This is a genomic window from Bradyrhizobium sp. 40, from assembly GCF_023100925.1.
Taxonomy (GTDB): domain Bacteria; phylum Pseudomonadota; class Alphaproteobacteria; order Rhizobiales; family Xanthobacteraceae; genus Bradyrhizobium.
In genome coordinates, this window is sequence record NZ_CP064688.1 from 3,505,677 (window position 1) to 3,619,223 (window position 113,547).

The following is a 113,547-nucleotide window of genomic DNA, read 5'->3' on the forward strand; positions in this document are numbered from 1 at the left end:
GCTGCAGATGCCCTATGGGCAGGTCGACAAGCTCACAAAACTCGTGCCGCAGAATCCGGCCGCGCCGGTGACGCTGGCAGCCGCGATCGAGAGCGAGCCGAAGCTCCAGGCGTTCCGCGACGAGGACCCGGTGGTGGCGCGCGCCTTCGACATCGCCCAGCGCCTCGAAGGCCTGACCCGTCACGCCTCGACGCACGCGGCCGGCATCGTGATCGGCGATCGGCCGCTGAGCGAACTCGTGCCGATGTATCGCGATCCCAAATCCGACATGCCGGTGACCCAGTTCAACATGAAATGGGTCGAGCCGGCCGGCCTCGTGAAATTCGACTTCCTCGGTCTGAAGACGCTGACCGTGCTCGACGTCGCGTGCAAACTGCTCAAGCCGCGCGACATCCATGTCGATCTCGCCACGCTGCCGATCGACGATGCCGAAAGCTACCAGATGCTGGCGCGCGGCGAGGTGGTCGGCGTGTTCCAGGTTGAAAGCCAGGGCATGCGGCGCGCGCTGGTCGACATGCGTCCCGACCGTTTCGAAGACATCATCGCGCTGGTCGCGCTCTATCGACCGGGTCCGATGGCGAACATCCCGACCTATTGCGCGCGCAAGCACGGCGACGAGGAGCCGGAATATCTCCACCCCGTGCTGGAGCCGATTCTCAAGGAGACCTTCGGCGTCATCATCTACCAGGAACAGGTGATGCAGATCGCGCAGGTGATGTCGGGCTATTCGCTCGGCGACGCCGACCTGCTGCGCCGCGCCATGGGCAAGAAGATCCGCGCCGAGATGGAGAAGCAGCGCGAGATCTTTGTCGCCGGTGCGGTGAAGAACGGTGTGCCGAAGGGGCAGGCGGACACCATCTTCGAGCTGCTGGCGAAATTCGCCGACTACGGCTTCAACAAGAGCCACGCGGCGGCCTATGCGCTGGTGTCCTACCACACCGCCTACATGAAGGCGCATTACCCGGTGGAGTTCATCGCGGCGTCGATGACGCTCGATCTCAACAATACCGACAAGCTCTCCGAATTCCGCGCCGAGGCGCAGCGCCTCGGCATCAAGGTCGAGCCGCCCAACGTCAACCGCTCCGGCGCGACTTTCGAGGTCGGCGACAAGACCATCTACTACGCGCTCGCGGCGCTGAAGGGCGTCGGCATCGCGGCCGTCGAGCAGATCATCGCGGAGCGGACCAAAAACGGCTTGTTCACCTCGCTCGCCGACTTTGCCGCGCGGGTGTCGCCCCGCGCGATCAACAAGCGCATCATCGAAAGCCTCGCCGCTGCGGGGGCCTTCGACACGCTGGAGCCGAACCGGGCGCGGGTCTTCGCCGGCGCCGATTCGATTCTCGCCGCGTGCCAGCGGGCGAACGAAGCCGCAACCATCGGCCAGAACGACATGTTCGGCAGCTCGGCCGACGCGCCGACCATCATGCTGCCGCAGATTGAGCCCTGGTTGCCGGCCGAGCGGCTGCGCCGCGAATATGACGCCATCGGCTTCTTCCTGTCGGGACATCCGCTCGACGATTACGCCACCGTGCTGAAGCGGCTGCGCGTCCAATCCTGGGCCGAGTTCTCGCGCGCGGTGAAGACCGGCGCCACGGCAGGCAAGGTCGCGGCCACGGTGGTGTCGCGGATGGAGCGTCGGACCAAGACCGGCAACAAGATGGGCATCATGGGGCTCTCTGATCCCACGGGTCACTTCGAGGCGGTGCTGTTCTCCGAAGGCCTCGCGCAATATCGCGACGTGCTGGAGCCGGGCGCCGCGGTGCTGCTCCAGCTCGGCGCCGAGCTCCAGGGCGAGGACGTCCGCGCGCGCGTGCTCCACGCCGAGCCGCTGGACGAGGCCGCGGCCAAGACGCAGAAGGGCCTGCGCATCTTCGTGCGCGACACCAAGCCGCTTGAATCGATCGCCAAGCGTCTCGCCGGCCCCGACATGACCGCTTCGAACGGCGCCGCGCCGAAGGTCGGCAGTCCCGGCACCGCGCCGCGCTCCAACGGCGACGGCGAGGTCTCGTTGGTCATGATGCTCGACCTCGAGACCGAGGTCGAGATGAAGCTGCCCGGCCGCTTCAAGGTCTCGCCGCAGATCGCCGGCGCCATCAAGGCGGTCGCTGGCGTCGTGGACGTGCAGCAGCTCTAGCCACACGCACGCTGTTGCAGGCGATTGCATGTTTTGCGTGGGGGATGCTACCGCCCTGTTGCAACCTCTCGCTGTTTTCCGTTAGCATGCGCTCGGGGAAAAATCTGGGGGCGTGATGCTATTGCGTGGGCTGGTATTGCTCGTGGCTGCGGCACTGCTGTGCGGCTGTGAGACGGCGAGGAGCGGGCTCGGATATTCGGAGACGGTACGAAAGCTGGGTCCGCCGAAAGCCGGGCAGGCCCGCGTCGTCGTGTTTCGCGAGAAGGGCTTCGGCGGCATCGGCGATCCGGACTGGGAATTTTCCCTCGACGGTACGCCGATCAAGGGCCTGAAGACCGGGACATATGTCTATGTCGATCGCCCGGCAGGCCAGCACCAGTTCGTAGCAGAGGAAGCAGCGCTCGGTGTCACGCGCGTGGACTTCTCGGCGCAGTCGGGCCAGACCGTGTTCTTCGTAGCGCGCTTCAGTCAGCGCAAGAGCGCCATGATCGCGAATGCGAGCACTGGGGTGCTGGGCTGGGGTCTCACGCTTGCGATGACATCCGGCTATAAAAACCAGGGGCCGCTGGATTTCCTGCCTTTGGATGAACCGGCCGCCCGGACGACGATCGCAGAGCTTCGGTTGGCGGAATAGCCCCGCGCGAATTCGGTCCCGCCCGCACCGTCATTTGTGGTGTCGTCACAGCGTTGCGGCTATGATCACCGTGAGGCCGTTGGCCCATCGCGCCGGGAGGGATCGTGACATGTGCGACAAGTGCAATGAATCCCCACATGAGAGGATCGCGCCGTCGCGGCGGTCCGCGATGTTGTTGGGCGCCTCGGCGCTCGGCCTCGCCCTGACCGGCAGAGCCTTCGCCAAGGAGACCAAGACGCCGCCAAAGCCGCAGAACGTGCTGTCGCCCGACGCATCATTGAAGCGCCTGACGGAAGGCAATGCGCGCTATGTCGACGGCGTTTCGCGGCGGCACGATTTCAAGCACGAGCGCGAGGCGCTGGCCGGCGGACAGAATCCGTTCGCGGCCGTGCTGAGCTGTGCCGATTCGCGCATCGCGCCGGAATATGCCTTCGACACCGGCCGCGGCGATCTGTTCGTCTGCCGCGTTGCCGGAAATTTCGCCGGCACCGAGACCATCGCCAGCATGGAATACGCGGTCGCCGTGCTGAATACGCCGCTGATCCTCGTGCTCGGCCATGACGCTTGCGGTGCGGTCGATGCCACGCTGAAGGTGATCAAGGACAACAAGCCGCCGCCGGGCCATATTCCCTCGCTGGTCGATGCGATCGCGCCCGCCGCCAAGGCTGCGATGCAGCAGGGTGGGGACGTCCTCGACAAGGCGATCCGGCAGAACGTCATCGACAACGTCGCGAAGCTGAAGTCGGCAGCGCCGATCCTCAATGCGGCCGTGGAGCAGGGCAAGCTGAAGGTCGTCGGCGGCATCTATCGGCTCACGACGGGAACGGTCGACCTGATCGCGCAGATCTGACGAGACGGACCGGCTCGCGCCGGCTCGTTGTCGCGAGGCTGACGCAGGCGCCTGGCGTTGGTGCCGGGCGCCATGCCGCCGCCTCAATCCAAGCCTTCGCTATTTGGAAGCCTTTCGTTCAATTGGAAGCCTTTCGTTCAAGTGCCATTCAGCTGGCCACGCGTCTGATGCGTGGCGGCACCTCAACAACAAAAACGGGCAAGCAAGCCATGCGTGGGACGCTCAGAGCCTTCATTTGCCTCCTCCTGCCGGTCGCGGTCCTTGCCGCAGGCGCGCCCGATCCGGCGCGTGCGCAGCAGCAGGAAAAGCGTATCGCGCTCGTGGTCGGCAACGGCGCCTACGCCAAGTCGCCGCTGGCGACGACGGCAAACGATGCCGGCCTGATCGCGCAGACGCTGCAGGCGGCGGGCTTCGACGTCGTCGGCGCGCGCGATCTCGACGGCGACACGCTGCGCAAGAGCTTTCGCGATTTCATCCAGAAGGCGCAGGCCTCAGGCCCGGGCACCGTTGCGATGGTCTATCTCGCCGGCTATGGCGTGCAGCTTGCGGGTGAGAACTACTTCATCCCGGTCGATTCCAACATCACCCGCGACACCGACATTCCGACCGAAGGCCTGCGCATCGGCGACTATCTCCGCCAGCTGGCTTCCGTTCCGCTCAAGGCCAACATCATCGTGCTCGACGCTGCGCGGGCGCAGCCCTTCGTGGAGGGCGGCCAGCAGATCGCGAGCGGACTTGCACTGGTCGAGCCCGACGCCAACATGCTGATCGCTTTCAACGCCGCGCCCGGCACGGTGGCGCCCGAGGAGCCCGGACCTTACGGCATCTATGCGCAGTCGCTGGCGGAGATGATCCGCACCGGCGGCCTGCCGCTGCCCGAGGTGTTCGACCGCGTTCGCCTGCGCGTCAACGAGGCCAGCAAGGGCGCGCAAGTGCCCTGGAACGAGCAGAAGATTTCCGCCCAATTCTCGTTCTTCGAGCGCGGGCCCGACGCGCCGCCGCCTGAGGCCGCACCCGACCAGGTCGCCGCGATCCGCAACAAGCCGATCCGCGATCTCGGCGTGCAGGATGCCTATGCCGCGGCGCTCACGCGCGACACGCTGCCGGCCTACGAAGAGTTTCTCACCGCCTATCCCGGCGACCCGCTGTCGAAGCGCGTGATGGCGATCGTCGCGGCGCGCCGTGAGGCCATCACCTGGCGGCGAACCTATCGTACCGACACGCCGGAAGCCTATTGGTCGTATCTGCGTCGCTATTCGCGCGGTCCGCATGCGGCAGATGCGCGCCGGCGCCTGGCGATTCTTACCGCGCCGGCCGAGCCGCCGCCGAGCTTCGCGATGATCGACTACGACGTGCCGCCACCGCCGCCGGAGGAGGTGGTCTATGTCGACCGTCCCGTGCTGTATTTCAGCGATCCGGATTTTGGCTTCGCGCCGCCACCGCCGCCGCCGGTCTACTATCTGCCGCCGCCGCCGCCGGATTTCGTCGTGCTGTCGCCGCCGATGCCGGTGATCGGCCTGTTCGTGCTGCCGCAGCCCATGTTCGTGCCGATTCCTGTGTTCGTCAGGCCGCCGCTCTATGTTGCACCGCCGCCGAACAACATCATCTATCAGAACATCCATAATCGGACGGTCATCAACACGGTGATCAACCAGCCGCCGGCACCGCCGGCGGGCGCGGGTGCCGGAGCGGGCAATCTCATGCCGGCCATTGCCGGGCGCACCAATCCGGCTGGTCCCGCCATGCCGCAGGCGGCCGTGCAGCGCGCTGCCCTGATTCAGCAGGGCAAGGCGCCGATGCCGCCGAGCGCAACGATGCAGCCGACGGCGAGGCCAGGAACGCCCCCGGCGACGCCCGCCAATGCCGCACCGACCGGGACGCCACCGGCCGCTCCACCTGCCAGTCCACTTGTCAGTCCACTTGCCACGCCACCGGCCAAGCTGCCCCAAGCCAACACGCTGCCGGTTCCCGGCACCCATGGCGGTCCGCCCGTACCGCCAGCGGGAGCCGGGCCTCTGCCGGGCGGCAGACCCGGGCTGCCCACGGCCACTGCACCCGGCGCGCCGCTGCCGAACCATCCGGGGGCGCCGACCACTGCTGCTCCCGGCACCACGCCGCCAGCCCATCCCGGTGCGCCGACCGGCGCGTCGGCGACGGCGCCCACGGCGACAAACCCGGCCGCTGTCCCCGGCCAACTGCCGAAGCCGCCGGTGGCCCAGGCCCCGCCCGGAACCGGGCCTGGGGACCATGGCAAGTCCGCAATCCGCGAGCCGGCTGGTTCGCCGCCGGCTGCCCGCACGCCTCCGGGCCCGGTTGGAAGACCGGTCACGCCGCCGCCCTCGGCGGCGCGGGAGCCGATCCGGCCGCAGCATCAACCGACCGCTGCTCCCGCCCAGGCTGCCCGGCCGTCGGCACCACCACCGCGGCCTCAGGCCGTGGCCCGGCCAGCGCCTCCGCCTCCGCCGCGTATTGCGCCGCCGCCACCGCCACGGGCGGCTCCGCCCGTGGCGGTCGCTCGGCCGGCGCCGCCGCCAATGGCGCGACCCGCGCCGCCGCCGCCGGTCGCCCGGCCGGCGCCACCTCCGCCGCCCCGGATGGCCGTCGCGCCACCGCCGCCGCCGCGCCCGGCAGCACCCCCACCGCGTCCTCCGGCTCCGCCGCCGGCGGCAAAGAAGTGCCCGCCGAACCAGCCCAGATGCTAGGCAGGGGCTAGGCCGCAGCGTGGTCTTTAAGGAAGGGGGCCTCTCGCGGGCGAAAGCCGCCCCGAAAGGCCCTTATTTCCTTGCTTCTGGTCGAAATCGCGCTATACACCGCGCCATCTCACACGGAAGCATGGCTCACAAGGCCGTCCGGTGGCAGCCGGGGCGACAACGCTCTGTCCTGCTCACACGCTTCCGGAGGAACCAACCGGAGAATTAGAACGATGGCACTACCCGATTTCACTATGCGTCAGCTCCTCGAAGCCGGCGTGCACTTTGGTCACCAGTCTCACCGCTGGAATCCGAAAATGGCGCCGTTCATTTTCGGCGCTCGCAACAACATCCACATCGTCGACCTCGCGCAGACCGTGCCGTTGCTGCACAACGCCTTGCAGGCGGTCAGCGACACCGTCGCCAAGGGCGGCCGCATCCTGTTCGTCGGCACCAAGCGCCAGGCACAGGACGGCGTTGCCGACGCAGCCAAGCGCTGCGCTCAGTACTTCGTCAATTCGCGCTGGCTCGGCGGCACGCTGACCAACTGGAAGACGATCTCGGGCTCGATCAAGCGCCTGCGTCATCTCGACGACGTGCTCGCCGGCGGCGATGCCTCCTCCTACACCAAGAAGGAGCGCCTGACGCTTCAGCGTGAGCGCGACAAGCTCGACCGCTCGCTCGGCGGCATCAAGGACATGGGCGGTCTGCCCGACCTGATCTTCGTGATCGACACCAACAAGGAAGACATCGCGATCCAGGAAGCCCAGCGGCTCAACATCCCGGTCGCGGCGATCGTCGACACCAATTCGGATCCGAAGGGCATCACCTATGTGGTGCCGGGAAATGACGACGCCGGCCGCGCGATTGCGCTCTATTGCGATCTGATCGCGCGTGCAGCGATTGACGGCATTTCGCGCGCCCAGGGCGATTCCGGCATCGACGTCGGCGCTTCGGTTCGGCCGGCCGCAGAAGAGCTGCCGGCCGCCACGAGCGGCTTCCAGGGCCTCGCCGGTCCGCGCGGCACCTCCGACGACCTCAAGAAGCTCCCTGGCGTGTCGGGCGCGATCGAGAAGAAGTTCAACGACCTCGGCATCTTCCACTTCTGGCAGCTGGCCGAGCTCGATCACGACACTGCGCACAAGATCGGCGAAGAAGTCGGCCTGCCGAGCCGCGCGGACGCCTGGGTGGCCAAGGCCAAGGCGCTGACCGCGGAAGCGGAATAAGTCAAAAAGAGCGATGGGTTGGCCGGACAAGCTCCGGCCACCATTTCAGTTGACGCGAATTCCTGAGATGGACCGCGGCGAGGCGATCTGGCCGCGCCGCGGCAAACCGGCAGGCAAAAAGGATTTTGAACGATGGCAACGATCACAGCTGCGATGGTCAAGGACCTGCGCGAGTCGACCGGCGCAGGCATGATGGACTGCAAGGCCGCGCTGACCGAAAACGAAGGCAACATGGAAGCGGCGCAGGATTGGCTGCGCAAGAAGGGCCTGTCGAAGGCCGCCAAGAAGTCGGGCCGCGTCGCCGCCGAGGGTCTGATCGGTGCGCTCGTCAAGGGCAACAAGGGCGTCGTGGTCGAGGTCAATTCCGAGACCGATTTCGTCGCGCGCAACGGCCAGTTTCAGGGCCTCGTCAAGATGATCGCCCAGGTCGCATTCAACGTCGGCGCCGACGTCGAGAAGATCAAGGCCGCCAAGGTCGGCGACGTCACGATCGAAACTGCGATCAACGACGCGATCGCCACCATCGGCGAGAACATGACGCTGCGCCGCGCAGCTTCGCTCGAAGTCAGCCAGGGCGTGGTGTCGAGCTACGTCCACGGCGCCGTCGTCGAGGGCGCCGGCAAGATGGGCGTGATCGTGGCGCTGGAATCGCCGGGAAAGGCGGACGAACTCGCAACGCTTGGCCGCCAGATCGCGATGCATGTCGCGGCCGCCAACCCGCTGGCGCTCGATCCGTCCGGTCTCGATCCGGCGGTCGTCAAGCGCGAGAAGGACGTGCTCGCCGACAAATATCGCCAGCAGGGCAAGCCCGAGAACGTGATCGAGAAGATCGTCGAGTCCGGCCTGAAGACCTATTACAAGGAAGTCTGCCTGCTCGAGCAGGCCTTCATCCACGATACCGGCAAGTCGGTGGCGCAGGCGGTGAAGGAAGCCGAAGGCAAGGTCGGCGGCGCGGTGAAGATCGCGGGCTTTGTGCGCTATGCTCTCGGTGAGGGAATCGAGAAGCAGGAAAGCGACTTCGCGGCCGAGGTCGCGGCCGCCAGCGGCAAGAAGTAAGCGCCGGAACGTTCCTTCCGGCGTGCCGCCGGAAGCGGCGCCCGGACAAGGAAAGTGCTCATGACTGATCCGGTCTATCGTCGCGTCGTGATCAAGCTGTCCGGCGAATATCTCGCGGGACCGCAGGGTTTTGGCATTGATCAGCCGACCATCGACCGGGTCGCCGACGATCTGATCGCGGCCCGCCATCTCGGCACCGAAGTCGCCGTCGTGATCGGCGGCGGCAATCTCTTTCGCGGCGTCGAAGTCTCCTCGCGTGGCGTGTCGCGCCCGACCGGCGACACCATGGGCATGCTCGCCACGATGATGAACTGCCTCGCGCTCGAAGCCACGATCGAGCGCAAGGGTACGCCTGCGCGCACGCTGTCGGCCTTCGTCATGCCCGAGATTTCCGAGCTGTTCACCCGCACCGCGGCACACAAATACCTCGCCGAGGGTCGGATCGTGCTGCTCGGCGGCGGAACCGGTAATCCGTTCTTCACCACCGACACGACCGCGGTGCTGCGCGCAGCCGAGATCGGCGCCCAGGCGGTGCTGAAGGCGACCAATGTCGACGGTGTCTACTCGGCCGACCCGAAGACAGACCCGACGGCGACGCGATTCGACCGTCTGACCCATTCGCAGGCGATCGAGGGCGGCTACAAGGTGATGGATGCGACCGCCTTCGCGCTTGCCCGCGAGACGTCGCTGCCTATCATTGTGTTCTCGATCGCGGAGCCGGGTTCGATCGGCGCTGTACTGCGTGGCGGCGGCCACGGAACCATTGTCGCCGGCTGACGGCTTGTCGTTGCGCCCTCAAGGGAAGGGTGCGGAGAGGTCGCCGGGATTTTGAAGGAGAAACGTGATGGCCACGGATAATTTCGATCTCAACGAAGTCAAACGCCGCATGCAGGGCGCGATCCAGTCGCTCAAGCACGAACTTGGCGGCCTGCGTACCGGTCGCGCCTCAGCCTCGATGCTCGATCCGGTGCAGGTCGACGCCTATGGCAGCCACATGCCGCTGAACCAGCTCGCCACCGTCAGCGTGCCGGAGCCGCGCCTGATCTCGGTGCAGGTCTGGGACAAGTCGATGGTCAAGGCGGTGGAGAAGGCGATCGTCGATTCCAATCTCGGCCTGTCGCCGGCGACCGAAGGCCAGGTGCTGCGCCTGCGCATCCCGGAGCTCAACGAGGAGCGTCGCAAGGAGCTCGTCAAGGTCGCGCACAAATACGCGGAAGCCGCCAAGGTCGCCGCGCGCCACGTCCGCCGCGACGGTCTCGACGTCCTCAAGAAGCTCGAGAAGAATCACGAGATGTCCGAGGATGATCAGAAGCGCCACGCCGACGACGTGCAGAAGGCGACCGACGGCACGATCTCCGAGATCGATCAGTTGCTGGCCGCCAAGGAAAAAGAAATCCTCACCGTTTAAAGCGCGCTGGATCGCGCTTTAGGTTATTGTTTGCGCATGATCTTTTCGGAAGGCCGCTTCGCACTCTTCCGGATCATGCTTTAAGGCAGCCTCATGTCCAACGCCGCCGCGCCCGCAACGGAAGGACCCGATCGGTCCGATGTGCCTGCGCATGTCGCCATCATCATGGATGGCAACGGACGTTGGGCGGCCGCGCGCGGCTTGCCACGGGCGGAAGGCCATCGCCGCGGCGTCGAGGCCCTGCGCCGCGTCGTTCGCGCGTCGCATGAACTTGGCATCCGCTATCTCACCATCTTCTCCTTCAGCTCGGAAAACTGGTCGCGTCCGGCGAGCGAGATCGGCGATCTGTTCGGCCTCTTGCGCCGCTTCATCCGCAACGATCTGGCGAGCCTGCATCGCGACGGCGTCAAGGTACGCATCATCGGCGAGCGGGACGGGCTGGAGGGCGACATCTGCGCGCTCCTCAACGAGGCGGAGGAACTGACGCGCGACAACACGCGGCTCACGCTCGTCGTCGCCTTCAATTACGGCTCCCGGCAGGAGATCGCGAAGGCGGCGCAGAAGCTCGCGCGCGAAGTCGCCGAGGGCAGGCGCGATCCTGATACGATCGATGCCGAGACACTGGGGGCGCATCTCGACGCGCCCGACATTCCCGATCCCGATCTCATCATCCGCACCAGTGGCGAGCAGCGCCTGTCCAACTTCCTGATGTGGCAGGCCGCCTATAGCGAGCTTGTCTTCGTGCCGATCCACTGGCCCGATTTCGACAAGGCGGCGCTGGAAGGCGCAATCGCCGAATTTGCCAGGCGCGAGCGCCGTTTCGGCGGCCTGGTCGCGAAAACCGCCTCGTGAGCGACCCCGACTCCGCACCGGCCGGCTCTCAGCCTGCCCCGAGCAATCTCGTGATGCGAATCCTCGCAGCGCTCGTGCTGGCGCCGCTCGCCATTGCGCTCGCTTATGCCGGCGGCTGGCTGTGGGCGCTGCTCGTTACCCTGGTGTCGATCGGACTGTTCGCGGAATGGCTGATGGTGGTGGGCGCAGGCTCGACCGCGCTGACCGGGGCAGGGACGATCGTCATCGCCACGATGGGCTTGTGCGTTGCCTTCGGCGCGCTCAAGACCGCCATCATCACCGGCCTCATTGGCGGCGCGATCGTGACGGTGATCGCGCGGGGCAAGTTCGTCTGGGCTGCCTCCGGATTCGCCTATGCGTCGGCTGCGCTACTCGCCTCGATCCTGCTGCGGAAGGATCTCGTGAACGGCTTCGCTGCGCTGATGTTCGTGCTGCTCGTGGTGTGGGCGACCGATATCGGCGGCTATTTCGCCGGCCGCGGCATCGGCGGACCGAAGCTGTGGCCGCGCGTCAGCCCGAAGAAGACCTGGGCAGGGGCGCTCGGCGGCTTTTCCGCGAGCCTTTTGGTCGCGGCCGGCTTTGCCGCTTGCGGGATCGGAAAGATGGCTCCATTGCTGCTCGTCGCCGCGGTCCTCTCGGTCGTGTCGGCCTGCGGCGATCTGTTCGAATCCGCGGTCAAGCGGCGCTTCGATGTCAAGGATTCCAGTCACTTAATTCCCGGCCACGGCGGGCTATTGGACCGTCTGGACGGTTTTGTCGCCGCCATCCTGGTGGCATGGATTATCGGCTTCCTCCGCCATGGTGTGCATAGCGCCGGAAGCGGTCTTATGGTTTGGTGAAGATATGAGCGCGGTTCCATTGCGTAACAACAAGGCTGCGGCATCGACCGTCCGCAGCGTCACGGTTCTCGGCGCCACCGGCTCGATCGGCGACAGCACGATGGATCTGTTGCGCGCCTCTCCCGAGCGTTACCGTGTCGAGGCGCTGACGGCGAACAGCAATGTCGAGGCGCTGGCAAAGCTCGCGAAGGAGTTTTCCGCGCGCTTCGTCGCGATCGCCGACACCTCAAAATTTGCCGAGCTCAAGGCTGCGCTCGCGGGCACCGGCACCGAATGCGGCGCCGGCGAAAGCGCGGTGATCGAGGCCGGCGCGCGTCCGGCCGATTGGGTGATGGCCGCCGTGAGTGGCGCGGCCGGGCTGAAGCCGGCACTGGCGGCGGTCGATCGCGGCGCGCATGTCGCGCTCGCCAACAAGGAATGTCTCGTCTGCGCCGGCGATTTCTTCATGCAGCGCGCGGCGAAAGCGGGCGCGTGTATCCTGCCCGCGGATTCCGAGCATAACGCGCTGTTCCAGGCGCTCGCCTCGGGCAATCGTGACGAGCTCGTCCGTGTCATCATCACGGCCTCCGGCGGTCCGTTCCGGACCTGGAAGCCTGCCGACATCGAGCAGGCGACACTCGCGCAAGCCCTGAAGCATCCGAACTGGAGCATGGGCCAGAAGATCACGATCGATTCCGCCTCGATGATGAACAAGGGGCTCGAGGTGATCGAGGCCTCCTATCTGTTCGCGCTCTCGCCGGACGAGATCGACGTCCTCGTTCATCCGCAGTCGATCATCCATGGCATGGTCGAGTTCTCCGACCGCTCGGTCGTGGCCCAGCTCGGCTCACCCGACATGCGCACGCCGATCGCGCATTGCCTCGGCTGGCCCGACCGCATCAAGGGTCCGGCCGCCAAGCTCGATCTGGCCAAGATCGGCCAATTGACCTTCGAGGCGCCGGATTTCGAGCGCTTCCCCGGGCTGCGCCTGGCCTTCGATTCGCTCCGGACCGGGAAGGGGGCGACCACGGTCTACAACGCCGCCAACGAGGTCGCGGTCGCCGCCTTCATCGCGGGCAAGATCCGGTTCGGCGCGATTGCCCGGCTGGTGGAGGCGACGCTGGACGACTGGGTTCGTGGCGGGAACCAGGCCCCGCTGACATCAGCGGACGATGCAATCGCTGTTGACCATGTTGCGCGAAATAGGGCTGCCGCCCTATTGCCTCAAATTGCCTTAAAGGCATCCTAGATGGTTCGGGGCCAGGGCCTTGCGGCGCTGGATGAGGGAATTCGATGATCGACTTTTTCGTCCATAGTTTCAACACGTTGAGCCATGGGCTCCTCGGCTACGCGGTTCCCTTCCTGTTCGTCCTGACCATCGTCGTGTTCTTCCATGAGCTCGGCCATTTCCTGGTCGCGCGCTGGGCGGGCGTTCGCGTGTTAACTTTTTCGCTCGGTTTCGGACCTGAGCTGGTCGGCTTCAACGACCGCCATGGCACCCGCTGGAAGATCTCGGCGATCCCGCTCGGCGGCTACGTCAAGTTCTTCGGCGACGAAAGCGAGGCTTCGACCCCGTCATCCGAGAAGCTTGCGGCCATGACGGCCGAGGAGCGCGCCGGCAGCTTCCATCACAAGAAGGTCGGCCCGCGCGCCGCCATCGTTGCCGCCGGACCGATCGCCAATTTCATCTTGGGCGCGCTGATCTTCGCCGGCATGGCGCTGTATTACGGCAAGCCGAGCACGATCGCGCGCGTCGACGGTGTCGTCGCCGACGGCGCTGCGGCGGCAGCCGGCTTCAAGATCGGGGACGTCGTCGTCCAGATCGACGGCAAGCCGATTGAAAGCTTTGCCGACATGCAGCGCATGGTTGCAATGAATGCTGGTTCGCCGCTTGCCTTCCAAGTCAAGCGCGACGGTGCCATCGTGTCGCTGACCGCGACGCCGGCGCTCCTCGAGCGCAAGGATCCCTTCGGCAACAGCCACCGTCTCGGCGTGCTCGGCGTCGAACACAAGTCCCAGGCCGGTGAAGCCTCGACGTCGCCGGTCGGCGTCGGCGAAGCGCTCAAGATCGGCGTGGAGCAGGTCTGGTTCATCATCACCAGCACCTTCAAGTTCCTGGGCTCGTTGTTCGTCGGGAACGGCAATCCGAACGAGGTCAGCGGCGTGCTCGGCATTGCCAAGATGTCGGGGCAGGCGGCCAGCGCCGGGTTCCAGTTCGTGATCAACCTCTGCGCGGTGCTATCGGTGTCGATCGGTCTGCTGAATCTGTTCCCGATCCCGCTGCTCGACGGCGGTCACCTTATGTTCTATGCGGCGGAGGTTGCCCGTGGTCGGCCCCTGTCCGAGCGGACTCAGGAGATGGGGTTCCGAATCGGGCTGGGCTTGGTGCTGATGTTGATGGTATTTGCGACCTATAACGACATCCTGCGGATGGCCGCATCCTGATAGGGGCTTTTTTGTGGCGTTGCCCGGGCGTTGCTCTTGGGCAACGTCTTGGAATGAAAATGAAATTACGGCGCGCTCGACCGTTTGCGGCGTCGGTGAAATTGTCTACAAGCGGCTTGAACTTGGGGAATCTCCAGACCGGCGTTGGGGTTGGGTCTGGTACGGAATGATAAGGGCGCGTTGCGCAATGAAGTTTGGACTGCGACTCCGGGGGGGCTTGCTCGCAACCCTGATCATGTTCGGCGCGCCGGTGCTTGCCCCGGTTGGGGCTGCCTTTGTGTCTTCGTCTGCGCTTGCTCAGACCGTGCAGTCGATTTCCGTTGAAGGAAATCGCCGGGTCGAGGTGGAGACGATCCGCTCCTACTTCAAGCCGGGTCCCGGCGGTCGCCTGGATCAGGGTGCCATCGACGACGGCCTCAAGGCGCTGATCGAGACCGGCCTGTTCCAGGACGTCAGGATCAACCGCGGTGCCGGTGGCCAGATCGTCGTCTCCGTGGTGGAAAACCCGGTGATCGGCCGCATTGCCTTCGAGGGCAACAAGAAGATCAAGGACGAGCAGCTCACCGGTGAAGTCCAGTCCAAGGCGCGCGGCACCTTCTCCCGCGCCATGGTGCAGTCCGACACGCTGCGAATCGCCGAAATCTATCGCCGTTCCGGCCGCTACGACGTCCGCGTCACGCCTGAAGTCATCGAGCAGCCGAACAACCGCGTCGATCTCATCTTCACGGTCGAGGAGGGCGCCAAGACCGGCGTCAAGTCGATCGAGTTCGTCGGCAACAACGCGTACTCGTCCTACCGCCTGCGCGACGTCATCAAGACGCACGAATCGAACCTGCTGAGCTTCCTCGCCAGCAGCGACATCTACGATCCCGATCGGGTCGAGGCCGACCGCGACCTGATCCGCCGCTTCTATCTCAAGAACGGTTTCGCCGACGTCCAGGTCGTGGCCGCGCTCACCGAATACGATCCGGAGAAGAAGGGCTTCAACGTTACCTTCAAGATCGAGGAAGGCTCGCAATACCGGGTCGGCTCGATCGACTTCCGCTCCAGCATTCCGAACTTCGATCCCACCCCGATGCGCAACTATTCGCGCGTCAATGTCGGTTCGCTCTACAACGTCGAATCGGTCGAGAAATCGGTCGAGGAGATGCAGATCGAAGCCTCGCGGCGCGGTTATGCCTTCGCCGTGGTCCGTCCCGGCGGCGACCGCAACTTCGAGGCGCACACCGTGTCGGTCGTGTTCAACATCGACGAGGGTCCGCGCACCTATATCGAACGCATCAACCTGCGCGGCAACACCCGCACGCGCGACTACGTGATCCGTCGCGAGTTCGACGTCTCCGAGGGCGATGCCTACAACCGCGCGCTGGTCGACCGTGCCGAGCGCCGCTTGAAGAACCTCGACTATTTCAAGAGCGTGAAGATCACGACGGAGCCCGGTTCGTCGAGCGACCGCGTGATCCTGCTCGTGGACATGGAAGAGAAATCGACCGGCGACTTCTCGGTCTCGGGTGGTTATTCCACCACCGACGGCGCGCTGGCCGAAGTCTCGGTCTCCGAACGCAATTTGCTCGGCCGCGGCCTGTTCGCCAAGGCGGCGGTGACTTACGGCCAGTATGCCCGCGGTTATTCGCTGTCGTTCGTCGAACCCTATCTGCTCGACTACCGGGTCGCGTTGGGTCTCGACCTCTATCAGCGCGAGCAGAGGTCCAACAGCTACATCTCCTACGGCACCAAGACGCTCGGCTTCTCGCCGCGCCTCGGCTTCTCCCTGCGTGAAGATCTGTCGCTGCAGGTGCGCTACTCGATCTACAGGCAGGAAATCACGCTGCCGTCCTACCTGGCGAACTGTAATAACGTAGTTGGGTCGGCGGCATTCAATCCAAGCCCGGCTTTCTCGGCGGCGAGCGGCATTCCTCTGGATGCCTCGACCAACGGCCTCGGCTGCTACAGCGACGGCGAGGCTTCGCTGCCGGTCCGCAAGGAGCTTGCCAACGGCAAGACGCTGACCTCGGCGCTCGGCTACACGCTGACCTACAACACGCTCGACAACAACAAGAACCCCACCGACGGTCTCCTGGTCGATTTCCGGCAGGACTTCGCCGGTGTCGGCGGCGACGTCTCCTACCTGAAGACTGTGGTGGACGCGAAGTACTACACTCCGCTGGTGTCCGATATCGTCGGCCTCGCTCGCATCCAGGGCGGCATGCTGAACAAGATCGGCAACCAGGATCTGCGCATGCTGGATCATTTCCAGATGGGTCCGAATCTGGTCCGCGGCTTTGCTCCGAACGGCATCGGCCCGCGCGATTTGAACCCCTTTGGTACGCAGGATGCGCTTGGCGGCACCAAATATTGGGGCGCTTCGCTCGAATTGCAGATGCCGTTCTGGTTCTTGCCGAAGGAAGTGGGTCTGAAGGGCGCCGTCTACGCCGACGCCGGCGGTCTGTTCGACTATCAGGGCCCGACGACGTGGTCTGTGACCAACGAACTGACCACGACCAAGAATTCGAGCTGCACGCCGTCGACCGTCAATCCAGCCTCGGCTGGAACCTGCACCGGCTTGGTGTATGACAACGGCAATGCCGTCCGGTCGTCGGTCGGTGTCGGCTTGATCTGGGCCTCGCCGTTCGGTCCGCTGCGCTTCGACTACGCCGTGCCGCTGACCAAGGGCAAGAACGACCGTACGCAGGAGTTCCGGTTCGGCGGCGGCACCTCGTTCTAATTCGAACAGCACGGCACGATCCGGACCACCGGAGCCGGTTTCCGAAAGGGATCGTGCCAGTCCAGGAGATCAGGCATGATGCGGCTTGGCCGCTTCATGCCGAAGCCGGACCGCGACGGGGTGGAATGGCGCAGCCGACCTTCTTCATACAGCCGCCCGCCTCAGCGCTGGCTGACATAGCCACGCTGACCAAGGCGGAGCTGGTCGACCCCGCAAGGGGCGGCCAAATCATCAGGGGTCTTGCTTCGCTCGACGAAGCCGGCCCGATGCACCTGACATTCTTCGACAATCTCAAATATGCCGATGAGCTCAAGGCGACCAAAGCCGGTGCTTGCCTGGTGAGCCCACGCTTCGAGGCTCGGGTGCCCGCGCACGTAGCCGTGCTGCGGGGGCCACAGCCGTTCCGCGCGTTCGTCAGGATCGCGCGGGAGTGGCATGGCGACGCCCTCCGGCCGCAATCCTGGACAGGCAACGACGGTATCGCGCCGTCGGCCATCATCGATCCCACGGCGAGGCTCGAGGACGGCGTGATCGTCGATCCCCTGGCCGTGATCGGCCCTGACGTGGAGATCGGCAGCGGCACGGTGGTCGGCGTGGGGGCTGTGATCGGCCCGGGCGTCAAGATCGGCCGGGACTGCAATGTCGGGGCACGCACCGCCATCCAGTGCGCGCTGATCGGCAACGACGTGCTGATCCACCCAGGCTGCTCGATCGGCCAAGACGGCTACGGCTTCATCTTCTTCGGCCCCGAGGGCCACCTGAAGGTGCCTCAGACCGGCCGCGTGCTGATCCAGAACAACGTGGAGGTCGGCGCCGGCACCACCATTGATCGCGGGTCCTTGCGCGACACCGTGATCGGAGAGGGGACCAAAATCGACAATCAGGTCCAGATCGGCCACAATGTGACCATTGGCCGGCACTGCCTGCTGGCAGCCCAGATCGGTCTTGCCGGCAGCCTCACCCTCGGCGACAACGTGGCGCTGGGAGCGAAGGTGGGCATCAACAATCACGTCAAGATCGGGGATGGAGCTCAGGTGACTGCCATGAGCGGCGTCAAGGACGACGTTCCTCCCAACGGACGCTGGGGTGGTTTTTTTGCCAAGCCGACCAGGCAGTGGTTCAAGGAAATATTGGCGGTCGAGCGCCTGGCGCGCGACAGCAAGGCCGATCCGAAGCAGGAGGAACGGGAGTGACGGACGAAGCACCGGTCAGGTTCGAGCTTGTGGACATCAACATGATCCTGCAAACGCTCCCGCACCGTTTTCCGATGCTGCTGATCGATCGCGTGATCAACATCCGCACCGATTACAGCGGCATCGGCATCAAGAACGTCACCTTCAACGAGCCGCCGTTCCAGGGCCACTTTCCCGATCGCCCGGTCTATCCCGGCGTCATGATGATCGAAGCGATGGCGCAGACTGCCGGTGTGATCGGCATCAAGTCGGTCGAGGGCACCGATAAGCCGCGCGCGGTGTATTTCCTGACCATCGACAAGTGCAAGTTCCGCAAGCCGGTGCTGCCCGGCGATACCATCGAATACCACATGCGCTCGATCGGCCGCCGCAAAGCCATGTGGTGGTTTCACGGCGACGCCAAGGTCAATGGCCAGGTGGTTGCGGAGGCCGATGTCGGCGCCATGCTGACCGACTGAGCGGGATCAACTTCTCTGGATGCGCTCGCGTGCAGGACACGCGTAGCGGCTGCCGCTGACCTCGCGCTTGATGTTCTGGTTGAAGAACTGGCCCATGGACGGTGCGCCCAGCAGGCGCTCGACCGTCTCAACCGGCACGCCGCAGTAGCGGTCGTAAGCGCCGTCCATAGCCACGATGAGAGCCTGCTGCGCACGGTCGTAACAGACCCGCTGGAGCACCGTGCTGCGGGTGATGTCGCGGCATTCGAATGTCTTGAGATCGACGAGGCGGTGTTCGCCGGTCTCGATCGTCTCGGATACGATCGGCGCGGCAGCGAGCTGCGCGAGGAGAAGTGCCAAGGCCCTGACCACGATACCTGAAGCTCCGCGTGAACTTGTTGATGCACCGGGAAGGCTGCCTCATCCGGCACTTGAAACAGGGAGAGATCATACGTCACTGGACAGATCGGGCATAGTCGCGCTAACCAGCGGAAAACCGAGCGACTTCAACACCTAATCAGACCTTCTTGATGAGTCAGATTGCTTGATGAGTAAGATTGATCCCACCGCACGGATCGCGGACGGCGCAGTAATCGGCGAGGGCACCGAGATCGGGCCCTTCTGCATCATCGGCGAGAACGCCGTGATCGGCGCGAACTGCAAGCTGATCGGACATGTGCATATCACCGCGCAGACCACGATCGGTGACGATTGCACCATCTATCCGTTCGCTTCGCTCGGTACGCCGCCGCAATCACTCAGCTATCGTGGCGAATTGACGAAGCTCAAGATCGGTTCGGGCTGCACGATCCGCGAGTCCGTGACCATGAACGCCGGCACGGTCGCAGGCGGCGGCATCACAGAGGTCGGCGACCGCAACTATTTCATGAATTGCAGCCATGTCGGCCATGACTGCCATGTCGGCAACGACGTGATCTTCGCGACCTCGGCCACGCTCGGCGGTCACTGCGAGATCGGCGATTTCGTCTTCATCGGCGGTCTGTCCGCGGTGCACCAGTTCACCCGCATCGGCCCGCAGGTTATGGTCGGCGGGGTGTGCGGCGTGCGCGACGATGTCATTCCGTTCGGCCTCGTCAACGGCCAGTATGCCGTGCTCGAAGGCCTCAACCTGATCGGCATGAAGCGGCGCAAGTTCACCAAGCAGCGGCTTGCGACCGTGCGCGCGTTCTACCAGAAGCTCTTCCATGGCCCCGCTACCTTTGCCGAACGCCTGGAGGCGGCGCGGCCGCTCGCCGGTGACGATCCGGCGATCGGCGAAATCCTCGACTTCATCGGCAAGGGCAAGCGCCCGCTCTGTCTTCCCGCCATCGCGAAGTGATGATGCGATGGCCCCGGGCATGACATCGGCGGCTTCGGAGATTTCATCGCCGGTCGGCGTGGTCGCTGGCGGCGGCGCGATGCCGTTCGCGGTTGCCGACTCGCTCGCTGCCCGCGGCATCACACCAGTGCTGTTTCCCCTTCGGGGGGCCTGCGATCCGGCACGGGTGGAAAAATTCCGTCATCGATGGATCTCGGTCGGCCAGCTCGGCCGCGCCATGCGGCTGTTTCGCGAGGAGGGCTGCCGCGACCTGATCTTCATCGGCACGCTGGTACGGCCTTCGCTATCGGAGGTCCGGGTCGACTTCACGACGCTCCGGCTGCTTGGCAATGTCATCCGCGCCTTCCGCGGCGGCGACGATCATTTGTTGTCCGGCGTCGGGCGCATTCTCGAGCAGGGCGGCTTTAGGATGGTGGGCATCAAGGATGTCGCGCCCGACCTCTTGATGCCCGAGGGCTGCATCAGCCGCGCCTGGCCGAGCGACACCGGCAAGACCGACATCGAGCGCGGCCGCGCGGTGCTGACCGCGCTCGGTCCGTTCGACATCGGCCAGGCCGCGGTCGTGATCGATGGTCATGTGGTGGCGGTCGAGGATATCGAGGGCACCGATGCGCTGCTCGCGCGCGTGGCACGGCTGCGCGAAGAGGGCCGCATCCGCGCCGCCTCCGGGCGGGGCGTGCTGGTGAAGGTCCCAAAGAGCGGGCAGGATTTGCGCTTCGACCTGCCGACGATCGGACCGCGCACCCTCGAAGGCGTCGCCGCCGCAGGGCTCGCAGGCATTGCCGTCGTCGCCGGCAACACCATCGCGGCCGAGCCGCAGGCAATGATCGCACTCGCCGACGCCAAATATCTCTTCGTCATCGGCCTGCCGGCGTGATGCAGGGTCGCGATCCCAAGCGCAAGATATTCCTGATCGCCACGGAGGAATCCGGCGACCGGCTCGGCAGCGCCTTGATGAAGGTGCTGCGCCAGCGGCTCGGCGACGGCGTGCAGTTCGTGGGCGTCGGGGGCCACACCATGGCCCGCCAAGGGCTCGAGACGCTGTTTCCGATCGAGCAGCTCTCGATCGTCGGCTTCGCCGCGGTCGTGCAGCAATTGCCGAAGATCCTGCGGCTGATCCGCGAGACCGCGGAGGCCGTGACCGAAGCCGCGCCGGACGCGCTCGTCATCATCGACAGCCCCGACTTCACCCACCGTGTCGCCCGCCGCGTGCGGGCGCGCAATCCGGCGATTCCGATCGTCGACTACGTCTCGCCACAGCTCTGGGCCTGGCGACCGGGACGGGCGCGGACCATGCTCGGCTATGTCGATCATGTGCTCGGCCTGTTGCCGTTCGAGCCGGAGGAATATCGCAAGCTCGGCGGGCCGCCATGCAGCTATGTCGGCCATCCCCTGATCGAGCAATTGCCCTCGCTGCGGCCGAACGCGGAGGAGCAGGCGCGTCGCGACGGCGAGCCGCCGGTCTTGCTGGTGTTGCCCGGCAGCCGTCGCAGTGAGATCAGGCACCATCTCGACGTGTTCGGGGCGACGCTCGGCCGATTGCGGACGGACGGCCGCGCGTTCGAACTGATGCTGCCAACCATGCCGCATCTCGAAGCCACCATTCGTGAAGGCATCGCGAACTGGCCGGTCAAGCCTCAAATTGTGGTCGGCGAGAACGAGAAGCGCGCCGCCTTCCGCATCGCGCGCGCGGCATTGGCAAAATCCGGCACTGTGACGCTGGAGCTCGCGCTATCGGGCATTCCGATGGTGACGGCCTATCGCGTCGGCGCGATCGAAGCCTTCATCCTGCGCCGCGCGATCCGCGTCTCCTCGGTGATCCTCGCCAATCTCGTGATCGGCAAGGATGTCATCCCGGAGTTCCTGCAGGAAGACTGCACGCCAGAGAAGCTGGCGCCCGCGCTCACGGAGCTTCTAGCCGATTCACCGCTGCGCCGGCAGCAGGTGGAAGCGTTCGCCCAGCTCGATATGATCATGTCGACCGGCAACAAGTCGCCGAGCGTGCTCGCAGCCGACATCGTGCTGGCGACGATGCGCAAGGGCAGGCAGGCTAGCTAGGACGCGTACTCACAAACGTCGGCTTGCCAGCGCAAAGTGGAAGTCTCCCACCTAGAGCGCGATCGGCGGCTTGTGACTCAAAGCTTGAGTAGGAGCCGTCCGCGACTGTGGAAGACCCGCGTAGCACTCGATCCCTAGAGGCAGCGACTCGCTTGACGGTCCAGCGACAAGGAAGGTCACCTAGGCCTTATGCGGCACCGCTTCGGCCTCGATAGCCGCGACAAGCTCGGGCGCAAGGTGCGCAGACAAACGTTGAATGATATTGAGTAGCTGTAAGATTTCCTGCTCACGCAAGGCGTCAATCTTGTTGTGCAGCAATTCGATTTCGAGTTCAGCCTTCACATTTATTCGGTAGTCGTGTTCTGCGTGCCTGCGATCAATCTCGGATTGACGGTTCTGGCTCATCATGATGATGGGCGCTGCGTAGGCTGCTTGGAAGGAAAGAACTAAGTTCAGCAAGATGAAGGGATAGGGGTCCCAATGATTGATGAATGCCATCATGTTCAGAACGATCCAGATGCCAAGTAGTACGCTTTGGATGATAATGAAACGCCAGGAGCCAACCGTTTCGGCCACCCGGTCAGCCAGGATCGCTCCCGGAGCTAGGGCAGGTTTGGGTGTGTTGCGTGCCGGCTTTTGCGCCCGAAGTTCTTGCAATCGCTGCTGATCCTCGAGACTTAGGTGTATTTTGTGGCTTTGCTCGCTGTTCATTTGCGTCCCCAGTAAACATCTGGGCGAGTAAGCGCTTTTTATTGCTCGCCGCTCCACGGTCATACTAGGGCCATTCCGTGCCGATGTCGCTTATTGGCCCAACTCGGACCCAAGGTGAGGTGCGCTCACGCGGCTGCTGTCGGAGACGGAGCGGACCTCTACGACAGCGGCTCGGTTCACGGTCTAGCCGAGACCAGCGTCGACCTGAAAACATTGGCGCGTGATGCGCCGGCTCTCATCTGAGGCGAGGAACAGCGCCATGTTCGCGATGTCGTCGGGCGTCACCGCGTCGGGAATGGCCTGACGCGTGCGCAACTCGGCGATCGTCTGGTCGTCCGGGTACCACAGCCGGCGCTGACGCTCCGTGATCACCATCCCCGGCGCTATCGCGTTGACGCGGATGCGGTCGGGCCCGAGCGACCGGGCCAGGGAGTTGGTGAAGCCGACGATCGCGGCCTTCGCCGCGGCGTAGACCGGCAGCCCCGGCGCGCCGCGCATCCAGGCAATCGACGACATGTTGATGATCGAACCGCCGCCGCGCGCCTGCATCTGCGGCACCACCGCTTGCGCGGCAAAGAAGACGTGCTTGAGGTTGACACCGATCATCCAGTCGAACTCGGCCGGGGTTACCTCGGCCAGCACCTGACGCTGATCATTGGCGGCGTTGTTGACGAGAACCGCGGCGTCGCCCAGCGATCCGTGCACCTGCGCCATGGCGTTGCGCAAGGCGTCGATGTCGAGGAGGTCGCACGGCACGAACAAGGGTCCGGTCCCGGACGCAGCTTTCACTTCCGCGACCAGCGCCCGGCCGGCTGCTTCATCGAGATCCAGGAACGCGACGCGAGCCTCCTGGGCGGCGAACGCCCGCACGAAGGCGGCACCGATGCCGCTGGCACCACCGGTGATCAACACCACGCGATCCCTAAGGCCGGCATAGCTCGTTTGTGTCATGCGATCAGTCGCTCCGTCTCGGGGTCGAACAGGCAGATGCGGCGCGTGTCGAGCGCGAACGGGGCGGCGGCTCCCGGTGTGGGGCGGATGTCCGGCGTGATGCGCGCCAGCGCAGGCTCGCCGCCAAGCCGCAGCAGCACGATCGTTTCGGCCCCCGTCGGCTCGACCATCTCCACCGGCGCGTTGACGACGACGGGCGGATCGGCGGAGAACACGCGGCTCCCCTCGGCGATGCATTCCGGCCTGATCCCGACCACCACGTCACGGCCGACGAAAGGGGCCGCCGCGTCGTATCGGCCAAGGCGGAGGCGGACCTCGTCCGGCCGTCCCGCGCCGATCACGACCACTGGTCCGCCAGCATCGGCCTCGAGCCGTGCCGGCATCGTGTTCATCGGCGGCGAGCCCATGAAACGCGCCACGAACAGATTGGCGGGATAGCGATACACGGTATCGGGGTCGGCAAACTGCTGCACCACGCCCCGATGCATCACGGCGATGCGCGTCGCCATCGTCATCGCCTCGATCTGGTCGTGGGTGACATAGACGATGGTGGCCCCGATGCGCTGATGCAGCCGCTTGATTTCCATCCGCATCTCGACGCGCAGCTTGGCATCGAGATTGGAGAGCGGCTCGTCGAACAGGAAGAGCAGGGGATCGCGTACCAGCGCCCGGCCCATCGCCACACGCTGGCGCTGGCCGCCGGAGAGCTGCGAGGGCTTGCGGCCGAGCAGCGGCTCGATCTGGAGCAGCCGGGCCACGTTCGCCAGCGCCTTCTCCTGCTCCGCCTTCGGTACGTGGCGGCATTCCATGCCGAAGGTGATGTTCTGGCGCACTGTCATCGACGGATAGAGCGCGTAGGACTGGAACACCATGGCGATGTCGCGGTCCTTCGGCGGAATGTCGTTGACGATACGTCCGCCGATTTCCACGGTGCCTGCGCTCGGAAGGTCGAGCCCGGCGATGATGTTGAGCAGCGTGGACTTGCCGCAGCCGGATGGACCGACGAGCACGGTGAATTCACCGCTCTCGATGTCGAGATCGATGCCCTTCAGCACCTCCAGATTGGCGTAGCGCTTGGACAGGGAGCGAATGCTTAGGGCTGCCATGACAATCCGATCATTTCACGGCCCCGGCGGTGAGGCCGCGCACGAAATACTTGCCGCCGATCAGATAGATCAGCAGGGTCGGCAGCGCGGCGATCATCACCGCCGCGCTTTGCACGCCATGCTGCGGGATGTCGGCGACCGCGGCGGATAGCGCGATCAGCGCGGCGGTGACCGGCTGCTGCTGACCGGTCGTGAATGTCACGCCGTAGAGAAACTCGTTCCAGATATGCGTGAACTGCCAGATCACGGTGACGACCAGAATAGGCGGCGAGAGCGGCAGGATGATGCGCCAGAAAATACGAAAGAACCCGGCGCCATCGATGCGCGCAGCTCTTATCAAATCCTGCGGGATGGCAGTGTAGTAGTTTCGGCAGAACAAGACGGTAAAGGAGAGCCCCTGGATCGTATGGATCACGACCAGGCCAGTCAGCGTATTCATCAGGCCCGTATCGCGCAACACGATGGTCCAGGGAAGCAAGCGCATCTGCTGGGGAAGGAAGAGCCCAAGAGTCACGATGCCGTAGATCCAGCTATCGCCGCGAAAGCGCCAGAGCGATATGGCGTAACCGGCGACAGCACCAAGCAGGGTGGAGAAAATCGTCGCGGGGATCGTGACCAGCGCGGAGTTCAGCATGTACGGCCGGATGCCGGCGCAGGTCTCGGCGACGCAGAAACCGCTCCAGGCCGCGGCGTAGTTGCTCCATGCCCATTGCTTCGGCCAGCCGATCATCGAGGCCTGCGCGATCTCCTCGTTGGTACGGAGCGAATTCAGGACGACAACAGCCAATGGCGCGAGCCACGCTGCAGCGACCAGCGAGACGACGAGATAGATCAGGATCCGGCCTGGCGCGATGGTTCGCTCACGCATGGATCGCCCGCCGCCGCTGGACATAGCGCCACGCTGCATAGGGCAGTAAAACCGCGAGAAGAATGAGCAACATGAGCACTGCCGCCGCCGCTCCCCGTCCGAGCAGGCTGCGCTGGAACATCAGGTCGTAGACGACGAGGGCCGGCAGCTGGGTCGCGATCCCGGGTCCGCCGTTGGTGAGCGCGCGGACGAGGTCGAAGGTCGAAATCGCGAACTGCAGCTGGATGACGATGACGGTGATGGTGATCGGCCAAAGGGTCGGCAGGATGACCCGCCGGTACATTCGGATCGGTCCGGCGCCGTCGATCTGCGCGGCCTTGATCAGGTCGGCGTCGACGGAGCGGAGGCCGGCCAGGAACAGCGCCATGGCGAAACCGGAGGATTGCCAGATCGCAGCGATAACGATGGTCCAAATAGCCATATCGCGGTCGATCAGCCAGTCGAACCGGAACGAGGTCCAGCCGAGGTCGCGGACCAGCTTCTGGATTCCGAGGCCAGGATTGAGCAGCCAACTCCAGACCGTGCCGGTGACCACGAATGACACCGCCAGAGGATAGAGAAAGATAGACCGCAGCAGGTTCTCGCCGCGAATGCGCTGATCGAGCAGGATCGCAAGGATGAGGCCGGTCGCCAGGCTCAGCAACACGAAGGCGCTGCCAAACAGCAGCAGATTGTCCAAGGCAATCTGCCAGTTCCGCGATGCTGCAACCGAAGAATAGTTGCGCAAACCGACCCAGCCCGAGACCGGGACCAGAGTGGACGGCGTGAACGATATCCAGATCGTCCACAGCGTAAACGCAATGAGATGCGCGGCGGACAACAGCAGCGGCACCCAGATCGTCAAATATTCGGGCAGCCGGCGTACCCAGTCAGCGGCCGCCGGCCGGCCCGGTGTTGTCGAGACGGCGATCGTCAACGTGAGCTCTCGACGGCGTCGGCGAGGCGTATGGCCGCTTGCTCCGGTTTGATTGTCTTGTTCTTCACGTACTCCGTGATCACGTCGATGATCGCTGCGGTCATGCCGTTTTCCTGTGCCATGTTGTGCGCAAGGCTGAGGACGGCCTGATTGCTGGCGATCGCGTCTTTCAGGGCTGCTGCGGTCCGCCGTTGACCGTCCGACCAGCCTTCGCCGGAGAGATCGACATCGGTGCGCACGGGGATCGATCCCGTGATCTGCGAATACATGGTCTGGATCGCTGGATCCATGACGAGCTGGGCCATCAGCGTCTGGCCGGCTTGCAAATCGGGCTCCTTGCGCTGCCAGAATATGAAGGCATCGGCATTCAACAGGAAGACCGGCTTGCTATTGTCGCTCGGGCCCGGGGCGATGATGAAGTCCTCGAACTTGAAGCCGGCGTTGCGCAAGACGCCCTGCGCCCACCCGCCCATGATCATCATCCCCATGTCGCCGTCGACAAAGCGCTTCAGGTTGGTCGAAAAGTGCTGGGCGCCGACGTTGGGGTCCATCCAGTCGGCAATCTTGCGCACCTGTACGAAGGCCGCCTTTATCTCGGGGCCTTCCAGGGCCTTCTTGTCGAGGTTCATGATGGCTGCGCGGTATGCGGTGGGGCTGATGCCTGCCAAAGCGGCCTCGAATTTTTGGCCGTCGTCCGCGCGGGTGCCACCGTTGGCGATAGGATAGGGGACTCCGCCTGCTTTCATCTTCTCGGCGAGGTCGTTGAACTCAGCCCATGTGACGGGGATCTTGTCGGCCTTGGCCTTGTCCATCGCACGTTTGGAGAGAAACAGCATGTTGGTGCTGTAGATCTGCAACGGCAGTGCAATCCACTTGCCCCCCGGCTTGTGCAATTTTGCAAGGTCTGGAGCGACAACCTTTTCGTAGCCGGCAGCAGCGACGACGGCATCGAGATCGACGGTCGGGGCAATCTTGGACCAGGCTGCGATCTCGGGACCTTTGAGCTGCGAGCAGGCCGGTGGATCGCCGGCCATGATCTGGGCACGCAGCTTGTTCATCATCTCGGTGGTGAAGCCGGGGACGGGCGAGTGCTGCCAGACCCCGCCTTTCTCCTCGAACTTCTTGCCGAGCGCCGTGATGGCCGCCCCGTCGCTGCCTGCGGACCATTGCGAGATCGCAGTCAGACGCGGCTTGATCGCGCCTTGCGCGCGGGCAAATGCCGGCAGCGCGAGCGCGGCCGCAGATCCGGCGAGCAGTTGGCGCCTTGTTGTCGTGATCGGCATGGCAAGTTCCTCCCGGTGTGAACTCTTTCGCGCGAGCGCCGCGCGGCATCAGGTATGTCAGGCGGCCTCGCTCGATGCGGCCGGCATGCCGCCGCGGCAAGCGAGGCAGAAAGCCGCGAACGCCAGCGCCGCCCGCGGATCGTTGCCATTCGACGGCGGCACGAAAGCGAGCGACACTTGCGCGTGCTTGCGGCCGCCCAACAGACAGGCGTCGATCCCCTCGACGAGCGCGTTGCGATCGTCTTCGGCGAGAAGCGACGGCCAGCCGCTGATCGCGACGCCCTTGCAGGGCTTCACGTTCAGCGTATTGCCGATCGCAAGGCCAAGCCGGAATAGCCGCCGGCGCAATTCCTGCCGCACGCGCGATGAGAGCGGCATCGCGGTCACCCATTCGCTGCCGAGCTGAAGCAATTCGGCTTCCGCGACGCCAAGAAGCTCGGCCAGGGCCGGAAGCGACGTATAGGCCTCGACGCAGCCATGATGACCACAGCGGCAAATTGGTCCGTCGGCTCCGAACACCATGTGGCCGAGCTCGACCGGCTGGAGAGCATCGTCCTCGATCGGATCATCCATCCAGGTGCCCGCGACGCCCTGACCGACAAAGACGAAGAGATGCGCCCCGCTGAATGGATAGTTCTCCGTGCGGCAACGGTGAAAAATGGCGTGCGCGACGACGGAGTTGGTGAACTCGACCGGCACGCCGGCAAAATTCTCGCCGAACATCTCGCTGATGCGCCCGACATCGCAGGGAATGATCGGATTGCCTGACGCGCCCAGCCGGCCGAGACCCGGAATGGAGACGCCGATCTGCGCGAGGGGGATGCGTCGGCCCCGCGTCCACTCGTGCAGCAATGTCATCGCCTCGCGAAACGCCCGGCTGACGGTCGCGACGGTCGGCGTCTTCGGTAGCGGCACATTCCCGCTGTAGTGCAGTTCGCCCGACAGGTCCCCAACGCAGACGCTGAGCCGCTGAGTGGTCAGCTCAAACGCCGCGAGCGCCACCGCCTTATCGAGCGACACGAGGCCCGTCGGGCCACCGACATAAGGGGCAGGGCGCCGCACTTCCTCGATCAGGCCTTCGGCCTTCAGGTCGAACAGGATGCGCGACAGGCTCGCTTCCGACAGGCGCACGGCCTTGGCCAGCGGCGGCCGGAACGACCCGCCCGACTGAAGCAGATGAGTCAAAATGGCAGCACGCGTCTGCCGCCGACTTCTCGGCTGCTCCGGCATTTCCATCCCTGTCGTCATTCTTACTTAGAGTAAGAATTTGCGCGCGAAGCGTTTCGACGTCAAGCGCCGGCCGAGGCATTGCGCCGACTTGTTGTTGTGCGCGGCAGCAAGATTGTATCGGCGCAAAACAAAAAACGGCGCCATCCGGAGATGGCGCCGCTTCGAAAGCCGTGATGGCTCGACTTACTTCCGGTCCTTGATCGCGATGTAGTCGCGGCGGGTGACGCCGGTGTAGAGCTGGCGCGGACGGCCGATCTTCTGCTGCGGATCCTCGATCATCTCGCTCCACTGGCTGATCCAGCCGACGGTGCGGGCGACCGCGAACAGCACGGTGAACATCGAGACCGGGAAGCCCATCGCCTTCAGCGTGATGCCCGAATAGAAGTCGACGTTCGGGTAGAGCTTGCGGTCGATGAAGTACTGGTCGCTGAGCGCGATCTTCTCGAGTTCGAGCGCCACCTTCAGCATCGGATCGTCGCCATGGCCGGTCTCCTTGAGCACGGCGTGACACATCTTCTGCATGATCTTGGCGCGAGGATCGTAGTTCTTGTAGACGCGGTGACCGAAGCCCATCAGGCGGACTTCAGAGTTCTTGTCCTTCACCCTGGCGATGAACTCGGGGATCTTGTCGACCGAGCCGATCTCGGCGAGCATCGCCAGCGCTGCTTCGTTGGCGCCGCCATGCGCCGGGCCCCACAGGCAGGCGATACCGGCGGCGATGCAGGCGAACGGGTTGGCGCCGGAGGAGCCGGCGATACGCACCGTCGAGGTCGAGGCATTCTGCTCGTGGTCGGCGTGCAGGATGAAGATCTTGTCCAGTGCATCCGCAAGCACCGGGTTGATCTTGTAGTCCTCGCACGGCACGGCGAAGCACATATGCAGGAAGTTCTCGGCGAACTTCAGCGAGTTCTTCGGATACACGAAGGGCTGGCCGACCGTGTACTTGTAGGCCATCGCAGCCAGCGTCGGGATCTTGGCGATCATGCGCATGGAGGCGATCATGCGCTGCTTCGGATCGTTGATGTCTGTTGAGTCGTGATAGAACGCGGCGAGCGCGCCGACAGCCGCCACCATGATCGCCATCGGATGGGCGTCGCGGCGGAAGCCCTGGAAGAAGCGGGCCATCTGCTCGTGCACCATCGTGTGATGGATCACGCGGTCGTCGAAATCCTTCTTCTGCGCGGCGGTCGGAAGCTCCCCGAACAGCAGCAAATAGCAGGTCTCGAGGAAGTCGCCATTCTCGGCGAGCTGCTCGATCGGATAGCCGCGGTATTCCAGCACGCCCGCGTCACCGTCGATATAGGTGATCTTGGACTGGCAGCTCGCGGTCGAGGTGAAGCCCGGGTCGTAGGTGAACAGGCCGGACTGGCCGTAGAGCTTGCCGATATCGATGACGTCGGGCCCGACGCTGCCGCTGTGGATCGGAAGATCGAAATTCTTGTTTCCGACCGTCAGTGTGGCGGTCTTATTGCTTGGTTTTGCGTCCATCAGAGGTCCCCGATGTATGGTGAAACGGGCCGGACCCGGAGGCCCCGATGAGATATCGCGGGGCAGGCCGGATGTTCCAGAAGGTACGGCTGAGATGGGTATATTATTGCTGTGTGCGCTGCAAGATGGCGCCACGCATGGTCGACTTACGTCGTAGCCTGGTCCTTGGGCCCGGGTCCTTAGCGCGGTCCTAGGCCTATTCCGTGGCCTGATCTTTAAGCCGGCCCAGGCTTTCCTGGCGTCCCAGGACGTCCAAAACCTCGAATATGCCGGGCGACGTCGTCCGTCCCGTCAGCGCCGCCCGCAGCGGCTGGGCGACCGCACCGAGCTTAAGACTATTTTCCTCGGCAAAGGCGCGCAGCGCGGCTTCCGCATTGGCCGCGCTCCACGTCTCGACTTTCTCCAGCGCGGAATGAAGCTGGCCGATCAGCTTGCGGTTCTCGGGCGTCAGCAGCGCTGCCGCCTTCGGATCAAGCTCCAGCGGGCGGTCGGCGAAGATGAAATAGGCGCCGTCGATCAGCTCGATCAGCGTTTTGGCGCGCTCCTTCAGGGCCGGCATGGCCTTCAGCAGCTGCGCGCGCGTGGTGTCGTTTAACTTGGCCTTAAGCTCGTCGCGGCTGGGCACGACGTGGTCGAGCACGTCCTCGAACATCTTCACGAGTGATTGATCGTCGGCATTGCGGATGTAGTGGCCGTTGAGGTTTTCCAGCTTGGCGAAATCGAAGCGGGCTGCTGCGCGGCCGACGCTGGCGAGGTCGAACGCCGCGATCATCTCCTCGGTCGAGAAGATTTCCTGATCGCCATGGCTCCAGCCGAGCCGGACGAGATAGTTGCGGAGCGCGGACGGGAGGTACCCCATGGCGCGGTAGGCATCGACGCCAAGCGCGCCGTGCCTCTTGGAGAGCTTCGAACCGTCCGGGCCGTGGATCAGGGGGATGTGGGACATGCTCGGCAGCGTCCAGCCCATCGCGTCGTAGATCTGCTTTTGGCGGGCCGCGTTGATCAAATGGTCATCGCCGCGGATGACATGGGTGACACCCATATCGTGGTCGTCGACCACCACCGCGAGCATGTAGGTCGGGTTGCCATCGCCGCGCAGCAGGACGAGGTCGTCGAGATTCTCGTTCTGCCAGACCACGCGACCCTGGACCTGATCTTCGATCACGGTCTCGCCGGTCTGGGGCGCGCGGAGCCGGATGGTGGGCTTCACGTCGGTCGGGGCCGTCGCCGGATCGCGGTCGCGCCACAGGCCGTCATAGAGGCGGGTGCGCCCCTCGGCGCGCGCCTTCTCGCGCATCGCGGTGAGCTCCTCGGCGGTGGCGTAGCAGCGATAGGCCTTGCCCTCGGCGAGCAGCTGCTCGGCGACGTCGCGGTGGCGTGCGGCGCGGCTGAACTGATAGAGGACGTCGCCGTCCCAGCCGAGCTCCAGCCATTTCAGGCCGTCTAGGATGGCGCCGATCGCCGCCTCCGTGGAGCGCTCCCGGTCGGTGTCCTCGATCCGGAGCAGCATCTTGCCGCCGTGCTTCTTCGCATAGAGCCAGTTGAACAGCGCCGTGCGCGCACCCCCGATATGGAGGAAGCCGGTCGGAGAGGGAGCGAAGCGGGTGACGACGGGAGAGGTCATTCTTGGCAAGGCCTATGCATTGGAGGCGGTGGTATATAACAGGACCGGAGCATAACTAAAGCCCGGCAGCGGTCCGCGAAGGGTTGCTTGAGACCTTGCTTAAGCCCTTGGCTCAGCCTCCCGAATTTGGCAGAAGGGCCGCTGATTTCCCTACAGGATTTTCGTAATGACAGAACCGGTGGCGAACGAGGTTGGGCGCGATTTCATTCGTGACATCATCCAGGCCGACCTCGACCAGGCCAAATACAAGGAGATCGTGACCCGGTTCCCGCCGGAGCCGAACGGCTATCTCCATATCGGCCACGCCAAGTCGATCGCGCTTAATTTCGGCATTGCCCAGGAATTTCCGGGCCGCTGCCATCTGCGCTTCGACGACACCAATCCGGTCAAGGAAGAGCAGGAATATATCGATTCCATCCAGGCCGACGTGCGCTGGCTCGGCTTCGACTGGGGCAAGAACCTGTTCTTCGCTTCGGACTATTTCGATCGCCTCTATGAATGGGCGGAGCAGCTGATCCGAGACGGGCTTGCCTATGTCGACGACCAGACCCAGGAGGAGATCCGTCTTGCGCGCGGCACGCTGACCGAGCCCGGCAAGAACTCGCCCTTCCGCGATCGCACCGTGGATGAAAACCTCGACCTGTTCCGTCGCATGAAGGCGGGCGAATTCCCGAACGGCGCGCGCGTGCTGCGGGCCAAGATCGACATGGCCGCGGGCAACATCAATCTGCGCGACCCCGTGCTGTACCGAATCCTGCATGCGCACCATCCGCGCACCGGGACCAAGTGGAGCATCTATCCGAGCTACGACTATGCCCACGGCCAGTCGGACGCGATCGAAGGCATCACGCACTCGATCTGCACGCTGGAGTTCGAGGATCACCGGCCGCTCTATGACTGGTTCATCGAGAAGCTGCCGGTGCCGTCGAAGCCGCACCAGTACGAATTCGCGCGGCTGAACCTGACCTACACGCTGCTGTCGAAGCGCGTGCTGACCCAGCTCGTCCGCGAGGGCCATGTCGCGGGCTGGGACGATCCGCGCATGCCGACGATGGCGGGGATGCGCCGCCGCGGCGTGCCGCCGGCCGCCCTTCGCGAGTTCGTCAAGCGCATCGGCGTGGCCAAAGCCAACAGCGTCGTCGACGTCGGTATGCTCGAGTTCTGCATACGCGAGGAACTGAATCGCACGTCGCAGCGGCGCATGGCGGTGCTGAAGCCGCTCAAGGTCGTGATCGAGAACTATCCGGAAGGGCAGACCGAGGAGCTCGAGGCGATCAATCATCCGGACGATCCCTCCGCCGGCACCCGGAAGATCACGTTCGGCCGTGAGCTCTATATCGAGCAGGACGACTTCATGGAGAACCCGCCGAAAAAGTTCTTCCGTCTGTCGCCGGGCAACGAGGTGCGGCTGCGCTACGCCTATTTCGTCAAGTGCACCGGTGTGATCAAGAACGATGCAGGCGAAGTGGTGGAACTGCGTTGCACCTACGATCCCGCGACCAAGGGCGGCAACGCGCCCGATGGCCGCAAGGTCAAGGCCACCATGCACTGGCTGTCGGCGGCAACATCCGTGCCCGCGGAAATTCGCGTCTACAACCAGCTGTTTGCCAATCCGAGCCCGGACGCCTCGAACTTCGCCGCCGACCTCAATCCGCAGTCGCTGGAAATTCTCGCTGATGCCCGTGTCGAGGCATCGGTCGCGGAAAGCAATTCGACCGAGGTAATGCAGTTTGAGCGCCAGGGCTATTTCGTGCGCGACAGGGACTCGACGCCCGGCAAGCCGGTATTTTCCAGGACCATCGGTCTGCGCGACACGTTCGCGAAGGAAGTGGCTAAAGGTTGAAAAGAGCTGCGAGACCACAATGAGTAATGAAGCCGACGCGATCGTTTCCGCCATCATCGCGAAATGGCGCGCCGGCTTCGCCACGCTCGATGCGGCCGCGCTCTCATCGCTCTATGCGAGGAATGCGTTCTTCTTCGGCTCCAACCCAAAGCTCTACCGGGGCAGGGACGGCGTCGCAGACTATTTCAACGGCCTGCCACGCTGGCGCAAGCCGAGCGCGTTATTTTCCGAGGTGAAGGCGGCGCAGGCAGGTCCTGACCTGATCAATATGGCCGCGAGCATCTCGTTCGATCTCGCCGGCGAACGCCCCGATTTCTCGGTCAAGATGAGCTGGGTCATCATGCGCGAGGACGGCGACTGGAAGATCGTCAATCACCATGCTTCGTCCCAGGCGCCGCTGATCTGACCAGTGGAGCACACGACTTCGTCATCCTCGTGAGAGAACGAACATGCACCTCGCGCGTTGGGGTGGGCCCAATAAGGAACCCACCATGCAGAACATCGCAGAGCATATGGAAGTCATCGGCGCCGACGGCGTCCACATCGGCACCGTCGACAAGGTCGAAGGCAATCGCATCAAGCTGACCAAGAAGGACAGCGGCGAGGGCAGCCACAAGGGGCATCATCACTTCATCGACAAGGGCCTCGTCGCCGATATCGAGGGCAACAAGGTCCGGCTGTCGGCCAAGGCCGATGTCGCTGTGACGATGGAAGAGGAAAAGTAGCGATCGCAACCTTTCGTTCCTGATCCGTACCGCTATCCGCCCGCCTGCACGTTCCGGTAGCTTCTGACTTCGTTGCGTATCATCGAGTGCACGAAATGGCGGAGCCGGGCCGGCCGGTACGGTCGCAGGGGATCGCAGGGACGTGGCCCGCGGGCCGCACCGCGTCCGCGGGCGGCCTCGCGCCTGCAGGCCTCGACCTCTGGACATCGCTGGCCGAGACCCTCCGCGCATGGCTACGCGCCGAGGCTGGCGCCGGGCGGCTGTTGCCGTGGGTGCCCGTAGCGTTTGGCTGCGGCATCGCGCTTTATTTCTCTGCCGATCACGAGCCAGTACTGTGGGTCGTTGCCACGACCGCCATCGCACTCCTGCTTGGCGCGGCTCTGTTGCGGCGGAGCCGGCTGTTCGCCCCAGCCATCATGATCGCGGCGGTCGCGGCCGGCTTTGCCGTCGCGACCTGGAAGACGGCGCGCATCGCCCACCCGGTGCTGGCAAAGGCGCTCTATTCGGTGTCGTTGTCGGGCTTTGTCGAGGCTCGCGACATCCGCGAGCGTACCGATCGTTTCGTGCTGCGCGTCACTGCGATGGAGGCGCAACGCAGCGACGTCAGGCTTGAGCGCGTGCGCCTGTCGGTCCGCAAAGGCACCGCGCCGGAGGTCGGTAGCTTCGTTCAGCTGAAGGCACGGTTGATGCCGCCGCTCGCGCCGGTGCGGCCCGGCAGCTACGACTTTTCGCGTGACATGTTCTTCCAGGGCATCGGCGCCTCCGGCTTCGCGATGGGCGCAATCACGGTGGCGCCGCCGCCTGAGACCGCCGGCTTGCGGCTGCGTTATGCGGCCTTCATGCAAGGCCTGCGCGATGCGATCGATGCCCGCATCCGGGCGACGCTCGACGGCGACAACCGGGCGATCGCGACCGCGCTGCTTACCGGGCGGCGCGATGCGATCACCACGCCCGTCAACGATGCGATGTTCATCTCCGGTCTCGGCCACGTGCTCTCGATTTCCGGTTATCACATGGCCGTCGTTGCCGGTGTCGTGTTCTTCGCGGTGCGGGCGCTGCTCGCTCTGATCCCGGGACTTGCGGCCGGCTTCGCCATCAAGAAATGGTCGGCGGCCGCCGCGCTGGTCGCTGCTGCGTTCTACCTGCTGCTGTCGGGCGCGGAGGTCGCAACGCAAAGATCGTTCTTCATGACGGCGGTAGTGCTGATCGCGGTGATGGTCGATCGCCGCGCCATCACCTTTCGCACGCTTGCTGTCGCCGCGCTGATCGTGCTGGCGGTCGCGCCGGAAGCACTGGTGCATCCGAGTTTTCAGATGTCGTTTGCGGCAACGCTCGGGCTCGTCGCCTTGGTGCAGATCGGCATGCCCAATTTGTTTGCCTCGCCGGACCATTCGGCGACCGCGCGCATTGCGATGTGGGGTGGCCGCGAGATCGCGATGCTGTTCATGGCCTCGCTGATTGCGGGACTTGCGACCACGCCCTACGCCGCTTTCCATTTCCACCGTGTCACGCCGTTTGGCGTGCTTGCCAATCTCGGCGCGATGCCGGTGGTCTCGGCGCTGGTGATGCCGGCGGGATTGTTGGGGCTGCTTGCTGCGCCGTTCGGGCTGGACAGCGTGTTCTGGTGGCTGATGGGGATCGGCATCGAGTGGATGGTCGCGGTCTCGCGCTGGGTCGCGGCCTTACCGGGCGCGGTCGGCCGCATCCCGGCGTTCGGGATCACGCCGCTGATCGCGGCGAGCCTGGGAATCATTGTGCTAGGCTTGTTGCGCACGCCGCTACGCTGGTCCGGCGCCCTGGTCCTGCTGGCAGCGATCCTCTGGGGACTGTCGGCGCGGCAGCCCGACATCCTGATTGCCGGGGATGGCGCCAGCGTCGCGGTGCGGGGCAGGGACGGACATCTGCACCTGATCAGGACGAGCAAGGACAGCTTTCTGCTCAAGGAGTGGCTCGCTGCCGACGCAGATCCGCGCGATGCCGGCAGAGCCTCGCTGGCCGATGGCGTGTCCTGTGACGAATCGGGCTGCGTGACGCCACTGGCCGACGGGAGGTTGGTCGCGCTGGCACTGCGCGTCGACGCTCTCGCGGACGATTGTAGTCGGGCCGCGCTGGTGGTGACGACACGCCCCGCGCCGCCCGATTGCGCGGCGATGGTGGTCGATCGGCAACGGCTCGCCAGCCAGAGTGCGCTGGCGCTGACGCAGCGTGGTGACGGCTTTGTGGTTCAGGCGGTGAGGGCGAGAGGCGCGAGCCGCCCCTGGTTGCCAGCCGGCGCAGGCGAGGGTGATTTCGACGGCAGCCTTGCGCCCAAGGCGATCGCGCCCCGCATCAAGGACGCAACGCCGGCGGAGACCGACTTGCAGGCCGACGATTGATCTGACGGTGCGGAGCAATGCAGTGGATTGGTGCATCTGCTCGGATTCACTGGGCGCAAACCGCGCCATCTCGCCGGCCACGGCCGGCGATGGCGATTCAATCTTGACCTCCGACCTCGTAGCCGGCTGCGTCAGCCGATCGGCAGGCGCGTGACGGTCGGCTGCCTGTCGACGATGACCTGCGCCTTGTGCTCGCGCTCCGTCACCGGCTGGGTCACAGGCAGTTGCAGCACGGTCGCGCGCTGGCCTTCGACGAGCTGCGTCACCAGCACATATTTGCCGTCGGGGAATTCGATCGCGTCGTGATGGCGGTCGGGAACGTGCGGATCGATCTTGCCGAACTTGCCCACGCGGGAATTGATGGTGCGCGTCCAGATCCAGCGATTATCGTAGCGCACGTCGTCGGCGAAGGCGAGCTCCGTTCCCGGCAGCAGGCAGACGGCAACAGACGGATCGGCTGCCGAGGCGAAGCCGCGCGTCGAGGTGCCGCGGAAGCTTGTCGTGACGATCGTCTCGCCGACTTCGGCGGGGCGCGACGCGACGGCATGCAGGCTGTAGTCACACATCGGGTGCTCCTCATGCTGGGATAGCAACCCGCGTCTCTTAATCGAGGCGCAGGCCTCTATCAGAGTTGATGCATTAACGCTCTGCTTGGTTGTGGGCAAATCTGCGGCTGGTTTCCGCGAGCCGCGATCACATTATCTTTCCCGAATTCAATAGGAACAAAGCGAGTTGCGATGCATTCGGGAGGCGCGTGCGCGAATATCGCCGGCTTGACTGCAACGGTCGAGCTTGATCGCTGGCCGCTGTTTCCTCGAACACTTGCGCCGCGAACCAGTTCCGCTTCGTGGGCGTCGCGAGGAGCCAGCGCCGAAGGAGGGGCCGGATAGTCTGTGCAGAACCAGAAAGACTACCCAGCCGGAGCGGACGATGATCCGCTCCAATCCCTGACCGGCGATGCCGATCGGAAGCGCGCGCGGCGCCAAGCACTTCCGGTATCAAGTACTCCCGGTATCAGTACTTCCGGTAAAGCCCGATCAGCTTGCCCTGAATCTTCACCCGGTTGGGCGGCAGGATGCGGACCTCATAGGCCGCGTTGGCGGGCTCGAGCGCGATCGAGGCGCCGCGACGGCGGAAGCGCTTCAGCGTCGCTTCCTCGTCGTCGATCAGCGCCACCACGATGTCGCCGGTATCGGCGCTCTCGTTGCGCTGAATCAGCGCCATGTCGCCGTCAAGGATGCCGGCCTCGACCATGGAATCACCGCGCACTTCGAGCGCGTAATGCTCGCCCGAGCCGAGCATGTCAGGCGGTACGCTGATAGTATGGCTGCGGGTCTGCAACGCCTCGATCGGCGTGCCGGCCGCGATGCGACCCATCACCGGCACCGCGACGGGACGTTCGCCCTCGTCCGCGGGCAGGCTGGAGCTCGCACGCACCTTACCGAGATTGCCCTCGATGACGCTCGGCGTGAAGCCGCGGCGGCTGCCGGCGGCTGCCTGGAGCTCCGGCAGCTTGATGACTTCAATCGCACGAGCGCGGTTGGGCAGGCGTCGGATGAAGCCACGCTCCTCGAGCGCCGTGATCAGGCGATGGATGCCCGACTTCGAGCGCAGGTCGAGCGCATCCTTCATCTCGTCGAAGGAGGGCGGTACGCCGCTTTCCTTCAGACGTTCACTGATGAACCGCAGAAGCTCGTATTGTTTGCGCGTTAACATCTCGACCAAAGTCCCCCGGTTGATGTCGTCCGATTCCGAGACGCTGAATTCGGCAATATGCCGCTACATGCTCGAAACAAATCATGAACGGACACTATATGTTCGATACATGTTCCGCAACTGCTTAATTTACCGTGAACAGAGCAAAGTTGGCGGAACGCGCATTGCCGGGGCGCTCAAACAGGGAGCCGCAACACTTCGCAAGCCGTGCCGGCTTCGGCCTTCGGCGCGAACGGTGCGCGCACGAGAAGTACCTGCGCTGCAGCGAGATTCGCAAGCAGCGAAGAGTCCTGATGATTGACGGGAAGAACGACGCGTGTGCCATCGTCACGCTCCTCCAGATGCGCGCGCAGATAGTCCTCGCGCTGGTCGTTGGCGCTGACATCGCGGCCGAGCACGGCGCGCTCACGGCGATGGTGAATCACTGAACGGCCCGACAGGGCACGAATCAGCGGCACCATGAACAGGAAAGCGCACACGTAGGACGACACGGGATTGCCCGGCAGACCGATCACGCCCATTGCGCCGAGCCGCCCGTGCATCATCGGCTTGCCTGGCCGCATCGCGATCTTCCAGAACGCCATCGCGATGCCTTCGTCCCGCAGTGCCTGCTGGACCAGATCGTGGTCGCCGACCGATGCGCCTCCGGTCGTGATCAGGATGTCGGCGCCGCTCTCACGGGCGCGGCGGATGCCGGCGGTGGTGGCCTCCAGCGTGTCGGCGGCAATACCGAGGTCGATGGTCTCGGCGCCTTCGCTGCGGGCGAGCGCGTGCAGGGCGTAGCCGTTGGAATAGACGATCTGGCCGTGGCCGGGCGTGCTGCCCGGCATCACCAACTCGTCGCCGGTGGCGAGAATCGCGACCTTCGGACGCCCGCAAACGGCAAGGTGCGGATGATTCATCCCGGCGGCGAGCGCGAGGTCGCGCTCGGTGAGACGGCTTCCCTTGCGCAGGAGCACGTCGTCCTCGCGGAAATCGACGCCGGCGGGGCGAATGTGCCGACCGGCGATCGCGGCTTCCTTGATCGTGATACGCTTGCCGGCGGCGACGGTGTCCTCCTGGATCACGACGGCGTCCGCGCCACCGGGAACGACGCCGCCGGTGAAGATCCGCACGGCCTCGCCGGCGCCGACCATCCCCGCGAACGGTCGGCCCGCCGCGACTTCGCCGATGATGGTGAGCTCCGAATCGATCGTCGCGGCATCGGCCGCTCGCACCGCGTAGCCGTCCATCGCCGACATCGCCTGCGGCGGCTGCGTGCGCCGCGCCGCGACGTCACGCGCGAGCACGCGATGGTAGGCCTGGTCGAGGGAGATCATTTCTTCCGGCAGCGGCTCTGCACCCGCCAGCACCGCGGCAAGCGCGTCGGAAACCGGCATCAAGGCCACGGCGAAAACTCCTGCTCGGCACGTTCGGGCGAATGTTCCGCACGTCTTCTAGCCGAGCGCGGGCGCAGAGGCAAAACAGCCGAGCGGGTGCAGTCATCCCACCGCATTGTTCCGGAAGGCAGGATCAAGCGCGTTGCGGCATGATCCGAAGAACGTGCCAGATCGGCAGGACAATGGTCATGGCAAGACGAGAACGACGAGCGCCCCGGCCCGCATCGATCAGCTCCCTGGCTGCCCGTGAGTTACGTCGGGCGCCTTGGGTCCCTGATCCTTGTCGGGCAGCGGATCGGCCTGGGATTTCAGGTCGGCGGCCTTGCTCACAAGCTTGGCGGAAAGATCCGAATCTGAAGTTGTCCTGGCGAATTCAAGAAGAAGTGAGGCCTGCTTGGTGAGGTAGGTTTTGCCCAACACGATGATGCATCCGTCTGTAGAAGTCCCAACGGACTCTAGAGTCCGGAAGACGGTATTCCGTTCCGGGAACTCTGTATAAAAATGCACAAAGTGATCGGGTTCCTAAACTTCTTCAAAATTAGTCGCGTTGGGCCGCATCTCCGGGGGTCTCGCGGCGGCAGATCGTCGTCAGATGCCCAATGCTTTCAATGCGTTCCCCACATCACGCGGCGAGGTCACATGCACGGCCGTCAAGCCGCGCGCCCGCGCTCCCTCGATGTTTTCGGCAAGATCGTCGAAGAACACGATACGCCTGGCGGGCACGCCGATCGCCGCGACGACGTGGTCGAAGGCCTCGGCATCCGGTTTGCGCAGGCCGATGCTGGACGACAAATACAGCTCGCGGAAATGGCCGAGGAGGTCGGCATATTCCCTTGAGAAATGGTCCACGTGTGGCCGGTTGGTGTTGGAGAAAGCGTACAGCGGCATCTGCTTCGCTGCCCGCGGCAGCAGCTCGGCGATGTCAGGCATTTCGCCGGCGAAGATCGCGTTCCAGCCTTCCAGGAACTGCGCGTCCGAAATGCCGATTCCGAGCGACGCTCGCAATGAGGCGAAATAGTCCTCATCGCTGATCTTGCCCATCTCGTGCAACCGATAGGCTTCGCTGTCGCGCACATAGCGCGCGACGATGGATTCGGGCTTGCAGCCGGCGTGTCCCGCCCAGCAGGCGATCGCCTTGGAGAAATCGATATCGAGCACCACGCGGCCGAGATCGAACAGAAGCGCATCCGCGCTGCCGGGAGAGAGCGATGTCACCTGCATCCTTTCACTCAGTATCGATATGGCTCGTGGTCGAACAGTGGAAACGCGCTGAACACGCTCGGCGCGTTGGTTGCGGTCGCGTGGTGCAGGCAGGATTTGTTGACCTCGGCGAACGAGGTCGCACCCAAGAGGCCGAGGCAGCGCAGCACTTCGTCCTCGAGCAGCTCCAGCATGCGCGCCACGCCGGCTTCGCCGGCCGCCGCCAGCGCCCAGCATTGCAGCCGGCCGATGCCGACGAGGTCGGCGCCCGCTGCGATCGCCTTGACGATGTCGGTGCCGCGACAGACACCGCCATCGACCATGATCTTGGCGCGGCCGTTCACGGCGTCAACGATCTCGGGCAGCACGTGCATGGCGCCGCGACCGTGATCGAGCTGACGGCCGCCATGGTTGGAGACGTAGATCCATTCGACGCCGTGATCGATCGCGATCAGCGCGTCCTCTGCCGTCGCGATGCCCTTGAGGATCAGCGGGATCTTGAACTTGTCCTTGATCATCTTCACGGTCCGCCACTCCAGACCTTTCTGGTAATCGCCGCCGGTGGCGCGCAGGCGACTCTCGCGAACGTAGCGCTTGGCGATGTCACGTTCGCGACGGCTGTAATGAGCGGTATCGACGGTCAGGCAGAAGGCGGCATAGGCGTTCTTCTCAGCCCGGCTGACGACGTCGGCGACGAAGGCGTCGTCGCCGCGCACATAGAGCTGGTAGAGCCGCAGCGCGTCGGGCGCACCTTCGGCGGTCTTCTCGAGGCCGGGCTCGGACACTGAACTGAGCATGTGCGCCGCACCGAAAGTGCCGCAGGCGCGTGCCACGCTCGCGGCGCCATCCGGATCGAAGATCTCGAGCGCGCCGACGGGGGCGAGCACCACCGGCAGGCGCATCTTGCGGCCGAACTGCTCGACCGAGCCGGTGACCTTGCGGACATCGCGCAGCACACGCGGGCGGAAGGCGATCTCGTCCAGCGCCATGCGGTTGCGACGCATCGTGGTCTCGGTTTCGGCCGCGCCGACGATATAATCCCAGGCATTCTGGTTGAGGTTGGAACGCGCTTTCCGGATGAATTCGTGCAGATTCTGGAACGGCTCGGTGCTGGCGCCGAGTTCGACGTTCCTGTCCGGCTGGATGCGGGGTGCTTCGTTCATTGTTATCCTCCCGAGAATTTGAAGCCTTACCTCATCGCCTAACCCGTCCAGGTCGCCAAAACCATCCTAAAATGGCATGGCTGCAAGGCGTGGGCCGGCCGGCCGTCCCCGCTGCGCACGAACCGGGTCCTGCAACGTTGCCAAAAGTTTAGGCCCCGACGATGGGATTTTTACGGTGTACCCGCCGGCGTGGCATCCCGGCCTTGAAGAAACCAGAATGGTATTGTGAGAAGCAGGCTGGATCGCCATTTGCATGGCGGCTCCCCAGCCCCACCGAACCGCGAAGCAAAAAGGCCAGTCTATCCATGCGGAAAACCCTGCTGTTTCCAATGGGCGCGCTCACCGGAGCGTGTCTGACCCTTCTGGTAGCCAGTCCGCACGGCGGCGTGTGGGCGGCACGGGCGGCAGCGAGCGCGGACGACGCCTATTCCAAGCTCAATTTGTTCGGCGAAGTGTTCGAGCGGGTGAAGGCGAGCTATGTCGAGAAGCCTGACAATGCCAAGCTGATCGAAGGTGCGATCACCGGCATGGTGACCTCGCTCGATCCGCACTCGCGCTACATGAACGACAAGGCCTGGACCGAGATGCAGGAGACTACCTCCGGCGAATTCGGCGGGCTCGGCATCGAGGTCACGATGGAGGAGGGGCTGGTCAAGGTCGTCTCGCCGATCGACGACACGCCGGCCTCCAAGGCCGGCATCATGTCGGGCGACCTCATCAGCAAGATCGACGGCGATGCCGTGCAGGGCATGACGCTCGAGCAGGCCGTCAACAAGATGAAGGGGCCGGTCGAGACCCAGACCAAGCTCACGATCGTGCGCAAGGGAGCCGACGCCCCGCTCGACGTCGCGATCAAGCGCGAGATCATCCATGTGCGCCCCGTGCGCTTCCACGTCGAGAACGGCGATATCGGGTATATCCGCGTCACCTCGTTCAACGAGCAGACCACCGACGGCCTGAAGAAGGCGATCGCATCGATCTCGAAGGACGTTCCGCCGGAGAAGCTGGTCGGCTACGTGATGGACCTGCGCAACAATCCGGGCGGACTGCTCGACCAGGCCGTGTCGGTGTCGAGCGCGTTCCTGCAGCGTGGCGAAGTCGTCTCGACCCGCGGCCGCAACGCCGAGGAGACCCAGCGCTTCACCGCGCATGGCGGCGACCTCACCAAGGGCAAACCGCTGGTGGTTCTGGTCAACGGCGGCTCGGCTTCGGCCTCCGAGATCGTGGCCGGCGCATTGCACGATCACAAGCGCGCGACCATCATCGGCACGCGCTCGTTCGGCAAGGGCTCGGTGCAGACCATCATCCCGCTCGGCGCGGGCAACGGCGCGCTGGCGCTGACCACGGCGCGCTACTACACGCCCTCGGGCCGCTCGATCCAGGCCCAGGGCATCGCGCCCGACATCGAGATCCTCCAGGACGTGCCGCCCGAGCTGAAGGGCCGGATGGACACCATGGCGGAGTCCCAGATGCGCGGCCATCTCCAGGCGGCCGATGGCACCGAGCAGACCGGATCGCAGTCCTATGTCCCGCCGGAGGCGAAAGACGACAAGGCCCTGCATACGGCCTACGACTTCCTGCACGGCCAAACCGCGAATGCGGTCGCCGCCAAGCCCGGGCCGAAGGCTGCGGTGCCGAACTAGGCTCTCGCGACGGTAAAGTATTGATCGCCCGGGAGCGGATAGCCGTTCCCGGGCGAACTTTTTTCGGGATGCTGTGTCAGCTCGGGTTCATGGCTGCGAAGGTGGCCTCATAGAGGCCGTCGCGCTCGGCCCAGCGGCGGGCGCGGTCGCGCTCGACCAGCACCTCGCCGCCCGGATGAACCCGCAACTCCAGCAATTGCATGACCTCAGCGATATAGGCGGCAAGCGGCATCGCGCGCCTGTCGCGCGCCGGTGAGCTCGGTCTGCACATAGGGCGGTGCGAGCTCCAGTACTTCGACGGGGATATTGCGAAGCTGATGCCGCAGCGACTGAAGCCAGGAGTGCAGGAACGCCTTGCTGGCACAGTAGGATGGGAAGTCGGCGCGGGGCACGAAAGCGAGGTTCGAGCTGGTCGCCATGAGCGTCGCGTTCGGCTGCTCTTTCAGGAGCGGCAGGACCGCTGCAGTGACGCGCAGCACGCCCAGAATGTTGGTCGCGACGATGGCTTCCGCGTCCGCGGCGTCCCAGCCGTCTGCCGTGATATCCTCCGCGCGCGAGATGCCGGCATTGGCGATCAGCACGTTGAGCTCGGGAAAGCTTGCGCGGATTTCGGCCGAGAGGCGCGGCAGGCTCAAGGGATCGGCGAGGTCAAGCGTCAGGCCGATCAGGCCCGGACGTTCGGCCGTGATCTGGTCGAGCAGGGCCTTCCGTCGCCCGGTGACGATGACGCGGTTGCCGCGGTCGTGGAAAGCCTCGGCCAGTGCGTGGCCGATGCCGCTGGTGGCGCCGGTGATGAGAATCGTGTTGCCAATCATCTTCATGGTTGCTGCCTTTCGGTGCAGGTGAAGGCCACGGCAATCCAGGAAAACCCCGGCGGTGAGCAACCCGGCGCGACAGCAACATCCAGGCACGGATAAGCCGTGCCGGAAATAATGCCTTGAACGGGAAAGCGTCCGCAAAGGGGGAGGGTAATGGCACGACCGTGGCGTCTCGTGAATCGAGATCTCCCAGCTAGGATCCTCTCGACAAAGGACGCGTTGGATGACGGTAACGCCTACGGCAGCGGCACGCGGCAGCTGCAAGTGCTGAAATACTTTGGTCCGATGTCACCGTCAAGCTGGACGGGATCTTGGCCCTAGCTTGCCTCGCGGCGGCGGCCTTCGTTGCCGCCGCGCTGGGCGAGACGGCTGCGATGAGCTGCGAACAGCTCCAGCACCTTGTCGGCGGGCTTTGCGGCGCTGAATAGATAGCCCTGCATCTCGGAGCAGCCGAGTGCGCGCAGCAGCCGCTGCTGCTCCTCGGTCTCGACGCCCTCGGCCGTGGTGGTCATGCGGCGGGCGGCCGCGAGATTGACGACCGCCTGCACGATGCTGGCGGAGCCGTCGGGGCCGGCGATGTCGTTGACGAAGCAGCGGTCGATCTTGATCTTGTCGAACGGGAAGCGGTGCAGATAGCTCAGCGAGGAGTAGCCGGTGCCGAAATCGTCCAGCGCGATGCGGACGCCGATGGCGCGGAGTTGATGCAGGATTGCAAGCGCCGTGTCGTCGTCGCGGATCAGCACCGCCTCGGTGATTTCGAGCTCGAGCCGGCTCGCCGGCAAATTGGAGGCGGCAAGCGCCGCCATGATCTTCAGCGCCAGCGTGCCGCTCTTGAACTGCACCGGCGAGACGTTGACGGCGAGGCGGATGTCGTCAGGCCAGTTCGCCGCGTCCCGGCAGGCGGTCGCCAGCACCCATTCGCCGATCTCGTTGATCAGGCCGGTGTCCTCGGCGATCGGAATGAACTCGGCCGGCGAGACCATGCCGCGCTCGGGATGGCGCCAGCGCACCAGCGCCTCGCAGCCGGTGATGCGGTCGTCCTTCAGGCTGAGGCAGGGCTGGTAATACACCTCGAGGCCGCCTTCGAGCCCGCCTTGGGCGATGGCGTGGCGCAGGTCGATCTCGAGCTGCCGCCGCTCGTGGATCTTGGCGTCCATCTCCGGCTCGAAAAAGCGGTAGGTGCGGCGCCCTGCGGCTTTGGCGGCGTACATCGCCATGTCCGCGTTCTTCAGGATCTGGTCCAGCGCCGTTCCATGTTGCGGCGCCAGCGCGATGCCGATGCTGGCGTCGGTGGCAAGATGATGTCCCATGCAGTCGAACGGCGCGCGGATGGCCTCAAACACCCGCGCGACGAGTTCGTTGACCTGATCCAGCGATGTCACCGCGCTCTGGACGATGGCAAATTCGTCGCCGCCGAGGCGCGCCACGAAGTCCGCCGGCCCCGCACAGCGGTGGAGGCTCTGCGCGACCGACTTGAGGAGCTCGTCGCCGACGAGATGCCCGAGCGCGTCGTTGACGCCCTTGAACTCGTCGATATCGATGTAGTGCACCGCGAGTTGTTCGCCCCCGGCGACGAGATCGAGTTCCTGACGCAGATGCTCGTGGAACATGGTGCGGTTGGGCAGGTCGGTCAGCGCGTCGTAATGAGCGAGATGGGTGATGCGCTCCTCGATACGCCGGCGCTCCGTGATGTCCTCATGCGTCGCCACCCAGCCGCCGTCCGTGAGCGGTTCGTTCACGATCTGGATCGAGCGACCGTCGGAGGTCTCGACCACCATGGAATTGCGCACGTGGACGTCGCGCAGGACCCGTGCGACATATTGGTCCGCATCGCCGGTGAACGAGCCGGTGGCTTTGCGGTGCGCAATGATGTCGTGGAAGCTGCAGCCGGGTCTCACGATTTCGGCCGACAGCCCGTACATCTCGATGTAGCGCTGATTGCAGATCACGAGCTGCTGGGAGGCGTCGAACAGCAGCAGGCCCTGGGTCATATTGTTGACGGCGCGGTCGAGACGCTGCTTTTCCAGCGTCAGCCGTTCCCGCGAAAGACGATGCTGCTCCAGGAGCTTGCGAACGATCGCGATCAACACGCCCGCAATGGCCAGCGCGGAAGAGGCCGCGACCGAGATCAGGATGCCGATCTGCTCGCGCCAGTCCGTCAGGGCCGTCGCGCGCGTCGTGGTGGCCATCATCAGGATCGGGAAGTGAGGCAGGGCGTGTGAGGAAATCAGCCGGTCCTCGCCGTCGACGGGGCTCATGAAGCGGCCGCTAAAATGTTCGAGCCCGAAAACCCTTTGATGCGCGAACGGACCGTTCTTGAAATTCCGTCCCATCAATTCATTGGAATGGGGATAACGGGCGAGCATCGTGCCGTCCCGGTGCAGCATCGAGATCGTCGTGCTTTCGCCGAGCACGGCTGACTCGAAGAATTTTTCGAAATTTGCCGGCTCGATGCCGCGTCCGACCGCACCCATGAATTCGCCGTCCGGTCCGACGATCTTGCGCACGATCAGGATGGTCCAGGCGCCGGAGATGCGACTGTAAAGTGGCTCGATCAAGACGTCGGGAGCGTCGGGATCGTACCGGAAGGTCTGGAAATAGGCGCGATCGGCAACGTTCACGTTCGGAGCCGGCCATGCCGTCGACGAATTGATCAAATTGCCTTCGGCATCGATGATATTGAGACCGCCTATGTAGGGCAGTGCCTCGATCTTCGAACGCAGCATCCGATGGAGGTCCTGGCCGGCGAGGCGCTTGCGATAGTCCGCCGCACTGGTAATGCCGCTCGCGCGGACGTAGTCGACGAAATCCTTCTGGATGACCGCGAAATCCTGCAATTGCTGGTCGAAATGATGGGCCAGCATCAGCACGGTGTTTTCCAGCTCGCGGCCGGAGCTGCGCAGCGCACGTTCGCGGAAATTCTGCGCCATCAGCGTCGCGCCGACGGCGATCGCAGCGATCAGCAGCGTGCCGCCCACCACCAGCCAGCGGATCGGTCCGCTGCGCACGAAGGCCTGGTCAAAAAGGCGACTGCCGAATCCCGTCATCATGATCGATCGTTGTCGTGCGCACGTCAGGGTCAATTCTTGGCCCCGGAAACATCCGTTGGTTTACGGGAACGGAGTGGAGGCGAAGTTAGCAAGCTGGGTTAATGCGCCGTGAACGGACGCTCACAAAAGCAATCAATATGCGGGACGCGCGGCCTGCAGGAATTGCCGGAAGCTTCCGCGGCCGAACAATTTCTGCCGACCATCGCGATGATCAATCGAAGCTTAACCATCTAAGGTGCTGGCGATCCTCACGTCCGTATTGGCACACGAATTGCGAACGTCTTCGCAACGACGAACGTCTTCGCAACGACGCAGAGGGATACGATCATGAAGAATGCTTTGAAGGATTTTCTCGCCGACGAAACCGGCGCAACCGCGATCGAGTATGGCCTGATCGCCGCCGGCATCGCGCTTGCGATCATCGCCGTGGTGAACGGCCTGGGCAGCAAGCTCAATTCAAAATTCGGGTCGATCAGCGCGTCGCTGAAGTAGCAGCGTCAATCAGACGCGGTAATGGCCGGACTTGCCGCCGAGCTTCTCGACCAGGTGGATGCCTTCGATGCGCACGCCGCGTTCCACCGCCTTGATCATGTCGTAGATGGTGAGACAGGCGACCGAGACGGCGGTGAGCGCTTCCATCTCGACGCCGGTCGGGCCCGTGACCTTCACGCTGGCGCGGACGAGGCAGCCCGGCAGCTTCGCGTTGGGCTCGATCTCGACCGTTACCTTCGACAGCGCGAGGGGATGGCAGAGCGGGATCAGCTCCGCGGTGCGCTTGGCAGCCATGATGCCCGCGATGCGGGCGGTGCCGAGCACGTCGCCCTTCTTGGCGTTGCCGGACACGATCAGGTCAAGCGTCGCCCTGGTCATGACAACGCGTCCTTCCGCGACCGCGAGCCGCTCGCTCGCGGGCTTGTCCGACACGTCAACCATCCGCGCCTCGCCGGAGGCGCCGATATGGGTGAGGGCAGGGCCGGTCTTGGTCTTGGTCTTGGACTTGGACTTGGCTGGTTTCGTCGCGCTCGGCTTGCGGGCCATGTCAGCGCGTGCCCGTCGCACGCGCCGTCGTCTCGCGCGCCAGCAGCGTACGGGTCGCAGCGGTTACGTCGGCTTGCCGCATCAGGCTCTCGCCGACCAGGAAGGTCGACATGCCGACGCGCTTGAGCCGGGCGAGATCGGCGGGCGTAAAGATGCCGCTCTCGCCGACCATCAGCCGGTCCTGCGGAATCAGCGGCGCCAATGTTTCGCTGGTCGCAAGCGTGGTTTCGAAGGTGCGTAAATTGCGATTGTTGACGCCGATCATCGGCGAACGCAGCTTCAGTGCGCGATCAAGCTCGGCGCGGTCGTGGATCTCGATCAGCACGTCCATGCCATGGGCGATGGCGGCGTCCTCGAGCTCTTTTGCCGTGGCATCATCGAGCGCCGCCATGATGATCAGGATGCAGTCGGCGCCGTGCGCGCGGGCCTCCGCCACCTGGTAAGTGTCGAACATGAAATCCTTGCGCAGCACCGGCAGTGACGTTGCCGCGCGCGCCGCCACCATGAAGTCGAGATGGCCCTGGAACGAGGGCGTGTCCGTCAGCACCGACAGGCAGGCAGCACCCCCGGCCTCATAGGCCCTCGCAAGCAGCGGCGGATCGAAATCGGCGCGGATCAGGCCCTTTGACGGCGAGGCCTTCTTGACCTCCGCGATCAGCGCGTAGTTGCCATTGGTGTGCTTGGCCTTGATGGCGCGCAGGAAGCCGCGCGGTGCTGCTTGCGCCTTGGCCTTCGCTTCCACAGCCGACAGCGGCTGCGCGCGCTTGGCCGCCGCGATTTCCTCGCGCTTGTAGGCTTCGATCTTGGTCAAGATATCCGACATGTCAGGCTCAGCCGTTCGAGACCGCGATCAAATGTTTCAGCCGCGCGCTCGCCGCGCCGCTGTCGAGTGATTTTGCGCCGATCACGACGCCTTCCTTGAGGTCCTTGGCTCGCCCCGCCACGACCAATGCGGCAGCGGCGTTGATCAGCGCGACGTCACGGTAGGGGCTCGGCTTGCCGTCGAGCACGCTCTGCAAGGCGATAGCGTTCGCGTCGGCGTCGCCGCCTTTGAGTGCACCGGCCTCGCAGCGCGGCAGGCCCGCGTCCTCCGGCTTCACCTCGAAATTCCGGATCTCGCCGTTGTGGAGCGCGGAGACGAAGGTCGGGCCGGTGAGGGTGATTTCGTCGAGGCCATCGGAACCGTGCACGACCCAGGCGGATTCAGAGCCGAGGTTCTTGAGTACTTGCGCCAGCGGCTGCACCCATTGCCGGGAGAACACGCCGACCATCTGCCGCTTCACGCCCGCCGGATTGGACAAGGGGCCGAGCAGGTTGAAGATCGTGCGTGTCGCAAGCTCCACCCGGGTCGGGCCGACGTTCTTCATGGCGGGATGATGGGCGGGGGCGAACATGAAGCCGATGCCGCATTCGCGTATGCAGCGGCCGACCTGCTCCGGCCTTAGATCGATCTTCACCCCGAGCGAAGCCAGCACGTCGGCGGCGCCGGAGCGCGACGACAGTGCGCGGTTGCCGTGCTTGGCCACCGGCAGACCGGCGCCCGAAACGATGAAGGAGGCGCAGGTCGAGACATTGACCGAGCCGGAGCCGTCGCCGCCGGTGCCGACAATGTCGACGGCGTCCGCAGGCGCATCGACGGTGAGCATCTTGGAGCGCATTGCCGCGACCGCGCCGGTGATCTCGTCCACGGTCTCGCCGCGCACCCGCAGCGCCATCAGCAGGCCGCCCATTTGCGAGGGCGTAGCCTCGCCAGACATCACGGCGTCGAAGGCGGAAGCCGCTTCGTCACGCGACAGGCTGGCGCCGGTCGCCACTTTTCCAATGATCGATTTCAGGTCGTCCATCGCGTGCTTTCAACTCACTGGTTCGCGCCGGTCACCTGCGCGAAGGCGGCCTGATTAATGGTGGTCCCGATGTCGGTTTCGAGCTTGTTGACGTAGGAAGCGACCTGCTCCTCGGTTTGCGCGCGGTCGAGACTGTCCTTCAGCTTCTTGACCGCCTCGGAAGCGGCATCGACCGTGGGATCGACGATCTCGGTGACGCGGAACACGATCACCTCGGTGCCTCCGGTCACTGCCGTCTGCCCGACGCCGTCCTTGGCGACACGGAAGGCGGCCGACACCACGGTTGCGGGCACGCTGGCGGGCGAGTCGTCGCGCTTGAAGCCGGCGGCCGTCTCGACCTTGGCGCCGATCGCGGCTGCTTCGTCGGCGAGCTTGCCGCCGGATTCGAGCTTCTGCACCATCTCGGTCGCCTTGGCCTTCAGCTTGGTCGCGATCTGATCCTGGCGCCAGCGCGCCTCGACCTGGTCGCGGACCTCGTCGAGATTGCGATCGCGCGAGGGCGTGATGGCAAGCACGTCGTACCAGACATAGCCGCCCTTGAAGGAAATCGAATCGTTGTCGACGCCGATATCGGTGTTGAAGGCCTGCGACACCACGTCGAGGCCCTGCGGAATGCCGGAGACCGGCTGGCCGCTCGGGGCGCGGCCGGAACGGTCAACGGCGTCGATGGTGATGGCGGTGAGGCCGAGCTTCTGCGCCGCGTCGATCACGCTGGCACCGCCGCCGCGCTCGTCTTCCATCTTGTCGCGGAGATCGGCGACCTTGACCCGCGCACGCTCGGTGGCGATCTCGCGCTTGATGTCGGCGGCAACGCTCGCATAGTTCGCCTCAGCGCCCGGCTCGATCTTGTCGACCTTGACGATCGACGTGCCGAGACGGCCCTGGATCGGCTGGCTGATTTCACCGGCGGGAAGCGCGAAGACGGCGTCTCCAACTGCGGGATCGAGCGAGGATTTGGTCACGAGCCCGAGATCGACGTCGGACGCGCTCAGTCCGCGCTCCTTGCCGAGGTCCTCGAACGACGTCCCGCTGGTGAGCCGCTCGCGTGCGGCCTGCGCCTCGGCGGCGTTGGGAAATACGATCTGCTGGATCTGGCGCTTCTCCGGCGTGCCGAGCCGGTCCTTGCGCTGGTCGAACGCTTTCTTGGCATCCTCGTCCGACACCTCGCTCCACTTGCCGATCTCCTCCGGCGAGACCACGACGAACGCGATCTTGCGATATTCGGGCGCGCGGAACTGGACCTTGTGATCCTCGAAATAGGCGGCGAGCGCCTCGGGCGATGGCGCGTCGATGGTGCCGGCCTGGGCCGCGTCGAGTCTGACGAATTTAATGGCGCGCTGCTCGTTCTGGAAGCGCGTCAGCACGTCGAGCATCGCCTTCGGCGGCTCGAGGCCAGCACCGATCGTGCCGGTGATCTGCCGACGCAACGAGACCTTGCGCTGCTCCGAAACGTAGCGCTGCTCGGTATAGCCGAAGTTGCGGATCACGGACTGAAAGCGGTTCGAATCGAAGTTGCCGCCGACGCCCTTGAAGTTCGGGTCGTTCATGATGAGCTGGCGGATCTGGTCGTCAGACTGGCCGAGCCCGAGCCGGCGCGCCTCTTCGTCGAGGGCGGCTTCCGCGATCGTCTGCTGCAGCACCTGACGGTCGAGACCGAAGGCGCGCGCCTGTTCAGGCGACAGCGGCCGGCCGAACTGGCGGCTGATCTGCTGGAGGCGATCGGTGTAAATCTGACGGAACTCGTTCAACGAAATCTCGGTGCCGCCGACCTTGGCCACGGTGGATTGCCCGAAGCCCTTGAAGATGTCGGCAATGCCCCAAACGCCGAAGCTGATGATCAGCACGCCCATCACAACGGCCATAATGGTCTTGCCGAGCCAGTTTGATGAGGCCTTGCGCATTCCTCGAAGCATTTGGTCCAACTTGTTTGGCAGGAGGGGAACGGGAGCGCGTCTTAATGCAGATTCCGCAAAAGCGCGTCACCAAATTGATCAATCATCATAAAGTGGTGGCTTTCCCCCCGCAACCTCGGGTCCGACAGGCTTTCGATGCCTGCGGTTAAAAGCCCCTGGTCTCTGGAACTGCCACGGGACCTCTGCTAGCGCATGCACAAACCAAATTTTGCTGGAATTTGACATGACCGATGCCATCCGCCCCCTGATCGCCGGCAACTGGAAAATGAACGGCCTGAAGGCCTCGACTGCCGAATTCGACGCCATGCTCAATGGTGCGGCAGAGGTGGCTGGCAAAGCCGATTTGCTGGTTTGCCCGCCGGCGACCTTGATCGCAGCCTTTGCCGAGAAGGCGCGCGGCAAGAAGGTCGCGGTGGGGGCCCAGGATTGCCACCCCAAGGCCTCCGGCGCCCATACCGGCGATATTGCCGCCGAAATGCTGGCGGATTCGGGGGCGACCGCGATCATCGTCGGCCATTCCGAGCGCCGCGCCGACCATGGCGAGGGCGATGCTCTGATCCGGCAGAAGGCCGAGGCCGCCTGGCGCGCCGGGGTGACGGCGATCGTCTGCATCGGCGAGACGCAAGCGCAGCGCGATGCGGGCCAGACCCTGGACATCCTGCGCGGCCAGCTCAACGGCTCGCTGCCGGACGGCTCCACTGCCGCAAATCTGGTCGTGGCCTATGAGCCGGTCTGGGCGATCGGCACCGGCCTGACCCCGACGTCTGGGGATGTCGAGCAGATTCATGGCTTTATCCGAGAATTCCTGACCTCCAGGTTCAAGGCGGACGGCGCCGGGATGCGCATCCTCTATGGCGGCTCGGTCAAGCCCTCGAACGCGGCCGAGCTGATGGCCGTGAAGAACGTCAATGGCGCGCTGGTCGGCGGGGCCAGCCTGAAGGCGGTCGACTTCCTTGCGATTGCGCAGGGCTGTTCCTAGCTAACTTCAAACCTTAGGACCCGGCCGATCGGGGGTGGCAATGACCCGTCTGATCGTGTAACACCGCGCAACTTCAGGAAAACCCCGCGAAGCACGATTGGCCGCCGCTCGGCGCTGTCGGCTTGTGACGGAAGGACACTATGCAGACCGTTGTCATCGTCATTCACCTCATGATCGTCACCGTCATGATCGGCGCCGTCCTGCTCCAGAAGTCGGAAGGCGGCGGCCTGGGCATGGGAGGTGGCGCAGGTTTCATGTCGAGCCGCGGCACGGCGAACCTTCTGACGCGGACCACCGCGATCCTGGCGGTCGGCTTCTTCCTCACCAGCCTGTTCCTGTCCTGGTATGCCGGCTACGACCGCAAGCCGTCGTCGATCATCGGCGCACCGGCGTCGCAGACCCAGCCGGCCGGTGGCGGACCGATCGCGCCGCCGACCTCGGGCGGCATCCTGGATTCGCTGAAGAAGGCCGACGAGCAGCAGCAGGCTCCGGCACCGAGCGGCCCGCAGGTACCTCGTTCGCAATAAAGCAGGGGGGCCATGCAGGGCGGCTTCTACCGTCCTGCATCAACAATCCCCATCAAGGCTCTGTCACCACTCTTAGTTCTGGCTCACCCACAGCCCCGCAAAATGTTTGGGGCGGAAGACGAATCGCTTTGGCGAATCGAATTCGAGGGATTAGAGGTTAAGCCCCATGGCGCGGTACATATTCATCACCGGCGGCGTGGTTTCTTCGCTCGGCAAGGGTCTGGCTTCAGCGGCACTCGGTGCCCTGTTGCAAGCCCGGGGCTACAAGGTCCGCCTCCGCAAGCTCGACCCCTATCTCAATCTCGATCCCGGAACGATGTCGCCGTATCAGCACGGCGAAGTATTCGTGACCGATGACGGCGCGGAGACCGACCTCGATCTCGGTCACTATGAGCGCTTCACGGGGCGGCCGGCGACCAAGGCCGACAACATCACGACCGGGCGCATCTACCAGGACATCATCTCCAAGGAGCGGCGCGGCGATTATCTCGGCGCCACCATCCAGGTGGTTCCGCATGTCACCAATGCCATCAAGGATTTCGTCCTCGACGGCAACGACGATTACGACTTCGTGCTGGTCGAGATCGGCGGCACCGTCGGCGACATCGAAGGCCTGCCGTTCTTCGAGGCGATCCGCCAGCTCAAGAACGAGCTGCCGCGCGATCACGCCATCTACATTCATCTGACGCTGCTGCCTTACATCCCGAGCGCCGGTGAGCTGAAGACAAAGCCGACGCAGCACTCCGTCAAGGAGCTGCGCTCGATCGGCATCCAGCCGGACATCCTGCTCTGCCGTACCGATCGCGAAATCCCGAAGGAGGAACGGCGCAAGCTCGGGCTGTTCTGTAACGTGCGCGAGAGCGCCGTCATCGAGGCGCGCGACGCCGACAGCATCTACGCTGTCCCTCAGGCTTACCATGCCGCAGGCCTCGACGACGAAGTGCTTGCCGCCTTCGGCATCGGCTCGCGGATTTCGCCGGAGCTGCGGAGCTGGCAGCAGATCAACGAGCGCATCCGCAATCCCGAGGGCAACGTTACTATCGCCATCGTCGGCAAATATACCGGCATGAAGGATGCGTATAAGTCGCTGATCGAGGCGCTCTCGCATGGCGGCATCGCCAACAAGGTGAAGGTCAATCTCGACTGGATCGAAAGCGAGATCTTCGAGAAGGAAGATCCCGCGCCATTCCTCGAGCACGTCAACGGCATTCTGGTGCCCGGTGGCTTCGGCCAGCGCGGCGCCGAGGGCAAGATCCGCGCGGCGCAGTTCGCGCGCGAGCGCGACGTGCCGTATTTCGGCATCTGCTTCGGCATGCAGATGGCGGTGATCGAGGCTGCTCGGAATCTCGTCGGGATCGAGGAGGCCAACTCCACCGAGTTCGGCCCGACCAAGGAGCCCCTGGTCGGCTTGATGACGGAATGGCTGCGCGGCAACGAGCTCGAGAAGCGCACCAACGCCGGCGATCTCGGCGGCACGATGCGCTTGGGTGCCTATCCCGCGGCGCTCAATCGCGGCAGCCGCGTCTCGGAGGTTTATGGCGGCGCGACCGAGATTTCCGAGCGCCACCGCCATCGCTACGAGGTCAACACCGCCTACAAGGATCGCCTCGAGCAGCACGGCCTGAAATTCTCGGGCCTGTCGCCCGACGGCGTGCTGCCGGAGATCGTCGAGTACGAGGATCACCCTTGGTTCATCGGCGTCCAGTTCCATCCCGAACTGAAGTCGCGCCCCTTCGAGCCGCATCCGCTGTTCGCGTCGTTCATTCGCGCGGCGATGGTGCAGAGCCGCCTGGTGTAAGCGGCTCAGGGCGTGGCGGTGCAGTCACGCGCGAGATGCATCGGCTCCGCCGCGACCGGCGTGGACGTATCAGGCGCAAGCGATCCCGTAACGAGCTTCATCTGCGGCCGTTGCGTCAGCTTGTAGACGGCGGCCGGCGGCACGTTCAGCAGGGCACGATCCACCAGCTTTGCGCGCAAGCCCAGCCGATCGAGCACGGGCCGCGGGATCGGGCAACTCATGCCGTAGGTGAACTGGTAGAAGGCGCCGCCGGGGCGGACATGACTGAACGCGCCACCGACGATCGAGACGACCTTGCGCGTCGACATGTTGAGCAGCGGCAGGCCGCTCACGACCGCGCCGACGGGCGCGCCGTCATAGAGGCGCTCCGTTGCCAGCCGCCCCGCATCCATCCACAAGACGCGCGCGTTGGGAAAACGCATCTGGAGCACCTTCATGAAGTCGGAGCCGTATTCGATCAACGTGAGGTCCTGCTGACGCACGCCGCGTTTGAGCAGCTTGTAGGTGAACGCGCCGGTGCCGGGGCCGAGTTCGAGAACAGGGCCGGTCGATGCGGTGATCTCGCGGGTGATGAGATCGGCCAGCGCCGCGCTTGACGGCGCGATCGCGCCGACTCGGCGCGGGGCTGACATCCATGACAGAAAGAACGAGAGGAAATCGTTGGGCATGCGCACTCCGGCATCTTGGTTGCGCCTCGCAGGTCAGTGGCGAGGCGGCCGAACAATCGCTTGAGTGCATTGCGACAGCATTGCGGGCTGCATGCCGATTGCGTCAATTCTCCCGGACGGGCGGCAGTGAAATCCTGAAGCACGCGCCGCCGATCGCTGCGTCCGCGACCGAGATGTGGCCACCATGCAGGAGCACGATCTCGCGCACCATGTTGAGGCCGAGACCGGCACCGCGATCGAGCGGTGTCAGCCGGTAGAACGGCTCGAATATTTGTTCGCGCTGATCGGCCGGAATGCCGGCGCCTTCGTCCGTGACCTCGATGCTCGCGGGCCTGCTGATACGAATGCCGATGGTGCCGCGGCGAGGGCCGTGCTGGATCGCATTCTGCACGAGGTTGGTCAGCGCGCGCTCCAGCGCCGCCGCATCGCCGATCGTTTCGACCGGCGTGAAGGGGGCGTCGAGCGCCAGCTCGTAGCCGGCGGCAATGGCCAGCGGCGCGAGATCTGCGGCCGCGCTTTGCGCGATTGCGACGAGGTCGACGCGCGTGAAGGGATGACCGCAGCGATCGAGCCGCTGAATGTCCAGCAATTGCTCGGCAAGTGTCGCCAGCCGCGCGGAATCCTCCAGCAGCCGGGTCTTGTCCGGCCCCGCTGGAAGCGACTCCAGCCGCGTGTTCAGGATTGCGATCGGCGTGCGCAACTCGTGTGCGGCATCTGCGACGAAGCGCTTGTGGCGGGCATAGCCCTGGTCTAGCCGCGCCAGCGCGTCGTTGACCGCAGTCACGAGCGGCACGACCTCCAGCGGAATCCGGTCCAGCGACAGCCGCGCGCCGCGTTGATGGATGTCGATGCGCCGCGCCTGGTCCGCCGTCGCATCGAGCGCCTCGAAGGCGCGCCGCACGATCATCGGCGTCGCAATGAACGTCGCCGTTCCCATGAGGAGCAGGCCGGGCAGGGCTATTCCCAGCAATGCAAGCGAGGTCATGAACAACGCCTTGGCGCCGGTGAGCTTGCCTTGCGTCGCCGTGATGATTTGCACATTGCCGGCGTCGGTATCGACCCGCTTCAGCCGCGCCGGGGCCTTGCGCGGATCGTCCTCGAACAGCTGCCAGCCGAGCCGGGCCTGGCTGATCTGGTCGAGGCCGCTGCCGATGGCGGCGAATTCGGCCGGCACGGCGCCTTCGCTGAGCGAATGTCCCTGCCTGTCGCGGACCAGGAACCAGAGATCGGATGTCTCGCTGCGCAATTGTTTCAGCTCGGTCGTCGATCGCAGGGCAAGGTCGCCTTGCGCGTCGCGTGCGAGCGCGCGCTGGACGATTTCGATCACACGATCTTCGTCGCGACCGGCGAGCACGAACCCCGACACGCTCAACGCGCTGACGATGACGGCAACGAGCGCCGTGAGCAGCACCGCCTGGAGCGACAGCAGGCGCCAGCTCAGCCGCGAGCGCAGACAATAGGGATCGTGGTGCTTGCTCATGGTAGCTTCTTCAAGAGATAGCCGACGCCGCGGATGCCATGGATCTCCACGTGCGCATCGGCTTCCGAGAGTTTGCGGCGCAGGCGCGACACATGCGTATCGAGCGCATTCGACTGGATCTCGTCGTCGAAACTGTAGACGGCTTCTTCCAGCGCGGAGCGCAGCACGGTCCGGCCCATGCGGCGGACCAGTGCCTCCAGCACGAGGAGCTCGCGCCGCGGCAGCTCGAGCGGAGCCCCGTCGATGCTTGCCTCGCGATGGCCGAAATCGAAGGCGAGGCGGCCGGCGTGCATGATGTCGGGATGCAGCCCGGCGGGCCGGCGCAGCACGGCGCGCAGCCGCGCCAGCAATTCCTCCACCGCGAACGGCTTTGACAGATAATCATCCGCTCCGCAGTCGAGCCCGGCGACCCGGTCGGCGAGTTCGCCGCGCGCCGTCAACACGATGATCGGTACGCCGTCGGCGCGTGCCCTGAGTTTCGGGATCAGGGTGAGACCGTCGCCATCGGGAAGCTGGCGATCGAGCAGGACGGCGGCGTGGACGTCGGCAGAAATGGCCTCTTCCGCCTCGGCGAGCGTGGGGGCGTGGTCCACGACCATGTCGTAGCGCTTCAGCGCCGACGCCAGCGCGTCGGCCATTTCGGCCTCGTCCTCGATGAGCAAAATCCGCATGATCCGCACCTCAACCTCAATCGCGCCAATCTAGCGGGCGTATCATTGCGGCAGCATTGCGGGAACCGGCTCTCCATGAAGCGGCTTTGAGCGGACCTTAGCCATGCGCGGAACGCCACAGGGGGCGGCCGAGCGGGCCTCAAGACACCGTCAGGGCCAGCCGATATAACCGCCGGACCTGATCAGGGAGGAACAAGAATGATCTACGAAATGCGCATCTATCGCTGCGTGCCCGGCCGCCTGCCGGCACTGCTCAAGCGGTTCGAGACCGTCACGCTGAAGGTGTGGGAAAAGCACGGCATCAAGCAGGCCGGGTTTTTTACGACGCTGATCGGTGAATCCAACCAGGAGCTGACCTATTTTCTGGCCTGGGAGTCGCTCGCCGAGCGCGAGAAGAAGTGGGCCGCCTTCATGACCGATCCGGACTGGATGAAAGGGCGCGCCGAGAGCGAGGCGGACGGCCAGATCGTCGGCAACATCGTCAGCCAGATTCTGGCGCCGACCGCCTTCTCGGCGGTGAAGTAGAGGCTGCCGGCGCGAGGCCGTCGCGGGGGGCCTGGGCGCAACCCTGATATTCTGGGAGCCCAGGCCGAATGGGGTTGATCCGCCCTTCATCGCGGCTATGGTCGCGCCGCAACGAGGGATTTGCCTTGAGCTCTTCGACGTCAGCGGCGCCGGTCGTCACCATTGGTAAGGTCAAATTCGGCAATGATCTGCCGATCTCGATCATTGCCGGGCCGTGTCAGCTCGAAAGCCGCCAGCATGCGCTGGAGGTGGCCTCCGCGCTGCAGGAGATCGCCGCGCGGCTGCAGATCGGCCTCGTCTACAAGACTTCGTTCGACAAGGCCAATCGCACCAGCGCGTCGGCTGCGCGTGGCCTCGGGCTTGCCCAGTCGCTGCCGATCTTCGCCGAAATCCGATCGTCGCTCGGCCTGCCGGTTCTGACCGACGTGCATGACGCCGCGCAGTGCGCCGATGTGGCGCAGGCGGTGGACATCCTGCAGATCCCGGCCTTCCTGTGTCGCCAGACCGATCTGCTGCTGGCGGCCGCCGCGACCGGCAAGGTCGTCAACGTCAAGAAGGGTCAGTTTCTCGCGCCCTGGGACATGGCCAACGTCGTCTCCAAGATCACGAGCGCGAACAATCCTAATGTGCTCGTCACCGAGCGTGGTGCGTCCTTCGGCTACAACACGCTGGTCTCCGACATGCGCGCCTTGCCGATCCTGGCGCGGACCACCGGCGCCCCCGTGATCTTCGACGCCACTCACTCGGTGCAACAGCCGGGCGGGAAGGGGACGTCTTCCGGGGGCGAGCGCGAATTCGTGCCGGTGCTCGCACGCGCAGCCGTTGCCGTCGGTGTTGCCGGTGTCTTCATCGAGACCCATCCCGATCCTGACAGCGCGCCGTCCGACGGACCCAACATGGTGCCGCTGCGCGAGTTCGAGGCGCTGATCCGAAAGCTGATGGCATTCGACGCGCTCGCCAAAGATTCTACCAAAGCCGATCCGCGCTGATGCAGGAAGGCGCAGCGCGGCCGCACGATCACGGCCTGCCGGCCGCGCTCTACGTCATCTCCGGTGCAAGCTTTGCCGCAGCGCTCTCCGCGCGCGCGCTCGATCCGGTGCTGCCGCACGTCGCCGAGGACTTTGGCGTCAGCATCGCGACCGCTGCCGGTTTTGCCGCGGTGTTCGCCTTCACCTTCTCGATCATCCAGCCGATCGTCGGCGCCGCCGCCGATCTGTTCGGCAAGACGCGGCTGATGATCGGCTGCCTCGCGCTGCTCGGCCTTGCCAACATCCTGGGCTCGCTCTCGACCTCGTTCTCGGTCCTGTTCGCGACCCGTATCCTCGCCGGCATCGGCTCCGGCGGCGTGTTTCCGGTGGCGCTCAGCCTGACCAGCGATCTCGTCGGTCCGGAGAAACGCCAGGTCGCGATCAGCCGCACGCTTGCCGGCGCGATGACAGGCAATCTCCTCGGAGCCTCGGCCTCCGGCCTGATCGGCGATTTCCTCGGCTGGCGCGGCGTGCTGGCGGTGCTCGGCGTGCTCGTGATCGTTGCATCGATCGCGGTCGCCGCCGGTTTTCGTGGCGCCAAGGTCAAGCATCCGCCGAAGACGAGCCTGTCGGCGCTGAAGGCGGGCTATCGCACTATCTTCACCAACCCGAACGCCTATGTCTGTTATGCGGCGGTGTTCATCGAAGGCTGCTGCGTGCTCGGCCTGTTTCCCTACATCGCCTCGTTCCTGTTCGAACTCGGGCAGACCTCGCTCTCGATCGCGGGTCTCGTCATCGCGGGCTTTGCGGTCGGCGGCTTGTTCTACACCCTGACGGTGTCGCGCCTGCTGCCATGGCTGGGCATGAAGCGAATGATGATCGCGGGGATGACGCTGGTGGCCTCCCAGCTCGTTGTCGTCGCCTTCGGCCTGCGCTGGGAAGTGCAGGCACTCAATCTCATCGTGATGGGCTGGGGTTTCTACATCGCCCATGGCTGCCTTCAGATGTTTGCCAGCGAGCTCTCGGTCGAAGCACGCGCGACCGCGCTGTCGCTGCATTCGTTCTTCTTCTTCATGGGGCAGACGGTCGGGCCGCTCGCCTACGGCCTTGGCCTGCAGCATGGCGGCAAGATGCCGACCCTGTTCGCGAGCGCCGCGATCATGGTCGCGCTCGGTTTCGTGTGTGCGCGGCTGTTGAAACAGCGCGCGCCATCCGACGCGCGCTGAGGCCTGGACACGAGAGAGAGCTCAGCCCCGCCCGCGATAGGGCGCGACGCCCTGTTCCGGCACCCACAATCCCTTCGGCGCGCGGCCGGTCTGCCAGAACACGTCGATCGGGATGCCGCCGCGCGGATACCAGTAGCCGCCGATGCGCAGGAACTTCGGCTTGATCTCGCTCGCGATGCGCTTGCCGATCATCACGGTGCAGTCCTCGTGGAAGGCGCCGTGGTTGCGGAAGCTCGCGATGTAGAGCTTGAGCGACTTCGACTCCAGCAACCATTGGCCGGGGGCGTAGTCGATCATCAGATGTGCGAAATCCGGCTGTCCCGTGACCGGGCAGAGCGAGGTGAATTCCGGCACGGTGAAGCGCACCAGATAGTCGGTGCCGCCTTGCGGATTCGGCACGCGGTCGAGCTTGGCTTTCTCGGGCGCATCCGGCCATTCCACGGCGCGGCCAAGCTGCAGGGCAGCTGAATCCGAGCTTGAGTTCTTCGATTTGCTGGGCTTTTTCGACATCAGGCCGCCTCCGTGGCGCCCTCTTAGCCAATCATCGTGCGGCCGTCACCCGGCCTTTTCCGCTTCGATGCATTGCGGTAGAAGCACCCCAACTGACTGCTTAGTCCCCCGAAAAGAGGCCCTCATGACCGCCATCATCGACATCATCGGACGCGAAATCCTGGATAGCCGGGGCAATCCCACCGTCGAGGTCGACGTCGTGCTGGAAGATGGCGCGCTTGGCCGTGCTGCCGTGCCGTCCGGCGCCTCCACCGGCGCCCACGAGGCGGTGGAACTGCGCGACGGCGACAAGGCCCGCTATCTCGGCAAGGGCGTCACCAAGGCGGTCGGCGCCGTCAACGGCGAGATCTTCGAGGCGCTGAACGGCCTCGATGTCGAGCAGCAGGCCCAGCTCGACCAGATCATGATCGACCTCGACGGCACGCCGAACAAGAGCCGGCTGGGAGCCAACGCCATTCTCGGCGTCTCGCTCGCCTGCGCCAAGGCGGCTGCGAACTCGCTCGACATGCCGCTGTACCGTTACGTCGGCGGCACCTCGGCGCGTCTCTTGCCGGTGCCGATGATGAACATCATCAATGGCGGCATGCACGCCGACAACCCGATCGACTTCCAGGAATTCATGATCCTGCCGGTTGGCGCGTCTTCCTTTGCCGAGGGCCTGCGCTACGGCGCCGAGGTCTTCCACACCCTGAAGTCGGAGCTGAAGAAGGCCGGCCACAACACCAATGTCGGCGACGAGGGCGGCTTTGCCCCGAACCTGCCGTCGGCGGACGCCGCGCTCGAATTCGTCATGAACGCGATCGGCAAGGCCGGCTACAAGGCGGGCTCCGACATCGTCATCGGCCTCGACTGCGCCTCGACCGAGTTCTTCAAGGACGGCAAGTACGTCTACGAAGGCGAGGGCAAGACCCGCTCGATCTCCGAGCAGGCCAAGTACCTTGCCGACCTCGTCTCGCGCTATCCGATCGTGACCATCGAGGACGGCATGTCGGAAGACGACATGGACGGCTGGAAAGAGCTGACCGACCTCGTCGGCAAGAAGTGCCAGCTGGTCGGCGACGATCTCTTCGTCACCAACGTCAAGCGCCTCGCCGAAGGCATCAAGGCCGGACGGGCCAACTCGATCCTGATCAAGGTCAACCAGATCGGCACGCTGACCGAGACGCTCGCCGCCGTCGAGATGGCGCACAAGGCCGGCTACACCTCGGTGATGTCGCACCGCTCCGGCGAAACCGAGGATTCCACCATCGCCGACCTCGCGGTCGCCACCAATTGCGGACAGATCAAGACCGGCTCCCTTGCGCGCTCCGATCGCACTGCCAAATACAACCAGCTCTTGCGCATCGAGCAGCAGCTCGGCAAGCAGGCGCTCTACGGCGGCAAGGCGGCATTGAAGGCGCTGGCATAAGCCAGCGGTCGGACAAAAACAGGGGAGGATCGACATGAGCGACGGCAAGAACGGCCTGCAACTGCGTTCGCTGATCAAGAAGAGCGGCGAGCTCGAGATCTCGCTTCTCGACGTGCCGACCCCCGATCCCGCCGCGGACGAGGTCGTCGTCCGCGTCGAGGCGGCGCCGATCAATCCGTCCGACCTCGGGCTCCTGATCGGCGCAGCCGATATGAGCACGGCAAAGGCTTCCGGCGACAAGGGCGCTCCCGTCATCACCGCGAAGGTGCCGGAAGGCGCGATGCGGGCGATGGCAGGCCGGCTCGACGAGTCCATGCCGGTCGGTAACGAAGGCGCTGGCGTCGTGATCAGGACCGGCTCGTCGGATGCCGCCAAGGCACTGATGGGCAAGACGGTCGCGATGATCGGCGGCGCGATGTATACGCAGTATCGCACGCTGAAAGTACGCGAGTGCCTGCCGCTGCCCGAGGGCACCACGCCGGCCGAAGGGGCCTCCTGCTTCGTCAATCCGCTCACGGCGCTCGGCATGACCGAGACCATGCGGCGCGAGGGTCACAAGGCGCTGGTGCACACTGCGGCCGCATCCAATCTCGGCCAGATGCTGAACAAGATCTGCATCAAGGACGGCATCCCGCTGGTCAACATCGTGCGCAGCAAGGAGCAGGCCGACATCCTGCACGAGATCGGCGCCAAATATGTCGTCGATTCCACCGCGCCGAGCTTCCTCGGCGATCTCACCAATGCGCTGGTCGAGACCGGCGCCACCATCGCCTTCGATGCCATCGGCGGCGGCAAGCTCGCCGGCGACATCCTCAACTGCATGGAAGTCGCGATCAACAAGACCGCGAAGGAATACAGCCGCTATGGCTCCAACGTGCACAAGCAGGTCTACGTCTATGGCGCGCTCGATGTTCGCCCGATCGAGCTGCCGCGCGGCTTCGGCATGGCCTGGGGCGTCGGCGGCTGGCTGCTGTTTCCGTTTCTGATGAAGATCGGGCAGGCGGACGGGGCTAGGCTGCGCCAGCGCGTCGTCGACGAACTGAAGACCACGTTTGCCAGCCACTACACCAAGGTGGTGTCGCTTTCGGAGGCGCTCGATCCCGCCAATATCGCGGTCTACGCCAAACGCGCTACCGGCGAAAAATTCCTCATCAACCCAAATAAATAATCGCGGCGTGCGACTGCACGTCACCCAAAGAAGGTCTTGCCTTCTGAGCGAAGCGGGGGATTATTCCGCCGCCATTGAAAGCGGAAAAATCCGCAAGGCGCGCTCAGAAGGGGACCTCTCAATGACCGATCTCAATCGCCGCCATTTGCTCGCAGGCGCCGCCGCCCTCAGTGCGGCGGCCGTGACCAAGCTTGGACCGACCGCCGCCAATGCCGCGGTGCCGCAAGCCGGCACGCAGGCGCCGGGCTTCTACCGCTATAAGGTCGGCAGCTACGAGTGCACCTCGATCAATGACGGCGCGCGCACTTTCCCGATGCCGGACAAGTTCGTCGTCAACGCGCCGAGGGAGGAAGCGCTGGCCGCGGGCGAGGCGGCCTACATGCCGAAGGGCATGGTCACGTTGCCGTTCAATCCGCAGCTCATCAACACCGGCTCCAAGCTGGTGCTGATCGATGCCGGCAACGGCATTGCGAATTTCGAGGCGAGCAAGGGCGCCGTCGGCCGCACGCTGCAAAACCTCCAAGCCGCCGGCGTCGACCCCAAGAGCATCGACGTGGTGCTGCTCTCGCATCTGCATCCGGATCACACCAACGGCATTCGTCTCGCCGACGGCGCGCTTGCCTTCCCCAATGCGGAGATCATGGTGCCGGGCAAGGACTGGGAGTTCTGGACCAGCGAGGACAACGCCGCCAAGGCCGAGTCCAACGCGATGATGAAGAACTACTTCGCCAACGTGAAGAAGACCTTTGCCGGCCTCGAATCCAAGGTGACGAAATACGAGTGGGGCAAGGAGGTCGCGCCGGGCATCACGTCGATCGCGACGCCCGGCCACACCCCCGGGCACACCTCGTTCGCGGTCGCCTCGGGCGATGCCAAGGTGCTGATCCAGTCCGACGTCACCAACATCCCGGAGTTCTTCCTGCGCAATCCGGACTGGCATGTGATGTTCGACACCGATGCTGCGCTGGCGCAGGAGACCCGCCACAAATTCTACGACATGGCGGCAGCCGAAAAGGCGACCGTGATCGGCTTCCACTTCAACTTCCCCTCGGTCGGCCGTGTCGAGAAGGACGGCGCCAAATATCGCCTGATCCCGTCGGCGTGGAATCCGACGATCTGAGCCGGGTTGCAGATTTGTGCCGAGGAGTCAGGCCGCCACTTGGCGGCCTGATTGTTTGGGCAACCGTTCAGAAACCCAGCGTTTCCAAATCCGACCGGTCCATGCACTTGCATCCATCACTCGGGACCGCTTAAGTGCCGCCCCGGCACTCCCGCTGAAGATTTCGAGGACACTCCATGGCCTACAATATCGTCACGATCGCCGGCAGCCTGCGCAAGGACAGCTTCTCGCTGAAGATCGCTCATGCGCTCGCCAAGCTCGCGCCTGCTTCGCTCAAGCTCGAGGTCATCACGCCGGCCGGCATCTCGTTCTTCAACCAGGACCTCGAGGGCGCGCCGCCGGCCGATTGGCTGTCTTTTCGCGAAAAGATCCAGAAGTCGGACGGCGTCATCTTCGTCACGCCGGAATACAATCGCGCGATCCCGGGCGTGCTGAAGAACGCCATCGACGTCGCCTCGCGGCCCTACGGCAAGAGCTCGTTCAACGGCAAGCCGGTCGGCATCGTCGCGAACTCGCCGGGTCCGCTCGGCGGCGTCAGCGCCGCCAAGACGCTGCAGAACATCCTGCCGGGCATTTCCGGTCCGATCCTGCAGCAGCCGGAGGCTTATCTGAACGGGGTGGGCGACGCCTTCGACGCCGACGGCAATCTGACGAAGGAGTCCCTGAAGCCCGTGCTCCAGGCCTATATCGACGCGTTTGCGGTGCACGTGGCGAAGCACCACGGCTGAGGCGCGATTCCCAGGACTTCGTCATGGCCGGGCAAAAGCGCGAAGCGCGTCTTCGCGCTAGATGTCCCGGCCATCCACGTGCTCGCTAAATTGACGAAGAACGTGGATGCCCGGCACAAGGCCGGGCATGACGGCTAAGTCAGGCACGGGAACGCGATGCGGGCGGGGGCAATTAGCACGCCCTTAACCAACCTGTCTCATCTTCCCTGGATGGTCTCCCGCGCGCGCCTGAAATCGATCCTGACCGGTCTTGCCCTCTATGCGATGGCGGCCGCCATCGTCGGCTATTTCGGCGTCAACGCCTATACCGGCAAATACGGCCTCAACGCCCGCCAGGAGCTCGACCAGGAGATCGTGGCGCTGACGAGCGAGCTTGCCCAGCTCAAGCGCGAGCGTGCCAGGAGCGAGCAGCGCGTTTCGCTGCTGCGCTCCGCGAAGATCGACCCAGACATGCTGGACGAGCGGGCGCGCTTCCAGCTCGACTACGTCAATCCGCGCGATCTCGTCCGGACGATCCCGGCGAACTGACAGCTCTTCCGAAAGTTGAAGGCCTCCAAGTTGAAGGCCTGGAACCGGACTGCCGTCTTGACGGCAGCGCCGCAACCGGCTCATGGCTTCCATCATCATGGCCAGGGTTGACGCAGATCAACCGGGCCGTGCCGGCACCGTCTAGATTGCCACCCGGAGGAAACAGTGATGAATGGGCAATCCCCCCGGCATCACGCGGCCCGTGTCGAGGCCGCCATTACGTCAGGCCAGGCGGCACGCTCGTCGCTCGTGGCCTCGTGGCGCCGTTCATCCAGATTGCATCGTCTCGATCCCGCCGGCCGTAGCTTGCCGAACCGGCTGAGCGAAGCCGAGCTGCACCGCGCGCGGGAGCGCGTCGCGCCGCTGCTCGCCGCTGCGCGGGGTGCGATGGACCGGCTCTATCAGGCGGTCGGCGCCAGCGGCTGCTGCGTGCTGCTTGCGGACGGCGAGGGCGTGCCGGTCGATCGCCGCGGCACCCCGGCCGACGATGCGACATTTCAGTCCTGGGGCCTCTGGACCGGCGCGCTCTGGAGCGAGGAGCATGAGGGCACCAACGGCATCGGCACCTGCCTCGTCGAGCAGCGTCCGTTGACGATCGACCGCGATCAGCATTTCTTCACCCGCAACACGCTTCTGAGCTGCACCGCCGTTCCGATCTACGACCATGAGGCTGCGTTCGCGGGCGTGCTCGACGTCTCCTCCTGCCGCGCCGACCGCACCGACGTGTTTTCCAGTCTGATCGCGCTCGCGGCCGGTGAGGCAGCCAGGCGTATCGAAGCCGATCTGTTTCGCAGGGCCTTCGCCCATGCCCGCATCGTTCTGACGCAAGCTGCGGACGGCCAGTGCGGCGGCCTCGTTGCGGTCGATGCGGACGATCTCGTGATCGGCGCGACCCGGTCCGCCCGAGCGGGACTCGGGATTGCGCCCGGCCGGGCGTTGCAGCCGATGCCTGCCGCTGATCTCCTCGGCGGCGACACCGCGCGCGACCATCTTGCCGGCGGTCAGCGCGCAGTGTTGCAGCGGGCGCTCTTGCGCGCAGGCGGCAATGTCTCGGCGGCCGCGAAGGCCCTCGGCGTCAGCCGTGCCACGCTGCACAGAAAGCTCAAGCGGTTCGAGCTGAACGCGCATTGAGCTGCTGGTAGATTCTCATGGTGAGGAGACCGCAAAGCGGTCGTCTCGAACCACAAGATGCCCTGCTGTCACCCCAGCCATCCTTCGAGACGCGCGCAAGAGCGCGCTCCTCAGGATGAGGTCAGTATGTGCGGCGGCGTCATTACGTGCGGCGGCACGACGTGCAGCCTCGTCACCTGTCGCAGAACTGCGACAGGTCGGCTCCGTCATCGCTCCTATCAGGGCTGACAGAAGACGCCTCCCGCGACATCGTCGGCGCAAGTCGCGACCACGCGACGAATTGCGCAAACAGCAAACATCGGGAGTGATCAATGAACAAGGTAGAATTCCTCAGCGTCACCAAAATTCCCTTCGCCGAACGCTACGACAATTTCATCGGCGGCAAATTCGTCGCGCCGATCTCCGGCAAGTATTTCGACAACGCCTCGCCGGTGACAGGCCAGATCGTCTGCAAGATCGCGCGCTCCGACGCGCAGGACGTCGAGGCAGCGCTCGACGCAGCGCATGCCGCGAAGGCCGCTTGGGGCCGCACCAGCGTCGCCGAGCGCGCCGCGATGCTGAACCGGATCGCCGACCGCATGGAAGACAATCTCGAGCGTCTCGCCATCGCCGAGACCTGGGACAACGGCAAGCCGATCCGCGAGACCCGCGCAGCGGACATCCCGCTGGCCATCGACCACTTCCGCTATTTCGCCGGCGCCATCCGTGCCCAGGAAGGCTCGATCGGCGAGATCGATCACGACACCGTTGCCTACCATTTCCACGAACCGCTCGGCGTGGTCGGCCAGATCATCCCCTGGAACTTCCCGCTGCTGATGGCCTGCTGGAAGCTCGCGCCCGCGCTCGCCGCCGGCAATTGCGTCGTGCTGAAGCCGGCCGAGCAGACCCCGGCCTCGATCATGGTCTGGGCCGAGATCATCGGCGACATTCTGCCGCCCGGCGTCCTCAACATCGTCAACGGCTTTGGTCTGGAAGCCGGCAAGCCGCTCGCGTCCAGCCCGCGCATCGCCAAGATCGCCTTCACCGGCGAGACCACGACGGGCCGGCTGATCATGCAATATGCCAGCCAGAACCTCATTCCCGTCACGCTCGAGCTCGGCGGCAAGTCGCCCAACATCTTCTTCAGCGACGTCATCGCCGAAGACGACGATTTCTTCGACAAGGCGATCGAAGGTTTCGTCATGTTCGCGCTGAATCAGGGTGAGGTCTGCACCTGTCCGAGCCGAGCGCTGGTCCATGCCGACATCTATGACCGCTTCATGGAGCGGGCGCTGAAGCGCGTCGCCGCGATCAAGCAGGGCGATCCGCGCGCGGCCGACACCATGATCGGCGCGCAGGCTTCCGGCGAGCAACTCGCAAAAATCCTCTCCTACATCGACATCGGCAAGCAGGAGGGAGCCAAGGTGCTGGCCGGCGGTGGACGCGCCGAGCTCGGCGGCGATCTCGCCGGCGGCTTCTACGTCCAGCCGACCGTGTTCGAGGGCCACAACAAGATGCGCGTCTTCCAGGAGGAGATCTTCGGCCCCGTCGTTTCTGTCACGACCTTCAAGAACGACGAGGAGGCGCTCGAGATCGCCAACGACACGCCCTACGGCCTGGGGGCCGGCGTCTGGAGCCGCGACGCCAACCGCTGCTATCGCTTCGGCCGGGCAATCCAGGCCGGCCGGGTCTGGACCAACTGCTACCATGCCTATCCCGCGCATGCGGCCTTCGGCGGCTATAAGCAGTCGGGCGTCGGGCGCGAGACCCACAAGATGATGCTCGATCACTACCAGCAGACCAAGAACCTGCTGGTCAGCTACAGCCCCAAGAAGCTGGGCTTCTTCTGATCGGACGGAAGTGGGCGGCGCCGCTTCGGTGTCGCCCACTCCAAACGGCGGGACTTTATCGGCTCGACGCTTTTTGATGAGGTCACGAATCTAGCGCGTGCGGCGACCGTGTCGATTTGTTGCCCGATCCGCGTCAAAGATTTTGCAATATTACGATCACGTTGCAGTGCGGCATAATGAAAGTCGTGCCATGCCGCCGCGGTGCTTTCCAAGGGCATTTGACTTGGGTTAGAGAGGGCTGAAGTTTTCTCTGACCCGGAATTCCCATGGCCGCACCCAAGAAAGCCGCCGCAAGCACTGCACAGGACAAGACCGACGGCGGTTCGCCCCCGGAATTCACCAGAGAGCAGGAGCTCAAGGCGCTCCGCGACATGCTCCTGATCCGGCGGTTCGAGGAAAAGGCCGGCCAGCTCTACGGCATGGGCGCGATTGGCGGCTTCTGCCACCTTTATATCGGCCAGGAGGCTGTGGTGGTCGGGATGCAGATGGCCCTGAAGCCGGGCGACCAGGTTATCACCGGCTATCGCGATCACGGTCATATGCTCGCCACCGGCATGGAGGCCAACGGCGTCATGGCCGAGCTCACCGGCCGTCGCGGCGGCTATTCCAAGGGCAAGGGCGGCTCCATGCACATGTTCAGCAAGGAGAAGCACTTTTACGGCGGCCACGGCATCGTCGGCGCCCAGGTCTCGCTCGGCACGGGGCTCGCTTTCGCCAATCACTATCGCGACAACGACAATGTCAGCGTCACCTATTTCGGCGACGGTGCGGCCAACCAGGGCCAGGTCTATGAGAGCTTCAATATGGCGGAGCTCTGGAAGCTGCCGGTGATCTACGTCATCGAGAACAACCGCTACGCCATGGGCACTTCGGTCTCGCGCGCCTCGGCGCAGCAGGATTTCTCCAAACGCGGCGCTTCCTTCAACATTCCCGGCCAGCAGGTCGACGGCATGGACGTCCGTGCCGTCAAGGCCGCCGGCGACGAGGCGGCGGCCTGGTGCCGCGCCGGCAAGGGCCCCTTCATCCTGGAGATGCAGACCTACCGCTACCGCGGCCACTCGATGTCCGATCCCGCAAAGTACAGAACGCGCGAGGAGGTCGAAAAAGTCCGCCACGACCAGGATCCGATCGAGCAGGTGCGCAACCGCCTGTTGGCCGCCAAGGTCAGCGAGCAGGATCTGAAGGCGATCGACGCCGAGGTGCGCGACGTCGTCAACGCGTCCGCCGATTTCGCCCAGCATGATCCCGAGCCGGATGCCGCCGAGCTCTGGACCGATATTTACCGCTGAACGCGCGCAAGCTTTCTTTTGGAGTCGATATGCCAATTCAAGTGCTGATGCCCGCGTTGTCGCCCACGATGGAGAAGGGCAACCTCTCCAAATGGCTGAAAAAAGAGGGTGAGACGATCAAGTCCGGCGACGTTATCGCCGAGATCGAGACCGACAAGGCGACCATGGAGGTCGAGGCGACCGATGAAGGTACGCTCGGCAAGATCCTGATCCCCGAGGGTACCGCCGACGTGGCCGTGAACACGCCGATCGCAACGATTCTCGCCGATGGTGAGAGTGCCGCCGATCTCGCCAAGGCGCCCGCGCCTGCCCAGCAGCAGAAGGCTGCCGAATCCGCAGCTCCTGCCGCCGCGAAGGCCGAGGCTCCAGCTCCCAAAGCTGCGCCGGCGCCGCAAGCGGTCGCAGAACCCGACCCGGAAGTGCCCGACGGCACCGAGATGGTGACGCAGACCGTCCGCGAAGCCCTGCGCGATGCCATGGCAGAAGAAATGCGCCGCGACGCCGACGTCTTCGTGATGGGCGAAGAGGTCGCCGAGTACCAAGGCGCCTACAAGGTGACCCAAGGGCTGCTTCAGGAGTTCGGCGCCAAGCGCGTCATCGACACGCCGATCACCGAGCACGGCTTTGCCGGCATCGGCGTCGGCGCTGCGATGAGCGGTTTGAAGCCGATCGTCGAGTTCATGACCTTCAACTTCGCCATGCAGGCGATCGACCAGATCATCAACTCCGCGGCCAAGACGCTCTACATGTCCGGCGGCCAGATGGGCTGCTCGATCGTGTTCCGCGGGCCCAATGGCGCTGCTTCCCGCGTCGCCGCTCAGCACAGCCAGGATTATTCGTCCTGGTATTCGAACGTCCCGGGCCTCAAGGTCGTCGCGCCGTTCTCGGCCGCTGATTACAAGGGCCTGCTCAAGGCTGCGATCCGCGATCCCAATCCGGTGATCTTCCTCGAGAACGAGATGCTCTACGGTCACACCGGCGAGGTGCCGAAGCTCGATGACTTTGTGATTCCGATCGGCAAAGCGCGCATCGTGCGTTCCGGCAGCCATGTCACGATCATCTCGTGGTCGAACGGCATGAGCTACGCGCTGAAAGCCGCCGACGAACTCGCCAAGGACGGCATCGAGGCCGAGGTGATCGACCTGCGCACGCTGCGTCCGATGGACACCGAGACCATCATCAACTCCGTCAAGAAGACGGGACGTGCCGTCACGGTGGAAGAGGGCTGGGCCCAGAGCGGCGTCGGCGCCGAGATCGCCGCGCGGATCATGGAGCATGCCTTCGACTATCTGGATGCGCCTGTAACCCGCGTCTCCGGCAAGGACGTGCCGATGCCCTATGCCGCGAACCTGGAAAAGCTCGCGCTGCCTTCGGCTGCCGAAGTGGTCGAGGCCGCCAAAGCCGTCTGCTACAGGTAGACCATGGCGGGCCCGAAGGAGCAGCCATTGCCACCCGACGTCCTCGTCCGCGATGATGCGGTCGAGATCCTGCGCGTGTTCGTGCTGGACGGCGGGCTGTCGATGGCGTTCCAGCGAGCCTTCGATGAGCCCGACATGTGGGGCCTGCTGCTCGTCGATCTCGCCCGTCACGCCGCGCGCGCCTATGCGCGCGAGAGCGAATACACCGAGGAGGACGCGCTGAACCGGATCATCGAGATGTTCCAGGCCGAGATCGAGCGTCCCACCGACACCGGCACCACGACGCCGCGCGGGAAGGGGCACTGACCGTGGCGATCGAATCCTATCATTTCGATTTCATGCTGGAGGCGATCCGCGAGGCGGAAGCCTCAATCGCGCAAGGCGGCCTGCCGATCGGCGCCGTGCTGACCAGCGATAAAAAGGTGATCGCCCGCGGCCACAACAACCGCGTGCAGGAGAACAACCCGATCCTGCACGGCGAGATGAGTTGCCTGCGCGAGGCGGGTGCGATTTCGTTCCACGATACCGTCATGTACACCACGCTGTCGCCATGCGCGATGTGTGCCGGTGCGCTCGCGCTGTTCAAGGTCAAGCTCGTGGTGATCGGAGAGTCCGTCACCTTCGAGGGCTCCAAGGACATTCTCGACAAGTTCGGCATCCCGTGGATCGACCTTGCCGACGACCGCTCCATCACCATGATGAAAAATTGGCGTTCTATTCCTGCCAATGAGCGCCTGTGGCAGGGCGACATCGGCAACTAACCTGGTCTGTCCGTCTTCGGTCCGGAGACGGATTTTTGCAAAGTTCTTCTTGAGGTCAGCATGCCCATCAACATCCTGATGCCCGCTCTTTCGCCGACGATGGAGAAGGGCAACCTCGCCAAGTGGCTGAAGAAGGAAGGCGACAAGGTCAAATCCGGCGATGTCATCGCCGAGATCGAGACCGACAAGGCGACCATGGAGGTCGAGGCCATCGACGAGGGGACGATCGCCAGGATCCTCGTGCCCGAGGGCACGCAGGACGTCCCGGTCAATGACGTGATCGCGGTGCTGGCCGGCGAGGGCGAGGACGTGAAGGCGGCAGGTGCCGCCAAGCCCAGTGCTTCCACCGCACCTCCGAAAGCTGCTGAAGCTCCCGCTGCCGCAGCGGCTCCTGCGGCTGCTGCGCCCAAGGCCGCCCCGGCGCCCGCCGCAGCACCTGCACCGCAGGCCGCAGCACCGGCCGTGCAGAGCAACGGCCATGGCGGCCGCGTGTTCTCTTCGCCGCTGGCGCGTCGTCTCGCCAAGGAATCCGGCCTCGACGTGTCGATGGTGACAGGCACCGGCCCGCATGGCCGCGTGGTGGCCCGCGACGTCGAGCAGGCCAGGTCCGGCAAGGGCCTCAAGGCTCCCGCGGCGACGCCGTCAGGCGCGCCCTCGACCGCGCCGACCATGTCGGACAAGCAGATCCTGTCGCTGTTCGAGCCGGGCTCCTACGAGGTCGTCCCGCATGACGGCATGCGCCGCACGATTGCGCAGCGTCTGACCGCGTCGATCCAGAACGTCCCGCACTTCTACCTCACCATCGACTGCGACATCGGCAAGCTGCTCGCCGCGCGCGAGGAGATCAATGCGGCTGCTCCCAAGGACAAGGAGAAGAAGCCGCTCTACAAGATCTCGGTCAACGACTTCGTCATCAAGGCGATGGCGGTGGCGCTGCAGAAGATCCCGAATTGCAATGTGAGCTGGACCGAAAGCGGCATGGTCAAGCACCACCATTCCGACGTCGGCGTCGCGGTGGCGATGCCCGGCGGCCTGATCACGCCGATCATCCGCAAGGCCGAGACCAAGACGCTGTCGACCATCTCCAACGAGATGAAGGATTTTGCGACACGCGCCCGCTCGCGCAAGCTGAAGCCGGAAGAATACCAGGGCGGCACCACGGCCGTTTCCAACCTCGGCATGTTCGGCATCAGCCACTTCACCGCCGTGATCAATCCGCCGCACGCGACGATCCTCGCGGTCGGCACCAGCGAGGAGCGGCCGGTCGTCCGCGGCGGCAAGATCGAGATCGCGAACATGATGAGCGTGACCCTGTCCTGCGATCACCGTGCCATCGACGGCGCGCTCGGCGCGGAGCTGATCGGCGCCTTCAAGCAGCTGATCGAAAATCCCGTCATGATGATGGTGTAGCCCAGGGAGGCGCGGGGTGAATGCGAACGCGCTGGCCCTGGATCTCCTTGTTGCTCTCGGCTGTGGTTGCACTCAATCCAGTCGGGCTCGATATTCTGCATTCCGCGTTCTTTGCCGGCGAGCAGCTGGCACGGAGCATCGGCCAGGCCGTCGTTCTGATCGCACTGGCTATCATGGCCGGCGCGATCCTGCTCGAATGGCTGGTCCGGGTTATCATTTCCAGGCGCCGCGTCCGCGGCGCCTCTTGAGTTGAATGGGGAACCGCCATGGCCGACACATCCTTCGACATCATCATCATTGGCTCCGGTCCGGGCGGCTATGTCACCGCGATTCGCGCCGCCCAGCTCGGCTTCAAGGTCGCGATCGTCGAGAAATCCTATCTCGGCGGCATCTGCCTGAACTGGGGCTGCATCCCGACCAAGGCGCTGCTGCGCTCGGCCGAGATCTACCACTACATGCAGCACGCCAAGGATTACGGCCTGTCGGCGGACAACGTCTCGTTCGACCCGAAGGCGGTGGTGCAGCGCTCGCGCGGCGTCTCGAAGCGGCTGAACGACGGCGTCGGCTTCCTGATGAAGAAGAACAAGGTCAGCGTGATCTGGGGTGCGGCCTCGATCGACGCGCCCGGCAAAGTCACCGTGAAGAAGTCCGACGTCGAGGGCCCAAAGGGCACGCTGGGTGAGGGGACGTATCAGGCCAAACACATCATCGTCGCGACCGGCGCGCGGCCGCGCGTGCTGCCGGGCCTCGAGCCGGACAAGAAGCTGATCTGGACATATTTCGAAGCGATGGTGCCGGAGCGGATGCCGAAATCGCTGCTGGTGGTCGGCTCCGGCGCGATCGGCATCGAGTTCGCGTCTTTCTTCCACACCATGGGTTCTGACGTTACCGTGGTCGAAGTGCTGCCGCAGATCCTGCCGGTTGAGGACGCCGAGATTGCAGGCCTGGCCCGCAAGCGTTTTGAGAAGCAGGGCATCAAGATCCTGTCCTCGACCAAGGTGACCAAGCTCGAGAAGAAGGCCGATAGCGTCGTTGCTACCATTGACGACGGCAAGGGCAAGCCTGTGACGACCGAGTTCGAGCGCGTGATCTCGGCCGTCGGCGTCGTCGGCAACATCGAGAATCTCGGTCTCGAAAAGCTCGGCGTCAAAACCGATCGCGGCGTCATCGTGATCGACGGCTACGGCATGACCAACATCCCCGGCATCTACGCCATCGGCGACGTCGCCGGCCCGCCGATGTTGGCTCACAAAGCCGAGCACGAAGGCGTGATCTGCGTCGAGGCGATCAAGGGCCTGCATCCGCACGCCATGGACAAGAACCTGATCCCGGGCTGCACCTATTGCAATCCGCAGGTCGCCTCCGTCGGCCTCACCGAAGCCAAGGCCAAGGAGAACGGCCGCGAGATCCGCGTCGGCCGCTTCCCCTTCGTCGGCAATGGCAAGGCCATCGCCCTCGGCGAGGACCAGGGGTTGGTCAAGGTGATCTTCGACAAAAAGACGGGCCAGCTGCTCGGCGCCCACATGATCGGCGCAGAGGTCACCGAGTTGATCCAGGGCTACGTCGTCGCCATGAACCTGGAGACGACGGAAGAGGAGCTGATGCACACGGTATTCCCGCATCCGACGCTGTCGGAGATGATGAAGGAAGCCGTGCTGGATGCGTATGGACGGGTGCTGAATATTTGACGAGCGCGCATCGCCGCCCGCCACCGTCATTGCGAGCGAAGCTAAGCCATCCAGACTGCCTCCGCGGAAAGATTCTGGATTGCTTCGCTGCGCTCGCAACGACGAGCGGAGGGATCTGTTTGCAAAACAAGAAGGAAACCACCCCATGCACGACAACGACAACCTCACCATCGAACGCCCGACCTTCGTCACCCATCTCGAATGCGCGATGGAGGGTGACCATTACGCCGCCGACCAGGTCCATAACCTCTCCAAGGCCGGCAAGCCTTTGCTGGTGCGCTACGACCTTGCCGGCGTGAAGAAAGCGCTGACCAAGGATGCGCTTAGCCAGCGCCCCGCCGACATGTGGCGCTATCGCGAGCTCTTGCCGGTGCGAAAATGCAAGGACATCGTCTCGCTCGGCGAAGTCACGACGCCGCTGATCCGGCTGCCCAAGCTCGGCGCAAAGCTCGGCGGCGGCGAGATCATCGTCAAGGACGAGGGGCGCTTGCCGACCGGCTCGTTCAAGGCGCGCGGCCTCGTCATGGCGGTGTCGATGGGCAAGGCGCTCGGCATCAAGCACATGGCGATGCCCACCAACGGCAATGCCGGCGCGGCGCTCGCGGCCTATGCCACCTCCTGCGGCATCAAGACCACGATCTTCTGTCCGGCCGATACGCCCGAGGTGAACGTCAGCGAGATCGAGCTTCAGGGCGCGACCGTCTACCGCGTCAACGGCTATATCGACGATTGCGGCAAGATCGTCGGCGAGGGCAAGGCGAAAGTCGGCTGGTTCGACACCTCGACCTTGAAGGAGCCGTACCGGATCGAAGGCAAGAAGACGATGGGGCTCGAACTGGCCGAGCAGCTCGGCTGGGACGTGCCCGACGTGATCTTCTATCCCACCGGCGGCGGCACCGGCCTGATCGGGATGTGGAAGGCCTTCGACGAGCTGGAGAAGATCGGCTTCATTGGCTCGAAGCGCCCGCGCATGGTTGCGGTGCAGGCCTCCGGCTGCGCGCCGATGGTGCGCGCCTATGAGGCCGGCACCGAGCATGCCACGCGCTGGGAGGACGCCCACACCATCGCGTCGGGCATTCGCGTGCCGCAGGCGATCGGCGACTTCCTGATCCTGCGCGCGGTGCGCGAGAGCAAGGGTTTTGCCATCGCCGTCGACGACGACAAGATCTCGTCGGCGCTGAACGAGGTCGCGCGCGAGGAGGGGCTGCTGCTGTGCCCCGAAGGCGCTGCGACCTACGCCGCCTACAAGGACAGCCTCGCCGACGGACGCGTCTCGAAGGGTGACCGCGTGATGCTGTTCAATTGCGCCACCGGCCTGAAATACCCGCTGCCGCCGGTCAACCGCACGCTCGATCGCCACAAGCCGATCGACTATTCGCAGTTCTAGCGCGGCATTTCGTCCCTTCACGAGCGATCCCTCTTCCCGTACGCGGGAAGAGACAAAAACAACAATGACATCGTTGGGAGAAGACAATGAAGGCCGCCTGGGCTGCGCTGATTGCTATTCTCGCTGTTGCAGGCGCCGCGCGCGCCGACGACTATCCTTCACGTCCCATCACCATCATCGTCCCCTTCGCGGCGGGCGGGCCGTCTGATGCGATGGCGCGTGTGCTCGCCGAGCGGATGCGGACATCGCTTGGGCAGCCGCTGGTGATCGAGAACGTCACTGGCGCGGGCGGCTCGATCGGCGTCGGCCGTGCCGTGCATTCGGCCCCCGACGGCTACACGATCTCGTTCGGCCATCTCGGCACCCACGTTGCCAACGGCGCCGTCTACAAGCTCAATTACGATCTGGTCGCGGACCTCGAGCCGGTGGTGCTGCTGCCGAGCAATCCGATGATCGTCGTCAGCAAGAACGCGGTGCCCGCGACCTCGCTGAAGGAGCTGCTGGACTGGCTGAAGTCGCGGCCGTCGCCGCCGACCGCCGGCACCGCGGGCGCGGGCTCGGGCAGCCACATCGCCGGGGTCTATTTCGAGAGCGTCTCCGGCATCAAGCTGCAATACGTGCCGTATCGCGGCACCGCGCCCGCCCTGAACGATCTGATCGCCGGCCAGATCGACGTCATCGTCGACCAGACCTCGAACTCCATCAACCAGGTCCGCGCCGGCACCATTCGCGCCTACGCCATCACCGACGACAAGCGCCTGTCCTCGGCGCCCGACATCCCGACGGCGGAGGAGGCGGGCCTGAAGGGTTTCAACATGACGCTGTGGTCCGGGATGTGGGTGCCCAAGGGTACGCCGAAGCAGATCGTTGCCAAGCTCAACGCCGCAGCTGTGGAAGCGCTTAACGATCCCGGCGTGAAGAAGCAGCTCGAAAGCCAGGGGCTGGAGATGACGCCGCAGGATCAGCTCACGCCCGAAGCGCTTGGCTCGCGCCAGAAGGCGGAGATCGCGAAGTGGTGGCCGATGATCAAGGCGGCGAACATCAAGGTGGATTGAGGCGGCGCGGCGCTTGTGCGCCACACCCTCCGACCTCATCCTGAGGAGGCCGCAAAGCGGCCGTCTCGAAGGATAGCCGCGGGCGCAGCTGGGCCCTTCATCCTTCGAGACGCCTGCTTCGCAGGCTCCTCAGGATGAGGGGATAGAGCCGGTGTTGGCGGATATCACTCCGTCCCCGTAAACCCCACCGGCGTCGCTACGGCCGCCGCATCCTTCGTCACCACGCGCTGATCGCTCTTGCCGGCGATCATGCCGCTGCCCTCGAACCGGGCCCGGTAGACCAGCACGTTTTCGATCACGCGCTGGACGTAGTTGCGCGTCTCCGACAGCGGGATGCGCTCGACCCAGTCGACCGGATCGACCTTGGGATCCCTGGGGTCGCCGCGCGCCTGCACCCATTCGCGCACGCGGCCCCGGCCGGCATTGTAGCCGGCGAAGGTCATGATCTGGTTGCCGCGGTATTCCGACATCAGCGCGCTGAGCTCGGCCGCGCCCATCTGCGTGTTGTAGACGGGATCGGAGACCATCTTATCCCAGTCGTAGGTCAGGCCGAAGCGCTTTGCGGTGTCGCGGCCCGCTTCCGGCGTCACCTGCATCAGCCCGACTGCGTTGGCGGCCGATTTGTCGCGCTGGTCGAACGAGCTTTCGGTGCGTGCCACCGAATAGATCACGCTGGGTTCGATCGCAGGCGCGACCTGCTTATGTTCAGGGATGCCGATGGTCGGGAAGGCGTAGTGATCGAGCGCGAGCCCGCGCGCCAGCGCCGACCTGCCGACCTCCAGCATCACGCGCGCATCGTTGCGCCGGCCGGCGAGCTCGCCGAGCGCTTCGAGTGCCGCCACGTCGGTGCTCTCCTTGGCGAAATCCTCGGCGTAGTAAAACACCATGTCGCGCTCACCGACGCCGTAGAGCATGTCGGCGGCGCGTACGCGCTCGTCCGCGGGCGGCGCGTCGACTGCTGCCAGCACAAGCGAGGGCGCGCGCAGCTCGATGCGGTCGAGTCCGAGCCTGGCGCGGGCGAGCTGGCCGTAATAGGCGGTCGGATAGCGCGCCGCTGCCTGATAGCTCAGGCGCGCATCGGCGGTTGCGTTCATCGCCTCGGCCGCGCGGCCGCGCCAATAATGCGCGCGCGACAGCGCGATCGGGTTGGCCGAGCCTTCGTCGATCGCGGCGAAGTGCGTCATCGCCGCCTTGGGATCGTCGAGATAGCGCAGCGCGATCCAGCCGCACATGAAGTGATAGTCGACGCGATAGACCTCCATCGCGGGCACGGCCGCCGAGCGCACCACGTCATAGGCGGTTTTGAACTTGCCCTGGTCGAGCAGCTTTCGCGCGAGCAGGCGGCGCTCGCGCCACCAGGCGTCGGTGTCTTGCGCCGCCATCGTATCGGGCGCGGCGGCCAGGATCACCTCGGCCGCGTCGTCGATGCGGTCATTCTGGAGATGCCATTGCGCGCGGCACAGCACATAGCCGAGGTCACGGCGCGCCTCGGTCGAGACGTCCTCGAGATAATCCTTGGCCTTGCTGGCCTTGCCGGTGACGGCGGCGCAGGCCTTGACGATCGCGAGCGCATCCTCGCCGAGCCGCTTGGCTGCGCGCCGCGCCCCCGCATAGTCCTTGGCGCCGAGGCGCTTGTCCATGCGGGCACGATGATCCTCACTGGTCAGGAGATCGCGAAACGCTTCGTAGGAATCTTCCTCGCTGCGTTCGGACAATTCGTCCGTGCGCCAGGCATTGCGCACCAGACGCGCGGCCCTGTCGCTGTCGCCCTCGGTCATCAGCACGCGGGCGAGCGCGAACTTGCCATTGGCGCTGGTCGGCCGGTCCATCGTGAATTTGTGCACGGTCGCCGCGTCGGCCTTCTCCTGCCACAGCCGCGCCTCGGCACGGCGGCGGAGCAGCGCGCTGCTCGGCCAGTCCGGATTGGCGGCGAGGAAGGCGGCGTAGCGCTTGAAATTCGCCGTGCTTTCGGAATGGCGCAGCATGAACCAGTCGGCGAGCTTCTGCCCCGCCGGGTCGGCAATGCGGTCGCGCGCCGCGCCCGCGTCCTCGGTCTTGCCCTTCCGTGCGAGATCGATGGCATCCTTCAACGCGGCGAGATCGCCGGTCAGCGGCGGGGCTGCCGGCTTGTCTGAAGGGGCGTCGTCCTGCTTCTTCGACTTGCGCTTGGCCTCGGCATGCTTGCCGTGCCGCGCCTTGCCGGCGGAGGCGTGGCGCTGCTTGCCGGCTTTCGCCTCATGCGTCTTCTTCGGCGCGGACGATTTGTGACCGCTCTTCGCTGCCAGCTCGGTAGGGATGAAGGCCAGAGCGGCCACGGCAACGACACACGCGAGCGAGCGTAGGCACTGGTTCATTCCGTGGTCCCCCTGCGAAACCAGTACAAACCAAAGTCCGCGACGAGATGCGGCTCGAGAATCAAAACGGCGTCAAAAATGGTGACACGACGTCGTTTCGCATCCTCAAGCTGTTCCAACAATGCGGCGAAATACGGATGGAGCCAGGGAACCTGTACAACGCCGGGTCGAGCGGGTCTCTTAACTTTTCATTAACGAACAGGGCTCGCGCGACGATTGCGGCGGTTCAGGACGCCACAAGCGGCCAAATTGCGCGTATTCCCGGCGGCAAATCCGATGTATTGGGTTCCAAGGCCTTTTCCCTTCAGCCCATTGTCCCGCGCCCATGCCGATTTTCAACCAGTCGATCCGGCGCAAGATCGTCGGGATTGCGCTCGGCCTCATCATCCTGATGGTCGTCACCGCGATCCTGTCGATGGTGATGTCGAGCCGCGTCGGCCATCTCCTGGATGAGCTGACCGCGCGGTATATTCCGGCTTACGGCCACCTGGCGCGGTCCAATGTGCGTTCGCTGGAGCGGGCGCTGGCGATGCGGCGCATGGTGATCGCCAAAATGCAAACGCCGCCGGACGAGGAGGGCTTTGCGGCGCGGCTGAAGATCTTCAGGGAAACGGACGCCCAGGTCGAGCAGGAGGCCGAAGCCGCGCGAAAGCTGATCAACGCGATCATCGACGATGAGAGCACACCGTCAGACAACGCGGCACTCGCCCGGATCGAGACGCGCATCGAGAATGCAGTCAAGGAGCTTCGCCGCGAACTCGACGAGGAGGACGCCAAGCTGCTCCGGCTGCTCGATGCCAAGGACTTTGCGGCCACGCGCGACGTGCTCGTCCATGTGGACGCGCTCCGCGATCTCTTCACCCAGCGGATCGATGCGATCCGGGCCGAGATGCTCTCGCAGGTGTTCGTGAGCACCGCGCAGGTCATCCGCCATCAGCGCCAGGCGATCATCGTCTCGGGCATCGTGACCATCCTCGCGGCGATCGTCGGACTTGCCTTTGCAATCATGGTCTCCACCGGGATCACGCGACCGGTCCGGCTGCTGCTGGCAGGCACCCGCGAGGTCGAGGCAGGCCATTTCGACAAGACCATCACCGTCTCGACCCAGGACGAGATCGGAGAGCTCGCTGCCGCCTTCAACCGCATGGTCGAGCAGTTGCGCCAGAACGAGCGCATCCGCGAGACTTTCGGCCGCTATATCGATCCCAAGGTGGTTCAGGGCTTGATAGACCGGCCGGAGGTCGCCATCGACGGCCAGCGCCGGGTGATGACCATCATGTTCTGCGATATGAGCGGCTTCACCTCGATGAGCGAGGGCATGACCCCGCGCGGTCTCGTAAGGGTGATGAACCACTATTTCACCGTCATGTCCGGTCCGATCAGGAGCAACCGCGGCATCATCGACAAATATATCGGCGATGCCATCATGTCCTATTGGGGGCCGCCCTTCATCGAGGAGGAGGAGCAGGCTCAGCTTGCCTGCTTCGCCGCGCTCGACATGGCCGACCAGGTGCCCGCGCTCCAGAAGCAGCTCCCGGATCTCCTCGGCATCCGCGCCATGCCGGTGCCGTGCGACTTGCGGATCGGCATCGCCACCGGCGAGGTCCTGACCGGCAGCATCGGCTCCGAGCTGATGATGAGCTTCACGGTGATGGGCGACGCCGTGAACCTTGCCTCGCGGCTCGAAGCCGTCAACAAGACCTATGGTACCCGTATTCTGATCTCGCAGGCGACGGCGGATGCGATCGGCTCGCACCTCGAATTGCGCGAAGTCGATCGTCTTGCGGTCGCCGGCCAGAGCGTGCCGCAAACTATTTTCGAGGTGATGGGCCGGGGAGGCGCGCTCACTGCCGCGCATGAGAGCCTGCGTTCGCACTACGCCGGTGGCCTCGCCGCCTATCGCGCCCGCCGCTTCGACGAGGCCCGTACCGCCTTCAACGCGGCACTGGAAGCCGTTCCCGGCGACGGCCCGTCGCGGGCAATGCTTACCCGTATCACGCGGTTCGAGGCCAATCCGCCGGACGAAGGCTGGGACGGCGCATGGCGGTTGGAGCAGAAATAGCCGGCCGCGCGGAAAAATTGATTCTACTCGATAACGATGTTCGCCGTGACCTATTTCCCGGGCTTAGGTTTGGTGTCCTTGAGGCGTTTGACGGGGACACGCCGATGACAGAACTTGAGAACAGGCTCGAACGCTTCGAGACGCTCACCGCCGAATGCGAGCTGATTGCCCGGCTCGCCACCGACAGCACCAAGCGCGAGTTTTATCTGAAGCTTTCGGAGCAGTACCGCCAGCTGGCTGTGGACATGCGTCAGGCAATCGCAAGCAAGGCTGCGGCCTGACGCCAGCAATCCGTTCTTAACACTTGGCGCGCATCCTCAGTGCAGATGCGGGGACGCCTGCGGCGAATTTCCGCTGTGGAAATGCCGGGGGCTCGCTGCGGTGCAGCGCGCCTCGCGAGATTGTTTTGTCGTGCCTCACAGGGCGATCCCATGCGCCTCCTTGCAGTCATCATGTTTGGACTCATGACGGCCGCCTGCAACCAGGAGCAGGACATCACCGGCTCGACCCCGGTCTGCGCGATGCGGAACTACACCTCCTTCAATCCCCGCGACATGGCCCAGTGCGTTGCCGCCTGCAAGGCGTGCGACCACGGCAACACGGTCACCTGCAGCACGTCATGCACGCTCAAGGGCGCCCACTGAGCCGATCAGCCTCCTGGTTTGGGGCCGCGAGGGTGTCTTGACGGTGTTTTGGCACCGGAACGATTCACATGGGTTAATCATTGAAGGGATGGCAGGACGCGGAGTCCTTTGGAATGGGTATGCTCGATCCCGGTCGGTTCCTGGTGTCATGCTCGCATTGCGCGGCCTGGCCGATGGCGGCCAATGTGAAACGTTCGAGCTGGTCGGCTTCGCCAAATGAGGTCCGCTTCGTGTGCCCGCGCTGCCGCCGCGAGGAGACTGCGATCATCTCAGCCTCCGGCGAGTTGACGCCGATCCGGCGCGTCGACGTCCCGCCGCGCGACGTCACCGCGGCCTGGGCTCAGGCCCAGCGCGCAAGAGGGCGAGCGTAGCCCGCCCGTTTAAGGAACAAGAAGGTGAGGCGCTGAGGTCTAGTCATGGCGATGACGGACCCAGCGCCGCAAGGCGACCGCCGTCCAGACCGTCTCGACAAAGCCGAACGGCCAGGCGCCACGAAGCTGTCTCGGTTGTCCGTCGGGCAAAACATCTGACCAATTCTCGACACGTCCGTGTCAAGCCGGGGCGTCTAAAATATTCTGCTTTACCGAAAATCGGTTTTGGCGTATGTATCGCCCATCCCGGCTCATTCTTGAGGGGCGATCTTGTGGTCGTCATGTTCGCGAGCCGGGCTTGCGGTGGACGCTGCAGCGTTAGGGTACGAGAGGCCAAGGGCAGGGCGGATTGCTCTCCGTGAGCCCAAGGCTTCGTTCCGACGAGCGGCGCTGCTAGGCTTCGTCTCGTCATCAGGTCGGCGGCAACGTGCACAACGTCGTCGAAACGGGTGACGAAATGGCGGGCCGTTGCGTACGGAAAAACCGTGTGGTCCTGGCCGTAGTTGCTACGGTCAAGCTCTTGCGGATGCGGCATCTGCGTCAACCGGCGCGGCGCCGGTGACTTTCGCGAAGGCGAGGGAGGCCAAAAGGAACTCGGCTCCCGGAAGAGCACGGCATAAGCCGTCCAACCATCGCGCAGGGAAGGCCGAGTGATTGGCTACACCTGTATCCTGCTGTGCGGTTCTTTGCGCTACATCTTCGCGCAGCGGACCGCGAGTGCCAGCCGGCACCCGGCCTTCCCTGCGCCCTCTTGGATTTGAGGGTGGAGTGACGAAGCAAAGCTCGGGCGAAACGCGCCGCGAGGATGCGAAGGCGTGTCTGCAATCTGAATGCGAGTTGGAAGAGTGCCGCTGCCGCCTCATGCTCCGTCATTGCGAGCGCAGCGAAGCAATCCAGTCTGCCGCCGCGAAGGGATTCTGGATTGCTTCCGCCTTCGCTAAAGCTTCGCGGACAAGTCGCTGCGCTCGCAATGACGATGTGGAGGGAGTGTGGGCCTCACTCTCCTCCACATACCCCGGACGCTGCGCAGCGCCTTTGCAGCGTGTCTCGGGCACGCGGTGGGAATGTGAGAGTGCGAACTCATCCTGGCTGCGCCTTGGCGTCGGGCCGAAACTGGGCATAGCTGCGAGCCGCTAAATCTCAAGTTGTGGATCGTCCTCCCAGCGGGGGTATCTTGGTACGCTCGCCCGTGTCCTCCAGGCCACGATTGTGCCGTCCATGCAACACCCGCCACCGATTTAACCATCATCGCTGTCCGTTCGCATCGACGCCGCTTTTTGGCCACACCTGAACATGAATAAAATCACTCGAATGTTTTAGCGGCAGCGGTGGTCCTGGAAGGCGACGGGAAATCCCCAAGGTCGATTCAAAAGGTCGATTAAAATCTTGGCTCTGATTTTTCGGGTCTGAAAGGGTTGGCCGGGGAAACTGGTTGGCGATGGACGCGAAGAGCAACATCAAGCAGAGGCTGCCGAGCCGTCACGTGACGGAAGGCCCTGCGCGCGCGCCCCATCGGTCCTACCTCTACGCCATGGGTCTGACCACCGATCAGATTCACCAGCCCTTCGTCGGCGTCGCCTCGTGCTGGAACGAGGCTGCGCCATGCAACATCTCCCTGATGCGCCAGGCGCAGGCGGTGAAGAAGGGTGTCGCATCCGCCGGCGGCACGCCGCGGGAATTCTGCACCATCACCGTGACCGACGGCATCGCCATGGGCCATGACGGCATGCGCTCCTCGCTGCCGTCGCGCGAATGCATCGCCGATTCCGTCGAGCTGACGATCCGCGGCCACGCCTATGACGCCCTCGTTGGCCTGGCCGGCTGCGACAAGTCGCTGCCGGGCATGATGATGGCGATGGTCCGCCTCAACGTGCCCTCGATCTTCATCTATGGCGGCTCGATCCTGCCCGGCAATTTCCGGGGCCAGCAGGTCACCGTGCAGGACATGTTCGAAGCCGTCGGCAAGCACTCGGTCGGTGCGATGTCGGACGAGGACCTCGACGAGATCGAGCGCGTGGCGTGCCCTTCGGCGGGTGCCTGCGGCGCCCAGTTCACAGCCAACACGATGGCGACGGTCTCCGAGGCGATCGGCCTGGCGCTGCCGTACTCGGCCGGTGCTCCGGCTCCCTATGAAATTCGCGACGCCTTCTGCATGACCGCGGGCGAGCAGGTCATGGAGCTGATCGCCCAAAACATCCGGCCGCGCGACATCGTCACTCTCAAGGCGCTGGAGAATGCCGCCGCCGTGGTCGCCGCGTCCGGTGGCTCGACCAATGCTGCACTGCACCTGCCGGCAATCGCGCACGAGTGCGGCATCAAGTTCGATCTGTTCGACGTCGCCGAAATCTTCAAAAAGACACCGTACGTCGCGGATTTGAAGCCGGGCGGCCGTTATGTCGCCAAAGACATGTTTGAAGTAGGTGGCATACCGCTTCTGATGAAGACGCTGCTCGACAACGGATTTCTCCACGGTGACTGCATGACCGTCACCGGTCGAACGATCGCCGAAAACCTCAAAAGCGTGAAGTGGAATCCGCACCAGGACGTGGTGCACCCGGCAGACAAGCCCATCACCGTCACCGGCGGTGTGGTCGGTCTGAAGGGCAATCTGGCGCCAGAAGGTGCGATCGTGAAAGTCGCGGGAATGTCCAACCTCAGGTTCACCGGTCCGGCCAGGTGCTTCGACCGTGAGGAGGATGCTTTCGAGGCCGTGCAGAAGCGCACCTACCGCGAAGGCGAAGTCATCGTGATCCGCTACGAGGGGCCCAAGGGCGGTCCCGGGATGCGGGAAATGCTCCAGACCACCGCGGCGCTGACCGGCCAGGGCATGGGTGGCAAGATCGCGCTCATCACGGACGGCCGCTTCTCCGGCGCCACCCGCGGCTTCTGCATCGGCCACGTCGGGCCGGAAGCCGCCATCGGCGGCCCGATTGGGCTGCTCGAGGACGGCGATATCATCGAGATCGACGCGGTCGCCGGTACCCTTAACGTAAAATTGAGCGACCAGGAGCTTGCCCAACGCAAGACCAAATGGACCGCTCGCGCGACTAACCACACGACGGGCGCGCTCTGGAAATATGCTCAGCAGGTTGGACCAGCGGTCGGTGGGGCAGTGACCCACCCGGGCGGCGCGCACGAGAAACAGTGCTATGCGGACATCTAGGCGTACCATCGTTGCGTTTGTGTTGGGGGCTACTGCGCTGGCCGCGCCGGCGCTCGCCTTTGACGGCGCCCCCGTCAGCCCGAAGGATGCGACCATCCCGGTGGTCACGAGCTTGCCGGGTGCAGCAGGCAAGGTGCGTAATGTGCCGCCAGCGGTCGTGACCCAAGAAACGTCGCTCAGCGCCTTGCAATATGCCGCGGAGGGTGGCCACCCCATCGCGCAGTGGAAGCTCGGCCGCATGTATGCCAATGGCGACGGCGTCGCCCAGGACGATATGCGTGCGTTCGAGTATTTCACCCGCATCGCCAACGCGCATGCCGAGGATAGCCCGTCGGCGCCGCAGGCGCAGATCGTCGCCAACGCCTTTGTGGCGCTCGGCCGCTATTATCTCAGCGGCATCCCGAATTCGAAGGTCAAGCCGGACCAGGAGCGGGCGCGGGAGATGTTCTCCTATGCCGCGTCCTATTTCGGCAATGCGGATGCGCAATACGATCTCGCCCGCCTGTACCTGAAGACGCCGGACGCTTCGCGCGAGGATTTTCGCTACGGCGCGCGCTGGCTTGGGCTCGCCGCGCAGAAGGGCCAGCACGAGGCCCAGGCGCTGCTCGGCCAGATGCTGTTCAACGGCGACCGCCTGCCGCGGCAGGCTGCGCGCGGCCTGATGTGGCTGACGCTGGCGCGCGACAGCGCAGGCAGCGACGAGACCTGGATCAAGGAAAACTACAACCGCGCCTTCGCAAAGGCCTCCGACGACGATCGCGCCATGTGCCTGCAGATGCTGGAGCAATGGGTGCAGGGCCGCCGGGAGTAAGTGGTTGGAGGCGGCCTCACGCCGCCTCGAGATCGAGATCCGCCCACACCGGCACGTGGTCCGACGGCTTCTCCCAGCTGCGCACATAGCTGTCGATGCCGACATTGGCGAGCCGGTCGCTGGCCTGTGGCGACAGCAGCAGATGGTCGATCCGCAGGCCATGGTTCTTCTGCCAGGCACCGGCCTGGTAATCCCAGAACGTGTAGAGCCCGGGTTCGTCGGTGACGGCCCGAAGCGCATCGGTCAGGCCGAGGCCGAGCAGGGACTGAAAACTCTCCCGCGTCTCGGGCTTGAACAGGGCGTCCTCGGTCCAGGCGGCGGGATTATGGACGTCCCGGGCATGCGGGATAACGTTGAAGTCGCCTGCGAGGATCAGCGGCTCCTCGGTCTTGAGGCGCTCCTTCGAATACTCAAGAAGCCGCGACATCCATTTGAGCTTGTAGGGATATTTCTCGGTCCCGACGGGGTTGCCATTGGGCAGATAGAGGCAGGCGATGCGCAGCACGCCGGACTTGAGCGTCACCACGCCTTCGAGGAAGCGGGCATGGGCGTCCTCGTCGTCGCCGGCCAGCCCCGACTTGGTCTCGTCGAACCGGAGCTTCGAGAGCAGGGCGACACCGTTAAACGTCTTCTGCCCGTGGGTGACCACGTTGTAGCCGAGCGCCTCGATCTCCAGCCGCGGGAACGCCTCGTCGACGCATTTGATCTCCTGGAGGCAGACGATGTCCGGCTGGCACTCCTTCAGCCAGGTCAGGAGGAGATCGATCCGCTGCCGGACCGAGTTCACGTTCCAGGTGGCTATTCTGATGGGCATCTTGGCGGCTCCGGGCAGGGGCCATGGTTAGAACAAAATGCAAACGCGCCCGTCAAGGATGCTGCGAAATCTCCCACAAAATTAACCCGGCTTAAGTCGGGCCTGGGCCATTGATCGTGAAAAGGTTTTTCGATGGGACGGCCGGACAAATCCATGATGCGAACCGAGCCCCGCGACGGCTTGATCGGCGCGTTCCTGTACTGGCTCGGCGGCTACGAGATCGAGGACGGCCTGACCGCCGGTCTCAGCGAGCGCGAACTGAGCCGCATCCGCGCCAAGCAGATCGACGCGGTGATACGGCTGATCCCGGTGACGATGGCCGTCACCATGCTCAACGTCGCGGTCGTGCTGGTCCTGTTCTGGGGCAGGGGCTGGAACGACTTTCTCGCGATCTGGGGCATGACCCTCGCCACCGCCGCCTCGCTCGCGGTGCGCGCGTGGCGGCGCTCCCACCAGAGCCCGCCACAGGAAGCCTCGCCCCGCGCCGCGCGGCAGATGTTGCGGCAGGCGTTTTTCCTCGCCGCAATCTGGGGCACGCTGCCGGTCGCGCTTTTCAGCCGCATCGAGCCGACCAGCCAGCTCATTCTCGCCTGCCTGATGGTCGGTATGATGTCCGGCGGTGCCTTCACGCTCTCGACCTTCCCGCGCGCGGGCCTTGTCTATCTCGCGACGACGACGATCGCCTGCGTCGCGGCGCTGCTGTTGTGCGGCACCGGGCCGTATCTCGTAACCGCGGTGTTCCTGCTGCTGTTCGCGTTCTTCATGGCGCGCAACATCGTCTCGCAAGGCAATCTGTTCCTCGGCAATCTCAAGGCCCAGCTCGAGCTTGAGCGGCAGACCGAGATCATCTCGCTGCTGCTGAAGGATTTTCAGGAGAATGCCAGCGACTGGCTGTGGCAGACCGACGCCGAGGGGCATCTGGTCGACGTGCCCGAGCGCTTCGCCGCCGTCGCACAGCTGCCGCTGCCGCTGCTGAAGGGCGCGCATTTCGCCGACGTGCTCGACATGCTGTGCCCCGAAGACAAGAGCGCGGCCTACAACGTCGTCGGCCTGATGGAGCACGCCGAACCGCTGCACGAGATGAACCTCAAGGTGGTCGCAGGCGGCGAGGCGCGGCTGTGGTCGCTCACTGCGAAGCCGGCCTACGACCGCGACGGTCAATTCCTCGGCTATCGCGGCTTCGGCCGTGACGTGACCGAGCGCTGGCGCGCGGAAAAGGCTGAGGCCGAGAGCCGCGCCAAATCGGATTTCCTCGCAGTGATGAGCCACGAGATCCGCACGCCGATGAACGGCGTGCTGGGGCTTGCCAGCATGCTGCTGGAGACAAAACTCGATCCGGAGCAGCACGAAGCCGTCACCACGATCCGCGAGTCCGGCGACAACCTCCAGCGCATCCTCAACGACATCCTGGACCTCTCCAAGCTCGAGGCCGGACGCTTCGCGTTCGAGGTGATCGACTTCGCGCCGCAGGCGCTGGTCGAAGCGGTGGCGACCGTCGTGCGCGCGAGCGCCAAGAGCAAGGGGCTCGCGGTCAAGGTCGAGCTCGATCCCAACCTGCCGCCGACGCTGCGCGGCGATGTCGCGCGTATCCGCCAGGTGCTGCTCAATCTCGCTTCCAACGCGGTGAAGTTCACCGACGAGGGCGAAGTCACGATCACGGCCGTCTGTCAGGCCCGCCGCGATCTGCTCACCACCGTCGAATGGAGCGTGACCGACAGCGGCATCGGCATCGCCCCCGAGAAGCTCGGCCAGCTCTTCTCCGACTTCGCCCAGGCTGACGCCTCGATCAGCCGCCGCTTCGGCGGCACCGGGCTTGGGCTTGCAATCTCCCGACGCATCATCGAGCAGATGGGCGGCACCATCGGCGTCACCTCGACGCCGGACGAAGGCTCGACCTTCCGCTTCACGTTGGTGCTGCCGTGGAGCCAGGTGCAAACGTCCGATCACGACGCAGGCCGCGAGGAAGCCGACGATCTCAAGGCGCGCATCGCGGGCTTCGATCGACCGCTGAAGGTGCTGGTCGCCGAGGACGACGCCGTCAACCGCATGGTCGTGAGCAAGATGCTCGGTGCCTTCGATGTCGAGTTGCGCGTCGTGGCCGACGGTGTCGAGGCCGTCGCGGCCGTGTCCGAAGGCGATTACGATATCGTGCTGATGGACGTGCGCATGCCCGAGATGGACGGCCTTGCCGCGACCCGGGCGATCCGTGCGCTAGGCGGACGCTTCGCGGCCTTGCCGATCATCGCGCTGACCGCCAACGCCTTCCCCGAGGACGTCAAGGTCTGCCGCGAGGCGGGGATGTCCGACTTCCTCGCCAAACCGCTGCGCAAGCCTGCGCTGGTCACGGCGCTGCTGCGTGCGCTGGACGGCCAATGGGTGTCGGAGGACGTACCGCTTCAGCCCGAGCAGATGCCGGTCGAGGCGGACTGGACGGACGAGGAAAGGCAGCTCACCGGCGCTTAGCCGGCGCCGTCAGATCGAGAAGCTGGTCCCGCAGCCGCAGGACGCCGTGGCGTTGGGATTGTTGACCCGGAACGAGGCGCCGATCAGATCGTCGACGAAATCGACCTGCGACCCCGCCAGGAATGGCTGCGAGGCGGAATCGACCAGCACCACCGCATTGTCCTGCTCGATCACGAGGTCGTCGTCGGTGCGGGCACGGTCAATGTCGAACTTGTACTGGAAGCCGGAGCAGCCGCCGCCTTCGACCGAGATCCGCAGCATCGCGCCAAACCCTTCGCCCTTGAGGATCTCCCCAATCCGGCGTGCGGCCTTGTCACTGATGGTCACGTCAGTCGTCATCGTTCGTCTCCGATAGTCCCCGCGGTCATACCAAGTCACCTGAAGGTCGCTTGCCCAATTCAGTTGGTATCCCGCGTCCGGCATAGTTAAGTGCCACCATACGCAGAATCAAATGGATAGGGACTAAATTCGCCGTGTCCGTCGGAATGGCTGCCCCCCATGCGCCCTATGCCTGCGATCCGGAGCGCAGTCGCGGCCGGTTGGTCGCGGAACCGCCGAGCCGGACCCGTAGCCCGTTCCGGCGGGATTGCGACCGGGTGATCCATTCCACCGCGTTCCGCCGGCTGAAGTACAAGACCCAGGTGTTCGTGTTCCACGAGGGCGACCACTACCGTACCCGGCTGACCCATTCGCTGGAGGTGGCGCAGATCGCCCGGGCGCTGGCGCGGCAGCTCGGGCTGGACGAGGACCTCACGGAAACCCTCGCGCTCGCCCACGACCTCGGCCATCCGCCGTTCGGGCACGCCGGCGAACGGGCGCTGGACGCCTGCCTGAAGGATTTTGGCGGCTTCGACCACAACGCCCAGACGCTCCGCGTCGTTGCGGCGCTGGAACACCGCTATCCCGAATTCGACGGGCTCAACCTGACGTGGGAAGCGCTGGAGGGCATCGTCAAGCACAACGGCCCGCTGACCGATCGCAGCGGTGCGCCGGTCGGGCGTTATCGCGAGCACGGCATTCCCGTCGGCATCGCCGACTACATCAAGACCTACGATCTCGAATTGTGGAGTTTCGCCTCGCTGGAGGCACAGGTCGCCGCGATCGCCGACGACATCGCCTATGATGCCCATGACATCGACGACGGCCTGCGGGCGGGTCTGTTTCACCTCGACGACCTCAAGGTGATGCCGCTGACCGCGGAGATCATCGCCGAGACTTCTGCGCATTACCCCGCTCTCGAAGACGTCAGGCGCGGCGCCGAGCTGGTGCGCGAGCTGATCTCACACTTGATCGGTGCCGTGTTCGCCGAGGCCGAGAGGAACCTCGCTGCCGTGAAACCGCAATCCGCTCAGGACGTGCGCCAGCAGAGCCGGGCATTGATCGCGTTCCCCGCAGCAGTGGTCGAGGAGGAGGCCGCCATCAAGCGCTTTCTCTATCAGCACATGTACCGCCACAAGCGGGTGATGCGGGTGATGGGCGAGGCGGAACAGATCCTGTTCGACCTGTTCGCAAAATACCTCACATCGCCCGGCGAGCTGCCGCCGGAATGGCTGGTGGGGGCGGAGGTGGACAATGAGGACGACCGGGCCCGCCGGATCGGGAATTTCATTGCCGGAATGACCGATCGTTTCGCCCTGACCGAGCACCAGCGGCTCTTTGACTCGACCCCGGATTTGCGTTAGGCGGCGCCCATGCCCGACACATCCCCAGCACTGCACCTGTTCGCCGACGTGCTCGCACGCGTGCACGCGGTCTGCCGCGCGCTCGCGGCGGAAGCCAACTGGCCCGAGGGCATCGATTTCTCGCGCGTGGTGGTCGAGCCGCCGCGCGATGCCTCCCACGGCGACATGGCGACCAACGCGGCCATGGTGCTTGCGAAAGAGGCAAAGGCAAAGCCGCGCGACCTCGCCGAGCAGATCGCCGAACGGCTGCGCGCGGACCCGCTGATCACGAAGGTCGACGTCGCCGGTCCCGGCTTCATAAACCTGACGCTGAAGCCGGCCGCATGGGCCGAGGCACTGCGGACCGTGCTGCGCGAGGGCGCCGATTACGGCCGCGTCCGCGGCGGCTCCAAGGTCAACGTCGAATATGTCTCCGCCAACCCGACCGGACCGATGCATGTCGGCCATTGCCGCGGCGCCGTGTTCGGCGACGCGCTGGCGAGCCTGCTCGAGTTCGCAGGACGTGACGTCACGCGCGAATATTACATTAACGATGCCGGCGCCCAGGTCGACGTGCTCGCACGCTCCGCGTTCCTCAGGTATCGCGAGGCGCTTGGCGAGGACATCGGCGCGATCCCGGAAGGTCTGTATCCCGGCGACTATCTGAAGCCCGTCGGGCAGGCGCTGGCCAAAGAGCACGGCGACAAGCTCCTCGCCATGAGCGAGGGCGCGTGGCTGCCGGCGGTACGCGCCAAGGCGATCGCGATGATGATGGACGAGATCAAGGACGATCTCGCCGCGCTCAACATCCGCCACGACGTGTTCTTCTCGGAGCGCTCGCTGCAGGACGCCGGCAACAACAAGGTCGCCGAGACCATCGATTTCCTGCGCGCCAAGGGCGACATCTACCAAGGCCGTCTGCCGCCGCCAAAGGGGGCCCCGGCCGAGGATTGGGAAGATCGCGAGCAGTTGCTGTTCAAGGCGACCGCCTACGGCGACGACGTCGATCGCCCGCTGATCAAGTCCGACAATTCCTACACCTACTTCGCCGCCGACATCGCCTACCACAAGAACAAGTTCGACCGCGGCTTTGCCGAGATGATCGACGTCTGGGGCGCCGACCATGGCGGTTATATCAAGCGCATGCAGGCGGCGGTGAAGGCGACGACCTCCGGCAAGGGGGCGCTCGACGTCAAGATCGTCCAGCTCGTGAAGTTGCTGCGTAACGGCGAGCCGGTGAAAATGTCCAAGCGGAGCGGGGACTTCGTCACCTTGCGTGAGGTGGTGGATGAAGTCGGTCAGGACGCCGTCCGCTTCATGATGCTCTACCGCAAGAACGACGCGGTGCTCGACTTCGACCTCGCCAAGGTCATGGAACAGTCGCGCGACAACCCAGTGTTCTATGTGCAGTACGGCCACGCCCGCGGCCATTCGATCTTCCGCAATGCTCGGGCCGACGTGTTCCCGGAACTCCCGGAGGACACGGAAAAGCGCGTCGCCTGGCTCGGTGAGTCGGCGGTGGAACGGCTGTCGGACCCGGCTGAGCTCGACCTTCTTAAGCGGCTCGCAATTTTTCCGCGCATGCTGGAAGCGGCTGCAAGCGCCCACGAGCCGCACCGAATTGCCTTCTATCTCTATGACTTAGCGAGTGAATTTCACGCACTTTGGACGAAGGGGCGCGATTTGCCCTATTTACGCTTCATTATCAATAATGATGCAGATCTAACGAAGGCGCGGCTGGCCATGGTCCAGGGCGTCGTCTCTGTCCTGGCATCGGGCCTCGCCATCCTCGGCGTCCATGCTCCGGACGAGATGCGGTAGTTTGGGGCGAACTACTTAAGGGATTTCGGGGGTAACCGGCAGAAGCCGGATCGCTTAGACTTGGTTGAAAGCCTTGTGGGTCGAAAGCCGTGCCTTGGTCGAGGGGCGCGCGGCTTTCCCGAAGGGACGCATCATCACGATGGCCGAACGATATCAGGACAGACCGTTTCCTTCCGATGACTATCGCGGTGGCGATCAGCATGGGAGCGGCGATCCCTTGGCCGAACTTGCCCGCCTGATCGGGCAGACCGATCCGTTCGCAGCGCAAGGGCGGCCGGGTGCGCACCCGCCAGCAGCGCCTGCGCCTGCTCGGAGCTATCAGGACGACGACTATCGCCAGGACGATGACCAGCAGGACTATGCCGAGCAGGCCCCGCCGCCGCCCGGACCGCCCTCATGGATGCGGCGCGCCAATGTGCAGCCGCAGACGGCGCCAGCTGAGCCTGCCTATCCCGCTTCCGTAAACCCGGTTCATCCACTGCATCGTTATTCAGCCCAGCCGACTGCGCCCGAGCCCGAACGTCAGCCGCAGGCCTATCCGGATCAGGCCTATCAAGCTCCTGCTCATCAAGCTCCTGCCTATCAGGATCAGGCCTACCAGCAGCACGATCAGGCTTACCAAGAGCAAGCCTATCAGCAGCCCGATCCGGCGCGCTACGACGATGCGCTCTACGGACGGCTGGAGGCGGGCGAGCAGGACTACCAGCGCGATCCCGCCTATCCCGACGATCCTTACGCGTTCCAGAGCGACTATCCCGAGGCCGATCTGGACGAGCCGAAGAAGCAGCGCGGCGGCATGATGACGGTCGCGGCGATCCTGGCTCTTGCCGTGGTCGGGACCGGCGCTGCGTTCGCCTACAAGACCTATGTGGGCTCGCCCCGCAGCGGCGAGCCGCCGATCATCAAGGCCGACAACACGCCGACCAAAATCGTGCCGGCGCCGTCGGACTCCTCGGCCAAGGTGCTGGACCGCATGGTCACCGGAGATGGCGCCGAGAAGATCGTGCCGCGCGAGGAGGCGCCTGTCGACGTCAACGCCAAGGCGGGAGGTCCCCGCGTCGTGTTCCCGCCGCTGAACCAGAACGCGAACCCGCCGCCGGTCGCAAGCGTCTCGCCGTCCAGCATTCCGTTGTCGAGTGCGGGACCGAATCCGAGCAACGGCACGCTGCCGAACAATTCGCCGCGCGCGATCAGGACCGTGGCTGTGAAGGGCGATCAGACCGACGCCACGGCGTCGCAAGCCGCCACCGTCGCGAAGCCGGCAGCTCAACCGAAGCCCGTTGCGGCACCGGCTGCACCGCGCACGCCACCGACCTCGGCCAATGCCAGTGCCAATCAGCCGCTCTCGCTGACGCCGCAATCGGCGCCGGCTGCGGAGCCGCCGCAGCGGATGGCTGCGACCAATCCGACGCAGATTGCGCCCGCGAGCAGCGGTGGCGGCGGCTACGTCGTGCAGGTCTCCTCGCAGCAGACCGAGGATAGCGCTCATGCCTCCTACCGGGTGCTTCAGGGCAAGTACGGCAGCGTGCTCGGCTCCCGCGCACCGGTGGTCAAGCGGGTCGACCTGACCGACAAGGGCAAGGGAATCGTCTATCGCGCCTTCGCTGGGCCCTACGGCTCGCTCGAAGAGGCGAACCAGGCCTGCAACAGTTTGAAATCCGCGGGCCTGTCTGCCTGCTTCGTCCAGAGGAATTAACGGCCGTTTCCTTGACCCTCTCGCGGGTCGGGGTTAATCGGCCGTATGAGCACGCGGGCCTTCATTACCGGCGTTTCCGGAACGGAACTAACCGCCGCTGAGCGGGAGTTTATCCGCGGCGAACGCCCATGGGGTTTCATCCTCTTCAAGCGCAACGTCGAGACGCCGGCTCAAGTTGCTGCACTCGTTGCGGAATTGCGGGCGGTTGCGGGCTCTCCTGATGCCCCTGTGCTGATCGACCAGGAGGGCGGCCGCGTGCAGCGGCTGGGCCCGCCGCATTGGCCGGTCTATCCGCCGGGCGCTATTTTCGCAGGCCTCTACGATACTGATTCGGCGCTCGGGCTGACCGCGGCGCGCCTCAGCGCCCGGCTGATCGCGGCCGATCTCGCGGATCTCGGCATTACCGTGGATTGCTTGCCGCTGGCCGACGTGCCGGTGGCTGGCGCCAACGCCGTCATCGGGAACAGGGCTTACGGCACCGAACCGGGCAAGGTCGCCGCGATCGCCCGCGCGGTCACCGAGGGCCTGGAAGAGGGCGGCGTGTTGCCGGTGCTCAAGCACATCCCCGGCCATGGCCGAGCTACGGCCGATACCCATTTCAATCTGCCGACGGTCGACACGTCGCGAGACGAACTGGATCGCACCGACTTCGCGGCATTCAAGCCTTTGGCGGATTTGCCGATGGCCATGACTGCACATGTTGTGTTTAGCGCGGTCGACCCCGCCCATCCGGCGACGACATCTGCGACAATGATCGCTGAGGTGATTCGCGGCACAATCGGGTTCCAGGGTTTGTTAATGAGTGATGACGTGTCGATGAATGCGCTGTCGGGCAATATCGCCGAGCGGACCCGCGCGATTTTTGCGGCCGGTTGCGACATGGCCCTGCATTGCAACGGCAACATCGAGGAGATGCGTGAGGTCGCCGGCCAGACACCCGAACTGGCGGGCAGGGCGCTGGAGCGGGCGAACGCCGCGCTCGCGGCGCGCAAGGGACCGCAGCCGTTCGATCGCGCGGCCGCACGCGCCGAACTGGACGCATTGATCGCACGGGCAAACACGGCATCGGCATGACCGCAGAAATCCTATCGTTTGAAACCGGGCGGCCCGCAGAGCTCGCCGAGGGTGAGCCGGCGTTGGTGGTGGACGTCGAGGGTTACGAGGGTCCGCTCGACCTGTTGCTCGCACTGGCGCGGCAGCAGAAGGTCGATCTCGCCAAGATTTCGATCCTGGCACTCGCCGACCAGTATCTCCACTTCATCGAAGCCGCGCGAAAGATCCGCCTCGAGCTTGCCGCCGATTATCTCGTGATGGCGGCTTGGCTCGCCTTCCTGAAATCGCGCCTGCTGCTGCCGGAGCCGCCGAGTGCGGAAGGCCCTAGCGCGGAGCAGATGGCGACGGCGCTCGCCAACCGCCTGCGCAGGCTGGAGGCCATTCGTGCAGCCGCCAACCGGCTGATGAACCGGCAGCAATTGCTGCGCGACATCTTCCCGCGCGGCGAGCCCGAGCAGATCGCCGAGATCAAGCATCCGAAATACACCGCAACGCTCTATGACCTGCTCACCGCCTATGCCGCGCAGCGCCAGTCGCGCGTGCTGGCGAGCGTGCATCTGGCCAAGCGCACGGTGTGGTCGCTCGCCGAGGCGCGCGCCACGCTGGAGCGGCTGGTCGGCAGCATCAGCGAGCAGGACGATTGGGGCGTTCTCGACGATTTTCTGCTGCAGCACGTCGCCGATCCGACGCAGCGCGCGACGGTGCTCGCCTCGAGTTTCGCGGCTGCGCTCGAGCTGGTGCGCGAAGGTCAGCTCGAGCTGAATCAGAAAGAGGCGTTTGCGCCCATCTATTTCCGGAAGGGGCGCCCCAAGCCGGTCATGGACGCAGCTCCTGCGCCCGATGCGCCGGTCGCTTAAGTGCAACAAGGAGAATCTGCCATGGCAAGCCTGGCTGAAGTGCGGGTAGAAGAGGCCGAGCCGATGGAGAACGAGTCCCAGGCACGTCCCGAAGAATTGCGGCTGCTGGAAGCGCTGCTGTTCGCTTCGAATGAACCGCTGGACACCGCGACGCTGGCCAAGCGCATGCCCGAGGGCGTGGACGTGAAGGCTGCGCTCGAGCAGTTGCAGGCCGACTATTCCCTGCGCGGCGTGAATCTCGTGCGGGTCGCCAACAAATGGACCTTCCGCACGGCGGGCGATCTCGCCTGGCTGATGACCCGCGAGAGCACCGAGACCCGCCGCCTGTCGCGCGCCGCGATCGAAGTGCTGGCGATCATCGCCTATCACCAGCCGGTGACGCGCGCGGAGATCGAGGAGATCCGTGGCGTCGTCACCTCGAAGGGCACGCTGGACGTGCTGCTGGAAACCGGCTGGATCAAGCCGCGTGGTCGTCGCAAGACGCCGGGCCGTCCCTTGACCTTCGGAACCACCGAGGACTTCCTGTCGCAGTTCACGCTGGAACAGCTCGGCGATCTGCCGGGTCTCGAGGAGCTGAAGGGCACGGGCCTGCTGGATTCGCGCCTGCCGACCGGATTCAGCGTGCCGACGCCGTCGGATGACCCGACTTTGCGTGAGGACGAGGATCCGCTGGAGCCGGGCGAGGACCTTGATCTCGCGCTGGCGCCTGCTGTCGAGCCCGAGACGCCGCCGGAAGGCGGCCATGAGGGTGGCGAGGGCGGCAGCGAGGACTGACGTCTGGGCCTTTTAGTGGCCCCCTGCGACCAGTTAACACTAGCAAAATTACGTAGCGCCAACAGCGAATTGGCGCTGCCTTGGTCCTTGTTTTTGACACCTGCCAAGCCTAGGTTTCGGTGAAGATCGGCCGGTCCCCGGCCATGCGCGTTTGGAGGGTTGCAGGATGGGTTCACTCAGCATTTGGCACTGGGTCCTGGTGATCGCAGTGGTCCTGCTGCTGTTCGGTCGCGGCAAGATTTCGGATCTGATGGGCGACGTGGCGCAGGGCATCAAGGCGTTCAAGAAGGGCATGCAGGACGACGACAAGGTCGCCGACAAGCCCGAGCCGGCCAAGTCCATCGAGCACAACAATGCCGCGCCGACCGCGGCACGGTCCGACGTCGGCAGCAAGGCCGTCTAAGCCAGAGAGCACGCGAGACGCGGGTAGCGGACCCGATCCTGCGCGCGAGGGATTGGGCCGGCTGCGGCTGGCGTGAACGGAAGACCTCATGTTCGATATCGGGTGGAGTGAACTGGTCCTGATCGGGGTCGTGGCCCTGATCGCCATCGGCCCGAAAGAGCTGCCGGGCGTGCTGCGCATGGTCGGGCAGTGGATGGGCAAAGCGCGGAAGATGGCCGCCGAATTCCAGGGCCAATTCCAGGAAGCGATGCGCGAGGCCGAAATGGCCGACCTCAAGAAGAGCTTCGACGAGGTCAAGGAAGCGGCTTCCGGTTTCGCCGGCAACAATCTGATGACCTCGCTTCAGAAAGACGTCAGCGACGCGCTCCGCGTCGATGCGCTGGACAAGCCGGCCGAGACCTCGATCTCCACCGATGTCGAACCGCCGGCGACTTCAGGCGAAGCGCTGACGACGCCCACCACGCCGGAGGCGCCGACGCCCGAGACCTTCGTGGAAGCCGAGGCACATGCGGCCGTGAACGAGCCGCTCGCCATCACCCGTGAGGTCGAGCAGGCGCAGGTCGCTCAAGGTTCGGTCACGCAAGGCTCGATCACGCAAGATTCGGTCACCCAAGACACTGCGCCGGCCGAGGCGATCAAGGACGCCAAAGCGTCATGAGCGCCGCCGATATCGAGGCCAGCAAAGCTCCCCTGATGGACCATTTGATCGAGCTGCGTTCGCGGCTGATCAAAGCGCTGCTCGGCTTCGGCATTGCCTTCATCTTCTGCTTCTTCTTCGCCAAGCAGATCTACAACGTGCTGGTCTGGCCGTTCGTGTGGGTCGCGGGTCCCGAGAATTCGAAATTCATCTACACTGCGCTGCTGGAATATTTCATCACCCAGCTCAAGCTCGCGCTGTTCGGTGCCGGCTTCATCTCGTTCCCGATCGTCGCGACGCAGATCTACAAGTTCGTCGCTCCGGGCCTCTACAAGCACGAGAAGCAGGCCTTTCTGCCGTATCTGGTCGCGACCCCGTTCTTCTTCGTGTTGGGTGCCGCACTGGTCTATTTCGTCGTGCTGCCGATGCTGGTCCGCTTCTCGCTCGGCATGCAGCAGGCCGGCAGCGACGAGACCGCGCAGATCCAGCTGCTGCCCAAGGTCGGCGAATATCTGTCGCTGATGATGTCGCTGATCTTCGCCTTCGGCATCGCCTTCCAGCTTCCGGTGATCCTGACGCTGCTCGGACGCATCGGCATCGTCACGTCAAAAATGCTGCGCGAGAAGCGCCGCTATTTCATCGTCGTTGCCTTCGTCATCGCGGCCGTTCTGACCCCGCCCGACGTGCTCAGCCAGTGCTCGCTCGCGATCCCCTTGCTCGCCCTCTACGAGGGCTCGATCATCGCGGTGGGAATTGTGGAGAAGAAGGTGGCAGCTTCAAAGGCCGCCACTGGCACCGACGTATCGACGCCGGCCGACCCGGCGGAGTAAGGCGCCCCGATCTCCGCTGTCATTCCCCGCCTTGTGCGCAATTGCGCACTGGAGCGGGGAATCCAGTACGCCGCCGCCCATCGGGGGAATCACGGACGTCTCTGGAATACTGGATCACCCGCTTTCGCGGGCGATGACAGCCGTGCTAGGGGAAGCAGCCATTTGCATGAATGCAAATCCAGGATTTGCAGGGTTGCAACAAGCCCAGGACCTCGGCCATGCACGACATCAAATCGATCCGCGACAACCCGCAAGCCTTCGACGCCGGCCTTGCACGACGCGGCCTGAAGCCACTGTCGGCGTCGCTGCTCGCGATCGACGAGACCCGGCGTGCGGCGATCCTGGCTTCCGAGCAGGCGCAGGCGCGGCGCAATGCGGCCTCCAAGGAAATCGGCGATGCCAAGAAGGCGAAGGACGAGGCGCGCGCGGCGAAGTTGATGGCGGAAGTTACCGAGCTCAAGACCACGATGCCGGAGCTCGAGGCGACCGCGAAGGCTGCCGACGAGGAGCTCGCCAAGGAGCTCGCGGCGATCCCGAATCTGCCGCTCGGCGAGGTGCCCGATGGTGTCGACGAGCGCGGCAATGTGCAGCGCCATATCTTCGGCAACAAGCGCAACTATGCGTTCGTGCCAAAACCCCATGACGATCTCGGCGCCGCGCTCGGTGACATGGATTTCGAGATCGCGGCGAAGCTCTCCGGCGCGCGCTTCGTCGTGCTGAAGAAGGGACTGGCGCGGCTCGAGCGCGCGCTCGGTCAGTTCATGCTGAATCTACACGTCGACGAGCACGGCTATACCGAGATCAATCCGCCGCTGCTCGTGCGGAACGAGATCATGTTCGGCACCGGACAATTGCCGAAATTCGAGGACGACCAGTTCTGGGCGATCAAGGGCGAATTGCTCGCCGAGCCCGACCATGAGCGGCTCCGCACCGAGCGTCTCGGGATCATTCCGACCGCGGAGGTGGCGCTCACCAATCTCGTCCGCGAATCCATCCTTGACGAAAAGCAGCTGCCGATGCGACTGACTGCGCTGACGCCGTGTTTTCGCGCGGAGGCGGGCGCCGCTGGGCGCGACACCCGAGGCATGATCCGGCAGCACCAGTTCACCAAGGTCGAACTGGTCTCGATCACGACGCCGGAGACGAGCAAGGACGAGCACGAGCGCATGCTCGCCTGTGCCGAGGAAGTGCTGCGGCGGCTCGACCTGCATTACCGTGTGATGACGCTGTGCACCGGGGATATGGGTTTCTCGTCGCAAAAAACCTATGACATCGAGGTCTGGATGCCGGGCCAGGGCGACGGCGGCGCATTCCGCGAGATCTCGAGCTGCTCGGTGTGCGGCGATTTCCAGGCCCGCCGGATGGACGCGCGCTCGCGCGGCCCCGATGGCAAGCCGCGGTTCGTGCACACGCTCAACGGCTCCGGCACCGCGCTCGGTCGCGCGCTGATCGCCGTGATGGAGACCTATCAGCAGGAGGACGGCTCGATTGCGGTCCCCAGCGTGCTCCAGCCCTATATGGGCGGGCTGAAGGTGGTCGCACGCGACTAGGCATGCTGCCCATCTGAAACGGAGAAACGTTTGGTTGCGAAGATCGGGCGGCCGGTTATCCTGCCGGCCACCCGACAACGCGAACCCATCGTTCATGGCCTTGCACCGCGATATCTTCTGGGTCGGCAGACAATGGGCGGTGACGGGTGCCGGCATCCAGGCCGTCGATCAGCGGCTGCGTGGTGTGCTCGACATTGAGACCAAGCGGCTCTGGGACGACGATCTGGTCCAGAGCCGGCGGGCGAAGCCCGGTGTGAATGCCGCGGATTTCGACCAGGCACTGACGCTGGCGCGCGAACGCTTTCCGCAGGTGCCGGTAGCGGACCCGTTCGTTGCACAGCTGGAGGCGCTCGGCGTGATCGAGGTGCCGATCGTGACCCCGGTCGTGCCGGCGATGAAATTGCATGCCGAGGGCCGGCTGGCGCGCTTCCTGCCGCAATGGCGCGTTCGTCGCTAACAGGACCAGGCCGGAAACCTGCCGCCGGCCCCGACCGTCCGGTTTGCCTGATCGGCCCCGGCCGGATAAGACGGCTCAGACCCGCTTCAGGAATCGACCTTTTCCATGCGCATTCTCTGCACCAATGACGACGGCATCCACGCCCCCGGCCTCAAGGTCCTGGAGGAGATCGCGCGCGCATTGTCCGATGACGTCTGGGTGGTCGCGCCTGAGCTCGACCAGTCCGGCGTGTCGCATTCGCTGTCGCTGAACGATCCGCTGCGCCTGCGCGAGGTGGGTCCTCGGCATTTCGCGGTGCGCGGCACGCCGACCGACTGCGTCATCATGGGCGCGCGCCACATCCTCGGCGCCAAGCTGCCCGATGTCGTGCTGTCCGGCGTCAACAAGGGCCGCAACGTCGCCGAAGACGTGGTCTATTCCGGCACGATCGCCGGCGCGCTGGAGGGAACCATTTTGGGGCTGCCGTCCTTCGCCCTGTCGCAGGAGTTCAGCGTCGAGACCCGCGACCGGCCGCTATGGGACACTGCGCGCAAATTCGGGCCCGACATCCTGCGCAAGGTGATCGCGGCTGGCATCCCGAAGGACACGGTGATCAACGTCAACTTCCCGGCCTGCGCGCCGGAGGATGTGCTGGGCATTCGGGTGACGCGGCAGGGCAAGCGCAATCTCGGGTTCCTCAAGATCGACGAGCGCAGGGACGGCCGTGGCAATCCCTATTTCTGGATCGGCTTCGAGCGCACCGCGATGATGGATACGCCGGCCGACGGCACCGATCTCGCGGCGCTGCGCGAACGCTACGTCTCCGTCACGCCGCTCAGGCTCGACCGGACCAACGAGGCGTTTTCCGAGGCGCTGAGTACGACGCTGAAGTAAGTCCGACCTGGCACGGGACCTGGTCTAGCCGCCGCGAAGCGCGGCTTCGATGGTCTTGCCGAGGGCGTCGAGCTGAAACGGCTTCTGAAGCGCCGGCCGATCACGGTACTGCTCGGGCAGGCCGGAGGAACCGTATCCGGTGGCAAAGATGAACGGGCAGCCCTTCGCCTTGATGACATCAGCGACCGGCGAGATGACCTTGCCGTTGACGTTGACGTCGAGAATGGCGATGTCGAACTCGGTTGCCTGGGCAAGCCGCATGGCTTCGGTGATGTCGCCAGCCTCGGCTGCGATCTTGTAGCCAAGCTCTTCGAGCATGTCGGCGACCATCATCCTGATCATCACCTCGTCTTCCACGAGGAATACAGAGCGGCCGGTAAGCCCCGTCGCAGTCATGGTCGAGTCCTTGCCCATCGCCAAAAACGTTCGCAGATAACATGAATCGACGCAATGCGCGTTTCGACGAACGGACGCCTGAAAATGGCCATCGCGGCTCGCCCGTTGCAAGCCAATTTGTGGTCAACTACGCCATCCTAAGCCTATCATGGGTTCCCTGAGCCGGAACAAGAATCTCGCGCCCCAGGTTGGCGTCCCGGACCGTAAAGACAGCACAAGCAGGCAATGACCCCCCATCAGCACCCGCCGGAAAAGATGATGTTTCAGCTCACGCTGAGGCGTCGGGGCATCAGCGACCAGGCGGTCCTGCGGACCATGGAGGAGGTGCCGCGCGATCAATTCGTCGACGACGCCGATCGCGACGGCGCATATCGCGACAGCGCGCTCCCGATCGCCTGCGGGCAGACCATCAGCCAGCCCTTTGTCGTCGCCTACATGACCGAGCAGCTCCAGCTTCAGAAGAAGCACCGCGTGCTCGAGATCGGCGCCGGCTCGGGCTACCAGGCGGCGGTGTTGTCGCGGCTCGCTGGCCAGGTGCTGACGGTCGAGCGCTACCGCAAGCTTGCGGATGCCGCACGTATCAGGCTTGAAAAGCTCAACTATCACAACGTCGAGGTGATGCTGGGCGACGGGCTCAATCTTCCCCCCAACATCGGCCCGTTCGACCGCATCATCGTCACGGCCGCGATGGAGCAGCTTCCGGAGAACCTGGTCGAGCGGCTGGAGGTGGGCGGCATCCTGATCGCGCCCGTCGGCCCGCATCAGGGGGTGCAGACGCTGATCCGCCTGAGCCGGACCGAAGCCGGGATCGAGCGCAAGGAACTCGTCGAGGTCCGGTTCGTGCCGGCGCTGCCCGGTGTGGCGCGGGAGCTGTAGAATTCCGGATTGGCTGTGCTGCCAACATCTTATTGGGAGGGTTAAGCCGTTATTTACTCGGCGCGTGTTTACTTAAAACACCAGTTCTGTTGCGTACGAGTGAGTAACCATGTCCGTTGCCGCCGAGTTGCTTTACTCGCGCCGTGTGCCGCAGGTCGCGGTGCTGGCGCTGATCTCCTTCAGCTTCGCAGGGTGCAGCGCCGACATGTCGTCGCGCATGTCCCAGTCGAACTTCTCCAATCCCTTTGCGCAGGAATCGACCGGTTCGGTGCAGCAGGCACCGCCGCCGCAGCGTGAGCTGCCGCAATATTCGCGTCCGCAGACGCAGCCCGGTTATTATCAGTCGCAGCCTTTGCCGCCGGCGGTGTCCGCGCCGCAATCCTACCCCGTTGCGGCAGGCGGCGTGTCCGGAGGCGGCCGGGGTGTCGGCTCCTACGCACCCCCGGCGCAGCCGCATCTGGAGACCACGGCCACCGTGCCGCCGCGCTCGGTTGCAGCCGCCCAGCCGGTCGGTGGAACCAAGATCATCGTCGGCACCAGCGATACGCTCGACCTGCTTGCCAAACGCTATCGCGTCACGCCACAGGCGATTCTTGCCGCCAACGGCTATAAGGGGCCGCGCGCGCTCTCGCCCGGCCAGCAACTGATCATTCCGCACCAGGCTACGGCCGCTGCGCCCGCGCCGCTCATGGCTCCCGTTGCCGCTGCCCCCGCGCTGGCGCCTGCTGCGAGGCCGGTTGCGGCCGTTGCCGCGCCGTCGAGCACGCACTTCGTGAACCACGGCGACACGCTCGCCAGCATTGCCCGCAAGAACCATATCTCGGCGGGTGAACTGGCCCGCGCCAACGGCCTCGATCCCTCTGCAAAACTCAAGCTCGGCGCCCGGCTGGCCGTGCCCGGCGCCAAGACCGCCGCTGTCGCGGCACCGCTTGCCGCGACCCCGGTCGGAGCCGCTCCCGTCGCGGGGACGCTGCAGCCCGTTGCGGCCGCAACGGCGCCCGCTACCAAGATGGCGGCCGTTGCCGCGCCGGTGCAGAGCGCGCGCCTGGCGCAGGCCACGGCAAATGTCGAAGACAAGACCGCGGAAGCTCCGGCGAAAGCTGCGGAGACCACCAGCGCGCTGCCGACTTTCCGCTGGCCGGTTCGCGGCAAGGTGGTCACGAGCTACGGCGCCAAGACCAATGGCAAGTCCAACGACGGCATCAATCTCGCGGTGCCCGAGGGTACGCCGGTCAAGGCGGCTGAAGACGGTGTCGTTGCCTATTCCGGCAATGAGCTGAAAGGTTATGGCAATCTCGTCCTGGTTCGGCACTCCAACGGCTACGTCACCGCATATGCCCATGCGAGTGAGCTGATGGTGAAGCGCGGCGATACCATCAAGCGCGGCCAGGTCATTGCCAAGTCGGGTCAATCCGGGGAGGTGGCGTCGCCGCAGCTCCACTTCGAGATCCGTAAGGGATCGAGCCCGGTTGACCCGCTTCAATTCCTGAACGGGGCGTGAGCTTGAAATAGGGCGCGCCATCGCCACAAACGCGGTATCGTCGCCCGGCTCGACCGGGCGACCCAGTACGCCGCAGCGTCTCGATCGATCAAAACCGTCTCCGGAATACTGGATTCCCCGCCTGCGCGGGGAATAACAGGTCAGGGAAGTGGCGGCAGCTTGCTACGTCGCCGTCAGCTTCACGCCAAGCCGTCCCGCAAGCTCCTGCACGAACTGCCAGGCGACGCGGCCCGAGCGCGAGCCGCGCGTCGTCGACCATTCAAGGGCCTCGCGCTCCAGCGCGTCGTCGTCGACCTTGACGCCGAAATGGCTGCAATAGCCCCGCACCATGGCGAGATATTCGTCCTGGCTGCAGCGGTGGAAGCCGAGCCAGAGACCAAAGCGATCCGACAGCGAGACCTTCTCCTCGACGGCTTCGCCGGGATTGATCGCGGTCGAGCGCTCGTTCTCGATCATCTCGCGCGCCAGCAGATGGCGGCGGTTGGAGGTGGCGTAGAGGATGACGTTCTCCGGCCGACCCTCGATGCCACCTTCGAGCACCGCCTTGAGCGATTTGTAGGACGCATCATTGCCGTCGAAGGAGAGGTCGTCGCAGAACACGATGAAGCGGAAGGACGAGGCGCGAAGCTGCTCCATCAGCGCCGGCAGGCTCTCGATGTCCTCGCGATGAATCTCGATCAGCTTCAGTCTGTCGGCCGGTTTGCGCTCCGCGTTGATGCTGGCATGCGCCGCCTTCACGAGCGACGACTTGCCCATGCCGCGCGCGCCCCAGAGCAATGCGTTGTTGGCGGGCAATCCGTTGGCGAAGCGCTCGGTGTTCTCCATCAGGATGTCGCGCATCCGGTCGACGCCCTTGAGCAGGAACAGTTCGACGCGGCTGACCCGCGGCACCGCCGCAAGGCGGCCGTCCGGATGCCAGACGAAAGCATCCGCCTGCTTGAACGACTCGCGTTCGACGGCGGGCTTGCCTTGAGCGGAGAGGTGCGCCGCGATCGTCTCCAGCGCGCGAACCATGCGCTCTTGGGAGACGCTTTGGCCGGCCTTCGAAGTTGTCTTGGAAGTCGCCTTGGAAGTCGCCTTGGAAGTCGCCTTGGAAATCGTCTTGGAAGCCGCTTTGAGGGCGGCCTTGGGACGTTTTGCCGCGACGCGGGCTGGCTTCGTGGCAGGGGTACGGGGGCCTTTGCCGGCCGGGCTTTTGCTTGGTTTTTGGGGCATGTCCGAAGTTCCTGAGAATGCAGCCTTATCGGGCCTGAGCGCGCGCCGCAAGGTGGCTAAAAGGGCGGTCTGGCGGCGTTGCAATTGGGGCAATGGCCGCTATAGTCCGCGCGAATTTGACCGAACCGGTCGCCATTTGGGCCTGACCGGTTTTCCCCCGTTCTCACGAGGATCGTCCGAATGCTGATTACCCCTGCGTATGCCCAGGCTGCGGGCGCCGGCGACACCAGCGGCATGTTGATGTCGCTGCTGCCGTTCGCCCTGATCTTCGTGATCATGTACTTCCTGATTCTGCGTCCGCAGCAGAAGAAGGTCCGTGACCACGCCGACCTCGTGAAGAACATCCGCCGCGGCGACACCGTCGTGACCTCGGGCGGCCTCGTCGGCAAGGTCACCAAGGTCGTCGACGACGACCAGATCGAGTTCGAGATCGCCGATGGTGTGCGCGTGCGGCAGATGCGCTCGATGGTCTCCGGCGTGCGCGCCAAGGGCGAGCCGGCCAAGGAATCCAAGGAAAGCGCCAAGGATAGCGCCAAGGACGACGCCGCGGCGAAGTGAGCGCTTCCGCGAGTCTCTGAAATCCCCTGATCTGACAGGTCCAGTCGATGTTGTATTTCACGCGGTGGAAGGCGCTCGGGATTATCCTGACGGCGCTGATCGTGTGCCTCTGCGCGGTCCCGAACTTCTTTCCGGAAGCGCAGGTCAAGACCTGGCCCGCCTGGGCGCAGCGTCGGCTCGTGCTCGGCCTCGATCTCCAGGGCGGCTCCTATCTGCTGCTCGAGGTGGACGGCAACTATGTGAAGAAAGAGAGGCTCGACCAGGTCCGCGACGATGTTCGCCGGACGCTGCGCGATGCCAAGATCGGCTTCACCGGCGGTGTCACCGTGCGCAACGACGCGGCCGAGGTGCGGATCACCAAGGAATCCGACCTGCAGCCTGCGCTCGCCAAGCTGCGCGAGCTGTCCCAGCCGCTGGGCGGACTGGTCGGATCCAGCGGTCAGCGCGACCTGGATGTCACTGACGCCGGCGGCGGCGTGATCCGCCTCGCCATCCCGCAGGCCGCGATGCTCGACCGCATGCGCAAGACCATCGAGCAGTCGATCCAGATCGTCGAACGCCGCGTCAACGAGCTCGGCACCGTCGAGCCCGTCATCCAGCGCCAGGGCAACGACCGCATCCTGGTGCAGGTCCCCGGCCTCCAGGACCCGACCCGTCTGAAGGAATTGCTGGGCAAGACCGCGAAGATGGAATTCCGCATGGTCGATACGTCTGTGCCGCCCGATCAGGCGCAGCAGGGACGTTTGCCGCCGGAATCCGAGCTTCTGATGAGCGCGTCGCCGCCGCCCACACCCTATGTGGTCAAGAAGCAGGTCCTGGTTGCCGGCGGCGATCTGACCGATGCCCAAGCGAGCTTCGACCAGCGCACGAGCGAACCCGTCGTCAGCTTCAAGTTCAATACGTCAGGCGCGCGCAAGTTCTCGCAGGCCACGCAGGAGAACGTCGGGCTGCCTTTTGCGATCGTGCTCGACAACAAGGTCATTTCGGCTCCCGTGATCCGCGAACCGATCACTGGCGGACAGGGCCAGATCTCCGGCAGTTTCACTGTGCAATCGGCCAACGATCTCGCGATCCTGCTGCGCGCCGGCGCGCTGCCGGCACCGCTCACGGTGGTCGAGGAGCGCACCGTCGGTCCGGGCCTCGGCCAGGACTCGATCGAGAAGGGCGAGCTCGCCGCCTATGTCGGCTCGATCCTGGTAATCATCTTCATGCTCTTGACCTACCGGCTGTTCGGCGTGTTCGCCAACATCGCGGTGGCCATCAACGTGGCCATGATCTTCGGCCTGTTGTCGCTGCTCAACGCCACGCTGACGCTGCCCGGTATCGCCGGCATCGTGCTCACCGTCGGCATCGCGGTCGATTCCAACGTGCTGATCTACGAGCGCATCCGCGAGGAATTGCGTGGCGGCCGCAACGCGATCTCGGCGATCGACGCCGGCTTCAAGCGGGCGCTTGCGACCATCCTCGATTCCAACATCACCACTTTCATTGCCGCCGCGGTGCTGTTCTACATCGGCACCGGTCCGGTGCGCGGCTTCGCCGTGACGCTCGGAATCGGCATCATCACCACGGTGTTCACCGCCTTCACCCTGACCCGGCTGATCGTGGCCTGGTGGGTGCGGTGGAAGCGGCCGCAGAGCGTGCCGATCTAGGAGCCTGATCGTGAATCACACCGTTCTCATCGGGCTCGGCGTCCTCATTGCCATCCTCACCGTGGTTGCGGCATTCGGCTGGCTGCCGTCGCTGCGCATCGTCCCCGACGATACCCATTTCGACTTCACGCGGTTTCGCCGGATCAGCTTCCCGATCTCGGCGGCGCTGTCGATCGTCGCGATCACGCTGTTCTTCACCCATGGACTGAATTTCGGCATCGACTTCCGCGGCGGCACGCTGCTGGAGGTGCAGGCCAAGTCCGGCACCGCCGATATTGCGGCGATGCGTACGACGTTGGATGGCCTGCGTCTGGGCGAAGTCCAGTTGCAGCAATTCGGCGGCCCCGCGGACGTCCTGATCCGCGTGGCGGAGCAGCCGGGCGGCGACGCCGCCCAGCAGGAGGCCGTGCAGAAGGTCCGCACCGCGCTTGGCGATTCCGTCGACTATCGCCGCGTCGAGGTGGTGGGACCGCGCGTCTCCGGCGAGCTGCTGGCCTACGGCATGCTCGGCCTGATGCTGGCGATCGTCTCGATCCTGGTCTACCTCTGGTTCCGCTTCGAATGGCAGTTCGCGCTCGGGGCCATGATCGCCAACGTGCACGACATCGTGCTGACGATCGGCTTCATGTCGATCAGCCAAGTCGATTTCGACCTGACCAGCATCGCGGCGCTTCTGACCATTTTGGGCTATTCGCTCAACGACACCGTCGTCATCTACGACCGCATCCGTGAAATGCTGCGGCGCTATAAGAAGATGCCGATGCCGCAGCTTCTCAACGAATCGATCAACTCGACGCTGTCGCGCTCGATCATCACCCATTTCACCGTGACGCTGGCGCTGCTGGCGCTGCTGCTGTTCGGCGGTCATGCCATCCACAGCTTCACCGCGGTCATGATGTTCGGCGTGGTGCTGGTCGGCACCTATACCTCGATCTTCATTGCAGCCCCGATCCTGATCTATCTCGGCGTCGGCGAGCATCGCGAAGATGCGGTCGATAAGGCTACGCCGGCGAAGAAAAGCAAGGCATGATCCGAACCGCATGCCCTCGCAGGAGTTTGCGAGGGCAGTAAGCTCATTCGGACGAAGCTCATGGCCGGCGATCCCAACGCACCGCATTTCCCCCGCTCGGCGCCGATCGAAGCCTATGGCAAGGGCGGCTTTGCCTTTGCCGGCATGTCGCATCGGGGATCGCTGCTTTGCCTGCCCGACGCGATCTGGGCCTGGGACGTTACCGACCCCGCGAAGATCGACCGCTATTCGCTTGATCGAGTCTTCAAGTCCGCCAACAGCATCGACACGCTCCTGATCGGCACCGGAACCGGGGTCTGGCTGCCGCCAGCGGAACTGCGCCAGGCGCTCAAAGCGGCGCGGGTGGTTCTGGACACGATGCAGACCGGTCCCGCCGTGCGCACCTACAACATCATGATCGGCGAACGGCGGCGCGTCGCGGCCGCGCTGATCGCCGTGCCATGAGTGGCTCCGCGCCGGCGCCGGATTCTGCCGCGTTCTGCGCTGACCTCGTACGCAGCCACGACTTTCCGCGCTATGCCGCGACCCTGTTCGCGCCCGCTGCCGAGCGTCGCGCGCTGCTGGCGCTCTATGCCTTCAATGTCGAGATCGTCCGCGTCCGCGACCAGGTGAGCCAGCCCTTGCCCGGTGAAATCCGCCTGCAATGGTGGACCGACATGCTGTCGGGCCAGGTCCATGGCAGCGCCGAGGGCAATCCGGTAGCGGCGGAGCTTCTCCGCGCAATCCGTGATTTCGACCTGCCGGTCGAGCCGCTGTCGCTGCTCGCCGACGAGCATCAATTCGATCTCTACAACGACCCAATGCCAACAATGGCGGCGCTGGAAGGCTACCTCGCGGCGACCTCATCGGCGCTGTTCGATCTCGCCGCCCGGATCATGGGACCACCGTCGGAGGCGGCCGAGCATCTCGCCCGCCATGCCGGGCTGGCGCAGGGCATCGTACAGGTCATTGCCAATCTGCCGCGCGATGCGGCGCGCCGGCAATTGTTCCTGCCGCAGCAGGTGCTGGCGAGCCACGATTGCGACGTGGAAGACGTGTTCGCCGGCAAGGAGACGCCAAACTTGCGCGCCGCGCTGGACCAACTCTCGGGCGAGGCGCGGCAACATTTGACGACGGCCTTGTCGCTGCTGGTGGAGGTGCCGGCATCAGTGCGTCCAGCGTTCCTTCCGCTGAGCCAGGTACGGGCCGACCTCAAGCGCTTGTCGCAGCCCGGGCGTAATCCGTTCACGCCGGAGCAATCGCCGCGGCTGCGCACGCTGTGGACGCTGTGGCGGGCCTCGCGTTCCCAGGAATTTACCAAATAGCGGTTGGCTTATCGCCTCAAACTGCCAAATGCCCTATGCTGTCCCATGGCTGAGTTGTCCCAAAGCATCGCCACTGATCTCAGCGGCCTTCCGATCTCGCTGAGCGAAATCCATGCCGCTGCCGAGACGATCCGCGGCGCCGTCGTCGAGACGCCCTGTAGCTACAGCCGCACGCTGAGCAATATCTGCGGCTGCGACATCTGGCTGAAATTCGAGAACCTCCAGTTCACGTCCTCGTTCAAGGAGCGCGGCGCGCTCAACCGCCTCACGGCGCTGACGCCGGAGGAGTGCGCGCGAGGCGTCGTCGCGATGTCGGCGGGTAATCACGCGCAAGGCGTCGCCTATCACGCCAAGCGGCTCGGCATTCCCGCCACCATCGTCATGCCGGTCGGCACGCCCATGGTGAAGGTCAAGAACACCAGGCATCACGGTGCTGAGGTGGTGGTGACGGGCGCCACGCTGGAGGAGGCGGCCGCGTATGCGCGCAGCCACGGCGAAGCCCGCGGCATGATCTTCGTCCATCCCTATGACGATCCACTTGTCATCGCGGGGCAGGGCACGGTCGGGCTGGAAATACTCAAGGCCGTGCCGGAGCTCGATACGCTGGTCGTCCCGATCGGCGGCGGTGGCCTGATCAGCGGGATCGCCATTGCCGCGAAATCGATCAAGCCGTCGCTGCGGATCCTCGGCGTCGAGGCCT

At 64.7% G+C, this 113,547-nt stretch carries 105 protein-coding genes (2 of these 105 running past the window's edge); 73 read left to right on the forward strand and 32 right to left on the reverse strand.

Going from position 1 to position 113,547, the window contains the following annotated elements; translation table 11 throughout:
• The 15 genes from dnaE to fabZ all read left to right on the forward strand — a co-directional run.
• Window positions 1-2,134, forward strand: partial view of a DNA polymerase III subunit alpha gene (gene dnaE, locus IVB40_RS17060; RefSeq protein ID WP_247819387.1) — the 3' portion only. 1,370 nt of this gene lie to the left of the window's left edge; 2,134 of the gene's 3,504 nt are visible here — the last part of the coding sequence; its start codon lies beyond the left edge, outside the window; it ends in the stop codon at window positions 2,132-2,134.
• Between the two features lie 115 nt (window positions 2,135-2,249).
• Window positions 2,250-2,768 carry a hypothetical protein gene (locus IVB40_RS17065; RefSeq protein WP_027518200.1) on the forward strand — a complete coding sequence of 173 codons (519 nt, stop codon included), beginning with the start codon at window positions 2,250-2,252 and terminating at the stop codon, window positions 2,766-2,768.
• Window positions 2,769-2,877: 109 nt separating this feature from the next.
• Complete coding sequence (locus IVB40_RS17070) at window positions 2,878-3,618, forward strand: carbonic anhydrase (RefSeq protein ID WP_027567159.1); 741 nt, start codon at window positions 2,878-2,880, stop codon at window positions 3,616-3,618.
• 209 nt (window positions 3,619-3,827) lie between these two features.
• Entirely contained in the window at window positions 3,828-6,320 is a 2,493-nt protein-coding gene (locus tag IVB40_RS17075) for a caspase family protein (RefSeq protein WP_247819388.1), read from the forward strand.
• A gap of 221 nt (window positions 6,321-6,541) precedes the next feature.
• Window positions 6,542-7,534 (forward strand): 30S ribosomal protein S2, encoded by a 993-nt coding sequence (locus IVB40_RS17080; RefSeq protein ID WP_027567157.1) that lies wholly within the window; start codon window positions 6,542-6,544, stop codon window positions 7,532-7,534.
• Window positions 7,535-7,666: 132 nt separating this feature from the next.
• Window positions 7,667-8,590: a translation elongation factor Ts gene (gene tsf / locus IVB40_RS17085; protein ID WP_027567156.1), complete on the forward strand. Its 924-nt coding sequence runs from the start codon at window positions 7,667-7,669 to the stop codon at window positions 8,588-8,590.
• 60 nt (window positions 8,591-8,650) lie between these two features.
• The gene (gene pyrH, locus IVB40_RS17090; protein ID WP_247289564.1) at window positions 8,651-9,367 is read left to right on the forward strand and encodes a UMP kinase; all 717 of its coding nucleotides are present in this window, start codon (window positions 8,651-8,653) and stop codon (window positions 9,365-9,367) included.
• A gap of 67 nt (window positions 9,368-9,434) precedes the next feature.
• Window positions 9,435-9,998: a ribosome recycling factor gene (gene frr / locus IVB40_RS17095; RefSeq protein ID WP_027518196.1), complete on the forward strand. Its 564-nt coding sequence runs from the start codon at window positions 9,435-9,437 to the stop codon at window positions 9,996-9,998.
• Between the two features lie 93 nt (window positions 9,999-10,091).
• Window positions 10,092-10,850, forward strand: a complete 759-nt coding sequence (locus tag IVB40_RS17100) for an isoprenyl transferase (RefSeq protein ID WP_247289575.1) — start codon at window positions 10,092-10,094, stop codon at window positions 10,848-10,850.
• On the forward strand, window positions 10,847-11,689 hold the full coding sequence (locus IVB40_RS17105; RefSeq protein ID WP_247356326.1) for a phosphatidate cytidylyltransferase: 843 nt from the start codon (window positions 10,847-10,849) through the stop codon (window positions 11,687-11,689). Before IVB40_RS17100 ends, IVB40_RS17105 begins: the two co-directional genes overlap by 4 nt.
• Window positions 11,690-11,693: 4 nt before the next feature.
• The gene (dxr, locus tag IVB40_RS17110; protein ID WP_247289578.1) at window positions 11,694-12,917 is read left to right on the forward strand and encodes a 1-deoxy-D-xylulose-5-phosphate reductoisomerase; all 1,224 of its coding nucleotides are present in this window, start codon (window positions 11,694-11,696) and stop codon (window positions 12,915-12,917) included.
• Between the two features lie 44 nt (window positions 12,918-12,961).
• Window positions 12,962-14,113, forward strand: coding sequence for an RIP metalloprotease RseP (gene rseP / locus IVB40_RS17115; protein ID WP_027567151.1), 1,152 nt, complete (start codon window positions 12,962-12,964; stop codon window positions 14,111-14,113).
• Between the two features lie 187 nt (window positions 14,114-14,300).
• Complete coding sequence (gene bamA / locus IVB40_RS17120) at window positions 14,301-16,838, forward strand: outer membrane protein assembly factor BamA (RefSeq protein WP_027567150.1); 2,538 nt, start codon at window positions 14,301-14,303, stop codon at window positions 16,836-16,838.
• A gap of 125 nt (window positions 16,839-16,963) precedes the next feature.
• Window positions 16,964-18,031, forward strand: coding sequence for a UDP-3-O-(3-hydroxymyristoyl)glucosamine N-acyltransferase (lpxD, locus tag IVB40_RS17125; protein ID WP_247819389.1), 1,068 nt, complete (start codon window positions 16,964-16,966; stop codon window positions 18,029-18,031).
• Window positions 18,028-18,489, forward strand: a complete 462-nt coding sequence (gene fabZ / locus IVB40_RS17130) for a 3-hydroxyacyl-ACP dehydratase FabZ (RefSeq protein WP_007603637.1) — start codon at window positions 18,028-18,030, stop codon at window positions 18,487-18,489. The genes lpxD and fabZ overlap by 4 nt, the downstream gene beginning before the upstream one ends.
• 6 nt (window positions 18,490-18,495) lie before the next feature.
• Here fabZ and IVB40_RS17135 read toward each other — a convergent pair whose 3' ends face one another.
• Window positions 18,496-18,840 (reverse strand): KTSC domain-containing protein, encoded by a 345-nt coding sequence (locus IVB40_RS17135; RefSeq protein ID WP_247462400.1) that lies wholly within the window; start codon window positions 18,838-18,840, stop codon window positions 18,496-18,498.
• Window positions 18,841-19,015: 175 nt separating this feature from the next.
• Here IVB40_RS17135 and lpxA point away from each other — a divergent pair, with 175 nt between their 5' ends.
• Genes lpxA through lpxB form a run of 3 tightly spaced genes read left to right on the forward strand, consistent with a single transcriptional unit; the run spans window position 19,016 to window position 21,865 of the window.
• A complete protein-coding gene (lpxA, locus tag IVB40_RS17140) occupies window positions 19,016-19,807 on the forward strand; it encodes an acyl-ACP--UDP-N-acetylglucosamine O-acyltransferase (RefSeq protein WP_247462398.1) in 792 nt (263 codons plus the stop codon).
• A gap of 19 nt (window positions 19,808-19,826) precedes the next feature.
• Window positions 19,827-20,684 (forward strand): UDP-2,3-diacylglucosamine diphosphatase LpxI, encoded by an 858-nt coding sequence (gene lpxI, locus IVB40_RS17145; RefSeq protein WP_247463174.1) that lies wholly within the window; start codon window positions 19,827-19,829, stop codon window positions 20,682-20,684.
• Window positions 20,681-21,865, forward strand: coding sequence for a lipid-A-disaccharide synthase (gene lpxB / locus IVB40_RS17150; protein WP_247462396.1), 1,185 nt, complete (start codon window positions 20,681-20,683; stop codon window positions 21,863-21,865). Before lpxI ends, lpxB begins: the two co-directional genes overlap by 4 nt.
• Window positions 21,866-22,045: 180 nt before the next feature.
• On the opposite strand, the gene IVB40_RS17155 is transcribed toward lpxB, so the two are convergent.
• From IVB40_RS17155 to gltX, 9 genes are all read right to left on the reverse strand, one after another.
• Window positions 22,046-22,576, reverse strand: a complete 531-nt coding sequence (locus IVB40_RS17155) for a DUF1003 domain-containing protein (RefSeq protein ID WP_247462394.1) — start codon at window positions 22,574-22,576, stop codon at window positions 22,046-22,048.
• 183 nt (window positions 22,577-22,759) lie between these two features.
• Window positions 22,760-23,527, reverse strand: a complete 768-nt coding sequence (locus IVB40_RS17160) for an SDR family oxidoreductase (protein WP_027567143.1) — start codon at window positions 23,525-23,527, stop codon at window positions 22,760-22,762.
• Window positions 23,524-24,633, reverse strand: coding sequence for an ATP-binding cassette domain-containing protein (locus IVB40_RS17165; protein WP_247819390.1), 1,110 nt, complete (start codon window positions 24,631-24,633; stop codon window positions 23,524-23,526). The genes IVB40_RS17160 and IVB40_RS17165 overlap by 4 nt, the downstream gene beginning before the upstream one ends.
• 10 nt (window positions 24,634-24,643) lie before the next feature.
• Entirely contained in the window at window positions 24,644-25,501 is an 858-nt protein-coding gene (locus tag IVB40_RS17170) for a carbohydrate ABC transporter permease (protein ID WP_027567141.1), read from the reverse strand.
• Window positions 25,494-26,417, reverse strand: a complete 924-nt coding sequence (locus tag IVB40_RS17175; protein ID WP_027567140.1) for a sugar ABC transporter permease — start codon at window positions 26,415-26,417, stop codon at window positions 25,494-25,496. The genes IVB40_RS17170 and IVB40_RS17175 overlap by 8 nt, the downstream gene beginning before the upstream one ends.
• Window positions 26,414-27,700 (reverse strand): ABC transporter substrate-binding protein, encoded by a 1,287-nt coding sequence (locus IVB40_RS17180; protein ID WP_247397570.1) that lies wholly within the window; start codon window positions 27,698-27,700, stop codon window positions 26,414-26,416. Before IVB40_RS17180 ends, IVB40_RS17175 begins: the two co-directional genes overlap by 4 nt.
• Before the next feature lie 57 nt (window positions 27,701-27,757).
• Complete coding sequence (locus IVB40_RS17185; protein ID WP_247819554.1) at window positions 27,758-28,936, reverse strand: ROK family transcriptional regulator; 1,179 nt, start codon at window positions 28,934-28,936, stop codon at window positions 27,758-27,760.
• A 177-nt stretch (window positions 28,937-29,113) separates the two neighbouring features.
• Window positions 29,114-30,418: a citrate synthase gene (gene gltA, locus IVB40_RS17190; protein WP_247819391.1), complete on the reverse strand. Its 1,305-nt coding sequence runs from the start codon at window positions 30,416-30,418 to the stop codon at window positions 29,114-29,116.
• Window positions 30,419-30,614: 196 nt separating this feature from the next.
• Complete coding sequence (gltX, locus tag IVB40_RS17195) at window positions 30,615-32,042, reverse strand: glutamate--tRNA ligase (protein WP_247819392.1); 1,428 nt, start codon at window positions 32,040-32,042, stop codon at window positions 30,615-30,617.
• A 166-nt stretch (window positions 32,043-32,208) separates the two neighbouring features.
• Between gltX and IVB40_RS17200 the strand changes: the two genes are divergently transcribed.
• The 4 genes from IVB40_RS17200 to IVB40_RS17215 all read left to right on the forward strand — a co-directional run bounded on the left by IVB40_RS17200 (window position 32,209) and on the right by IVB40_RS17215 (window position 36,985).
• A complete protein-coding gene (locus tag IVB40_RS17200) occupies window positions 32,209-33,885 on the forward strand; it encodes a glutamine--tRNA ligase/YqeY domain fusion protein (RefSeq protein WP_247819393.1) in 1,677 nt (558 codons plus the stop codon).
• 19 nt (window positions 33,886-33,904) lie between these two features.
• Window positions 33,905-34,291, forward strand: coding sequence for an SgcJ/EcaC family oxidoreductase (locus IVB40_RS17205; RefSeq protein WP_247462386.1), 387 nt, complete (start codon window positions 33,905-33,907; stop codon window positions 34,289-34,291).
• A gap of 85 nt (window positions 34,292-34,376) precedes the next feature.
• Window positions 34,377-34,610, forward strand: a complete 234-nt coding sequence (locus IVB40_RS17210; RefSeq protein ID WP_007610829.1) for a DUF2171 domain-containing protein — start codon at window positions 34,377-34,379, stop codon at window positions 34,608-34,610.
• Window positions 34,611-34,705: 95 nt separating this feature from the next.
• Window positions 34,706-36,985, forward strand: coding sequence for a ComEC/Rec2 family competence protein (locus tag IVB40_RS17215; protein ID WP_247819394.1), 2,280 nt, complete (start codon window positions 34,706-34,708; stop codon window positions 36,983-36,985).
• Window positions 36,986-37,116: 131 nt separating this feature from the next.
• Here IVB40_RS17215 and IVB40_RS17220 read toward each other — a convergent pair whose 3' ends face one another.
• From IVB40_RS17220 to IVB40_RS17245, 6 genes are all read right to left on the reverse strand, one after another.
• Window positions 37,117-37,551 (reverse strand): hypothetical protein, encoded by a 435-nt coding sequence (locus IVB40_RS17220; RefSeq protein ID WP_027567132.1) that lies wholly within the window; start codon window positions 37,549-37,551, stop codon window positions 37,117-37,119.
• Between the two features lie 448 nt (window positions 37,552-37,999).
• Window positions 38,000-38,701 carry a transcriptional repressor LexA gene (lexA, locus tag IVB40_RS17225; RefSeq protein WP_106945054.1) on the reverse strand — a complete coding sequence of 234 codons (702 nt, stop codon included), beginning with the start codon at window positions 38,699-38,701 and terminating at the stop codon, window positions 38,000-38,002.
• A gap of 176 nt (window positions 38,702-38,877) precedes the next feature.
• Complete coding sequence (gene glp / locus IVB40_RS17230) at window positions 38,878-40,089, reverse strand: gephyrin-like molybdotransferase Glp (RefSeq protein WP_247397598.1); 1,212 nt, start codon at window positions 40,087-40,089, stop codon at window positions 38,878-38,880.
• 219 nt (window positions 40,090-40,308) lie between these two features.
• Complete coding sequence (locus IVB40_RS17235) at window positions 40,309-40,500, reverse strand: hypothetical protein (RefSeq protein ID WP_027567129.1); 192 nt, start codon at window positions 40,498-40,500, stop codon at window positions 40,309-40,311.
• A 168-nt stretch (window positions 40,501-40,668) separates the two neighbouring features.
• Window positions 40,669-41,301 (reverse strand): HAD family phosphatase, encoded by a 633-nt coding sequence (locus tag IVB40_RS17240; protein WP_247819395.1) that lies wholly within the window; start codon window positions 41,299-41,301, stop codon window positions 40,669-40,671.
• 8 nt (window positions 41,302-41,309) lie between these two features.
• Entirely contained in the window at window positions 41,310-42,443 is a 1,134-nt protein-coding gene (locus IVB40_RS17245) for an alpha-hydroxy acid oxidase (protein ID WP_027567127.1), read from the reverse strand.
• Window positions 42,444-42,748: 305 nt separating this feature from the next.
• On the opposite strand from IVB40_RS17245, the gene IVB40_RS17250 reads away from it, so the two are divergent.
• Window positions 42,749-44,086, forward strand: coding sequence for a S41 family peptidase (locus tag IVB40_RS17250; RefSeq protein WP_106945024.1), 1,338 nt, complete (start codon window positions 42,749-42,751; stop codon window positions 44,084-44,086).
• Window positions 44,087-44,162: 76 nt separating this feature from the next.
• Here IVB40_RS17250 and IVB40_RS35770 read toward each other — a convergent pair whose 3' ends face one another.
• The 3 genes from IVB40_RS35770 to IVB40_RS17260 all read right to left on the reverse strand — a co-directional run bounded on the left by IVB40_RS35770 (window position 44,163) and on the right by IVB40_RS17260 (window position 47,954).
• Entirely contained in the window at window positions 44,163-44,288 is a 126-nt protein-coding gene (locus IVB40_RS35770; protein ID WP_256468219.1) for a hypothetical protein, read from the reverse strand.
• 4 nt (window positions 44,289-44,292) lie between these two features.
• A complete protein-coding gene (locus IVB40_RS17255; protein ID WP_247819396.1) occupies window positions 44,293-44,907 on the reverse strand; it encodes an SDR family NAD(P)-dependent oxidoreductase in 615 nt (204 codons plus the stop codon).
• Between the two features lie 314 nt (window positions 44,908-45,221).
• The gene (locus tag IVB40_RS17260) at window positions 45,222-47,954 is read right to left on the reverse strand and encodes an EAL domain-containing protein (RefSeq protein WP_247819397.1); all 2,733 of its coding nucleotides are present in this window, start codon (window positions 47,952-47,954) and stop codon (window positions 45,222-45,224) included.
• Between the two features lie 327 nt (window positions 47,955-48,281).
• On the opposite strand from IVB40_RS17260, the gene IVB40_RS17265 reads away from it, so the two are divergent.
• The gene (locus tag IVB40_RS17265; RefSeq protein WP_027567122.1) at window positions 48,282-48,446 is read left to right on the forward strand and encodes a Flp family type IVb pilin; all 165 of its coding nucleotides are present in this window, start codon (window positions 48,282-48,284) and stop codon (window positions 48,444-48,446) included.
• A gap of 9 nt (window positions 48,447-48,455) precedes the next feature.
• Here IVB40_RS17265 and moaC read toward each other — a convergent pair whose 3' ends face one another.
• The 4 genes from moaC to IVB40_RS17285 are packed head-to-tail and all read right to left on the reverse strand — an operon-like array spanning window position 48,456 to window position 52,749.
• Window positions 48,456-48,992 (reverse strand): cyclic pyranopterin monophosphate synthase MoaC, encoded by a 537-nt coding sequence (gene moaC / locus IVB40_RS17270; RefSeq protein ID WP_247819398.1) that lies wholly within the window; start codon window positions 48,990-48,992, stop codon window positions 48,456-48,458.
• A 1-nt stretch (window position 48,993) separates the two neighbouring features.
• The gene (gene trpC / locus IVB40_RS17275; protein ID WP_247819399.1) at window positions 48,994-49,815 is read right to left on the reverse strand and encodes an indole-3-glycerol phosphate synthase TrpC; all 822 of its coding nucleotides are present in this window, start codon (window positions 49,813-49,815) and stop codon (window positions 48,994-48,996) included.
• Between the two features lie 7 nt (window positions 49,816-49,822).
• The gene (trpD, locus tag IVB40_RS17280; protein WP_247289643.1) at window positions 49,823-50,836 is read right to left on the reverse strand and encodes an anthranilate phosphoribosyltransferase; all 1,014 of its coding nucleotides are present in this window, start codon (window positions 50,834-50,836) and stop codon (window positions 49,823-49,825) included.
• 14 nt (window positions 50,837-50,850) lie between these two features.
• Window positions 50,851-52,749 (reverse strand): peptidylprolyl isomerase, encoded by a 1,899-nt coding sequence (locus IVB40_RS17285; protein ID WP_247819400.1) that lies wholly within the window; start codon window positions 52,747-52,749, stop codon window positions 50,851-50,853.
• Window positions 52,750-52,972: 223 nt separating this feature from the next.
• Here IVB40_RS17285 and tpiA point away from each other — a divergent pair, with 223 nt between their 5' ends.
• From tpiA to IVB40_RS17300, 3 genes are all read left to right on the forward strand, one after another.
• Entirely contained in the window at window positions 52,973-53,728 is a 756-nt protein-coding gene (tpiA, locus tag IVB40_RS17290) for a triose-phosphate isomerase (RefSeq protein WP_247356356.1), read from the forward strand.
• Window positions 53,729-53,868: 140 nt separating this feature from the next.
• Complete coding sequence (gene secG, locus IVB40_RS17295; RefSeq protein ID WP_007590603.1) at window positions 53,869-54,255, forward strand: preprotein translocase subunit SecG; 387 nt, start codon at window positions 53,869-53,871, stop codon at window positions 54,253-54,255.
• A gap of 166 nt (window positions 54,256-54,421) precedes the next feature.
• Entirely contained in the window at window positions 54,422-56,053 is a 1,632-nt protein-coding gene (locus IVB40_RS17300; RefSeq protein WP_247819401.1) for a CTP synthase, read from the forward strand.
• 5 nt (window positions 56,054-56,058) lie between these two features.
• On the opposite strand, the gene IVB40_RS17305 is transcribed toward IVB40_RS17300, so the two are convergent.
• From IVB40_RS17305 to IVB40_RS17315, 3 genes are all read right to left on the reverse strand, one after another.
• A complete protein-coding gene (locus tag IVB40_RS17305) occupies window positions 56,059-56,721 on the reverse strand; it encodes an rRNA adenine N-6-methyltransferase family protein (RefSeq protein ID WP_247819402.1) in 663 nt (220 codons plus the stop codon).
• A gap of 103 nt (window positions 56,722-56,824) precedes the next feature.
• A complete protein-coding gene (locus IVB40_RS17310; RefSeq protein ID WP_247819403.1) occupies window positions 56,825-58,201 on the reverse strand; it encodes a HAMP domain-containing sensor histidine kinase in 1,377 nt (458 codons plus the stop codon).
• The gene (locus IVB40_RS17315) at window positions 58,198-58,872 is read right to left on the reverse strand and encodes a response regulator transcription factor (RefSeq protein WP_247819404.1); all 675 of its coding nucleotides are present in this window, start codon (window positions 58,870-58,872) and stop codon (window positions 58,198-58,200) included. Before IVB40_RS17315 ends, IVB40_RS17310 begins: the two co-directional genes overlap by 4 nt.
• Window positions 58,873-59,070: 198 nt before the next feature.
• Between IVB40_RS17315 and IVB40_RS17320 the strand changes: the two genes are divergently transcribed.
• From IVB40_RS17320 to IVB40_RS17330, 3 genes are all read left to right on the forward strand, one after another.
• On the forward strand, window positions 59,071-59,397 hold the full coding sequence (locus IVB40_RS17320; RefSeq protein WP_007610789.1) for an NIPSNAP family protein: 327 nt from the start codon (window positions 59,071-59,073) through the stop codon (window positions 59,395-59,397).
• Window positions 59,398-59,522: 125 nt separating this feature from the next.
• Window positions 59,523-60,386 (forward strand): 3-deoxy-8-phosphooctulonate synthase, encoded by an 864-nt coding sequence (gene kdsA / locus IVB40_RS17325; protein WP_247397624.1) that lies wholly within the window; start codon window positions 59,523-59,525, stop codon window positions 60,384-60,386.
• Window positions 60,386-61,591, forward strand: coding sequence for an MFS transporter (locus IVB40_RS17330; protein WP_247435475.1), 1,206 nt, complete (start codon window positions 60,386-60,388; stop codon window positions 61,589-61,591). Before kdsA ends, IVB40_RS17330 begins: the two co-directional genes overlap by 1 nt.
• A 21-nt stretch (window positions 61,592-61,612) precedes the next feature.
• On the opposite strand, the gene queF is transcribed toward IVB40_RS17330, so the two are convergent.
• On the reverse strand, window positions 61,613-62,101 hold the full coding sequence (gene queF / locus IVB40_RS17335) for a preQ(1) synthase (RefSeq protein ID WP_007610784.1): 489 nt from the start codon (window positions 62,099-62,101) through the stop codon (window positions 61,613-61,615).
• A gap of 124 nt (window positions 62,102-62,225) precedes the next feature.
• Between queF and eno the strand changes: the two genes are divergently transcribed.
• The 16 genes from eno (at window position 62,226) to IVB40_RS17415 (ending at window position 79,021) form a co-directional block, all read left to right on the forward strand.
• Window positions 62,226-63,509 carry a phosphopyruvate hydratase gene (gene eno / locus IVB40_RS17340; RefSeq protein WP_027567111.1) on the forward strand — a complete coding sequence of 428 codons (1,284 nt, stop codon included), beginning with the start codon at window positions 62,226-62,228 and terminating at the stop codon, window positions 63,507-63,509.
• Window positions 63,510-63,543: 34 nt separating this feature from the next.
• Window positions 63,544-64,677, forward strand: a complete 1,134-nt coding sequence (locus tag IVB40_RS17345) for a zinc-binding dehydrogenase (RefSeq protein ID WP_247819405.1) — start codon at window positions 63,544-63,546, stop codon at window positions 64,675-64,677.
• 121 nt (window positions 64,678-64,798) lie between these two features.
• Window positions 64,799-65,797, forward strand: a complete 999-nt coding sequence (locus IVB40_RS17350) for an MBL fold metallo-hydrolase (RefSeq protein WP_247819406.1) — start codon at window positions 64,799-64,801, stop codon at window positions 65,795-65,797.
• 176 nt (window positions 65,798-65,973) lie between these two features.
• Window positions 65,974-66,525: an NADPH-dependent FMN reductase gene (locus IVB40_RS17355; RefSeq protein WP_027567108.1), complete on the forward strand. Its 552-nt coding sequence runs from the start codon at window positions 65,974-65,976 to the stop codon at window positions 66,523-66,525.
• Between the two features lie 210 nt (window positions 66,526-66,735).
• Window positions 66,736-67,053, forward strand: coding sequence for a septum formation initiator family protein (locus IVB40_RS17360; protein WP_007590617.1), 318 nt, complete (start codon window positions 66,736-66,738; stop codon window positions 67,051-67,053).
• Window positions 67,054-67,221: 168 nt separating this feature from the next.
• Window positions 67,222-68,184, forward strand: coding sequence for a GAF domain-containing protein (locus IVB40_RS17365; protein WP_247356364.1), 963 nt, complete (start codon window positions 67,222-67,224; stop codon window positions 68,182-68,184).
• 311 nt (window positions 68,185-68,495) lie between these two features.
• On the forward strand, window positions 68,496-70,013 hold the full coding sequence (gene adh, locus IVB40_RS17370; protein ID WP_247819407.1) for an aldehyde dehydrogenase: 1,518 nt from the start codon (window positions 68,496-68,498) through the stop codon (window positions 70,011-70,013).
• A gap of 266 nt (window positions 70,014-70,279) precedes the next feature.
• Window positions 70,280-71,302: a pyruvate dehydrogenase (acetyl-transferring) E1 component subunit alpha gene (gene pdhA, locus IVB40_RS17375; protein WP_247819408.1), complete on the forward strand. Its 1,023-nt coding sequence runs from the start codon at window positions 70,280-70,282 to the stop codon at window positions 71,300-71,302.
• A 29-nt stretch (window positions 71,303-71,331) separates the two neighbouring features.
• Complete coding sequence (locus IVB40_RS17380) at window positions 71,332-72,720, forward strand: pyruvate dehydrogenase complex E1 component subunit beta (protein WP_247819409.1); 1,389 nt, start codon at window positions 71,332-71,334, stop codon at window positions 72,718-72,720.
• A gap of 3 nt (window positions 72,721-72,723) precedes the next feature.
• Window positions 72,724-73,026 (forward strand): DUF5076 domain-containing protein, encoded by a 303-nt coding sequence (locus IVB40_RS17385; protein ID WP_007590623.1) that lies wholly within the window; start codon window positions 72,724-72,726, stop codon window positions 73,024-73,026.
• A 2-nt stretch (window positions 73,027-73,028) separates the two neighbouring features.
• Entirely contained in the window at window positions 73,029-73,481 is a 453-nt protein-coding gene (locus IVB40_RS17390; RefSeq protein ID WP_247819410.1) for a nucleoside deaminase, read from the forward strand.
• Window positions 73,482-73,541: 60 nt separating this feature from the next.
• Window positions 73,542-74,891 (forward strand): pyruvate dehydrogenase complex dihydrolipoamide acetyltransferase, encoded by a 1,350-nt coding sequence (locus IVB40_RS17395; RefSeq protein WP_247819411.1) that lies wholly within the window; start codon window positions 73,542-73,544, stop codon window positions 74,889-74,891.
• 20 nt (window positions 74,892-74,911) lie between these two features.
• Complete coding sequence (locus IVB40_RS17400; protein ID WP_027567103.1) at window positions 74,912-75,139, forward strand: hypothetical protein; 228 nt, start codon at window positions 74,912-74,914, stop codon at window positions 75,137-75,139.
• Window positions 75,140-75,157: 18 nt separating this feature from the next.
• Window positions 75,158-76,579 (forward strand): dihydrolipoyl dehydrogenase, encoded by a 1,422-nt coding sequence (gene lpdA / locus IVB40_RS17405; RefSeq protein WP_247819412.1) that lies wholly within the window; start codon window positions 75,158-75,160, stop codon window positions 76,577-76,579.
• Window positions 76,580-76,724: 145 nt separating this feature from the next.
• Window positions 76,725-77,966 (forward strand): threonine synthase, encoded by a 1,242-nt coding sequence (locus IVB40_RS17410; RefSeq protein ID WP_027567101.1) that lies wholly within the window; start codon window positions 76,725-76,727, stop codon window positions 77,964-77,966.
• A gap of 86 nt (window positions 77,967-78,052) precedes the next feature.
• On the forward strand, window positions 78,053-79,021 hold the full coding sequence (locus IVB40_RS17415; protein ID WP_027567100.1) for a tripartite tricarboxylate transporter substrate binding protein BugD: 969 nt from the start codon (window positions 78,053-78,055) through the stop codon (window positions 79,019-79,021).
• Between the two features lie 164 nt (window positions 79,022-79,185).
• Here IVB40_RS17415 and IVB40_RS17420 read toward each other — a convergent pair whose 3' ends face one another.
• On the reverse strand, window positions 79,186-81,375 hold the full coding sequence (locus tag IVB40_RS17420; RefSeq protein ID WP_247819413.1) for a lytic transglycosylase domain-containing protein: 2,190 nt from the start codon (window positions 81,373-81,375) through the stop codon (window positions 79,186-79,188).
• A gap of 325 nt (window positions 81,376-81,700) precedes the next feature.
• Between IVB40_RS17420 and IVB40_RS17425 the strand changes: the two genes are divergently transcribed.
• The 6 genes from IVB40_RS17425 to IVB40_RS17450 all read left to right on the forward strand — a co-directional run bounded on the left by IVB40_RS17425 (window position 81,701) and on the right by IVB40_RS17450 (window position 88,426).
• Window positions 81,701-83,437: an adenylate/guanylate cyclase domain-containing protein gene (locus IVB40_RS17425; protein ID WP_247356381.1), complete on the forward strand. Its 1,737-nt coding sequence runs from the start codon at window positions 81,701-81,703 to the stop codon at window positions 83,435-83,437.
• Window positions 83,416-83,718: a hypothetical protein gene (locus tag IVB40_RS17430; RefSeq protein WP_247356404.1), complete on the forward strand. Its 303-nt coding sequence runs from the start codon at window positions 83,416-83,418 to the stop codon at window positions 83,716-83,718. Before IVB40_RS17425 ends, IVB40_RS17430 begins: the two co-directional genes overlap by 22 nt.
• Window positions 83,719-83,868: 150 nt before the next feature.
• Complete coding sequence (locus IVB40_RS17435; RefSeq protein ID WP_027567097.1) at window positions 83,869-84,081, forward strand: hypothetical protein; 213 nt, start codon at window positions 83,869-83,871, stop codon at window positions 84,079-84,081.
• 113 nt (window positions 84,082-84,194) lie between these two features.
• A complete protein-coding gene (locus IVB40_RS17440) occupies window positions 84,195-84,452 on the forward strand; it encodes a hypothetical protein (protein WP_007590640.1) in 258 nt (85 codons plus the stop codon).
• A gap of 1,438 nt (window positions 84,453-85,890) precedes the next feature.
• Entirely contained in the window at window positions 85,891-87,615 is a 1,725-nt protein-coding gene (ilvD, locus tag IVB40_RS17445; RefSeq protein ID WP_247289703.1) for a dihydroxy-acid dehydratase, read from the forward strand.
• Window positions 87,602-88,426 (forward strand): tetratricopeptide repeat protein, encoded by an 825-nt coding sequence (locus IVB40_RS17450; RefSeq protein ID WP_247819414.1) that lies wholly within the window; start codon window positions 87,602-87,604, stop codon window positions 88,424-88,426. The genes ilvD and IVB40_RS17450 overlap by 14 nt, the downstream gene beginning before the upstream one ends.
• A 16-nt stretch (window positions 88,427-88,442) precedes the next feature.
• Here IVB40_RS17450 and xth read toward each other — a convergent pair whose 3' ends face one another.
• Window positions 88,443-89,240, reverse strand: coding sequence for an exodeoxyribonuclease III (xth, locus tag IVB40_RS17455; RefSeq protein ID WP_247289705.1), 798 nt, complete (start codon window positions 89,238-89,240; stop codon window positions 88,443-88,445).
• Window positions 89,241-89,372: 132 nt separating this feature from the next.
• Between xth and IVB40_RS17460 the strand changes: the two genes are divergently transcribed.
• Window positions 89,373-91,703, forward strand: coding sequence for an ATP-binding protein (locus IVB40_RS17460; protein ID WP_247819415.1), 2,331 nt, complete (start codon window positions 89,373-89,375; stop codon window positions 91,701-91,703).
• Between the two features lie 9 nt (window positions 91,704-91,712).
• Here IVB40_RS17460 and erpA read toward each other — a convergent pair whose 3' ends face one another.
• Window positions 91,713-92,042, reverse strand: coding sequence for an iron-sulfur cluster insertion protein ErpA (erpA, locus tag IVB40_RS17465; RefSeq protein WP_027567092.1), 330 nt, complete (start codon window positions 92,040-92,042; stop codon window positions 91,713-91,715).
• Between the two features lie 134 nt (window positions 92,043-92,176).
• On the opposite strand from erpA, the gene IVB40_RS17470 reads away from it, so the two are divergent.
• The 12 genes from IVB40_RS17470 (at window position 92,177) to surE (ending at window position 104,315) form a co-directional block, all read left to right on the forward strand.
• Entirely contained in the window at window positions 92,177-93,385 is a 1,209-nt protein-coding gene (locus IVB40_RS17470; RefSeq protein ID WP_247819416.1) for a deoxyguanosinetriphosphate triphosphohydrolase, read from the forward strand.
• 9 nt (window positions 93,386-93,394) lie between these two features.
• Window positions 93,395-95,185, forward strand: a complete 1,791-nt coding sequence (argS, locus tag IVB40_RS17475; protein WP_247819417.1) for an arginine--tRNA ligase — start codon at window positions 93,395-93,397, stop codon at window positions 95,183-95,185.
• 139 nt (window positions 95,186-95,324) lie between these two features.
• A complete protein-coding gene (locus IVB40_RS17480; protein ID WP_247819418.1) occupies window positions 95,325-96,881 on the forward strand; it encodes an SPOR domain-containing protein in 1,557 nt (518 codons plus the stop codon).
• A gap of 45 nt (window positions 96,882-96,926) precedes the next feature.
• Complete coding sequence (nagZ, locus tag IVB40_RS17485; protein WP_247359440.1) at window positions 96,927-97,955, forward strand: beta-N-acetylhexosaminidase; 1,029 nt, start codon at window positions 96,927-96,929, stop codon at window positions 97,953-97,955.
• Window positions 97,952-98,791, forward strand: a complete 840-nt coding sequence (locus IVB40_RS17490) for a ScpA family protein (RefSeq protein WP_247819419.1) — start codon at window positions 97,952-97,954, stop codon at window positions 98,789-98,791. Before nagZ ends, IVB40_RS17490 begins: the two co-directional genes overlap by 4 nt.
• Window positions 98,792-98,812: 21 nt before the next feature.
• On the forward strand, window positions 98,813-99,565 hold the full coding sequence (gene scpB, locus IVB40_RS17495; protein WP_027567087.1) for an SMC-Scp complex subunit ScpB: 753 nt from the start codon (window positions 98,813-98,815) through the stop codon (window positions 99,563-99,565).
• Window positions 99,566-99,731: 166 nt separating this feature from the next.
• Window positions 99,732-99,968 (forward strand): twin-arginine translocase TatA/TatE family subunit, encoded by a 237-nt coding sequence (locus IVB40_RS17500; protein ID WP_007610722.1) that lies wholly within the window; start codon window positions 99,732-99,734, stop codon window positions 99,966-99,968.
• Between the two features lie 88 nt (window positions 99,969-100,056).
• Window positions 100,057-100,626: a Sec-independent protein translocase protein TatB gene (gene tatB / locus IVB40_RS17505; protein WP_247819420.1), complete on the forward strand. Its 570-nt coding sequence runs from the start codon at window positions 100,057-100,059 to the stop codon at window positions 100,624-100,626.
• The gene (tatC, locus tag IVB40_RS17510; protein ID WP_247819421.1) at window positions 100,623-101,435 is read left to right on the forward strand and encodes a twin-arginine translocase subunit TatC; all 813 of its coding nucleotides are present in this window, start codon (window positions 100,623-100,625) and stop codon (window positions 101,433-101,435) included. The genes tatB and tatC overlap by 4 nt, the downstream gene beginning before the upstream one ends.
• Window positions 101,436-101,653: 218 nt before the next feature.
• Window positions 101,654-102,985 (forward strand): serine--tRNA ligase, encoded by a 1,332-nt coding sequence (gene serS / locus IVB40_RS17515; RefSeq protein WP_247819422.1) that lies wholly within the window; start codon window positions 101,654-101,656, stop codon window positions 102,983-102,985.
• A 94-nt stretch (window positions 102,986-103,079) separates the two neighbouring features.
• Window positions 103,080-103,442 (forward strand): hypothetical protein, encoded by a 363-nt coding sequence (locus IVB40_RS17520; RefSeq protein WP_247819423.1) that lies wholly within the window; start codon window positions 103,080-103,082, stop codon window positions 103,440-103,442.
• Between the two features lie 105 nt (window positions 103,443-103,547).
• Window positions 103,548-104,315 carry a 5'/3'-nucleotidase SurE gene (gene surE, locus IVB40_RS17525; protein ID WP_247819424.1) on the forward strand — a complete coding sequence of 256 codons (768 nt, stop codon included), beginning with the start codon at window positions 103,548-103,550 and terminating at the stop codon, window positions 104,313-104,315.
• Window positions 104,316-104,339: 24 nt separating this feature from the next.
• Here the strand turns inward: surE and IVB40_RS17530 are convergent, their stop codons facing one another.
• The gene (locus IVB40_RS17530; RefSeq protein WP_007590670.1) at window positions 104,340-104,711 is read right to left on the reverse strand and encodes a response regulator; all 372 of its coding nucleotides are present in this window, start codon (window positions 104,709-104,711) and stop codon (window positions 104,340-104,342) included.
• Window positions 104,712-104,936: 225 nt separating this feature from the next.
• Between IVB40_RS17530 and IVB40_RS17535 the strand changes: the two genes are divergently transcribed.
• A complete protein-coding gene (locus IVB40_RS17535; RefSeq protein WP_247819425.1) occupies window positions 104,937-105,587 on the forward strand; it encodes a protein-L-isoaspartate(D-aspartate) O-methyltransferase in 651 nt (216 codons plus the stop codon).
• Between the two features lie 109 nt (window positions 105,588-105,696).
• A complete protein-coding gene (locus IVB40_RS17540) occupies window positions 105,697-107,088 on the forward strand; it encodes a LysM peptidoglycan-binding domain-containing M23 family metallopeptidase (RefSeq protein WP_247819426.1) in 1,392 nt (463 codons plus the stop codon).
• 162 nt (window positions 107,089-107,250) lie between these two features.
• Here the strand turns inward: IVB40_RS17540 and IVB40_RS17545 are convergent, their stop codons facing one another.
• Window positions 107,251-108,303 (reverse strand): DUF815 domain-containing protein, encoded by a 1,053-nt coding sequence (locus tag IVB40_RS17545; protein WP_247819427.1) that lies wholly within the window; start codon window positions 108,301-108,303, stop codon window positions 107,251-107,253.
• 180 nt (window positions 108,304-108,483) lie between these two features.
• Between IVB40_RS17545 and yajC the strand changes: the two genes are divergently transcribed.
• The 6 genes in view from yajC to IVB40_RS17575 are tightly spaced (at most 60 nt apart) and all read left to right on the forward strand, a layout consistent with a single transcriptional unit that may run on beyond the window.
• Window positions 108,484-108,861 carry a preprotein translocase subunit YajC gene (gene yajC / locus IVB40_RS17550; RefSeq protein ID WP_027518118.1) on the forward strand — a complete coding sequence of 126 codons (378 nt, stop codon included), beginning with the start codon at window positions 108,484-108,486 and terminating at the stop codon, window positions 108,859-108,861.
• Between the two features lie 47 nt (window positions 108,862-108,908).
• Entirely contained in the window at window positions 108,909-110,513 is a 1,605-nt protein-coding gene (gene secD / locus IVB40_RS17555; RefSeq protein ID WP_247819428.1) for a protein translocase subunit SecD, read from the forward strand.
• Window positions 110,514-110,523: 10 nt separating this feature from the next.
• Window positions 110,524-111,543 (forward strand): protein translocase subunit SecF, encoded by a 1,020-nt coding sequence (secF, locus tag IVB40_RS17560; protein WP_027567077.1) that lies wholly within the window; start codon window positions 110,524-110,526, stop codon window positions 111,541-111,543.
• Window positions 111,544-111,603: 60 nt separating this feature from the next.
• Complete coding sequence (locus IVB40_RS17565; RefSeq protein ID WP_247462317.1) at window positions 111,604-111,987, forward strand: Mth938-like domain-containing protein; 384 nt, start codon at window positions 111,604-111,606, stop codon at window positions 111,985-111,987.
• Window positions 111,984-112,847, forward strand: coding sequence for a phytoene/squalene synthase family protein (locus IVB40_RS17570; RefSeq protein WP_247819429.1), 864 nt, complete (start codon window positions 111,984-111,986; stop codon window positions 112,845-112,847). The genes IVB40_RS17565 and IVB40_RS17570 overlap by 4 nt, the downstream gene beginning before the upstream one ends.
• Window positions 112,848-112,892: 45 nt before the next feature.
• Window positions 112,893-113,547, forward strand: the 5' portion of a protein-coding gene (locus IVB40_RS17575; RefSeq protein ID WP_247819430.1) for a threonine ammonia-lyase. The gene runs 590 nt beyond the window's last position; the window shows 655 of its 1,245 coding nt (coding positions 1-655); it begins with the start codon at window positions 112,893-112,895; its stop codon lies beyond the right edge, outside the window.

Bases quoted from the DNA above. Each gene is read 5' to 3' on its own strand.
- IVB40_RS17065 (WP_027518200.1), top strand. From the start codon at position 2,250: ATGCTATTGCGTGGGCTGGTATTGCTCGTGGCTGCGGCACTGCTGTGC.
- IVB40_RS17070 (WP_027567159.1), top strand. From the start codon at position 2,878: ATGTGCGACAAGTGCAATGAATCCCCACATGAGAGGATCGCGCCGTCG.
- IVB40_RS17075 (WP_247819388.1), top strand. From the start codon at position 3,828: ATGCGTGGGACGCTCAGAGCCTTCATTTGCCTCCTCCTGCCGGTCGCG.
- IVB40_RS17080 (WP_027567157.1), top strand. From the start codon at position 6,542: ATGGCACTACCCGATTTCACTATGCGTCAGCTCCTCGAAGCCGGCGTG.
- tsf (WP_027567156.1), top strand. From the start codon at position 7,667: ATGGCAACGATCACAGCTGCGATGGTCAAGGACCTGCGCGAGTCGACC.
- pyrH (WP_247289564.1), top strand. From the start codon at position 8,651: ATGACTGATCCGGTCTATCGTCGCGTCGTGATCAAGCTGTCCGGCGAA.
- frr (WP_027518196.1), top strand. From the start codon at position 9,435: ATGGCCACGGATAATTTCGATCTCAACGAAGTCAAACGCCGCATGCAG.
- IVB40_RS17100 (WP_247289575.1), top strand. From the start codon at position 10,092: ATGTCCAACGCCGCCGCGCCCGCAACGGAAGGACCCGATCGGTCCGAT.
- dxr (WP_247289578.1), top strand. From the start codon at position 11,694: ATGAGCGCGGTTCCATTGCGTAACAACAAGGCTGCGGCATCGACCGTC.
- rseP (WP_027567151.1), top strand. From the start codon at position 12,962: ATGATCGACTTTTTCGTCCATAGTTTCAACACGTTGAGCCATGGGCTC.
- bamA (WP_027567150.1), top strand. From the start codon at position 14,301: ATGAAGTTTGGACTGCGACTCCGGGGGGGCTTGCTCGCAACCCTGATC.
- lpxD (WP_247819389.1), top strand. From the start codon at position 16,964: ATGGCGCAGCCGACCTTCTTCATACAGCCGCCCGCCTCAGCGCTGGCT.
- lpxA (WP_247462398.1), top strand. From the start codon at position 19,016: ATGAGTAAGATTGATCCCACCGCACGGATCGCGGACGGCGCAGTAATC.
- lpxI (WP_247463174.1), top strand. From the start codon at position 19,827: ATGACATCGGCGGCTTCGGAGATTTCATCGCCGGTCGGCGTGGTCGCT.
- IVB40_RS17155 (WP_247462394.1), bottom strand. From the start codon at position 22,576: ATGAACAGCGAGCAAAGCCACAAAATACACCTAAGTCTCGAGGATCAG.
- IVB40_RS17160 (WP_027567143.1), bottom strand. From the start codon at position 23,527: ATGACACAAACGAGCTATGCCGGCCTTAGGGATCGCGTGGTGTTGATC.
- IVB40_RS17165 (WP_247819390.1), bottom strand. From the start codon at position 24,633: ATGGCAGCCCTAAGCATTCGCTCCCTGTCCAAGCGCTACGCCAATCTG.
- IVB40_RS17170 (WP_027567141.1), bottom strand. From the start codon at position 25,501: ATGCGTGAGCGAACCATCGCGCCAGGCCGGATCCTGATCTATCTCGTC.
- IVB40_RS17180 (WP_247397570.1), bottom strand. From the start codon at position 27,700: ATGCCGATCACGACAACAAGGCGCCAACTGCTCGCCGGATCTGCGGCC.
- IVB40_RS17185 (WP_247819554.1), bottom strand. From the start codon at position 28,936: ATGGAAATGCCGGAGCAGCCGAGAAGTCGGCGGCAGACGCGTGCTGCC.
- gltA (WP_247819391.1), bottom strand. From the start codon at position 30,418: ATGGACGCAAAACCAAGCAATAAGACCGCCACACTGACGGTCGGAAAC.
- gltX (WP_247819392.1), bottom strand. From the start codon at position 32,042: ATGACCTCTCCCGTCGTCACCCGCTTCGCTCCCTCTCCGACCGGCTTC.
- IVB40_RS17200 (WP_247819393.1), top strand. From the start codon at position 32,209: ATGACAGAACCGGTGGCGAACGAGGTTGGGCGCGATTTCATTCGTGAC.
- IVB40_RS17205 (WP_247462386.1), top strand. From the start codon at position 33,905: ATGAGTAATGAAGCCGACGCGATCGTTTCCGCCATCATCGCGAAATGG.
- IVB40_RS17210 (WP_007610829.1), top strand. From the start codon at position 34,377: ATGCAGAACATCGCAGAGCATATGGAAGTCATCGGCGCCGACGGCGTC.
- IVB40_RS17215 (WP_247819394.1), top strand. From the start codon at position 34,706: ATGGCGGAGCCGGGCCGGCCGGTACGGTCGCAGGGGATCGCAGGGACG.
- IVB40_RS17220 (WP_027567132.1), bottom strand. From the start codon at position 37,551: ATGTGTGACTACAGCCTGCATGCCGTCGCGTCGCGCCCCGCCGAAGTC.
- lexA (WP_106945054.1), bottom strand. From the start codon at position 38,701: ATGTTAACGCGCAAACAATACGAGCTTCTGCGGTTCATCAGTGAACGT.
- IVB40_RS17240 (WP_247819395.1), bottom strand. From the start codon at position 41,301: ATGCAGGTGACATCGCTCTCTCCCGGCAGCGCGGATGCGCTTCTGTTC.
- IVB40_RS17245 (WP_027567127.1), bottom strand. From the start codon at position 42,443: ATGAACGAAGCACCCCGCATCCAGCCGGACAGGAACGTCGAACTCGGC.
- IVB40_RS17250 (WP_106945024.1), top strand. From the start codon at position 42,749: ATGCGGAAAACCCTGCTGTTTCCAATGGGCGCGCTCACCGGAGCGTGT.
- IVB40_RS35770 (WP_256468219.1), bottom strand. From the start codon at position 44,288: ATGCAATTGCTGGAGTTGCGGGTTCATCCGGGCGGCGAGGTGCTGGTC.
- IVB40_RS17255 (WP_247819396.1), bottom strand. From the start codon at position 44,907: ATGAAGATGATTGGCAACACGATTCTCATCACCGGCGCCACCAGCGGC.
- IVB40_RS17260 (WP_247819397.1), bottom strand. From the start codon at position 47,954: ATGATGACGGGATTCGGCAGTCGCCTTTTTGACCAGGCCTTCGTGCGC.
- IVB40_RS17265 (WP_027567122.1), top strand. From the start codon at position 48,282: ATGAAGAATGCTTTGAAGGATTTTCTCGCCGACGAAACCGGCGCAACC.
- moaC (WP_247819398.1), bottom strand. From the start codon at position 48,992: ATGGCCCGCAAGCCGAGCGCGACGAAACCAGCCAAGTCCAAGTCCAAG.
- trpC (WP_247819399.1), bottom strand. From the start codon at position 49,815: ATGTCGGATATCTTGACCAAGATCGAAGCCTACAAGCGCGAGGAAATC.
- trpD (WP_247289643.1), bottom strand. From the start codon at position 50,836: ATGGACGACCTGAAATCGATCATTGGAAAAGTGGCGACCGGCGCCAGC.
- IVB40_RS17285 (WP_247819400.1), bottom strand. From the start codon at position 52,749: ATGCTTCGAGGAATGCGCAAGGCCTCATCAAACTGGCTCGGCAAGACC.
- tpiA (WP_247356356.1), top strand. From the start codon at position 52,973: ATGACCGATGCCATCCGCCCCCTGATCGCCGGCAACTGGAAAATGAAC.
- secG (WP_007590603.1), top strand. From the start codon at position 53,869: ATGCAGACCGTTGTCATCGTCATTCACCTCATGATCGTCACCGTCATG.
- IVB40_RS17300 (WP_247819401.1), top strand. From the start codon at position 54,422: ATGGCGCGGTACATATTCATCACCGGCGGCGTGGTTTCTTCGCTCGGC.
- IVB40_RS17305 (WP_247819402.1), bottom strand. From the start codon at position 56,721: ATGCCCAACGATTTCCTCTCGTTCTTTCTGTCATGGATGTCAGCCCCG.
- IVB40_RS17310 (WP_247819403.1), bottom strand. From the start codon at position 58,201: ATGAGCAAGCACCACGATCCCTATTGTCTGCGCTCGCGGCTGAGCTGG.
- IVB40_RS17315 (WP_247819404.1), bottom strand. From the start codon at position 58,872: ATGCGGATTTTGCTCATCGAGGACGAGGCCGAAATGGCCGACGCGCTG.
- IVB40_RS17320 (WP_007610789.1), top strand. From the start codon at position 59,071: ATGATCTACGAAATGCGCATCTATCGCTGCGTGCCCGGCCGCCTGCCG.
- IVB40_RS17330 (WP_247435475.1), top strand. From the start codon at position 60,386: ATGCAGGAAGGCGCAGCGCGGCCGCACGATCACGGCCTGCCGGCCGCG.
- queF (WP_007610784.1), bottom strand. From the start codon at position 62,101: ATGTCGAAAAAGCCCAGCAAATCGAAGAACTCAAGCTCGGATTCAGCT.
- eno (WP_027567111.1), top strand. From the start codon at position 62,226: ATGACCGCCATCATCGACATCATCGGACGCGAAATCCTGGATAGCCGG.
- IVB40_RS17345 (WP_247819405.1), top strand. From the start codon at position 63,544: ATGAGCGACGGCAAGAACGGCCTGCAACTGCGTTCGCTGATCAAGAAG.
- IVB40_RS17350 (WP_247819406.1), top strand. From the start codon at position 64,799: ATGACCGATCTCAATCGCCGCCATTTGCTCGCAGGCGCCGCCGCCCTC.
- IVB40_RS17355 (WP_027567108.1), top strand. From the start codon at position 65,974: ATGGCCTACAATATCGTCACGATCGCCGGCAGCCTGCGCAAGGACAGC.
- IVB40_RS17360 (WP_007590617.1), top strand. From the start codon at position 66,736: ATGGTCTCCCGCGCGCGCCTGAAATCGATCCTGACCGGTCTTGCCCTC.
- IVB40_RS17365 (WP_247356364.1), top strand. From the start codon at position 67,222: ATGAATGGGCAATCCCCCCGGCATCACGCGGCCCGTGTCGAGGCCGCC.
- adh (WP_247819407.1), top strand. From the start codon at position 68,496: ATGAACAAGGTAGAATTCCTCAGCGTCACCAAAATTCCCTTCGCCGAA.
- pdhA (WP_247819408.1), top strand. From the start codon at position 70,280: ATGGCCGCACCCAAGAAAGCCGCCGCAAGCACTGCACAGGACAAGACC.
- IVB40_RS17380 (WP_247819409.1), top strand. From the start codon at position 71,332: ATGCCAATTCAAGTGCTGATGCCCGCGTTGTCGCCCACGATGGAGAAG.
- IVB40_RS17385 (WP_007590623.1), top strand. From the start codon at position 72,724: ATGGCGGGCCCGAAGGAGCAGCCATTGCCACCCGACGTCCTCGTCCGC.
- IVB40_RS17395 (WP_247819411.1), top strand. From the start codon at position 73,542: ATGCCCATCAACATCCTGATGCCCGCTCTTTCGCCGACGATGGAGAAG.
- IVB40_RS17400 (WP_027567103.1), top strand. From the start codon at position 74,912: ATGCGAACGCGCTGGCCCTGGATCTCCTTGTTGCTCTCGGCTGTGGTT.
- lpdA (WP_247819412.1), top strand. From the start codon at position 75,158: ATGGCCGACACATCCTTCGACATCATCATCATTGGCTCCGGTCCGGGC.
- IVB40_RS17410 (WP_027567101.1), top strand. From the start codon at position 76,725: ATGCACGACAACGACAACCTCACCATCGAACGCCCGACCTTCGTCACC.
- IVB40_RS17415 (WP_027567100.1), top strand. From the start codon at position 78,053: ATGAAGGCCGCCTGGGCTGCGCTGATTGCTATTCTCGCTGTTGCAGGC.
- IVB40_RS17420 (WP_247819413.1), bottom strand. From the start codon at position 81,375: ATGAACCAGTGCCTACGCTCGCTCGCGTGTGTCGTTGCCGTGGCCGCT.
- IVB40_RS17425 (WP_247356381.1), top strand. From the start codon at position 81,701: ATGCCGATTTTCAACCAGTCGATCCGGCGCAAGATCGTCGGGATTGCG.
- IVB40_RS17430 (WP_247356404.1), top strand. From the start codon at position 83,416: ATGGCGGTTGGAGCAGAAATAGCCGGCCGCGCGGAAAAATTGATTCTA.
- IVB40_RS17435 (WP_027567097.1), top strand. From the start codon at position 83,869: ATGCGCCTCCTTGCAGTCATCATGTTTGGACTCATGACGGCCGCCTGC.
- IVB40_RS17440 (WP_007590640.1), top strand. From the start codon at position 84,195: ATGGGTATGCTCGATCCCGGTCGGTTCCTGGTGTCATGCTCGCATTGC.
- ilvD (WP_247289703.1), top strand. From the start codon at position 85,891: ATGGACGCGAAGAGCAACATCAAGCAGAGGCTGCCGAGCCGTCACGTG.
- IVB40_RS17450 (WP_247819414.1), top strand. From the start codon at position 87,602: ATGCGGACATCTAGGCGTACCATCGTTGCGTTTGTGTTGGGGGCTACT.
- xth (WP_247289705.1), bottom strand. From the start codon at position 89,240: ATGCCCATCAGAATAGCCACCTGGAACGTGAACTCGGTCCGGCAGCGG.
- IVB40_RS17460 (WP_247819415.1), top strand. From the start codon at position 89,373: ATGGGACGGCCGGACAAATCCATGATGCGAACCGAGCCCCGCGACGGC.
- erpA (WP_027567092.1), bottom strand. From the start codon at position 92,042: ATGACGACTGACGTGACCATCAGTGACAAGGCCGCACGCCGGATTGGG.
- argS (WP_247819417.1), top strand. From the start codon at position 93,395: ATGCCCGACACATCCCCAGCACTGCACCTGTTCGCCGACGTGCTCGCA.
- IVB40_RS17480 (WP_247819418.1), top strand. From the start codon at position 95,325: ATGGCCGAACGATATCAGGACAGACCGTTTCCTTCCGATGACTATCGC.
- nagZ (WP_247359440.1), top strand. From the start codon at position 96,927: ATGAGCACGCGGGCCTTCATTACCGGCGTTTCCGGAACGGAACTAACC.
- IVB40_RS17490 (WP_247819419.1), top strand. From the start codon at position 97,952: ATGACCGCAGAAATCCTATCGTTTGAAACCGGGCGGCCCGCAGAGCTC.
- scpB (WP_027567087.1), top strand. From the start codon at position 98,813: ATGGCAAGCCTGGCTGAAGTGCGGGTAGAAGAGGCCGAGCCGATGGAG.
- IVB40_RS17500 (WP_007610722.1), top strand. From the start codon at position 99,732: ATGGGTTCACTCAGCATTTGGCACTGGGTCCTGGTGATCGCAGTGGTC.
- tatB (WP_247819420.1), top strand. From the start codon at position 100,057: ATGTTCGATATCGGGTGGAGTGAACTGGTCCTGATCGGGGTCGTGGCC.
- tatC (WP_247819421.1), top strand. From the start codon at position 100,623: ATGAGCGCCGCCGATATCGAGGCCAGCAAAGCTCCCCTGATGGACCAT.
- serS (WP_247819422.1), top strand. From the start codon at position 101,654: ATGCACGACATCAAATCGATCCGCGACAACCCGCAAGCCTTCGACGCC.
- IVB40_RS17520 (WP_247819423.1), top strand. From the start codon at position 103,080: ATGGCCTTGCACCGCGATATCTTCTGGGTCGGCAGACAATGGGCGGTG.
- surE (WP_247819424.1), top strand. From the start codon at position 103,548: ATGCGCATTCTCTGCACCAATGACGACGGCATCCACGCCCCCGGCCTC.
- IVB40_RS17530 (WP_007590670.1), bottom strand. From the start codon at position 104,711: ATGACTGCGACGGGGCTTACCGGCCGCTCTGTATTCCTCGTGGAAGAC.
- IVB40_RS17535 (WP_247819425.1), top strand. From the start codon at position 104,937: ATGACCCCCCATCAGCACCCGCCGGAAAAGATGATGTTTCAGCTCACG.
- IVB40_RS17540 (WP_247819426.1), top strand. From the start codon at position 105,697: ATGTCCGTTGCCGCCGAGTTGCTTTACTCGCGCCGTGTGCCGCAGGTC.
- IVB40_RS17545 (WP_247819427.1), bottom strand. From the start codon at position 108,303: ATGCCCCAAAAACCAAGCAAAAGCCCGGCCGGCAAAGGCCCCCGTACC.
- yajC (WP_027518118.1), top strand. From the start codon at position 108,484: ATGCTGATTACCCCTGCGTATGCCCAGGCTGCGGGCGCCGGCGACACC.
- secD (WP_247819428.1), top strand. From the start codon at position 108,909: ATGTTGTATTTCACGCGGTGGAAGGCGCTCGGGATTATCCTGACGGCG.
- IVB40_RS17565 (WP_247462317.1), top strand. From the start codon at position 111,604: ATGGCCGGCGATCCCAACGCACCGCATTTCCCCCGCTCGGCGCCGATC.
- IVB40_RS17570 (WP_247819429.1), top strand. From the start codon at position 111,984: ATGAGTGGCTCCGCGCCGGCGCCGGATTCTGCCGCGTTCTGCGCTGAC.